Origin of the sequence: Labilibaculum sp. (genome assembly GCF_041595635.1) — a bacterium.
Taxonomy (GTDB): Bacteria; Bacteroidota; Bacteroidia; order Bacteroidales; family Marinifilaceae; genus Labilibaculum.
On record NZ_JBFHJW010000004.1, the window covers coordinates 1 to 115,343 of the forward strand.

The 115,343-nt window shown below is 35.9% G+C and carries 99 protein-coding genes, 1 tRNA gene and 1 pseudogene (1 of these 101 running past the window's edge); 41 read left to right on the forward strand and 60 right to left on the reverse strand.

Translation table 11 applies throughout. The features are described 5' to 3' along the window. From ABYT26_RS01985 to hpf, 4 genes are all read left to right on the forward strand, one after another. Positions 1-281 (forward strand): glycoside hydrolase family 30 beta sandwich domain-containing protein (locus tag ABYT26_RS01985; protein ID WP_372751211.1); only part of this gene is annotated, 281 nt, incomplete at its 5' end. Between the two features lie 36 nt (positions 282-317). Then, positions 318-2,495: a beta-glucosidase gene (locus ABYT26_RS01990; protein ID WP_372751212.1), complete on the forward strand. Its 2,178-nt coding sequence runs from the start codon at positions 318-320 to the stop codon at positions 2,493-2,495. Between the two features lie 9 nt (positions 2,496-2,504). Further along, a complete protein-coding gene (gene bglX, locus ABYT26_RS01995; protein ID WP_372751213.1) occupies positions 2,505-4,778 on the forward strand; it encodes a beta-glucosidase BglX in 2,274 nt (757 codons plus the stop codon). A 347-nt stretch (positions 4,779-5,125) separates the two neighbouring features. Then, positions 5,126-5,425, forward strand: a complete 300-nt coding sequence (gene hpf / locus ABYT26_RS02000; RefSeq protein ID WP_372751312.1) for a ribosome hibernation-promoting factor, HPF/YfiA family — start codon at positions 5,126-5,128, stop codon at positions 5,423-5,425. A gap of 152 nt (positions 5,426-5,577) precedes the next feature. Here the strand turns inward: hpf and ABYT26_RS02005 are convergent, their stop codons facing one another. Continuing rightward, on the reverse strand, positions 5,578-6,018 hold the full coding sequence (locus ABYT26_RS02005; protein WP_372751214.1) for a (4Fe-4S)-binding protein: 441 nt from the start codon (positions 6,016-6,018) through the stop codon (positions 5,578-5,580). Positions 6,019-6,274: 256 nt separating this feature from the next. Here ABYT26_RS02005 and ABYT26_RS02010 point away from each other — a divergent pair. After that, positions 6,275-6,347, forward strand: a tRNA-Trp gene (locus tag ABYT26_RS02010). Between the two features lie 87 nt (positions 6,348-6,434). Here the strand turns inward: ABYT26_RS02010 and ABYT26_RS02015 are convergent. The 3 genes from ABYT26_RS02015 to purB form a co-directional block, all read right to left on the reverse strand. Next, positions 6,435-6,587 (reverse strand): hypothetical protein, encoded by a 153-nt coding sequence (locus tag ABYT26_RS02015; RefSeq protein WP_372751215.1) that lies wholly within the window; start codon positions 6,585-6,587, stop codon positions 6,435-6,437. Between the two features lie 120 nt (positions 6,588-6,707). Beyond that, the gene (locus tag ABYT26_RS02020; protein WP_372751216.1) at positions 6,708-8,531 is read right to left on the reverse strand and encodes an ABC transporter ATP-binding protein; all 1,824 of its coding nucleotides are present in this window, start codon (positions 8,529-8,531) and stop codon (positions 6,708-6,710) included. Between the two features lie 116 nt (positions 8,532-8,647). Beyond that, positions 8,648-9,985, reverse strand: coding sequence for an adenylosuccinate lyase (purB, locus tag ABYT26_RS02025; protein ID WP_372751217.1), 1,338 nt, complete (start codon positions 9,983-9,985; stop codon positions 8,648-8,650). Positions 9,986-10,177: 192 nt separating this feature from the next. Here purB and ABYT26_RS02030 point away from each other — a divergent pair, with 192 nt between their 5' ends. The 5 genes and pseudogenes from ABYT26_RS02030 to ABYT26_RS02050 all read left to right on the forward strand — a co-directional run bounded on the left by ABYT26_RS02030 (position 10,178) and on the right by ABYT26_RS02050 (position 14,159). After that, positions 10,178-10,984: an EI24 domain-containing protein gene (locus ABYT26_RS02030; protein WP_372751218.1), complete on the forward strand. Its 807-nt coding sequence runs from the start codon at positions 10,178-10,180 to the stop codon at positions 10,982-10,984. A gap of 77 nt (positions 10,985-11,061) precedes the next feature. Further along, positions 11,062-11,439: pseudogene (locus tag ABYT26_RS02035) on the forward strand (nodulation protein NfeD); the annotation flags it as partial. Between the two features lie 171 nt (positions 11,440-11,610). Beyond that, positions 11,611-12,495, forward strand: a complete 885-nt coding sequence (locus ABYT26_RS02040; RefSeq protein ID WP_372751313.1) for a nodulation protein NfeD — start codon at positions 11,611-11,613, stop codon at positions 12,493-12,495. A gap of 60 nt (positions 12,496-12,555) precedes the next feature. Beyond that, a complete protein-coding gene (locus ABYT26_RS02045; protein ID WP_372751219.1) occupies positions 12,556-13,263 on the forward strand; it encodes an MgtC/SapB family protein in 708 nt (235 codons plus the stop codon). A gap of 26 nt (positions 13,264-13,289) precedes the next feature. Beyond that, a complete protein-coding gene (locus tag ABYT26_RS02050; protein ID WP_372751220.1) occupies positions 13,290-14,159 on the forward strand; it encodes a class I SAM-dependent methyltransferase in 870 nt (289 codons plus the stop codon). Between the two features lie 61 nt (positions 14,160-14,220). On the opposite strand, the gene ABYT26_RS02055 is transcribed toward ABYT26_RS02050, so the two are convergent. The 6 genes from ABYT26_RS02055 to gldF all read right to left on the reverse strand — a co-directional run bounded on the left by ABYT26_RS02055 (position 14,221) and on the right by gldF (position 21,627). Next, positions 14,221-16,017, reverse strand: coding sequence for a long-chain fatty acid--CoA ligase (locus ABYT26_RS02055; RefSeq protein ID WP_372751221.1), 1,797 nt, complete (start codon positions 16,015-16,017; stop codon positions 14,221-14,223). A gap of 235 nt (positions 16,018-16,252) precedes the next feature. Next, on the reverse strand, positions 16,253-16,864 hold the full coding sequence (locus ABYT26_RS02060; RefSeq protein ID WP_372751222.1) for a fumarylacetoacetate hydrolase family protein: 612 nt from the start codon (positions 16,862-16,864) through the stop codon (positions 16,253-16,255). Between the two features lie 10 nt (positions 16,865-16,874). Then, positions 16,875-17,642 carry an exonuclease domain-containing protein gene (locus ABYT26_RS02065; protein WP_372751223.1) on the reverse strand — a complete coding sequence of 256 codons (768 nt, stop codon included), beginning with the start codon at positions 17,640-17,642 and terminating at the stop codon, positions 16,875-16,877. Between the two features lie 98 nt (positions 17,643-17,740). Next, the gene (dnaN, locus tag ABYT26_RS02070; protein WP_372751224.1) at positions 17,741-18,871 is read right to left on the reverse strand and encodes a DNA polymerase III subunit beta; all 1,131 of its coding nucleotides are present in this window, start codon (positions 18,869-18,871) and stop codon (positions 17,741-17,743) included. A gap of 298 nt (positions 18,872-19,169) precedes the next feature. Continuing rightward, complete coding sequence (gene gldG, locus ABYT26_RS02075) at positions 19,170-20,882, reverse strand: gliding motility-associated ABC transporter substrate-binding protein GldG (protein WP_372751225.1); 1,713 nt, start codon at positions 20,880-20,882, stop codon at positions 19,170-19,172. Between the two features lie 13 nt (positions 20,883-20,895). Then, positions 20,896-21,627, reverse strand: coding sequence for a gliding motility-associated ABC transporter permease subunit GldF (gene gldF, locus ABYT26_RS02080; protein ID WP_372751226.1), 732 nt, complete (start codon positions 21,625-21,627; stop codon positions 20,896-20,898). A gap of 191 nt (positions 21,628-21,818) precedes the next feature. On the opposite strand from gldF, the gene ABYT26_RS02085 reads away from it, so the two are divergent. Next, on the forward strand, positions 21,819-22,928 hold the full coding sequence (locus tag ABYT26_RS02085; RefSeq protein ID WP_372751227.1) for an acyloxyacyl hydrolase: 1,110 nt from the start codon (positions 21,819-21,821) through the stop codon (positions 22,926-22,928). Further along, entirely contained in the window at positions 22,918-23,661 is a 744-nt protein-coding gene (locus ABYT26_RS02090; protein WP_372751228.1) for a GIN domain-containing protein, read from the forward strand. Before ABYT26_RS02085 ends, ABYT26_RS02090 begins: the two co-directional genes overlap by 11 nt. A 20-nt stretch (positions 23,662-23,681) precedes the next feature. Here ABYT26_RS02090 and lpxB read toward each other — a convergent pair whose 3' ends face one another. From lpxB to surE, 3 genes are read right to left on the reverse strand one after another with little or no spacing between them, the layout of a single operon-like run. Next, on the reverse strand, positions 23,682-24,809 hold the full coding sequence (lpxB, locus tag ABYT26_RS02095) for a lipid-A-disaccharide synthase (protein WP_372751229.1): 1,128 nt from the start codon (positions 24,807-24,809) through the stop codon (positions 23,682-23,684). A 57-nt stretch (positions 24,810-24,866) separates the two neighbouring features. Then, a complete protein-coding gene (locus ABYT26_RS02100) occupies positions 24,867-25,166 on the reverse strand; it encodes a hypothetical protein (RefSeq protein ID WP_372751230.1) in 300 nt (99 codons plus the stop codon). Then, positions 25,150-25,932, reverse strand: a complete 783-nt coding sequence (gene surE, locus ABYT26_RS02105; protein WP_372751231.1) for a 5'/3'-nucleotidase SurE — start codon at positions 25,930-25,932, stop codon at positions 25,150-25,152. Before surE ends, ABYT26_RS02100 begins: the two co-directional genes overlap by 17 nt. Positions 25,933-26,353: 421 nt before the next feature. On the opposite strand from surE, the gene pheT reads away from it, so the two are divergent. The 4 genes from pheT to ABYT26_RS02125 all read left to right on the forward strand — a co-directional run bounded on the left by pheT (position 26,354) and on the right by ABYT26_RS02125 (position 32,307). Next, positions 26,354-28,804, forward strand: a complete 2,451-nt coding sequence (gene pheT, locus ABYT26_RS02110; protein ID WP_372751232.1) for a phenylalanine--tRNA ligase subunit beta — start codon at positions 26,354-26,356, stop codon at positions 28,802-28,804. 188 nt (positions 28,805-28,992) lie between these two features. After that, positions 28,993-29,526, forward strand: a complete 534-nt coding sequence (locus ABYT26_RS02115) for a DUF4395 domain-containing protein (protein WP_372751233.1) — start codon at positions 28,993-28,995, stop codon at positions 29,524-29,526. 197 nt (positions 29,527-29,723) lie between these two features. Beyond that, the gene (locus ABYT26_RS02120) at positions 29,724-31,475 is read left to right on the forward strand and encodes an ATP-binding protein (RefSeq protein WP_372751234.1); all 1,752 of its coding nucleotides are present in this window, start codon (positions 29,724-29,726) and stop codon (positions 31,473-31,475) included. 145 nt (positions 31,476-31,620) lie between these two features. Beyond that, positions 31,621-32,307: a PrsW family glutamic-type intramembrane protease gene (locus ABYT26_RS02125; RefSeq protein WP_372751235.1), complete on the forward strand. Its 687-nt coding sequence runs from the start codon at positions 31,621-31,623 to the stop codon at positions 32,305-32,307. A 104-nt stretch (positions 32,308-32,411) separates the two neighbouring features. Here ABYT26_RS02125 and ABYT26_RS02130 read toward each other — a convergent pair whose 3' ends face one another. The 3 genes from ABYT26_RS02130 to ABYT26_RS02140 all read right to left on the reverse strand — a co-directional run bounded on the left by ABYT26_RS02130 (position 32,412) and on the right by ABYT26_RS02140 (position 34,905). Next, positions 32,412-33,164: a metallophosphoesterase gene (locus ABYT26_RS02130; RefSeq protein WP_372751236.1), complete on the reverse strand. Its 753-nt coding sequence runs from the start codon at positions 33,162-33,164 to the stop codon at positions 32,412-32,414. Between the two features lie 84 nt (positions 33,165-33,248). Beyond that, positions 33,249-34,139: a cupin domain-containing protein gene (locus ABYT26_RS02135; protein WP_372751237.1), complete on the reverse strand. Its 891-nt coding sequence runs from the start codon at positions 34,137-34,139 to the stop codon at positions 33,249-33,251. A 190-nt stretch (positions 34,140-34,329) separates the two neighbouring features. Next, entirely contained in the window at positions 34,330-34,905 is a 576-nt protein-coding gene (locus ABYT26_RS02140; RefSeq protein ID WP_372751238.1) for a uracil-DNA glycosylase family protein, read from the reverse strand. Positions 34,906-35,295: 390 nt separating this feature from the next. Here ABYT26_RS02140 and ABYT26_RS02145 point away from each other — a divergent pair, with 390 nt between their 5' ends. After that, positions 35,296-36,054 (forward strand): S1 RNA-binding domain-containing protein, encoded by a 759-nt coding sequence (locus tag ABYT26_RS02145; RefSeq protein WP_372751239.1) that lies wholly within the window; start codon positions 35,296-35,298, stop codon positions 36,052-36,054. Positions 36,055-36,586: 532 nt separating this feature from the next. Continuing rightward, on the forward strand, positions 36,587-37,039 hold the full coding sequence (locus ABYT26_RS02150) for a thiol-disulfide oxidoreductase DCC family protein (RefSeq protein WP_372751240.1): 453 nt from the start codon (positions 36,587-36,589) through the stop codon (positions 37,037-37,039). Positions 37,040-37,072: 33 nt separating this feature from the next. On the opposite strand, the gene ABYT26_RS02155 is transcribed toward ABYT26_RS02150, so the two are convergent. Then, the gene (locus ABYT26_RS02155; protein ID WP_372751241.1) at positions 37,073-38,167 is read right to left on the reverse strand and encodes a 6-phosphofructokinase; all 1,095 of its coding nucleotides are present in this window, start codon (positions 38,165-38,167) and stop codon (positions 37,073-37,075) included. A 242-nt stretch (positions 38,168-38,409) separates the two neighbouring features. On the opposite strand from ABYT26_RS02155, the gene ABYT26_RS02160 reads away from it, so the two are divergent. Further along, positions 38,410-38,907 (forward strand): O-acetyl-ADP-ribose deacetylase, encoded by a 498-nt coding sequence (locus ABYT26_RS02160; RefSeq protein WP_372751242.1) that lies wholly within the window; start codon positions 38,410-38,412, stop codon positions 38,905-38,907. Here ABYT26_RS02160 and ABYT26_RS02165 read toward each other — a convergent pair. From ABYT26_RS02165 to ABYT26_RS02175, 3 genes are all read right to left on the reverse strand, one after another. Further along, positions 38,904-39,332, reverse strand: coding sequence for a rhodanese-like domain-containing protein (locus ABYT26_RS02165; protein WP_372751243.1), 429 nt, complete (start codon positions 39,330-39,332; stop codon positions 38,904-38,906). The two genes, ABYT26_RS02160 and ABYT26_RS02165, sit on opposite strands and share 4 nt — an antisense overlap. 76 nt (positions 39,333-39,408) lie before the next feature. After that, positions 39,409-39,876 carry a hypothetical protein gene (locus tag ABYT26_RS02170; RefSeq protein WP_372751244.1) on the reverse strand — a complete coding sequence of 156 codons (468 nt, stop codon included), beginning with the start codon at positions 39,874-39,876 and terminating at the stop codon, positions 39,409-39,411. Between the two features lie 104 nt (positions 39,877-39,980). Further along, the gene (locus ABYT26_RS02175) at positions 39,981-41,612 is read right to left on the reverse strand and encodes a DUF3078 domain-containing protein (protein WP_372751245.1); all 1,632 of its coding nucleotides are present in this window, start codon (positions 41,610-41,612) and stop codon (positions 39,981-39,983) included. A 464-nt stretch (positions 41,613-42,076) separates the two neighbouring features. Between ABYT26_RS02175 and ABYT26_RS02180 the strand changes: the two genes are divergently transcribed. Beyond that, the gene (locus ABYT26_RS02180) at positions 42,077-43,456 is read left to right on the forward strand and encodes a tryptophanase (protein ID WP_372751246.1); all 1,380 of its coding nucleotides are present in this window, start codon (positions 42,077-42,079) and stop codon (positions 43,454-43,456) included. Positions 43,457-43,670: 214 nt separating this feature from the next. Here the strand turns inward: ABYT26_RS02180 and ABYT26_RS02185 are convergent, their stop codons facing one another. After that, positions 43,671-44,354 (reverse strand): hemolysin III family protein, encoded by a 684-nt coding sequence (locus tag ABYT26_RS02185; RefSeq protein WP_372751247.1) that lies wholly within the window; start codon positions 44,352-44,354, stop codon positions 43,671-43,673. A 273-nt stretch (positions 44,355-44,627) separates the two neighbouring features. Between ABYT26_RS02185 and ABYT26_RS02190 the strand changes: the two genes are divergently transcribed. From ABYT26_RS02190 to ABYT26_RS02205, 4 genes are all read left to right on the forward strand, one after another. Continuing rightward, the gene (locus ABYT26_RS02190; protein WP_372751248.1) at positions 44,628-45,515 is read left to right on the forward strand and encodes a hypothetical protein; all 888 of its coding nucleotides are present in this window, start codon (positions 44,628-44,630) and stop codon (positions 45,513-45,515) included. A 117-nt stretch (positions 45,516-45,632) separates the two neighbouring features. Beyond that, a complete protein-coding gene (locus ABYT26_RS02195) occupies positions 45,633-46,388 on the forward strand; it encodes a DUF4197 domain-containing protein (protein WP_372751249.1) in 756 nt (251 codons plus the stop codon). A 356-nt stretch (positions 46,389-46,744) separates the two neighbouring features. Next, positions 46,745-46,936 carry a cold-shock protein gene (locus ABYT26_RS02200; RefSeq protein WP_101260022.1) on the forward strand — a complete coding sequence of 64 codons (192 nt, stop codon included), beginning with the start codon at positions 46,745-46,747 and terminating at the stop codon, positions 46,934-46,936. A 424-nt stretch (positions 46,937-47,360) separates the two neighbouring features. Next, positions 47,361-47,552, forward strand: a complete 192-nt coding sequence (locus ABYT26_RS02205) for a cold-shock protein (RefSeq protein WP_372751250.1) — start codon at positions 47,361-47,363, stop codon at positions 47,550-47,552. An 88-nt stretch (positions 47,553-47,640) separates the two neighbouring features. On the opposite strand, the gene ABYT26_RS02210 is transcribed toward ABYT26_RS02205, so the two are convergent. Both ABYT26_RS02210 and ABYT26_RS02215 read right to left on the reverse strand, forming a co-directional pair. Then, positions 47,641-48,096 carry a cold-shock protein gene (locus ABYT26_RS02210; RefSeq protein WP_372751251.1) on the reverse strand — a complete coding sequence of 152 codons (456 nt, stop codon included), beginning with the start codon at positions 48,094-48,096 and terminating at the stop codon, positions 47,641-47,643. A gap of 485 nt (positions 48,097-48,581) precedes the next feature. After that, complete coding sequence (locus ABYT26_RS02215) at positions 48,582-49,739, reverse strand: ATP-grasp domain-containing protein (protein ID WP_372751252.1); 1,158 nt, start codon at positions 49,737-49,739, stop codon at positions 48,582-48,584. A gap of 196 nt (positions 49,740-49,935) precedes the next feature. On the opposite strand from ABYT26_RS02215, the gene ABYT26_RS02220 reads away from it, so the two are divergent. From ABYT26_RS02220 to ABYT26_RS02230, 3 genes are read left to right on the forward strand one after another with little or no spacing between them, the layout of a single operon-like run. Next, positions 49,936-50,886 (forward strand): NAD(P)-dependent oxidoreductase, encoded by a 951-nt coding sequence (locus tag ABYT26_RS02220; protein WP_372751253.1) that lies wholly within the window; start codon positions 49,936-49,938, stop codon positions 50,884-50,886. A 56-nt stretch (positions 50,887-50,942) separates the two neighbouring features. Continuing rightward, a complete protein-coding gene (locus ABYT26_RS02225; protein ID WP_372751254.1) occupies positions 50,943-51,710 on the forward strand; it encodes a type III pantothenate kinase in 768 nt (255 codons plus the stop codon). Between the two features lie 12 nt (positions 51,711-51,722). Then, positions 51,723-52,181 (forward strand): CYTH domain-containing protein, encoded by a 459-nt coding sequence (locus tag ABYT26_RS02230; protein ID WP_372751255.1) that lies wholly within the window; start codon positions 51,723-51,725, stop codon positions 52,179-52,181. Here the strand turns inward: ABYT26_RS02230 and ABYT26_RS02235 are convergent. From ABYT26_RS02235 to ABYT26_RS02255, 5 genes are all read right to left on the reverse strand, one after another. Beyond that, complete coding sequence (locus tag ABYT26_RS02235; RefSeq protein ID WP_372751256.1) at positions 52,152-55,265, reverse strand: glycoside hydrolase family 3 N-terminal domain-containing protein; 3,114 nt, start codon at positions 55,263-55,265, stop codon at positions 52,152-52,154. The two genes, ABYT26_RS02230 and ABYT26_RS02235, sit on opposite strands and share 30 nt — an antisense overlap. A 358-nt stretch (positions 55,266-55,623) precedes the next feature. After that, the gene (locus tag ABYT26_RS02240; RefSeq protein ID WP_372751257.1) at positions 55,624-56,799 is read right to left on the reverse strand and encodes a cysteine desulfurase family protein; all 1,176 of its coding nucleotides are present in this window, start codon (positions 56,797-56,799) and stop codon (positions 55,624-55,626) included. Between the two features lie 16 nt (positions 56,800-56,815). Continuing rightward, complete coding sequence (locus ABYT26_RS02245) at positions 56,816-58,762, reverse strand: OmpA family protein (protein ID WP_372751258.1); 1,947 nt, start codon at positions 58,760-58,762, stop codon at positions 56,816-56,818. Positions 58,763-58,807: 45 nt separating this feature from the next. Further along, complete coding sequence (locus ABYT26_RS02250; protein WP_372751259.1) at positions 58,808-61,678, reverse strand: PD-(D/E)XK nuclease family protein; 2,871 nt, start codon at positions 61,676-61,678, stop codon at positions 58,808-58,810. Positions 61,679-61,695: 17 nt separating this feature from the next. Beyond that, positions 61,696-62,370, reverse strand: a complete 675-nt coding sequence (locus ABYT26_RS02255; RefSeq protein WP_372751260.1) for a YiiX/YebB-like N1pC/P60 family cysteine hydrolase — start codon at positions 62,368-62,370, stop codon at positions 61,696-61,698. Positions 62,371-62,608: 238 nt separating this feature from the next. On the opposite strand from ABYT26_RS02255, the gene ABYT26_RS02260 reads away from it, so the two are divergent. The 3 genes from ABYT26_RS02260 to ABYT26_RS02270 all read left to right on the forward strand — a co-directional run bounded on the left by ABYT26_RS02260 (position 62,609) and on the right by ABYT26_RS02270 (position 68,069). After that, positions 62,609-65,464 (forward strand): 2-oxoglutarate dehydrogenase E1 component, encoded by a 2,856-nt coding sequence (locus ABYT26_RS02260; protein ID WP_372751261.1) that lies wholly within the window; start codon positions 62,609-62,611, stop codon positions 65,462-65,464. A gap of 85 nt (positions 65,465-65,549) precedes the next feature. Beyond that, complete coding sequence (gene odhB, locus ABYT26_RS02265) at positions 65,550-66,794, forward strand: 2-oxoglutarate dehydrogenase complex dihydrolipoyllysine-residue succinyltransferase (RefSeq protein ID WP_372751262.1); 1,245 nt, start codon at positions 65,550-65,552, stop codon at positions 66,792-66,794. A gap of 390 nt (positions 66,795-67,184) precedes the next feature. After that, positions 67,185-68,069 (forward strand): YitT family protein, encoded by an 885-nt coding sequence (locus ABYT26_RS02270; RefSeq protein WP_372751263.1) that lies wholly within the window; start codon positions 67,185-67,187, stop codon positions 68,067-68,069. Between the two features lie 693 nt (positions 68,070-68,762). Here ABYT26_RS02270 and ftcD read toward each other — a convergent pair. From ftcD to ABYT26_RS02300, 6 genes are all read right to left on the reverse strand, one after another. Then, positions 68,763-70,463 (reverse strand): glutamate formimidoyltransferase, encoded by a 1,701-nt coding sequence (gene ftcD, locus ABYT26_RS02275; protein ID WP_372751264.1) that lies wholly within the window; start codon positions 70,461-70,463, stop codon positions 68,763-68,765. Between the two features lie 253 nt (positions 70,464-70,716). Continuing rightward, positions 70,717-71,952: an imidazolonepropionase gene (hutI, locus tag ABYT26_RS02280; protein WP_372751265.1), complete on the reverse strand. Its 1,236-nt coding sequence runs from the start codon at positions 71,950-71,952 to the stop codon at positions 70,717-70,719. 375 nt (positions 71,953-72,327) lie between these two features. Beyond that, positions 72,328-73,059 (reverse strand): hypothetical protein, encoded by a 732-nt coding sequence (locus ABYT26_RS02285; RefSeq protein ID WP_372751266.1) that lies wholly within the window; start codon positions 73,057-73,059, stop codon positions 72,328-72,330. Positions 73,060-73,137: 78 nt separating this feature from the next. Beyond that, positions 73,138-74,562, reverse strand: a complete 1,425-nt coding sequence (locus ABYT26_RS02290) for a RagB/SusD family nutrient uptake outer membrane protein (RefSeq protein ID WP_372751267.1) — start codon at positions 74,560-74,562, stop codon at positions 73,138-73,140. 14 nt (positions 74,563-74,576) lie between these two features. Further along, on the reverse strand, positions 74,577-77,690 hold the full coding sequence (locus ABYT26_RS02295) for a SusC/RagA family TonB-linked outer membrane protein (RefSeq protein ID WP_372751268.1): 3,114 nt from the start codon (positions 77,688-77,690) through the stop codon (positions 74,577-74,579). A gap of 580 nt (positions 77,691-78,270) precedes the next feature. Beyond that, a complete protein-coding gene (locus ABYT26_RS02300) occupies positions 78,271-78,441 on the reverse strand; it encodes a DUF362 domain-containing protein (RefSeq protein ID WP_372751269.1) in 171 nt (56 codons plus the stop codon). Positions 78,442-78,611: 170 nt separating this feature from the next. Here ABYT26_RS02300 and zupT point away from each other — a divergent pair, with 170 nt between their 5' ends. Beyond that, positions 78,612-79,430 carry a zinc transporter ZupT gene (gene zupT / locus ABYT26_RS02305; protein WP_372751270.1) on the forward strand — a complete coding sequence of 273 codons (819 nt, stop codon included), beginning with the start codon at positions 78,612-78,614 and terminating at the stop codon, positions 79,428-79,430. A 19-nt stretch (positions 79,431-79,449) separates the two neighbouring features. On the opposite strand, the gene nth is transcribed toward zupT, so the two are convergent. Then, complete coding sequence (gene nth / locus ABYT26_RS02310; protein WP_372751271.1) at positions 79,450-80,112, reverse strand: endonuclease III; 663 nt, start codon at positions 80,110-80,112, stop codon at positions 79,450-79,452. Between the two features lie 198 nt (positions 80,113-80,310). Here nth and ABYT26_RS02315 point away from each other — a divergent pair, with 198 nt between their 5' ends. The 5 genes from ABYT26_RS02315 to nadD all read left to right on the forward strand — a co-directional run bounded on the left by ABYT26_RS02315 (position 80,311) and on the right by nadD (position 85,791). After that, positions 80,311-82,173 carry an ABC-F family ATP-binding cassette domain-containing protein gene (locus tag ABYT26_RS02315; RefSeq protein WP_372751272.1) on the forward strand — a complete coding sequence of 621 codons (1,863 nt, stop codon included), beginning with the start codon at positions 80,311-80,313 and terminating at the stop codon, positions 82,171-82,173. A gap of 53 nt (positions 82,174-82,226) precedes the next feature. Continuing rightward, positions 82,227-83,573 (forward strand): MATE family efflux transporter, encoded by a 1,347-nt coding sequence (locus tag ABYT26_RS02320; RefSeq protein WP_372751273.1) that lies wholly within the window; start codon positions 82,227-82,229, stop codon positions 83,571-83,573. A gap of 100 nt (positions 83,574-83,673) precedes the next feature. Next, a complete protein-coding gene (locus ABYT26_RS02325) occupies positions 83,674-84,552 on the forward strand; it encodes a YicC/YloC family endoribonuclease (RefSeq protein WP_372751274.1) in 879 nt (292 codons plus the stop codon). A 78-nt stretch (positions 84,553-84,630) separates the two neighbouring features. After that, positions 84,631-85,197: a guanylate kinase gene (gene gmk / locus ABYT26_RS02330; protein ID WP_372751275.1), complete on the forward strand. Its 567-nt coding sequence runs from the start codon at positions 84,631-84,633 to the stop codon at positions 85,195-85,197. A gap of 18 nt (positions 85,198-85,215) precedes the next feature. After that, positions 85,216-85,791: a nicotinate (nicotinamide) nucleotide adenylyltransferase gene (gene nadD, locus ABYT26_RS02335; protein ID WP_372751276.1), complete on the forward strand. Its 576-nt coding sequence runs from the start codon at positions 85,216-85,218 to the stop codon at positions 85,789-85,791. Between the two features lie 331 nt (positions 85,792-86,122). Here nadD and ABYT26_RS02340 read toward each other — a convergent pair whose 3' ends face one another. From ABYT26_RS02340 to ABYT26_RS02380, 9 genes are all read right to left on the reverse strand, one after another. Continuing rightward, entirely contained in the window at positions 86,123-86,674 is a 552-nt protein-coding gene (locus ABYT26_RS02340; RefSeq protein WP_372751277.1) for a 2-oxoacid:acceptor oxidoreductase family protein, read from the reverse strand. A 31-nt stretch (positions 86,675-86,705) separates the two neighbouring features. Beyond that, entirely contained in the window at positions 86,706-87,479 is a 774-nt protein-coding gene (locus ABYT26_RS02345; protein WP_372751278.1) for a thiamine pyrophosphate-dependent enzyme, read from the reverse strand. 3 nt (positions 87,480-87,482) lie between these two features. Next, positions 87,483-88,568: a 3-methyl-2-oxobutanoate dehydrogenase subunit VorB gene (locus ABYT26_RS02350; RefSeq protein WP_372751279.1), complete on the reverse strand. Its 1,086-nt coding sequence runs from the start codon at positions 88,566-88,568 to the stop codon at positions 87,483-87,485. Positions 88,569-88,617: 49 nt separating this feature from the next. Continuing rightward, complete coding sequence (locus ABYT26_RS02355) at positions 88,618-88,845, reverse strand: ferredoxin family protein (protein WP_372751280.1); 228 nt, start codon at positions 88,843-88,845, stop codon at positions 88,618-88,620. 381 nt (positions 88,846-89,226) lie between these two features. After that, a complete protein-coding gene (locus ABYT26_RS02360; RefSeq protein ID WP_372751281.1) occupies positions 89,227-90,546 on the reverse strand; it encodes an aminotransferase class I/II-fold pyridoxal phosphate-dependent enzyme in 1,320 nt (439 codons plus the stop codon). Between the two features lie 195 nt (positions 90,547-90,741). Continuing rightward, positions 90,742-91,263, reverse strand: a complete 522-nt coding sequence (locus ABYT26_RS02365) for a flavodoxin (protein WP_372751282.1) — start codon at positions 91,261-91,263, stop codon at positions 90,742-90,744. 62 nt (positions 91,264-91,325) lie between these two features. Next, positions 91,326-92,018, reverse strand: a complete 693-nt coding sequence (locus ABYT26_RS02370; protein WP_372751283.1) for an Mpv17/PMP22 family protein — start codon at positions 92,016-92,018, stop codon at positions 91,326-91,328. Between the two features lie 51 nt (positions 92,019-92,069). Continuing rightward, positions 92,070-92,219 (reverse strand): hypothetical protein, encoded by a 150-nt coding sequence (locus tag ABYT26_RS02375; protein ID WP_372751284.1) that lies wholly within the window; start codon positions 92,217-92,219, stop codon positions 92,070-92,072. A 36-nt stretch (positions 92,220-92,255) separates the two neighbouring features. Next, positions 92,256-94,313, reverse strand: coding sequence for an acetate--CoA ligase family protein (locus tag ABYT26_RS02380; protein WP_372751285.1), 2,058 nt, complete (start codon positions 94,311-94,313; stop codon positions 92,256-92,258). A 260-nt stretch (positions 94,314-94,573) separates the two neighbouring features. On the opposite strand from ABYT26_RS02380, the gene hydE reads away from it, so the two are divergent. Next, entirely contained in the window at positions 94,574-95,659 is a 1,086-nt protein-coding gene (gene hydE, locus ABYT26_RS02385; RefSeq protein WP_372751286.1) for a [FeFe] hydrogenase H-cluster radical SAM maturase HydE, read from the forward strand. Positions 95,660-95,727: 68 nt separating this feature from the next. Here the strand turns inward: hydE and hydG are convergent, their stop codons facing one another. From hydG to ABYT26_RS02400, 3 genes are all read right to left on the reverse strand, one after another. Beyond that, complete coding sequence (gene hydG / locus ABYT26_RS02390) at positions 95,728-97,161, reverse strand: [FeFe] hydrogenase H-cluster radical SAM maturase HydG (protein WP_372751287.1); 1,434 nt, start codon at positions 97,159-97,161, stop codon at positions 95,728-95,730. 207 nt (positions 97,162-97,368) lie between these two features. Continuing rightward, positions 97,369-98,661: a hypothetical protein gene (locus tag ABYT26_RS02395; protein WP_372751288.1), complete on the reverse strand. Its 1,293-nt coding sequence runs from the start codon at positions 98,659-98,661 to the stop codon at positions 97,369-97,371. Further along, entirely contained in the window at positions 98,639-100,009 is a 1,371-nt protein-coding gene (locus tag ABYT26_RS02400; protein WP_372751289.1) for a DUF4270 family protein, read from the reverse strand. The genes ABYT26_RS02395 and ABYT26_RS02400 overlap by 23 nt, the downstream gene beginning before the upstream one ends. A gap of 349 nt (positions 100,010-100,358) precedes the next feature. Between ABYT26_RS02400 and ABYT26_RS02405 the strand changes: the two genes are divergently transcribed. The 3 genes from ABYT26_RS02405 (at position 100,359) to ABYT26_RS02415 (ending at position 102,645) form a co-directional block, all read left to right on the forward strand. Beyond that, positions 100,359-101,405, forward strand: a complete 1,047-nt coding sequence (locus tag ABYT26_RS02405) for a Kelch repeat-containing protein (RefSeq protein WP_372751290.1) — start codon at positions 100,359-100,361, stop codon at positions 101,403-101,405. 59 nt (positions 101,406-101,464) lie between these two features. After that, a complete protein-coding gene (locus ABYT26_RS02410; protein WP_372751291.1) occupies positions 101,465-101,845 on the forward strand; it encodes a DUF4907 domain-containing protein in 381 nt (126 codons plus the stop codon). Between the two features lie 80 nt (positions 101,846-101,925). Continuing rightward, positions 101,926-102,645, forward strand: coding sequence for a LytR/AlgR family response regulator transcription factor (locus ABYT26_RS02415; protein ID WP_372751292.1), 720 nt, complete (start codon positions 101,926-101,928; stop codon positions 102,643-102,645). Positions 102,646-102,694: 49 nt separating this feature from the next. Here the strand turns inward: ABYT26_RS02415 and ABYT26_RS02420 are convergent, their stop codons facing one another. The 10 genes from ABYT26_RS02420 to ABYT26_RS02465 form a co-directional block, all read right to left on the reverse strand. After that, on the reverse strand, positions 102,695-103,174 hold the full coding sequence (locus ABYT26_RS02420) for an NAD(P)H-dependent oxidoreductase subunit E (protein ID WP_372751293.1): 480 nt from the start codon (positions 103,172-103,174) through the stop codon (positions 102,695-102,697). 75 nt (positions 103,175-103,249) lie between these two features. Then, positions 103,250-105,022: an NADH-dependent [FeFe] hydrogenase, group A6 gene (locus ABYT26_RS02425; protein ID WP_372751294.1), complete on the reverse strand. Its 1,773-nt coding sequence runs from the start codon at positions 105,020-105,022 to the stop codon at positions 103,250-103,252. Positions 105,023-105,035: 13 nt separating this feature from the next. Then, on the reverse strand, positions 105,036-106,829 hold the full coding sequence (locus ABYT26_RS02430; protein ID WP_372751295.1) for an NADH-ubiquinone oxidoreductase-F iron-sulfur binding region domain-containing protein: 1,794 nt from the start codon (positions 106,827-106,829) through the stop codon (positions 105,036-105,038). 19 nt (positions 106,830-106,848) lie between these two features. After that, complete coding sequence (locus ABYT26_RS02435; protein ID WP_372751296.1) at positions 106,849-107,244, reverse strand: ferredoxin; 396 nt, start codon at positions 107,242-107,244, stop codon at positions 106,849-106,851. Between the two features lie 34 nt (positions 107,245-107,278). Continuing rightward, entirely contained in the window at positions 107,279-107,818 is a 540-nt protein-coding gene (locus ABYT26_RS02440) for an ATP-binding protein (protein WP_372751297.1), read from the reverse strand. A 2-nt stretch (positions 107,819-107,820) separates the two neighbouring features. Continuing rightward, entirely contained in the window at positions 107,821-108,576 is a 756-nt protein-coding gene (locus ABYT26_RS02445) for a PHP domain-containing protein (protein ID WP_372751298.1), read from the reverse strand. A 4-nt stretch (positions 108,577-108,580) separates the two neighbouring features. Further along, positions 108,581-108,922, reverse strand: coding sequence for a DRTGG domain-containing protein (locus tag ABYT26_RS02450; protein WP_372751299.1), 342 nt, complete (start codon positions 108,920-108,922; stop codon positions 108,581-108,583). A gap of 1 nt (position 108,923) precedes the next feature. Further along, positions 108,924-110,291: a [Fe-Fe] hydrogenase large subunit C-terminal domain-containing protein gene (locus ABYT26_RS02455; protein ID WP_372751300.1), complete on the reverse strand. Its 1,368-nt coding sequence runs from the start codon at positions 110,289-110,291 to the stop codon at positions 108,924-108,926. 7 nt (positions 110,292-110,298) lie between these two features. Beyond that, positions 110,299-110,712 (reverse strand): ATP-binding protein, encoded by a 414-nt coding sequence (locus ABYT26_RS02460; protein ID WP_372751301.1) that lies wholly within the window; start codon positions 110,710-110,712, stop codon positions 110,299-110,301. Positions 110,713-110,716: 4 nt separating this feature from the next. Continuing rightward, the gene (locus ABYT26_RS02465) at positions 110,717-111,064 is read right to left on the reverse strand and encodes a DRTGG domain-containing protein (protein ID WP_372751302.1); all 348 of its coding nucleotides are present in this window, start codon (positions 111,062-111,064) and stop codon (positions 110,717-110,719) included. A 325-nt stretch (positions 111,065-111,389) separates the two neighbouring features. Here ABYT26_RS02465 and ABYT26_RS02470 point away from each other — a divergent pair, with 325 nt between their 5' ends. Then, complete coding sequence (locus ABYT26_RS02470; protein WP_372751303.1) at positions 111,390-112,205, forward strand: hypothetical protein; 816 nt, start codon at positions 111,390-111,392, stop codon at positions 112,203-112,205. A gap of 95 nt (positions 112,206-112,300) precedes the next feature. On the opposite strand, the gene ABYT26_RS02475 is transcribed toward ABYT26_RS02470, so the two are convergent. From ABYT26_RS02475 to ABYT26_RS02485, 3 genes are all read right to left on the reverse strand, one after another. Further along, a complete protein-coding gene (locus ABYT26_RS02475; RefSeq protein WP_372751304.1) occupies positions 112,301-114,484 on the reverse strand; it encodes a S46 family peptidase in 2,184 nt (727 codons plus the stop codon). Between the two features lie 68 nt (positions 114,485-114,552). Beyond that, complete coding sequence (locus ABYT26_RS02480; protein ID WP_372751305.1) at positions 114,553-115,131, reverse strand: Maf-like protein; 579 nt, start codon at positions 115,129-115,131, stop codon at positions 114,553-114,555. A gap of 23 nt (positions 115,132-115,154) precedes the next feature. Then, positions 115,155-115,343: the final stretch of a UbiA family prenyltransferase gene (locus ABYT26_RS02485; protein WP_372751306.1), read on the reverse strand. 771 nt of this gene lie beyond the right edge of the window; 189 of the gene's 960 nt are visible here — the last part of the coding sequence; the start codon falls outside the window, past its right edge; it ends in the stop codon at positions 115,155-115,157.

Consider the following 115,343-nt stretch of genomic DNA (forward strand, 5'->3'; position numbering starts at 1 on the left):
CTATTCATGCTGATACTCAAAAAGACAGTTTAATTTACACTCCATCCTATTTTTACCTGGGACATTTCTCCAGATACATTCTACCTGGAGCAAAAAGAGTAAGCAATTCGGTAAGCAATAGTTTTCTGCAAAGCACTTCATTTATAAACGAAGATGGAAGCCTTGTAAATGTTGTGATGAATTCTTCGGAAGAAGCAATCAATTATAAATTATATGTTGGAGCTGCAACAGCAGCAAGCATTAAAATACCGGCAAGAGCCATTCAAACCATTATCTTATAAAACGAGCCTACAACTTTAAAACTTAACTTATAATAAATGAAAAGATTATCATTTATAATCATCCTACTAAGTCTAATGGGAACAAATCAACTTCTAGCTCAGAACAAAGCTACAGACAAAAAAATAGAAAAAATACTACAGCAACTCACTCTAAAAGAAAAGCTTGACATGTGTCATGCACAATCGAAGTTTAGTTCGAAAGGAATTGCAAGACTTGGAATTCCAGAACTTTGGATGTCAGATGGACCCCATGGAATACGCCCCGAAATTTCGTGGGACAGTTGGGAACATGCTGGCTGGACAAATGATTCCTGCACCGCCTTTCCTGCCTTAACTTGTTTAGCGGCCACTTTCAACCCTGAAATGTCTTACAAATATGGAAAAGCGATTGGCGAAGAAGCTAGGTACCGAAAAAAAGATATTCTTTTAGGTCCGGGAGTGAATATTTACAGAACCCCGCTGAATGGAAGAAATTTCGAATACATGGGAGAAGATCCTTATTTGGCCTCAAAAATGGTGGTTCCTTACATTCATGGCGTGCAGGAAAATGGCGTTGCAGCCTGTGTAAAACATTACGTTTTAAACAATCAGGAACACTGGAGAGATCACATTAATGTGGAAATCAGCGACAGAGCCTTGTACGAAATTTACCTACCCGCATTTAAAACAGCCGTTCAGGAAGGTAAAGTATGGTCAATTATGGGAGCTTACAATCAATTTCGTGGACAATATTGCTGCCATAATGAGCTATTGGTAAATAAAATTTTGAAGCAAGATTGGAATTTCGATGGTGTTTTGGTTACTGATTGGGGTGCAACCCACGATACCAAGGAAGCCGCTTTAAACGGATTGGATATTGAAATGGGAACGGGAACAGATGGATTGACCAGCTCGCTAAAAAATGCTTACGACAACTATTACATGGCAAACCCTTTGCAAAAAATGGTTGAATCTGGCGAGATTGACGAATCGGTAATTGATGATAAAGTAAGACGTGTTCTTCGTTTGATGTTCCGAACCAACATGAATTCTTCTCGCCCGTTTGGTAGTATGAACAGCCAGGAACATTTCAATGTAGCCCGCGAAATTGCACAGGAAGGAATTGTCTTACTAAAGAATAAAAACAAGTTCTTCCCAATCGATCCAAATACAACAAAAAGCATTGCAATAATTGGTGAAAATGCAACCAAAATAATGAGTCTTGGTGGTGGTTCTTCCGAATTAAAAACCATTCACGAAATATCGCCGCTAGAGGGAATTAAAAAGCAATTTAAAAATGCCCAAATTCTGCATGCAATGGGATATGCTTCCGGTCCATCGGTTTATGGACGTGTGGTTTCTTCCGAATTAAACGCAGATTCTCTAAAGAATGAGGCAATTAAAGTAGCCGCTAATGCGGATATGGTTCTTTTCATAGGAGGATTAAATAAAAATCATCATCAGGATTGTGAAGGTGATGATCGTAAACAATTTGCCTTGCCATTCGGACAGAATGAACTTCTTTCTGAAATTTTAAAAGTCAACAAAAATACGGGAGTAATCCTAATTAGTGGAAACGCTGTAGAAATGCCATGGATTTCGAAAGTTGATGCAATTATGCAAACATGGTATTTAGGTAGCGAAGCAGGAAACGCCATTGCGGATATTCTTTCGGGAACAGTTAATCCATCAGGCAAACTGCCCTTCTCTTTTCCTGTGAAATTGGAAGATAATGCAGCACATTCTTATGATGAAATGTCTTATCCAGGAGATGGTGTTAAGCAAATATACAAGGAAGATATTCTAGTAGGTTACCGTTGGCACGATACAAAAAAAATCAAGCCGTTGTATGCTTTTGGCTACGGATTATCTTATACAAACTTCAAACTTTTAAATGCTAAAGCAGATAAAAGCACTTATCACGAAAATGATATACTAAGCTTAACTTGTGAAATTGAAAACACTGGCGACACAAAAGGATCTGAAGTAATTCAAGTTTATTCGAATGATATTGAAGCATCAGTTTTGCGCCCACTAAAAGAGCTAAAAGCCTTTCAAAAAGTTACCTTACAAGCAGGAGAAACAAAAACAGTACATCTCAAAATACCCGTAAAAGATCTCGCATTTTTCGATGATTCTATTATGGATTGGAATCTTGAAAAAGGTCAATTTAAATTACTGATTGGAAACTCCTCTCAAAATATTACAAAATCAATTACCATAACAGTAGAGTAAATCAGAGGAATGAGAAAACTAACTATATTATTGGCTAGCTGCCTCTTATTCACCTTCGCGTGCACCAAGCAGGAAAACAAGACCGATAAATGCGATCAGTTTGTCGATCAGCTGATGGCAAAAATGACTTTAGAAGAAAAAATTGGACAACTGAACCAATGTACAAGTAGGTGGGAAATGACGGGTCCGGCACCATCGAGTGAATACTCCCAAAATTTATTGGAAGACATTAAAAATGGAAAGGTTGGATCCATGCTAAATGTGAATGGAGCAAAAGCAACCCGAGAAGCACAAAAACTTGCTGTTGAAAATAGCCGTTTGGGAATCCCCTTGCTTTTCGGATATGATGTGATTCATGGCTACAAAACCATGTTTCCAATTCCTCTAGCAGAAGCATCGTCTTGGGAACCCGAATTAGCGAAACTTTCGGCTCAAGTAACCGCAAAAGAAACAGCTGCCTCTGGAGTACATTGGACCTTTGCACCCATGATGGATGTAGGAAGAGATGCCCGCTGGGGACGCGTAATGGAAGGTTGTGGTGAAGATCCTTATTTGGCCAGCATTTTTTCCGTGGCCCGCGTCAATGGCTTTCAAGATTCCGATCTTTCAAAAGACAACACCATAGCTGCTTGTGCCAAACATTTTGCAGGATACGCATTTTCGGAATCGGGAAGAGATTACAATACAGTAGATATTGGAAGTTATACACTTCACAATATCATTTTACCACCCTTCAAAGCAGTTGCCAAAGCAGGTGTAGCAAGCTTTATGAATTCCTTTAACTTGATTAATGGAACCCCATCAACAGCCAATTCGTACCTGCAGCGTGAATTGCTTAAAAAGGAATGGAATTACAAAGGATTCGTTGTTTCTGACTGGGCAAGTATCAAAGAAATTTCCACACATGGTGCTGCCGAAAATTTAAAAGAAGCCGCTCTATTGGCCATAAAAGCTGGTTGCGATATGGATATGGAATCTCATGCCTATCCCAAACATCTCGAAGAATTGATTCTGGAAGGCAAAGTTGATGAACAATTAATTGATGATGCAGCTCGCAGAATTCTAAAAATAAAATACAAACTGGGTTTGTTCATTGATCCATACAAATACTCAAATAAAAAACGCGAAAAAGAACTTGTTTACAATGAAGAAAACAAAGCTGTTGCAAGAACTGTTGCGAAACGTTCTATGGTTCTTTTAAAAAATAAGGATCAACTACTTCCCTTATCAAAAGAGATTAAATCAATCGCCGTAATAGGACCCTTAGCCGCTGATAAAGATATCCCTTTGGGTAGTTGGCGAGCCAAAGCAATGGAAAATTCCGCTGTTTCGCTTTTGGAAGGAATTCAAGTGGCAGTATCGCCAAAAACAAAAGTAAACTACAGCAAAGGATGCAATTTAAGCATTGGAAAGCGTGGTTTTAGAACCGAACTCACTTACGAGGAAAACAACAAATCAGAATTTCCTGCGGCCATAAAAGCAGCTCAAAATTCCGAAGTCGTTATCATGGCTCTTGGCGAGGATTGCTGGCAAACCGGTGAAGCTCGAAGCCAAACTGATATTCGATTAAAAGGACAACAATTGGAATTATTCGAGGCCATAAAAAAAGTAAATGAAAATATTGTTGTGGTACTAATGAATGGCAGACCCATTGCTATTCCTGAACTAGCCGAAAGTGCAAATGCAATTTTAGAAAGCTGGTTCCCAGGATCGGAAGCTGGAAATGCCATTGCTGATGTACTCTTTGGAGATTACAATCCGGCAGGAAAATTGACAATATCCTTTCCGCAAAATGTTGGTCAATGTCCAATTTACTACAATCACATGAATACCGGTCGACCTACGAAAGGTGGAAATGTATTTTGGTCTCACTTTACCGATTCACCAAACACAGCTTTATATCCTTTTGGTTATGGTTTAAGCTACACAAGCTTTGAATATGGTTCAGTTTCGATCAATAAAAATAATTTCACTAAGAAAGATTCAATTGAAGTAAGCTTTTCACTCAAGAATACAGGAGAATACGACGGAGAGGAAGTCGTACAACTGTACATTCAAGATCCAAAAGCAAAATATGCTCGTCCGATTAAAGAGTTAAAAGCATTTCAAAAAATTAAATTGAACAAAGGTCAAAGTGAACAAATTCGATTCCAACTAAGCTCTTCAGATTTGGGCTACTATTCTCCAGATGGAGAATTCTTAATTGAATCGGGAGCCTACAACATTTACGTGGGCACCAACTCACAGGAAGTACAAAAAGTTAATTTTACACTGATAAATTAATTGGTTTTATTCAGTAATAAAAGGCGAAAAACCAGATGGTTTTTCGCTTTTTATATGCAATTAAGACTTACAAAATGCAAATTAAAACATACGATTACGAAAAAATCAAATTCACCCAAAAATTATAAGCCTTATCCTTAACACATTGGATATTTAAAACTACTAAAGAGCATTAAATTCGGCATTTCTATTTCTTTTACTTAATTTTTTTATGTATTTTCAATCTAGAAAAAATGATCATTTACGGCTTTAAAATGCATTCCCGTACGGATAAAAGAGCCAACCATAAATAAACAGAATATTAACTTGTGCAGAAAGTTGCATACTAAAATATAGGAGGAATTGTGATGAACATGAAAATGCAATCCGTGGGCTTCAAAGTAGATAGTAAACTCGAAGCTTTTATCAATCAGAAACTAAAAAAACTAGAAAAATTAGATAGTACTATTACTGGTTATGATGTTAAACTAAATGTTGATAAATCAAGTACTAAAGAAAATAAAATTGTTGAAGTAAAAATTAAAGTTCCAGGAAGTGAACTTTTTGCTAAAAAGAAAAGCACTACTTTTGAAGAAGCTGCTGATTTAGTTTCTGAGGCATTAAGAACTCAGATTTTAAAATACAAGGAAATAAAATCCAATAAATAAAAATATATACCCTCTGCAATACAGAGGGTTTTTTTACCTACAATTTACCATCTTCCCTCTTCTAAACATTCTAATCCCTTTTTTATTTCCCCATAAAGCATACGATATCTCCACAAAATATCAAGAATACTTGCAGATTCCACCAGCATCAATTATTCTTTAAATCCAATGTCGTTATGTGTTCCATCGCAAAAAGGCTTATTTTTAGAAGCTCCACAACGACAGAAATAAGATTCTTTACCAAGAACATCACGATGTCCATCTGAAAAGATTAGCGTTATCGGGCCTTCCATTTTAATGGGACCATCCTTAACTACTTCTACTTTGTGTCCACTTTCAATAGCCTTCGGACCATCTGGGTCTTCTTCCACATCCTGACTGTTCATATAAAAAGACAATGCTCGGGAAGGGCATTTTTGCACTTGCTTAATGATCTCTTCTGTACTTGCCCCTTTTACCTTTACCCAAGGTCTGGTACCTGGTTGAAAAACTTCTGGCAAACCTTTACTACAAACCTCGGAATGACTACAGATGTCTGCATCGTAAACAACAGTTACTACTCCATTTGAATATTCCTTTTTTGAATTTTTCATATTTTGATTTTTACAGATTCTACACTTCAACAATTAATTTACCACATTTTTTTGAGATTGGTATAATTATTTTTGAAGAGAAATATCTGTGACCAACTGGGCAATCCCCTCATTCTGAAACCCCTGCAAAAACAGAGAAAAAGTTAACTTCAAAAAATATATTTAAGCTATAGAAAAGCACTTGCACATCAAAAAAATTGTTCTACTTTTGTCCCAGACTTTTCAGGGAAAACGCTTTTGAAAAGACTAAAAACAGACGGGTGTAGCTCAGTTGGCAGAGCACTGGTCTCCAAAACCAGGTGTCGGGAGTTCGAGTCTCTCCACCCGTGCAAAAAAAACCTTCCACAACGGAAGGTTTTTTTTATGCTAATATATGGCAATAAAAAAGCCATCATTACTGACAGCTTCTTTTCTTTTTACATATCCTTTAAGTAGTACTTTTCATTCTCATCCATCTCAATCATACCATTCCTCAGTTTATAATTAGGAATTTCACGATTTGATTTTTTAGAGTGAAATCGTTTTTTCTTCTCTGTTTGAGATTGATTTGATCTAATAGTTTTAGACATAACTTTAAATTTTAAACCTAAATATTTACTATCAAAATTTCATGCTTTAAATCAAAGAAAAAAAAATGAGAAAAAAAAATGAATCAATTAATTGATTCATTTTTTTTTAATAGGATATGCTTACAACAATTGCATGTCGTACAGTTTCTTATAGGCTCCATTTTTCCCGATCAATTCCTCATGATTGCCTCTTTCTACGATTTCGCCTTCATGAAAAACACAGATTAAATCGGCATTTTTTACCGTAGACAATCGATGGGCAATCACTACAGAAGTACGATTTTGCATGAGTTTATCCAAAGCATCTTGCACCAATCGTTCCGATTCGGTATCCAAAGCAGAAGTAGCCTCATCCAAAATCATAATAGGAGGATTTTTAAGCACAGCTCTGGCAATACTCAATCTCTGACGCTGACCACCAGAAAGCTTCCCTCCTCGGTCTCCAATATTTGTAAAATAACCATCTTCAGCTGCAGAAATAAAGTCATGAGCATTGGCTATTTTTGCAGCAGCAATAACATCTTCCATGCTTGCATTCTCAACTCCAAAAGCAATATTGTTAAAAATAGTATCATTAAAAAGGATGGATTCCTGATTTACATTACCCATCAATTCACGCAAATCCTTTATTTTATAGTCTCGAATATCTACTCCATCTACAAAAATTCCACCATCATTTACATCATAAAAGCGAGGTAATAAATCAACGAAAGTAGTTTTACCTGAACCCGATTGACCAACCAAAGCAATAGTTTTTCCTTTAGGAATTTCCAATTGAATATTCTTCAACACATCTTTTTCGCCATTGTATGAGAAAGTTACATTTCTATATTCAATTACTTCTCCAAATTCTTCAACCTGCTTAGCATCTGCTTTATCGACAATTATAGACTCAGCTCCCAAAATTTGATCAATGCGTTCCATTGCCGCCAGCCCTTTTTGAATACTGTAAAATGCTTTTGAGAATTCTTTTGCTGGATTAATGATCGAATAAAATACCACTAAGTAGGCAATAAAACCCGCACCATTCATACCTGTTTCATCATTCAAAATCAAACGGCCACCGTACCATAAAACAATCACTATTACAATTGTTCCTAAAAATTCACTAACTGGATGCGCAAGTATTCGTCTACGCATTAAGCTGTTCATAATACGACGATAATCGTTATTTTCAGCAGAAAATTTTTCTTTTACCTTATCTTCAGCTGTGAAGGCTTTAATAATTCGTAATCCAGAAAGAGTTTCTTCAATGGTCGAAAGTAAATCACCCATCTTGTTTTGTCCCAAACGAGACGTTTTTTTAAGACTTTTTCCTATTTGCCCAATAATAAAACCTGCAATAGGCAATAAAATGAAGCTAAAAAGTGTTAATTGAGGACTCATGATGATCATTGTCGTGAGATAAACAATAATCAAAACTGGATTTTTAAGAAACATATCCATTGAATTCATTATGGAATTTTCAACCTCTTGAACATCACCTGTAGTTCTTGCCATAATGTCACCTTTCTTCTCTTCTGTGAAAAAAGGAATTGGTAAGCTTACAATCTTATCGTAGATCTGGGTTCTCATATCTCTAACAACTGAATTTCTTATTCCGACAGTATGATAAGAACCTAAGTACGTAAACCCCACCTTGAATAGTGCTGTTATAATTAGAATAAAACCTACAAACAAGAGTGCTGAATCTGCACCATACTCTAATTTCATTTGAGTGGTATAGTAGTAAAAATTGTGCTTTAGAGAATCTATGCTTACTTCCCAAGGCACTAAATTATCAACTGGCTTTGCCATTTCAAACAGAATTTCCAGAACTGGTTGCATCATCACAAAAGAAAATACACCAAAAACTGCAGCGAGTAAGTTATAAACGAAACTCATTAATAAATCACTCTTGTATGGAGGAAGAAAACGTCGAAGGATGCAAATAAAATCTTTCATCGAGAAAAAATATATAGGTACAAAAGCTGACTGTTCACCAGCAAGCTGTTAAAATTCAGGCTGTAAAAGTGCAACTCTTACAGCCTATTTACAAAATTGTAATAAAATGTAACCCTTTAGATTCCTGTATAATTCTCAGGACTAATTGTCTTTAATTCAGCCTTTAAGCTATCACTTACTTCAAGAGTATCGATAAATTGAGCTATACTTTCTCGTGTAATATGAGTATTGGTACGAGTTAGAGCTTTTAGGGCTTCGTATGGGTTTGGATAACCTTCGCGACGAAGAATGGTTTGAACTGCTTCAGCCACAACCGCCCAATTCGCTTCCAAATCAGCTTTGAATGCCTCTTTCGAAATAATCAATTTATCTAATCCTTTTAGTAAAGATTTAAAGGCAATAATGGTATGTGCGAAAGGCACTCCTATATTTCTTAGTACAGTAGAATCTGTTAAATCACGTTGCAATCTGGAAACGGGCAACTTAGATGATAAATGCTCAAATGTTGCATTGGCTAATCCAAGATTTCCTTCCGAATTTTCAAAATCAATAGGATTTACTTTATGAGGCATTGCAGATGATCCTACTTCACCTTCTTTGATTTTCTGCTTAAAGTAATTCATAGAAATATAAGTCCAGAAATCACGATTTAGATCCACCATAATGGTATTAATCCTTTTCAGATTATCAAAAATGGCTCCCATATTATCGTAATTGGAAATTTGAGTCGTAAATTCTTCTCTTTCCAATTTTAAAATGTCGTTCACAAAATGGTTTCCAAACTCTTTCCAATCTGTATTGGGGTAGGCAACATGATGTGCATTAAAATTACCAGTAGCACCACCGAATTTTGCCGAACAAGGAACGCTTTTCAAAAGATCCAATTGCTTTTTCAATCTATACACATACACCTGAATTTCTTTTCCCAAACGAGTTGGAGAAGCAGGCTGACCATGGGTACGAGCTAACATCGAAATTTCTTTCCAATCTTCCGATAGGCTACTCAATTTACTAATCAATTCGTCCAATAAAGGGTAGTACACATAATGCACAGCGTCGCGCAAGGAATAAGGCGTTGCGGTATTATTAATATCCTGAGATGTTAATCCGAAGTGGATAAACTCCTTGTATTTTTGAAGTTTCAAAGCATCGAATTTCTCTTTTATAAAATATTCAACTGCCTTAACATCATGATTTGTTACTTGTTCTATGTCTTTTACCTTTTGAGCATCTTCAACGGTAAAATCGATATACAAACTACGTAAATCTGTAAATAGATTTTTATCGAAATCGTTCAATTGAGGAAGTGGAACTTCGCACAAAGCGATAAAATATTCAACCTCTACCAAAACTCTGTATCGCACTAAAGCATATTCCGAAAAATACTCTCCCAAAACGTCTACCTTATCACGGTAACGTCCATCAACCGGCGAAATTGCTGTCAAACTCTGCATTTCAAAAAAATTAAATGTCAATAATGGTTATTTAGAAACTCAAAGATAACTAAAAGCCGTGAGTCCCGAAAACTTTCGACCCATGATCTTGACTAGGGAAAATGGTAGAACGAAACATTGGAATGAATAATTTCCCCTTTTAACATCTAAATGCTATTTTTGTTAGGTCAGTTATTCATTTAACAAAATTTTATGAAATTTATTAAAGATTTTAGTTTTGGTTTGCGAACTTACACCGAAGCCATCCAGTATATTTTCAAGAAACAGCTCGCTTGGTTTTTCATTTTCCCAGTTCTTCTTAATATCATTCTTTTTTGGGTTGGATGGGATTATATTGGTCATTTAGCCCAACAATCACAGGTGTTTTTAGAAGGATGGTTGGATCTTGAGAACGCCAATTTTTGGGGATCCGAATTCCTAAAAGCAAGCATTGGGGGTTTTATCTGGCTAGTCTTTAAAATTCTATTTTTTCTGATTTTTGCCTATTTTGGTGGCTACATCATTCTGATTATAATGTCACCCGTATTTTCCTATTTATCCGAACGCACCGAAAAAATAAAAACAGGTAAAGATTATCCTTTTGAAATTGAACAATTTGCAAAAGACATCTTGCGAGGTGTACTTATTGCTATCCGGAATTTATTCATCGAATTGGCCTTAACTGTACTCATGTTTATCCTCAGCTTTATCCCTATAATCGGCTGGATATCTGCACTCTTCTTATTTTTCATTTCAGCCTATTTTTATGGATTTTCTTTTCTGGATTACGCTATTGAGCGCAAACAAATGAGCATCGGTCAAAGCATTCAGTTCATGAGGGAAAACAAAGGAATTGTAATCGCTAATGGTTTTGTATTCTCCCTCTGCCTTATCGTTCCTTTTTGTGGAGCTTCCTTATCAAGTTTTGCAGCTATTGTTTCGGTAGTTGCAGGAACACTCGCAGTAGATGAAATTTGGGAGAAAGAAAAACAGGAAGCAACAAAAATCAATAAAATCTAAACTTAATTCTTATCTTTCCTAGTAAGTACAGAATGCTTCTATAAATCATACAACAAAACAGTTAAAACAATTCTAACATGAATAAGATTAGTAGCTTTTTATTCCTTCTTCTTATTTTTTCCCAAAGCATTCAGCTTCGTGCTAATCAGGAAAAAGATAGTATTACAGATATCAATAAAACACAAGTTTACAAATTGGATATCAAAAGAGAAATTGGACCTGCTGCCTGGAGACAAACAAAAGATGCCCTAAAAGAAGCAAAAGAATCGAAAGCTGATCTCATTCTAATTCACATGAATACCTATGGAGGAATGGTGATTCATGCCGACTCGATTCGCACAGCTATTTTAAATAGCACTATTCCGGTATATGTTTTTATTGATAACAATGCAGCATCTGCTGGAGCTTTAATATCCATAGCCTGCGATAGCATTTACATGAGAACAGGAGCCAATATGGGCGCAGCAACAGTGGTAAATCAAACTGGTGAAGCCATGCCCGATAAATATCAATCATACATGCGATCTACAATGAGAGCTACTGCCGAATCGCACGGAAAAGATACGATAATCCAGAATGGGGATACCATCCTAAAGTGGCATCGAGATCCTCTTATCGCCGAAGCAATGGTTGATCCTAGAACCTATATTGAAAATATAATTGACACGGGTAAAGTATTGACTTTCACACCAGCTGAAGCCATTAAAAATGGATACTGTGAAGGAATAGCAAATAGTGTGGACGAAGTTCTGAAGAAAGCTGGTGTAGGTGATTATACACTAAAAACCTATCAGCCAAGTGGAATTGAAAAAATGATCGATTTCATGATCAATCCTGTTTTACAGGGAATTTTAATCATGATAATTATAGGAGGCATTTATTTTGAATTGCAGACTCCTGGAATTGGTTTTCCAATACTCGCCTCAGCAATTGCTGCTGTTCTCTACTTTTCTCCTCTTTACCTAGAAGGAATGGCCGAAAATTGGGAAATCCTTTTATTTGCTGCAGGAGTAATATTACTCTCTCTGGAAATTTTCGTGATTCCTGGCTTTGGCGTTGCCGGAATTTCAGGAATTATTCTTATGATTACTGGCTTAGCCTTGAGTTTGGTTGATAACGTAGCCTTTACCTTTGAAGAAAGACACATAAGAGCCTTACTAAGTGCCATAATGCTGGTTGTTTTCTCGATGTTTACTTCTATTCTGGGCTCAATTTACCTAAGTAAGAAACTATTTGCTAGCAATTCCTTTCTTGGACATTTGGCTTTAGGTGCCGTAGAAAAGTCAGAAGATGGCTATGTAAGTGTTGACATGACAGGCAAAACTCTAATAGGAAAAACAGCTACAGCAATGAGCGTTCTTCGCCCTTCTGGAAAAGTAATAATAGACAATCAGGTCTACGATGCTAAATCAGAAGATGGCTTTATTGACAAAAACACCAAACTAGAAGTAATTCGGTTTGAAACAGGACAAGTTTACGTTGTAAAATTGAACGAAAATGAAGCTGATTGATTCAAAGTAACTTCCTTGTACTGATCAAAATTAAACACCCCCCAGACAGCAAAATAATACATGAACTACCTTTATCATCTCATTGAAAGTACCGAAATAAACACAGAAACCATCTTTTTCAGATTGCTTTTTAGCTTTCTGATTGGATTTGTAATTGGCATAGAGCGCGAAACACACAAACAGCCAGCAGGCTTACGTACGCATGTTCTCATTTGTATGGGTTCTACTCTTATCATGTTACTTTCCATTTTTGTTCCTCAAACCTTCTCCGATTTTCAAAATGGAGATCCTGGACGTATAGCAGCGCAGGTAGTATCGGGCATTGGTTTTTTAGGTGCTGGAGCCATCATGAAATTTGGGGTCAACGTAAAAGGCTTAACAACTGCTGCCTCTATTTGGGTAGTAGCTGCCTTAGGATTAGCCATAGGCGCAGGAATGTATATGGGTGCAATTTTGGGAACCGCTATTCTTCTGATTGCTTTAGTTCTTCTCGATTTTTTAGAGAAAATGCTATTCCAAAGTAAATTTATTAAACGATTAACCATTTACACACACAATAATCAGGTAACCACAGAACAATTTCTTCCTATTCTGAAAAAATACAAAGTTGCAATTCGCACCATCGATTTGGAACATTCCTACGAGGAAGATAAAACCACTTACTCCCTGACGATTCAAATTTCTGAAAAAGTAAAATTAAAAGAGCTTAGCTCTGATTTGAGTAGTATTTCAGGAATTAAAAAGGTAAAATTGCAACAAATTCTTTAAGCACAAAATACCGAGACACAAAAGCAATGAATATACTATCTACCAATGGATTACTTGATTTTTCTCTCCTCGAAGAAATCACAAAAAAACCTCCCCTTTTCTCAAAAGACGATGGCAATTTCTGGCAGGATCCATACATTTCGGAGCATTTACTAAATGCTCATCTCGACGATGAATCGGATCAGGGATCGAGAAAGTATCAGGACATCCTACAATCGGTTCTTTGGCTAAGTAAATACCTAAACCTACCCGAAGACAGCAAGTTGCTTGATTTAGGCTGCGGTCCGGGTTTGTATAGCGAGAATTTTTACGGACAAGGATTTGATGTTACTGGAATTGACATCTCTCAGAACTCAATTGATTACGCCAGCGAACAAGCTGCCGAATTTCAATACCGAATCCATTACATCTGCCAAAACTATCTGGAAATTAATTATCAGCAAGAATTTGATGTCATTACTTTAATTTATGGAGATTTATGTGTTCTATCGCATAACGACAGGAACCTGCTTCTTCGCAAAGTTCAAAAAGCATTAAAACCCGGAGGTTTTCTCATTTTTGATGTATTCACCAAGCACTATTTCGATCGGAAAGAATCAGATCAATCGTGGTATATTAGTACAAAAGATGGCTTTTGGAGGGAAGAAGAACACCTTTTGTTACAATCTCATTTTAAATACAAAAAAGACAAGGTTAGATTGGATAGATACCACCAGATTTTAAAAGATGGAAGCATTCGAACTCATAATATCTGGCAGCACTATTTCTCACTAAATCGCACAATAACGATGATGGAAGAAAATGGATTTCAGATAAAAAATTATTGGTCTAACCTACAAGGAGAATCCTATAAAGAAACAAGTCCATGGATAGGGATGATCGCTCAAAAAAACTAATAAAAAAACTCCGATAGAAAATAAATTCTATCGGAGTTGACTATATAAACTGGTGGGTTTATTAATCCTTGTACATTTTATCGATGAGATGTTTATATTTTTCCTGAATTACCTTTCTTTTCAATTTCAAAGTAGAGGTAATTTCTCCGGCTTCAATCGAAAATTCTTTAGGAAGCAAAGTAAATTTTTTGATCTTCTCGAAGCGTGAAAATTCCTTCTGCATTTCTTCAAAACGTTTCTCGAAGAACTCAATAATTTGAGAATTTCCCAATAGCTCTTCAATGGTTTCGAAACCTATATTATTTTGCGTAGCGTATTTCTGAAGTGGTTCAATAGCTGGCACTGCCAAAGCAGTTACATATTTTCTACAATCTCCAATCACCGCTATTTGCTCAATAAACTGATCATTTACAAGGGTTTTCTCCAATTTTTGAGGAGCAACATATTTTCCTCCCGAAGTTTTCATCAGGTCTTTAATACGGTCAGTAATGGTTACCATGCCATTTTCGTCAATTTTTCCAGCATCACCAGTACAAAACCAACCATCTTTCATTACCTCGGCGGTAGCTTCAGGCTTTTTGTAGTAACCACGCATTACACCAGGTCCTTTCACCAAAATTTCATCGTTGTCACCAATTTTAATTTCGGTGCCCACAATAATTCGGCCTGTTGTTGTAAAATCAATATCCTTATCACCATAAAGGCAAACTGTTGCCATGGTTTCGGTTAAACCGTAACCCATTTTCACATTTAAGCCTGTCGCATGAAAATACTCAATAATATTTGAATCGAGAGGAGCACCACCACAAGGCATAAAATTGATTCTCCCTCCAAAAATATCTCGTAATTTACTCAACACCAATCTATCGGCAACTTTATACTTCATTTGCAAGGCCAAGGAAGATTCACTAGCAATACCGTTACATTCATTATTGTATTTACCACCTATTTTAATGGCCCACTGAATTAAAGATCGTTTTACCGATGATGCACTTTTGCTTTTCTCCTGAATGGCAGAATAAATTTTTTCATAAATTCGGGGAACCGTACACATTAAGGTAGGCTTTACTTCTTTCATTGCATCCCCAATTTTTTTCGGGTCAAGATTGAAATAAATTTCTATTCCGCGATGAAAACAATAAAAACACCAAATTCGCTCATAAACATGACTCAATGGTAAGAAACTGAGAGAAACATCCTTTTCCGACACATTCAATTCCTTGTCATGCGATATTAACACACTCGAAATATTATTGTGATCTATCATCACTCCCTTTGGTTCTCCAGTAGTCCCTGAAGTATAAATCAAAGTAGCCAGATCATCTAATTCTGCACTTGAAAAGCGCTCTTCGAACTGAGATCCAAGCTGTGATTTTTTTCCATAAATAAGGAATTCATCCCAATACATAGATCTATCGTAATCCGATAATTTCACATTTTTATCGAATACAACTACCATTTTTACGTGCGAAACACCTTTAATGGCTTCCATTGCACGATCGTACTGCTCCTGTTCCCCAACAAAAATAAGCTGAGATTCAGAATCTTCAATAATGTATTTTGCTTCCTTTGTTGAATTGGTTGGATAAATAGGTACAGTTACTCCACGAACACACATTATAGCAAGATCTGCTGTAATCCATTCAGGCATATTTTGAGAAAATATAGCAACCATTTGCTTTTCCTCAACACCCATTTCTAGTAAAGCTTTGGATACTTGTCGAACCTGCAACCCAAATTCAGTCCAGCTTACGCCAACCCATTCGCCACTTTGCTGATCCTTATAGTGCATAGCAATTCTATCGGCATATTCCTCTATCCGATTTCGAATTAACTTGCCCCAATGCTGATATTCCATAAACGTTTATTAATTGTAATGTGAGCGCAAAGATAGTGAATTTCCCAACTTTTAAAAGGTTTTCGATTGCAAAAGCTAAAAGCTAAAGTATTAAATATCATTAAAATAGAAAACACAGCACATGAAAAAGCAGAGCAATACCCTTACCTCTCAGTAGGTTATAAAAAAATGACCGTCAGCATAAATGCTTTGGTCATTTAACCTTTTGAAATCCCAAAACAATGGATATTATGCTCTAACGAACGTTAAAATCCAACATTTTCTCTCCTTCCAATTCTGCATAAAGATGATCTCCAATCTTAACCGGCCCCACTCCTTCAGGGGTTCCTGTGTAGATTAAATCGCCAATTTTCAGCGTGAAATACTGCGATAAGTAGGAAATTAAATAATCAATTGGGAAGATCATGTTCGAAGTATTACCTGTTTGCACCCGATTTTCATTCACATCCAAAGAAAAATTTAACTGATTCACATTTTGAAACTTATCCTTGGAAACAAATCGACTAATGGGAGCTGCTCCATCGAAAGACTTGGCTTTTTCCCATGGTAAACCCTTCTTTTTGCACTCAGCCTGAATATCGCGAGCTGTAAAATCGATACCCAAACCAATTTCCTCATAGTAACGATGTGCAAATTCGAGCGGAATATTTTTACCAACTCGACTAATTTTCACCACAAGTTCTATCTCATGATGAATATCTTTTGTAAAGTCAGGATAATAAAAGTCGTTGTTATTTTTCAGCAGAGCAGAATCGGGCATCATAAATACCACTGGCTCCTGGGGAACCGGATTATTCAGTTCCTTAGCATGATTCACGTAATTTCTTCCTATTGCTAAAATTTTCATATAGCTAGATTTACTTATTAAAACCTCTCAATTTAATTTCGGTAAGCACTTTTTTAGTGTACAAAGGGAAATCACTATTCATTACCCAAGAATAATAGCCAGGCTGATCAGACAAAACTTTTTCTACAGGCACACCTTTATTTTTACCAAAGTTAAAGGTTTCTATTCCATTCTCATCCATAATGATAAAACCAGCAAAATCAACATTATTGTTCTGCATAGAATATTTTGCCAAATACTCGATATCATTTTCCAAAACGTCATATTTATCAAGCTGCGACTTTAAAACTTCGTAAGTTGCTTTGGTATCGGCTTCGGCACCGTGAGCTCCTTCTAGATCTTTATTACAATAAAATTTGTAGGCAGCTACAAGGGTGCGTTGTTCCATTTTATGGAAAATCGTTTGAACATCCACAAACTTTCTTTTTTTCATGTCAAAATCGATATCAGCACGCAAAAATTCCTCTGCCAACAATGGAAAATCAAAACGATTGGAATTGTATCCTGCCAAATCGCAACCTTCCAAATATTTAGCAATCATCTTACCTACTTCCTTAAATTTTGGTTCATCCTTTACATCCTCATCACTGATACCATGAATAGCCGTTGATTGAGCGGGTATTGGCATTCCTGGATTAACACGCAAAGTTTTTACTTCCTCGTCGCCATTTGGATGTACTTTAACAATACAAATTTCTACAATACGATCTTTAGCAACATTAATTCCTGTTGTTTCAAGGTCAATAAAAGCAATTGGATTCTTTAAATTCAGATTCATGAGATTCTTATGTAATATTAGCTTTTTTACAAAAATATAAAACCCAACAGAACTATTCGTTCTGTTGGGTTACTTTATTTTGTAATCATTTATCTTTCTTAAGCGTTAATCATCATTGGCATCAACAACATCAACACGTCCTCGTCGGCATTTTCATTGTCGTAAGGAAGGAATATTCCTGCTCTTGTTGGATCAGACAGTTCCACCATCACATTCGAAGATGAGATGTTGGCTAAAATTTCCAATAAGAATACCGATTTAAAACCGATTTCCAATTCCTGACCTTCGTACTGACATTGTAATCTTTCTCGTGCGGAAATCGAGAAATCGATATCCTGAGCAGAAACAACCAATTCATTTGATTTCAATTCAAATTTAATAAGGTTACTTGCTGGATTTGAAAATACCGATACTCTCTTCAGTGTATTGTATAGTTCAATCCGATCGATGGTTAATTTATTTGGATTGGTTTTAGGAATTACTGAATTATAACTTGGGTAATTTCCCTCTACCAAACGACAAATAAGCTTGTAATTTGAAAGAGTAAAAAATGCATTTTTCTCATCAAATTCGACCTGAACAGGATTTGTTTCCTTAGGAAGAATATTTCGCAACAAAGAAGCTGGCTTCTTAGGCAAAATAAAAGAAGATGCTAATTCGGATCTTCCATCTAGTCTTTTATAACGCACCAATTTATGAGCATCAGAAGCAACAAAAGTAAGGTCGTTTGTTCCCAACTCAACAAATATTCCATTCATCACAGGACGAAGTTCATCATCAGCAGTTGCAAACAAGGTTTTATTGATACCTGTAAGCAACACCGAACTTTCTACCGAAATGCTAACTAAATTAGAATCTTGACGTTCTGGAAGCTTTGGGAAATCTTCACCATTTTGTCCCACAATACTAAAAATTCCATTTTGGGAAGTAATTTTTACTGCCAATGAAGACTTATCGATATCAAAAGTAAGTGGTTGTTCTGGAAATTCTTTTAAAGTATCAGTCAGAATCTTAGCTGGAAAAGCAATAATCCCTTCACCTACTGAAGTCTCTAGTGGAACCGTAGTAATTAAGGTAGATTCTAAATCCGAAGCAGTAGCGACCAATTGATCATCCTTTAATTCAAACAAAAAGTTATCGAGAATAGGCAAGGTGTTCTTACTACTAATAACCCGACTAATTGCTTGTAAATGACTTAACAATTCTGTACTTGATACTACAAATTTCATTTGCATAATATTTAAAAATTAACCGAAAATTCAAAATTTACGCCTCCATCCTAATAAAAAATCAATTAGAAAGAGCGTCAAATAATAAGTGGTGAATATACAAATTTATTAAGGAAACATGATCATATAAGTTCAAAAAACAGAGCTAAACCCGGTAAACGAACTCGGTATACAACTAGATAACTGTTATTTACCTTTAAAACTCATTCTAACACCACTGTGAAAATCATAAAAATAAAAATCGACAAAGGATTCTTTCCTTGGAAACTTTACTTTTAGGGAGGCAAAAATAGTATTTCTAAGCAATATTCTTCTGTTTCGATCCTGCAAATTTTCGTTTCCTAAAATAGAATCGAGCTACGGCAAAAAGCAGAAGGAGTAGCAAAGGAAGTAAGACATTCACTAACTGCCAAAACAATCGCTCCGATTGAATTTTAGTTTTGTTCAGCAAACGCAATTTCACCTCACGCGATCGCAATTGCATCCACCCTGTATCATCGCAGAGATAATCGACACAATTAAGCAGAAAGCTTCTATTTCCATAGGTGTTTTTAGTGTATCTATCGTAACCCAAAGCTTCTATTTGACGATTGCTCCCCACTCCTCTCACTCTATTCTTAATAATATCACCATCGGAAATTACAATCATTTTAGTGGCTACACTTTCCGATTTAAACTTCTCCCTATTCATTCCTTTCCAAATACGATTCTGAAATACTGAAGGAAAAACACCTTCGAGAAGAACGGCTATATTTTGCGAGCCTGCAGGAAAATCTGCAGCACTCATCTTTTTATTCACAATATTGAGACTAATTAATGCTGGAACTTTTTCGAGTCTTGAATAGTCAGAGCTTGCCAGTAAAACCTGTTTTGTAATCTGCTTACTATTTCCAACAAAATCGATAGAATTTGCAAATTCTGCTTTTACTACATTTAGTTTTCGAGTAATGGGATGCGAATCGGGAGCAGTTAGCAAGGGAGAATAATACCAGGGTGCAGGAGTAAATTTTGCTGGCTGGCCTGGCAATGCGGTTTGAACAGGAATCAACTGACTCTGAACATCCATCACCAAATCGGGATTAATTCTCACCCCATATTTAAACAGCTGATCTTCCATATTTAAAGGCTGAAAAAATGCCATAGTATTTTCCTTTGTTGTTAAGCTATCCATAGAGGCAATTACTTCGTCGACCAAGCACAACAACTTGCCACCATTCATCACATACTGATCTATATTGTATTTATCCTGTTCAGAGAACTCCTCACGAGGCTGAGCAATCACCAATGCAGAAAAGTTTGATTTTCCATCTGCTAAATCATGAGCTTTTATTCTTCTCACCTCATATCTCTGCAAAAGAGAAGCAGTAAAATCAGCAACTTGGTATTCATTTAATTCACCATGTCCAGTTAAGAAAGCAATTTCTTTGGGTTTTGTCTTTTGAAGCACCCGAATGGCCGAAGTTAACTCAAACTCTAGCTCTTCAATGGAATGATTCAGATTCTCATCGGAAGACAAATCGGCTACACTTTTCAACAGATTTACACTTGTCTCCTTCTCTTTATCATGAACAATAATTCCGGGAACAATCAATCTTTGATTCAAACTTCCATCAGTTGTTTTCTCCTGCAAATTAATAGGATTTAAACCACGATTAATCAGCTGATCGAAAAATTCCTGTCGCTTTTTCGGGTTTATAATATCTCCAGGACTTAGTAAGGAATAGGATATTCTAACATTAGAATAGGAAGCCATCTCATCGATCATTTCGAGAGAAGCCTTTTGCAATTTGATAAATCCGTAAGGCAAATCTCCCGAAAGATAAACTTCGAAATACAAATCCTTATTCAGATTTGCTACCAGCTCCTTGGTGTTATCTGATAAGGAATAACGTTTTTCGGACGTTAAATCCCAACGAAAAAAATACACTTGTAAAAGTTGAATTACAATTACCAAAGCCAGCAAAGAAATGAGTAATTGAAAAAGGTCTTTTAATTTTCTATTTTGTATCATAAAATTCACACAATTACCATTTACGACTTTTAAGAACTGTTTTTGTAAGCAAAAGAAAAGCCACAATAATTCCTATAAAATAAAGAAGATCTCGCGAATCAACTATTCCTCTTGAAATGGATCGGTAGTGCTCATTAATACCCATGGAAATAAAAAAGCCATTCAGCGATTCCGAGCTACCTATCTCGCCAAGATAATCGAAGCCAATGTAGAAAGAAAAGCACAGAATAAGAGCCAGTAAAAAGGCTACAATTTGATTACTCGTTAGGGAACTGGCAAATACTCCGATGGAAACATAAATTCCAGCCAAAAAGAAAAGACCAATAAAAGAACCCCAAAATGCTCCCGAATCGACACTACCAACAGGATTTCCCAAATAGTAAATAGAAAAAAAGTAGACCAAACAGAACAGCAAGGAAAATCCAACCACTACCAATCCTGCAAAATACTTGGCCAAAACAATTCCCATATCAGATATTGGGCGAGTGAGCAACAACTCGATGGTCCCCTGTTTTTTCTCTTCAGCAAATAAACGCATACAAACAGCCGGAATCAAGAATAAATAAATCCAGGGAGCCATTTCAAAAAGAACATCTAAATTAGCATAAGCGGTATCCAGAGGATTAGAATTCCCCGGAAACACCCATACAAATAAGCCCGTTGCAATTAAAAAAATGGAAAGAATTAAATATCCAGAAATAGAACTAAAAAAAGTACTGATTTCCTTACGAAGCAGTGAACGCATAAATTTTGATTCTTGTAAATATTCTTATTGTACAAATTTGCAAAATTATTCCACTTGAAAAAACTCTTTGGGAAATCAATTTACTTACATAAATTTGAACGTTTAAAATTACATTTCTATCAAACCGCATAAATTTCTTCGAGTTATTCGTTCTAATTTCTGAAGAAGTATCATGAATTCACTAATTTAGAATGAAAAAACCGTTCCTTGCTTTTATATTCTTTTTGATTTGCACCCAGTTAATTGCCCAAGAACAAACTAGTAAAAACAGAATTACTACAAGCTTTCGTTATCACTATGGATTTATTTTGCCTCATCACACATCCATTAGTTATTTGGTAAATGAGCGAATTTCGGCTATTGAATTGAATGTTGGCATAATTCCTTCCTCTAAAAAAAATTGGGCTCAATTGTACAAACAGCCAGAAATTGGCCTTGGCTTTTATCGTGGGAGCTTGGGAAACGACGAGGTTTTTGGCAATGTAAATGCAATATTTCCTTACATCAGCTTTCCCATTCTTAGCAATAAAAAATGGGCATTCGATACGCAATTGGGCTTGGGATTAGCCTACACAAAAAAACATTTTGATGCGGTAGATAATTATGCAAATATTGCCATCGGAACAAAATTCAATGCTTTTTTTAAACTACTTGCAAATGCGCGATATACACTTTCTTCCCATTGGAACATTCAGGGAGGAATTGGTTTTAATCATATTTCCAATGGAGCCACTAGCCTTCCGAATAAAGGATTAAATATGGTCACCAGTAATCTGGGAATTAATTACCGATTAAAAAATCAGAAAATAAAAAATAGAACCCCTAAGTTAAAAAAGAATCGATTGCCGAACAACATTCTTTTTGTATGGAACCACGGCTTAAAACAAGCTTCTGAAAATGATGCTCACAAATATTATAGTTCAAGTTTATCAGGAGCTTATTCCATTGGAATCAATCAAAAACAAAAAGTAGGCTTTGGTATCGACTTTTTTTACGACTGTGCTGCAAACCGAGGCAAATGGGATTATTCACCAGAAACTGGTTTTAGCGACCGATTCAGTCAGGCTGTATTTCTTTCTCATGATCTTGTAATTTCGAATCTAAGCATTATTGCCAACATTGGCGTTTACACTTACTACAAAACCGAACCTGAAAAGCCAATATATACTCGAATTGGGCTTCGTTATCAATTCAATAAGCATATTGTCGGAAATTTAAGTTTAAAAACTCATCTTGGCAAGGCTGATTTTATTGAATGGGGAATTGGTTATCAAATCACAAAAAAGAAACATGACAAATAAATTTCTACTAGCAATTGTACTGTTTTTAGGTTTCACTTCCTGTGAATCTCTAAATCCGTTTGAGGATGAAGGAGAATACACAGAACAAAAAGTTGACCTAAGTGGTGTTACGAGCATTCAGAATGATAACACCTTTGAAATAACATTGATTGAAGATGATGAAGAATACCTTTTATTAAAAGGAGGTGAAAATAAATTGGCAAAAGTATCGATTGAAATAGATGATAATCAAGCAGTAATAGATCACTCTCAAGACAATAATATCACCAATTTAGATTTAATTGAAGCTGAATTTCACCTCAAAAACCTTCAAACTATAAGTGTAAATGCACCTGCCGATTTTACTAGCAATGAAGAACTAAGCGGAAACAGGCTGAATATTAACATTACCTCACTTAGTGAATTGGTAGAGATGAATTTGAACCTACAATACGACAGTCTATACTTTCATGCCTATGGAAGTACAGCAGGAGGCTATGAATTTTCAGGCAGCTGCCCTACTGCCAGCTACGTTTTAAATGGAATCATTAATATTAAAGCCTCCACTTTGGAAAGTAATCAGGTAATCTTAGCTCAAAATGGAACTGGAGAAGTTCATGTTTGGGCAAACACTCTATTAATTGCAAACATATACAGCAGCGGCGATATTTACTACACAGGAAACCCTGAAATTGTAATCAACAGAATACAAATTAACAACCAAAGTCCAACGGCTGATGTGTTGCAGGAATAGTGAAAATTTCAATGCAAAGCCTATCTCTGCAAATCTTCATAAATCATCTTTGCAAAACGAGCCGAAGCTCCTGCTCCACCTAATTTTTCATGAAGTAATTGATAGTTGTAAAGCATTTCACTTCGATACTCTTTATCGAAAAGAATTCGATTGAGTTCCTCACTAATCATTTCCCGATTGCATGTCTGCTGTATCAGCTCCTTTACAATCAACTTATCCATTACTAAGTTTACTAAGGAAATGTATTTCACTTTCAGAAGTCGTTTCCCAATGGCAAACAGTAATCTTCCTCCTCCGGTGAGGTAACAAACCACTTGCGGAATGCGCAACAAAGCCGTTTCAAGAGTGGCCGTTCCCGAGGTAACAACAGCAGCATCTGCCTGTTGCAACAAATCATAAGTTTGTCCATACACAAACTCCACTTTCAACTCTCCCACTACCGAAGCATAAAATTCCTGCGTGATCGAAGGAGCTGCAGCCACAACAAACTGATGCTCGGGAAATGAGTCGACACATTCGAGCATTACAGGCAGAACACGCTCAATTTCCTGCTTTCGAGATCCGGCAAGCAAAGCAACAATAGGCTTTTCGCTCAGCTTATTTCTTTTGATAAAATCAGGAAAGACTTCCTCTTTATTGAGTCGATTCTCAATGGCATCCAACAAAGGATTGCCACCAAAACTCACCTCGTAATTGTGTTTCTGATAAAATTCTGTCTCGAAAGGAAAAATAGTAAACATTCGATCAACATAAGCTTTGATCTTTTTTACCCTACCTTCTTTCCAGGCCCAGATTTTTGGCGAAATATAGTAATGAACCCTAATCCCATGTTTCTTGGCAAACTTAGCCATGCGCAAATTAAAACCCGGATAATCCACAAGAATTAAAACATCAGGACGAAAATTCAAAACATCTTTTTCGCAAAGTGCAAAATTCGCTTTAATCTTACCTAAATTTTTTAACACAGTTAAAAACCCCATAAAAGCGGTTTCCCGATAATGTTTCACCATCTGTCCGCCTTGCGCTTGCATTAAATCTCCTCCCCAGAAACGAAAATCCGCTTCCGAATCCTGAACATTCAATTCCTTCATTAAATTAGAAGCATGAAGATCGCCAGACGCTTCTCCGGCTATGATGTAATATTTCATATTTTGAGACTTAAGACTTGAAGTTTGAGACTTATGTATTAACTCGAACCTAATTATTTACATTCCAAAACGAAAGACCATAATGACCAAAGAATACAAAATGGTTGCCAATAACACACCTCTTGCAGCTTTCAGTAAATCTGTTTTAATAAACAAAAAGAAAGAAATAATGTTTCCAAAATAGACGCCCAATGCCAATACTTTGGTATATAACTTATGAACCAACAAGCTATCCAGAAAAGTCTCTAAACTCATTTCTGCCTGAAATTTTATGGCATACACTAAAAAAATAGAAAGAAGCGGAACCAGCAAACCAATGATTAGGCCTAATGTTGTTGAATTAATCCTTGATTTCATAATCCCACTTTTTTAAGCCCTCAAGCAAGGCATGTGCTGTCATATCAATTTGAGTAGGAACCACAGAAGCAAATCCATTATGAATGGCCCATTCGTCGGTTTCCTCAGCATTGGGTTCTGCATTCTTAAAATATCCTGTTAACCAATAATAATCACCTCCAAAAGGATCTTGCCGATGATCAAACTCTTCCTTCCAACGGCCATCCGCCTGACGGCAAACACGTGTTCCTTTGATCTCTCCATCGGGGAAATTCACATTCAGACAAACACCATCGGGCAAACCATTTTCTACTAAATTGGCAAATATTTTACGACCATATTTTATCGATTGAGTAAAATCAGCATCGGCAGCAAATGCATTTAGCGAATAGCCAACAGAAGGAATTCCATTTAAACAGCCCTCTATAGTAGCGCCCATAGTCCCTGAATAGTGAACACTTACCGAAGTATTTGCTCCATGATTAATTCCAGAAACCAGAAAATCTGGTTTTCGTGGTAATATTTTATTCAAAGCAAGTTTCACACAATCAACCGGAGTTCCCTTACAACTATAAATATGAAGATTTTCGTCATCGCGAACCTTTTTAATTCGAATGGGCACCTCAACAGTAATGGAGTTCGATTTCCCCGAATTGGCACGATTGGGCGCAACAACATAAATATTTCCAAAATCTCTCACCATTCCAACTAAGGCTTTAATTCCTTTGGCATTTAAGCCATCGTCGTTGGTAACTAATATAATTGGTTTTTCTTTTACTTCGCTCATGACTTTATTTTGATAATCCTACAAATATATTCGAATTCGCTTCAAAAATCAATTTCAAAGAACACTTATTCAAAAAGTGTTTCAAAGAAAACGAAGTCCCCAATTTTTCCATAAAGAAAACAAAATGAAATTCTACACAGCATTCTGTTTTTCATCCCTTCGCCTATCGACACTTCCCCTAAAAAGAAGAATAAACAGCGAGCCTGAACAGCACCAAGATAAGTAAAGATGAAAGGTATTCAACCAAGAAGAACACAAAGGAATCCGCTATGAATACAAAGAATTTCTCGTACTTATTTAAAGCACATTACTTACTTGGTACTTGGAGGTAAAATTTCTACTTTTGTAAGCTTGAAGAAAAGGAGCAAAACTCTCGCTCTTTTTTCTAAAATTGAAAACGATCAGATAAAATACACATACAATGAAGGTATCATACAAATGGCTGAAAGATTACATTGATATTGATCTAACGCCTGCTGAAATGGATGACATTTTAACTCAAATTGGTTTAGAAGTTGGTGGAATCGAAAAAATTCAATCTATAAAAGGTGGATTGGAAGGTTTACTTATTGGACACGTAAAGACTTGTGTTCCTCATCCCAATTCAGATCATTTGAGCATAACAAGCGTAGATGTAAACGGCGAAGAGTTATTGCCTATTGTTTGTGGAGCAGCCAACATTGCAGCTGGACAAAAAGTTGTGGTTGCTACAGTAGGTACTGTTTTATACGATGGTGACGAAAGCTTTACCATCAAAAAATCAAAAATCAGAGGCGAAGTTTCCCTGGGTATGATTTGTGCCGAAGACGAAATTGGAGTGGGCACCGATCACGAAGGAATTATGGTACTACCCGAAGATGCTACCGTTGGAATGCCTGCAAAAGAATATTTTAAGGTTGAAGACGACATTGTTATTGAAATCGATTTGACTCCAAACCGTGTTGATGGTTCATCGCATATTGGTGTTGCCAGAGATTTGGCTGCTTACCTTAAACAACAAAAAGACATCGATTACAAAATGCCTTCAGTAGAGGATTTTAAAGTAGAAAACAACTCTACACCAATCGAAGTAAGCGTTGAAAAGACAGAAGCCTGTCACCGTTATTCGGGAGTTTGTGTGAGTAATATTACCATTGCAGAATCGCCAGAATGGTTGCAAAATCGATTGAAAGCGATCGGACTAAACCCTATAAACAATGTAGTGGATATCACCAACTACGTGCTGTTTGAAACAGGTCAGCCTTTGCATGCTTTCGATTATTCGAAAATAACCGACAAAAAAGTGATTGTAAAAACACTTGACAAAGGAACTCTGTTCACTACTTTAGACGAGGTAAAACGCGAATTGAACGAAAACGACCTAATGATTTGCAATGCTGAAGCTCCAATGTGTATCGCGGGAGTGTTTGGTGGCCTGGAATCAGGCGTAAGCAATTCGACTACTTCTATCTTTTTGGAAAGTGCTTATTTCGATTCTGTTTATGTACGTAAAACAGCTCGCCGTTATGGTTTAAATACTGATGCATCATTCCGTTTTGAACGTGGTACCGATCCTAACAACACCATTTATGCCATGAAACGTGCAGCTCTTTTGATCAAAGAAATTGCTGGCGGTACTATTTCTTCGGAAGTTGTTGATATCTATCCAAATCCAATTGCTGATTTTAAAGTAGAAGTAAGCGTTGATCGTATCGAACGATTGATTGGAAAAAAGATTGGCAAAGAAACCATCAAGAATATTTTAACTGCTCTTGAAATTGGCATCGAAAAAGAAGATGGTGATACTTTAAACCTTTTGGTTCCTCCTTACCGTGTAGACGTGAAACGTGAGGCTGATATTGTGGAAGAAGTATTGCGTATTTATGGTTTCAATAATGTAGAGGTTCCTGGTAAAGTAAATGCATCATTGAGCTATGCACCAAAACCAGACGAACACAAATTGAAAAATACCATTGCCGATTTGTTAAGCTATAGTGGTTTCAACGAGATAATGAACAATTCGCTGACTAAATCTTCTTATTACGAAGGATTGGAAAGTTTGAAACTAGAGAATACCGTTCGTATTTTCAACCCACTAAGTACCGATTTAAATGCCATGCGCCAGAGTCTTCTTTTTGGAGGATTAGAGTGTATTGCATACAACATCAATCGTAAAAATGCAGATTTAAAATTCTACGAATTTGGAAAATCATACCAACACTTTATAAATCCGGAAAACGAAAACCCAGTAGACAACTACTTCGAAAAAGATCACTTGGGCGTTTTTATTTGTGGAAACAAAGCTAGTACTAACTGGAATCTGAAAGAAGAACCAAGCAACTTCTTCCACCTAAAAGCTTACACTGAAAATGTGCTGAATCGTTTGGGATTCCAAATTGAGAAATTACGAATTAATGAAACCGAAAACGACCAATTTACCGAGGGCTTAAGCTATGGCGTGAAGAAAAAGGTATTGGTAGAAGTTGGAATGGTAAGCGGTAAAATTTTGAAAGCAATGAACATTGATGTTCCAGTTTTTTACGCTGATTTCGACTGGGAGATGCTAATTAACGAAGCTAGTAAAAACAAAGTTGCCTACACCGAAATTCCTAAATATCCTGCCGTCAAACGTGATTTGGCTTTACTTATTGACAAGACAACAAGCTTTTCTGAAATTAAAACCATCGCTTTTAACTGCGAAAAGAAACTATTACAATCAGTTTCTTTGTTTGATGTTTACGAAGGAGAAAAACTAGGTGCGGATAAAAAATCATACGCTGTAAGTTTTATTCTTCAGGATACTGAAAAAACCTTAAACGATAAGCAAATTGATAAAATTATGCAAAAATTGATCAAAAGCTACCAAAAACAATTGGGAGCTGAACTCAGATAAATTGATCTTAACCTATATTAACGAAAACCGATTCCTCAGGGAGTCGGTTTTTTTTTGTCTCCTTTACACTTTTTCCTATCACCTACAATCCTTTACACGTTAACATTTGTTTAACGCACTGGGGGTCAGAGATAGAGGAATATTTCTGTATTTTGCAGCCTTTTATTTACAAATTTAAATACATACAAATGGCAATACGAAGTTTTGGAGAATACGTAGAAGGAATCAACTATAAGGTTTTAAACGAAAGAGAAGTGCGCGCCACAGCGGGTCTTCTATTTTTTACGGTTCTTGTAACTATGATAGCAGCTGTATTTTTTAAAAAATACGGCCCAATTCCTTACGTTTCAGGATTCATTCTATTCAACTTTATCATCAGTGTATTTATTAACCCTAAATACGCTCCAGCTAACTTCTTGGCTCGCCTCATCGTTTTCAAACAGGAGCCCATTTACATTGGTGCAATACAAAAACGATTCGCCTGGAGTTTAGGCATGATCCTTTCATCAGCAGTCTTTATTTTATCAATTCCATTGCAAGGCGATCCTGCAATTTTCGAATCGGTATGTATGCTTTGCCTACTCTGCATGCTACTAATGTTCATCGAAACAGCCTTTGGAATTTGCGTAGGATGTCAGTTTTACTTCCTATCACTAAAACTAAGATTGATGAAACAACCTGAAGTAAAACCCAACTGCATGGGAAATTCCTGCTCCAGATAGGTCTATTAATTTAACACAAAAAAGTCAATTCTTACAGGAATTGACTTTTTTTCGTACAAGGGATTTCTGATTTTACCATTTAAAAATTAATATGTACCTTACAAATAGGCGACCAATTTTTTCTCCAAATTAGGCTATCATTGATATCTTAAATTTTAATGCTTGTTTTTATCGCCCAATAAAATACTTATTTATGGATGGACTATACAACTAAAACAAAAGAAGAACTAATTGCTATCATCACCCAGATGAAAGAACAAAATAAGTCTTCTAAACAGCTATCGGAAAAGAAAAGTAGCCTAAACAAAAAAGCAGAGGAATCATTCTATGAATCGAAAAACATGCTTGAATTGGTTATGGATAGCATTCCTCAGTTTATTTTCTGGAAAGATTGCAATTCGGTATACATAGGTTGCAATGAGAATTTTGCACAAGTTGCCGGACTAAAAGCGGCCAGCGAAATTGTTGGCAAAACAGATTATGATTTGGCTTGGCAAAAGGAAGAAGCTGATTTCTTTGTTAAGGTAGACCAACGGGTTCTGGAAACTGGAAAAGCCGAATATAAAATTATAGAACCACAACTTCACGCAGATGGAAAGCAGGCTTGGTTGAGTACAAATAAAATTCCTATTCGTAACGAGCGGGGCGAAATCATAGGCATTCTGGGGACCTACGAAGACATAACCAAACAAAAGCAGGCTGAATTAGACTTGCAGAAAAAAAATGAAGAGATTGAAAGGCAAAACAAAATCTACCTTCAAATAAACGAAAATCTAAATCAGATAAATCGAGAATTACAGAACGAGAAAAAAAAATCCGAAGAAGGTGAAAAACAACTAAAATTAATCGCAAACAACCTTATTAATGGAATGCTTTATCAGGTGATAAGCATCGATGATGAGAACAGGAAAATCACATACATAAGCGATACCGTTGAAAAGTACTATGGGTGTAGCGTTGAAGATGCCAAAAATGATGCATCCTTAATTTACAAACAAATTCATCCGGAGGATATCGATCAATTTATCAAACTAGAACAAAATGCAATAAAATATATGGTACCGTTTAAAGCTGAAGCCAGAGTATTCAATCCCGATGGCAGCATCAGATGGTCATACTTTGTTTCTAGTCCCAGAATAATTGAAAAATTGGTTTGCTGGGATGGGATTGAAATAGATATCTCCGACAGAAAACAATTAGAAAATGAGCTAACCAAAGCAAAAGAGCAAGCGGAGCAGACCGATCATTTAAAAACGGCATTTCTTCAAAATATGAGTCACGAAATACGTACGCCCATGAATGCGATTATGGGTTTCTCGAGCTTACTAATCGAGAATTTTCACAACAAACAAAAATTGGATCGATTCTCCCAAATTATTAGTCAACGTTGCAACGATCTACTCAAAATCATCAATGACATTCTTGATATTTCGAAAATAGAATCAGGTCAATACACCATACATATCGAAGAATATGATTTAAAAGACCTATATTCAGAACTCAATTTATTTTACAAAGAACACCGAAAACACATCGGGAAAGAACACATCAAACTCCAACTTGGAATACAAAATAAAATAGAAAACACCCTAATCCAAACCGATAAAGTAAAGCTAAAGCAAATATTAATTAACCTGATTAGTAACGCTTTTAAATTTACCGAAGAGGGTTCCATAGAATGCGGTTGCCAATTAAAAAACAAGCAGTTTTTATTTTATGTTACCGACACAGGAATCGGAATTCAGGAAAACAAGCAGAAAACAGTTTTTGAACGTTTTATGCAGGCCGACGCCTCCACAATAGGAGTACACGAAGGAACAGGGCTTGGACTAGCAATTTCAAAAGCATTTGTTACTATTCTGCAGGGTGAAATCTGGCTGGAAAGCAAGCCAGGAAAAGGTAGTACCTTCTATTTCACTTTACCCCGCAAACTGCACACCAAATTGTAATGTTTAAAAAGACCAGATTTCATCATCTCTAATGTCTTGAAAACACCTATTTATATATGTTCTATTTTGTTTACTGAGAGGCTTTTTCTAATTTCGCAAGTCTCCTCACAAAATTGGTTTTATCACCACTCAAACATACGAGCATATGAACCTACTCCTGATCTCTATTGCACCCGTTGCCATTATTTTATTTTACATCTACTATCGCGACAAGTATGAAAAAGAACCAATATCGTTTTTGCTGAAAGGACTTGCAGCAGGCATGATCATTGTTTTTCCAATACTTATTGCAGAACAAACAATAGGCAGCTTGCTTCCCTTTCTTTTTCGTGGTGCAATTGGCACTGCATTTGGCAAGGCATTTTTGGTAGCTGCACTTTGCGAAGAAGCCTTTAAGTTATTAGCCCTTTACCTGCTAATTTGGAGAAATAGAAACTTTAACGAACGTTTTGATGGGATTGTATATGCCGTTTTTGTTTCACTCGGATTTGCTTTGGTGGAGAACGTTTTATATGTTTTTTCGAATGGAATGGGTACGGGTATTGCAAGAGCTTTTACCGCCGTTCCAGCGCATGCTATGTTCGGAATCATGATGGGCTACTATTTGGGACTGGCAAAATTTTCACCTAATCATAGTAATAAAGGACTAATGTTTCAATTGGCATTCCTTGTTCCTTTTTTCATTCATGGTATTTACGATTTTATTTTAATGGTGAATATCCCTTGGGTATTGATCTTTTTCTTTCCATTTATCATTTATCTGATGAAAAAAACAAATGCTAAAATGACCGAGCTTTCTGATAAATCAATCTTCAGAAACCGATCGAAATAATCCATTTGAAATAAAAATCCCAAACAAAAAAACCTTCCTTTTCCTCTTTTAACAGAGAAAAGAAAGGTTTTTATATTTCACATCAAGTAAACTATAATTGTTTTCTAAACTGTTCCTGTTCGAATCCATTTCGCCCAATCGTCACGATGATTCTGTTCTGCAAGAGAAGCTGCTTCCTCAAAATCGTACTCCACAGAGATTCGATTCAGCTTCAACGAATCATGCGATTTTTTCATCACCACATAATTCGAATTTGGCTTGTGATTCTCCATTTTGTGGTAAATAGGAAGCTCATCGTCATAGGCTGGTAAGCCAACACTACCTGGATTCACAATTACTTTTTTAGCTGTTCGAACTATTTTTGATACATGACTATGCCCACAACATACAATTCCTTGCTTAATATGACTCAGCAAAGCATCAAGCTCCTCTTTATTCTTAGTACTCACCTTATCGGCTACCAACTGTTCCAACAAATAAACCGAATCGCTGTGTGGACTTGCATGACAACAGTAGATTTCATCGTTTACTGATTGATCAGATGCCAAAGATTGTAACCAGTGAAGCATATTTTCATCCAACTGCGATTTCACATACTCCAAGGTGATATAGTCTGATTTAGCATCCCAATTTTCCACGATCAAGCGATCCTGATTTCCAGAAATACTCTGAATACTATTATTCACTATCAACTCATATGTTCCTTTAGGATCGAGAGGACCATATAAGCTATCACCTAAATTAATAATGGTCGTAATTCCTCTTTCCTTAATATCTTTCAACACCTCTTGTAAGGCAAATGAATTCCCATGAATATCCGATACAACGGCTATTTCTTGTCCTACAATCTCTTTCATACAATGGTCTAGATGGTTTAAGAAATTACTATGCAAAAGGATTCTGATATTTGATTAGATTCAGCAAATTATGTCTTAGACACCTTACTCGTCGCCCGACATTTTATGAGTTTTCAACCATTCTTCTCCTTTTTTATCCATAAAGAAATCCATCCACACATAATACATCACTTCCTCTTTTTCAACTGAAACAGAATGACTCGATCCTACTGGAATGTGTAGTAAAGAATATTCTGGAAAATTGACTTTAGCTTCATCTGCATACACCATGGTATGATTATCGGATAAACCTAAAAACAACTGCTCTAACATAGGGTGTTCGTGTGGAGCGACTCTATCTGGGCCTTTGGTTTGAACAGTTCCCATAGCCACACGAGGAATGTATTTGTTTGGCAAAATGGTTCTACTTACCGTATTTGGGCTTTTAATAGCTTCTGTGTACGATTCGCAATCGGTGAATTTTTTATAGTACACATTCTGCGTATTTTCGGTAGGAAACTCTTTTAAATCTAAAAGATCTTGCGCTGTTAATTGGCTTGATATTTTCAAGTAACACAAAGTATCCTCTGCAGCTGTTTTTACGCTAATCTCATTCAAATGATTAGGTAACAAAATTGTTTCAGGTACAATGTCATAATTTTTATCCTCAGCCACTACCGTACCTTTTCCCTTATAAAACAAATAGACTGTTTTGCATCCTTTTTCGGTTCTATCAATTATCGCATCCTCACCCGTTAAGGCAATTAACTCTACATCTACTCCACTAATCTCATTTTCAAGAATCAGTTTTGAATATTTATGACTGTCTTCTTGAAAATCTGTAGTAAGATTTACAATGGGTATTTCCTGAGCCTGTGTTCCAACACTAAATAAAAAAGCAAAAAGTAAAAGTGAAAACCCTTTCTTCACACTTGAGAAAATAGCTTTATTTGCTGAAAAAGCACAACTATTTTTTAATCTAGCAAAAATGTTCATAATTCTATTTTTAATTAATTACGGCTTGTTTTAAATTGCTCATAAATAGTTTGGGCCTCCTACTATGAACCATTTTTATTGCGCTAAAGATAATAATTAATCAACTAAAACCGTAGCTATTTCCTCACGATAAACTTATAGATATCAAAACGTTCCACCAGTTAGACTGGTTTATTTTCAACCAAAAGAATCAACAGTGTGCAGAATAATGCGCTGCATTTACCAATTCGCGATATTTGGCAACTACCGCTTTAAAATCTTCCCAAACAGGACGTTTTAAAGTCGGATTTCGCAACAATGCTGAGGGATGGTAAGTAGGCATTACCATTCGATCTTTCCACTTGATCCATTGTCCTCGCACTTGAGTAATTTTGGCATTTGGATCGATCAATCCTTTCAAAGCAGTTGCTCCCAATAAGATGATAATTTTAGGATCGACACGTTCTATTTGCTGATACAAATAAGTCAGACAGACCTCTTTTTCAATTTCAATAGGTGCTCGATTGTTCGGTGGACGACATTTTACAATATTACTGATATAAACATGTTCATCTCTACTAAAACAACACGCTGCCAATACCTTGTCTAAAAGCTCACCTGATTTTCCTTGAAATACAGTTCCACTTTGATCCTCGTAATAACCAGGCCCTTCTGCTATGATCATGATCTCTGCATCCAGATTTCCATTTCCGAATACAGCTTTGGTTCTTGTTTTGTGCAAAGGACACTTCGTACAGCTTTCTACTTCCTGTTTTAACTGTTCCATATTGGTCATGATAAGTGCCTTATCTTATTTCGTTTGCAATTTGCATATTCGAAGCTACAAAACAATAATAATTTAACAAACCAATACGAAAAATATATTAATTCACATCACAGACAACAAGGTTAAATACGAACTCTTATGCATTATATTCTTCAGCTTTACTTCCAGATTATGGAACTTCTGTTACTTTCTCACTTTTGGTGTTCCGTAATGGATCGCAAACTGCAGAAACCAATATAAACTACACAAAATACTCATTTGTAAATCGTAGGATTGGTTTGTCAAGTCGGTACTTTACCTATCGCCAATTCTCTTAATTGTTTCTACAATGCTCAAAATAACTATATTTACCGGCATCTGTAAAAAAAATAATAATTTGAACAATCTAAAATGACGGTTTGGCGAAACATTGCATCTCGATATAAAAAAGGAACAATACAAACTGGCAGAGTTATAAAAGTGCTAGAATATGCTTGTTATGTTGAAATTGAAAAAGGAATTTTGGGCCTGTTACACCTAAAAGATATGGCCTGGATCACGAGCAATTTAAAACCCAGCGACCTTGTTAGCTGTAAGGATACAATAGAAGTTATGATTTTGAATGTGGACGAAGATAAGCAGTTAATAAGCTTAGGCTTGAAACAATGCAAGAACAATCCCTGGAAAGGAATTTCAACTCGTTATCCGGAAGGAAAACGGGTAAAAGGCCTGGTAAGCAAAGTAATCGATTATGGCTGTATTGTCCATATCGATAAAGATATAGAGGGATTGGTTCAGGTTTCGGATATGCATTGGACCGATCGAAATATGCATCCTTCCAAAATCGTAACTGTGGGAGATGCAATAGAGGTTATGGTATTGGATGTTCAGGAAGAAAAATACAGAATATCGCTGGGCATAAAACAATGTCAGCCAAACCCCTGGGAACAATTTGCAGAAAAGTATCAGCTAAACGATCACATTACTGGCATTGTTGATTCATTTACTCATTTTGGTATTATTCTAAAACTCGAAGGTGACCTCTCAGCACTTGTTCACACATCTGATTTACCGGAGGAATCTGAGCAACTAGAAAAGGGAGAACCACTTAAAGTAAGAATAGTAAGTATCGATACAGAAAGGGAACGAATAGGTTTGAAGGCAAACTAAAGAATAGTAAGCAAAAAAAGGAGACAAAACCAGCCTCCTTTTTTTGATGTTTTACTCTTAACTACTTAACAACCAGCTCATATTTCAGCCTTAGCTCTTTCTTTTTTTCCTCATCTAACGATTTCATATAGCCTTTCCATCCCGGACAAAAATTAATGTGCCATCGCCAGAATCTACCGATTAAAGATTTAGGGGAACGATCATACTTCGCACGCATGGGACACTCTTCACAATTGTGTTTTTTCATGATATTGGGGTTTTAAGTTTGTTTATATCTTATTCCATTTGACTTTCAAAATAATTAATCCAAAGAAGGTGTTTGTCCATATACAAACTTGCCTTTAAAATACTTTTGCTGCATCATAGATGCCAAGTGTGACAATTTAAATAAACAATTTACAAAAATTTAAAATTTCATTCTGAACCCTTTTCATCAGAATGCTAGCAACAGGAATTCTTGGTATGGTTTTTATTTTTAATTTTATATGTAGAACCTAACAATTCGAGGACTAAAATATCTCTAGCAAATTAAATGGAACAGTATAATTCATCTCAAAAATACTCAAACCCAATTATTCTTTTCGATGGGGTCTGTAATTTATGCGATAAATCGGTACAATTTCTGCTGACCTACAACCGCAAAGAAAACCTCCATTTTGCATCATTACAATCTACTTTTGCCAAAAATTTGCTTCAGAAAGAAAATGTGCAGTTTCAAGATTTGAGCACTGTTATCTATATCGAAAATGGGAAAGCTTACACCAAAAGTGCTGCAATATTCGAGGTTTCGAAGCATCTTATTTACCCCTGGAAAGCCATTCATTACTTTTCTTTTATTCCTAAGCGCATTACCGATTGGCTTTACGAACTCATTGCTAAAAACCGCTACAATTGGTTTGGGCGTAAAAATGAATGTATACTTCCCAAGTCGGAATGGCAAGACCGTTTTCACGGACAAGGGCACAAAAAAAGCCAGAATTTTTAAAAATTCCGGCTTATCTATATCTTAACTTAAGAATTAGTCTCCAAAACAGATTCCAACACCTTTAGCTGTTTTTACCAAATTGGCTTTTGGATCAACAAGGTTTTGTTGTCCGATAGCTTCAGGAAGAGGAACACCAACAACCTGTGGATGACGATAAGCTACCATCTGACCAAATTTACCTTCCAATACCATTTCGAAAGCTTTAACTCCAAACTGAGTTGCCAAAACACGATCGTAAGCAACAGGAATACCACCACGTTGCAAGTGACCTAAAACTGTAGTACGAATATCAGCTTCAACACCAGCCGCTTTTAATTCTACAGCAAGACGATCGGCAGCACCACTTAATTTCAAGTTAGGATTTCCCACTTCTGTACTCTCGGCAGCTAAAGCAGCTCCACCTTTAGGCATAGCACCTTCAGCAACAACAATAATCCCAAAACCTTTTCCTTTCAAGAAACGAGTGTCTAATTTCTCCTTCACTTTTTTCACATCGTAAGGAATTTCAGGAATCAAACAAGCTTCAGCTCCACCAGCAATAGCAGCACTTAAAGCAATCCATCCCGCATCACGTCCCATTGCTTCCAATACAAAAACACGATTGTGCGACGCTGCAGTAGTTTTCAACTTATCAACTGCTTCAGTACAAATTTGTACAGCGGTTTGGTAACCGAAAGTAAAATCGGTAGCCGAAAGATCATTATCAATGGTCTTAGGCACCCCAATAATATTCAATCCTTTTTCATACAAAGCTTGAGAAATTTTCTGTGAACCATCACCACCAATGCTGATTACGGCATCAATTCCCAAATATTGTAACTTGCGAATCATCTCATCAGAACGATCAGCAGATCCCCAAGAACCATCCTTGTTTTTTACTGGCCATGCAAATGGACCTCCTTTGGTGGTTGTACCAATCATAGTACCACCTTGATAATGTATCCCTTTAACAGCAGCATCATCTAATATTTTTATTTCAGTTGGTTCTTTCAAAATACCATCGAAAGACTGAATACTTCCTACAACTTCCCAATCTTTTTCTTGAGCGGCACGTTTTACAACGGCACGAATCACGGCATTTAACCCGGGGCAATCACCACCTCCGGTTGCAACTAATACTCTTTTCATATTTGTCAATTTAATATATTTCAATCAATTTGCTTGGCTAGCGCGGCTAAAGTAAAAATATTTTTCCAAACTCGAACAAACAATTTCACAACCAACAGATTGCAATCGATTCCGCATTCATTTTTTATAATGATTTTGAATTATTAATTTAGTCCAGCCTTCAAAAACAAGAACAAGTTAGCAACTTAATTTCTAATAAGTGCACTCAAGTTCTCTTTTACACCAATTAAAACGATCTAAAAATGGAAATTGTTCTCAAGAAATCAAACATCACAAAACTTCAGGTTGATGCAATTGTTAATGCCGCAAACAAGAGTCTTTTAGGTGGCGGCGGTGTTGATGGAGCGATTCATAGAGCGGCAGGTGCAGAACTGCTAAAAGAATGCAAAACTATGAATGGCTGTGCTACTGGCGAAGCAAAAGTAAGCAAAGGATATCAACTCCCAGCTAAATTCATAATTCACACTGTTGGTCCTATTTGGAATGGAGGTCAACAAAACGAAAGTGAATTGTTAAAAAATTGCTATAGAAATAGCATTCGTTTGGCAGAAAACTTACAGCTGAAAAGCATTGCTTTTCCAAATATAAGCACAGGTGTTTATGCCTTCCCAAAACAAGAGGCAGCCCAAATTGCAATTGAAACCATTAAGCAGGAAGCCAAACACCTTCAATCAATTCGTAAGATTATTTTTTGTGTTTTCGATGAAGAAAATTTTCAAATTTATAAGCAACTAATTTAGATCGAAATATCTTCTTCTACAACTTCGGGATAAATCCATTTCTTGTATTTCCCCCAATTGAGCATTTGAGTATGCCCTTTTTGTTCCAGAAAATCGATCACAGTCTGCGATTTTAAGCTTAAATCACAGTAAATAATCAGTTGGGTTCCTAAAGGTATTTTTGAATGCCATTTTTCAACCTCATCATAAGGAAAGTTCTTTGCTGTTGGAATATGATCCATAACATAATATTCCTCTTCTCGAACATCCAGAATCCAAATGTCCTCTTCCGGATTTTGCGTTAAATTCATTAGATCTTCCACATTGCTGTATTTCTTTAGTGCACTACCAGCAGTCGTAACATAACCTGCATAATCAGGAGTATGAAAAAAATACCAATAGATTCCAAAAATAATTGCAAAAGTAGATAAAATCAGAAGAAACATAGTTATGCTATATAAAATTATCAAAAAAAAAAGATCTCCTAACAAAGAGATCCTATCTATATTAAATTTAAAACATTTAACGTTTCATAGTAGCAATAAAAGTATCTTCATCAAGGAAAAAATCCAAAGCGTCGTTAACCGAAGGTACAATAACATCAACATGATCGATAATATCTTTATGAATACCTTCACTTTGAAGTGTAGCTACAGAAACCAAAGACTGCACAAACAATCCAATATCAATACGAGCATTTCCAATAGCGGCAACATTTCGTGAGCCTAAAGAAAGCAAAATATCTTCCTTCGCTCTTGAATTATTAGCCTCATAGTAGGTGATTCCGATAGAACCAGCCAATTCTCTTGCGCCCCCTCGCTGATCAGAAGAAATCATAACTACATTTACGCCTAAAGATTGTAACCGATTAATTCGTTCCATTACACCTGATACAAGCTCACCTTTAATGGTTAAAGTTCCATTTGAATCAACAACCAATGTATCAATTTCGATCGTACCAACACCTGACACCTTATATTTTAAACTCATAGTTTATTGTTTTACAATTAGCGTAACAAAATAGTATTTTTTGTGGAAAGCAAAAAAGCTTTAAAACATATTTTCAAGTCAATAAACAATTCATGTAGTTAACATCACAAGGTATAACTAAGACCTACCGACACATTTTCCTTGAATTGAATCTTAGAAGATGTATCATCATCGGAAATTAAATAAAGTGATATTTTTGTAGATATATATTGATTAACAGGCATTTCCAAAGACATTTCCCAATCGACATCCACATTTTTGGGTCGTAATGCATAATTGGAATATAGAGTTAATTCATTGCTCAACTTCATATCATCCCAAAAGGTAACACTATGAGTTACACCCACATAAGATCCAATCTCTTTTTTGATTTTTTTATCCTCATCAACACCATAATCAGTCTGATCGATAACACTAGTATCGCTTACAATTGTATATTTAAGTGCTATGGGTGAAAGCAGAATTGAAAAGTTATTATTAGGTTTATAATCCATACCAACCGACCCGATGATATAAGCCGGTGCAAAAAAATTAGAGATTAGCTCTCGTCCATCATCATCGGAATAATCATAACCTTTGAACATCTGCGTTTTCAGAGTAAACAAAGCTGAATAGTACCAATTTTTAACCGCTTTTTGAGCGTATTTTGAAGTCAGTTTAATTTCATCTTCATTTTTCTGAAAAGAATCCCCACCTGATTTCAACAATCCATACTTAAGAGTAAATGCATTGTCCCAGCTAGAATCCCCTTTTTTATAATTAGCAGAAGTACTTATTGTTGAAATTGTCGCAATTGAACTCTCACCACTACCCGACCAGCTATCACTTACATGTCCTTGATTAAAGGAAAAACCAAAGGTAGATCCTAAAGTCCAAACCTGAGAGTAGCGATTGTAACTCTGCAAAGCAGCCAACTTGTATTGATCAGCAGAAATCTTCTTTTCTATTTTCATGCGACTTGACCGCACTTTTGATTTCTGCACCGATTGCTGATACACATCATCATCAACAAGAATACGAATAGATCGATCGCTTGTATTTTGCACCCAAATTCCAATAGAATCGCGCCTATTTTTTTTCAGCCAAAATCGTTTAAAATCCTGCTTCCCATTATTGATCCAAAAATTAATTGAATCATTCTGATAATTTTTCACACCCAATAAAACCGAATCTCTACTAATTTCTCGAATCCATTGATTTACAGGATCATTTTCCACATAATTATATAATTCTTGCAAAGCGGTTGCCTTCCATCCCTCATCGACATCCAGCTCTTCTGGCTGATTTAGATCAGGTTGATAGCTAAGAATTTTTTCCAATGCGATCCTCTTTTTCACTTCTCGAAGCGCCTCTTCTGTTTTCCTTGTTTCAATGTAATCCTTCAAGTAAAAAACCATATCTCGAATGCTATCATTTTCAACGTACTGAAGAAGAGTATTCACCGCATCTTTTACAGAATCGGTCTGATGACCTTTATTCTCGAAATCTAAATTCAATTCACGAACAATAAACTTAAACCCGACATTATCGAGGTGATGCAATGGATCAGGGAGTAATTTCAGAGTTGTATCATTAGAAAAATATCGAATTGAATCATTTACATTTTGTTTAATGGAATTAATCGAATCCTGCAATTTTGAGTGCTCTGGATAAACGGCATCTTTTTTTATTTTATTTTGGGAAAATGCACAAAATGGAAAACTAAAAATTAGTAGGGCACATATAAATCGAATCATAAAGGGATGATCTTAACGTTTTTGAATTACTAGATTTAACTAAAGGGATTTCATTTTCGACAAACAAGTAAATTTAGAAAGACAAATTTGTTGAAATTATTTCTAATTAAAAAAAATCCAACTGATGAAATACACTATACAATTCAACTTCTTTCTCGCAATAATATTGCCAATAGCTAAGCAAACGATTTCACAAAAAAGATATTGTCCTTTCTATTGAAAAAAAAAATTTTTACATTTGAACCATAGTAGAAAACAGATAAAAATGGAAACAATACATTATTTTCCAATGCTGACACAAAAAATCTACCTCAATATTAAAAATAGAGACGAGTTCCAATTCTAAACTCATCTGGTACATTCTGTCCAAAAACCTACCTACAAAAATAAATACAAGGAAAACTAATTTGGGATAATTGCATCCCATAATTACTTGCACCTTACATTTTAACAAGAACAACATTATGAAATTACCATTTGCAGAATCATATAAAATCAAGATGGTGGAAACCATCAAAAAAAGCACACGCGAAGAAAGAGAAGTTTGGCTAAAAGAAGCCAATTACAATCTATTCAACCTAAAAAGTGACCAGGTATTTATTGACTTACTAACTGATTCAGGAACAGGAGCAATGAGTGACAAGCAATGGTCAGAAATGATGCTAGGCGATGAAAGTTACGCTGGAGCACGCTCCTATTACAACATGAAATCTGCTATAAAAAACATATTAGGTTTCGATCATTTCTTGCCAACCCACCAAGGACGTGCCGCTGAAAATGTATTGTTCTCGGTTTTGATAAAAGAGGGCAATATTGTTCCAGGAAATTCACATTTCGACACCACTAAGGGACACATTGAATTTAGAAAAGCAAAAGCCGTTGACTGCACTATTAATGAAGCTTTCGATACAGTAATCGATCATCCTTTTAAAGGAAATATTGATCTTATAAAATTAGAATCTGTTCTTTCTACCTATCCTAAAGAACAAATTCCCATGATTATTATTACGGTTACTTGCAATTCATCGGGAGGTCAACCCGTTTCAATGCAAAATATTAAAGCCGTAAAAAAATTAGCTAGCAAGTATAGAATTCCCCTTTGCTTTGATTCAGCACGTTTTGCAGAGAATGCTTACTTCATAAAAACCCGAGAAAAAGGTTATCAAGACAAAACCATTAAAGAAATTGTATTAGAAATGTATTCCTACGCCGATATGGCTACCATGAGTTCTAAAAAAGATGCCATCGTAAACATGGGAGGTTTCATTGCAATGAAAAGTAAAAAACTTTGGAAAGAAGCATCTACTTTTAACATCATGTTTGAGGGATACATAACCTATGGAGGCATGTCGGGGCGTGATATGAATGCCCTGGCTCAAGGCCTTGATGAAGGAACTGAATTTGAATACCTTCAAACTCGAATTAAACAAGTAGAATACCTGGGCGGTAGGTTGGTTGAATTTGGAATCCCATTTCAGAAACCTATTGGTGGTCATGCTATTTTTGTCGATGCAAAAAAAATATTGAATCACATTCCCAAAGAAGAATATCAGGCACAAACTTTAGCCTGTGAATTGTATTTAGAGGCAGGAATAAGAGGTGTTGAAATTGGAACCATACTAGCCGACAGAGACCCTGAAACCCGGGAAAACCGTTACCCTTCACTTGAATTACTTCGCTTGGCAATTCCTCGAAGAACCTACACCAACAATCATATGGATGTAGTTGCTGTGGCTCTTAAAAATGTTTTCGATCGCCGACTTGAAATTAAACATGGATTTAAAATTGTTAACGAAGCACCAATCATGAGACACTTTACGGTTCAGCTAGAAAAAATAGACTAGTTACACATTCATTTTTCAAAAAACTCCTGCTATAGGGAGTTTTTTGCTTTTACCTATAAAATAGCCCGACTTTTTCGAAGGATCCTAGAATCAGCCCATTTCAAAAACAATTGGAATACATACAAATTAAATCTCAGCTTACTAACAAAGAAAAGAATGTAAGTCTCTAAACTATTAGATTTCAAATCCTCAAAACACACTTACTATTTTCATTCTAAATCACACAATAGTATACTGCTATAAAATGAGAAAGACTCCCTGCAAAAACAAACAAATGCCATATAAAATGATTGAATGGCACTTTTTCCCACACATAAAAGATTACTCCCAACATGTAAAAAACACCACCCAAAATAATCCATTGTAAACACAAAGCAGGTAATGACGAGCTAAACTCATTAAAGTTAAAAACAAGGATCCATGCCATAAACAGATACAAAAGAAGTGAGATCCAACGATATCGGCCAATTAAAAAAATCTTATAAAAAACACCAACAACTACCAATCCCCAAAGAATCATCAGGTAAACATGCCCAACTAGATTGTCCATATAAATAACAAGAAAAGGAGTATAGGTACCTGCTATCATAAAAAAGATGCTGATATGATCCAATTTTCGAAACAACTTACGATTTGGACTGTCCATCAAGTAATGGTAAACAGAAGAGGAAACATAAAGCAAATTAAAAGCAAAAACAAATAGTAGGCAGGCAATAAAACCATGTAAACTTTGTGTTTCGTAAGCCACCCCGAGCAAGTATATGCCCGCAGGAATACCAAAAAGAAAACCAAAACCATGCGAAAGCCAATTGGCAAGCTCATGAGTGGTTTCCTGATTGGATAAAAATCTTTTTTTTTCATTCACAGCCCAACTCGATAAAAGTAATATCCATTTCATAAAAACATCTTTAAAAGTCAATCCTTTATTCATCCAAAAGAATAAAGACAAATTTCACGAAAAGATCCGATCTCTCAAAAAATAATAACTGTGCAATTTACATTCATTTAAAATAGAATCTGAAACCATAGTATCACCTATGAAAGTAGGTCCATAAAAATTAGTATACCAAGAAAATCAATTACGATTTATCACTTAAATACAGCATTATGTATTTTCATATTTATATATTGTACCTAATAAACATCTTACTATATACAAATATCACTACACATGAAAAAAACAATTCTACTAATACTCTGCTCCCTATGGATTCAAAGTATTATTGCTCAAGAAAAAAAACTGTCTCCCTTCTTTAAGGTAGGAACTTCTAAAACAGAAATCTCACTTCTCCAATCCGAAATCAAACAAACACTTGAACAACACAAATTTAGCGTAGTTGGAGAATATCATCCAGAAGCCAACCCTAATCTTTACGTAATCTGTTTTACACGAAACGATCTTAAAACAGTATGCCTAAAATCGAAAGATCGAGGGGCACTTGCCAGCGTTCTTAAAATTGGTTTGGTAAAAAAGAGTGAAAATATCGAAATAAGTATGCTGAATCCAGACTATGTGTTCTGCGCTTACCTTGATAATTATGAAACCGACAAACATATTCTTTTGAAAATTAGTGCTGAAGTAAAACAATCTTTGAGTAGCATTGGCACCGAATTCACACCTTTCGGAGGAGAATTAAAAGAAAGTGCTTTAAAAAAGTACCACTACAAAATGATGATGCCCTACTTCAGCGATCCCATTGAATTAAATAAATTTGAATCTTTCGAAGAAGGATTAACTCTTATCCGTGAAAATTTGCACCAAGAAAAAGGACATACCAAATTAATCTATGAACAAGTATTTAAAGATGAAAAAGTAGCTATTTTCGGAATTGGATTGCATAATCCTGAAGAGGGCGAAAAACATTTTCTGCCTATCATTGGGGAAGACCATATTGCAGCCATGCCATACGAAATTATCCTAACAGGGATCAAGGCAAGTATGCTTCATGGGAAATATCGCTTTGCATTATACTGGCCAGAGCTCACCATGGGTACCTTCATGAAAATAATGAGTACCCCGGGAAATGTTGAAGATTTCATGCAAGAATTAACGCAATAAATTCTTCGGTCTACCATCAAGCCTGTTCATTTACGACAGGCTTTTTTTATTGAAATTACTGCCAATTTTTAATATCTTTCACTTCACAAATAATATCGAATCAATACACGCATCATTATGAATAAAAAATTAGTAGTCATTCTAATCGGCCTGTTCTTTGCATCTTGTGCAGAAATTCAACCGTTTATCGATCAATATTCCACCTCCCAATCTCAAGAAATAAGTAGTTCGGAAGTTGCAACAGGCTTAAAAGAAGCATTAAAAATTGGTAGCGAAAACGCATCAAATATTCTATCCATCACAAATGGTTTCTATAAAGACGAATTGGTAAAGATTCTTCTTCCACCAGAAGCACAAAGCATCTCCAATAATATAAAATTAATCCCTGGCGGGGAAGATTTGGTTGATAAAGTTGTATTACGACTTAACCGAGCCGCCGAAGATGCCGTAAGCGAAGCAGGCCCAATATTTACTACGGCTATTACAGAAATGACAATTGCAGATGCTTTTAGTATCCTAAAAGGGGAAGATAATGCTGCAACACTTTACCTTCAAGATAAAACTTACACCAAATTACAGGAACTATTTATGCCAAAAGTAAAAGCTTCTCTGAATAAAAAATTGGTTGCGAATCTATCTACCAACGAGTCTTGGAATATATTAACCGAAAACTATAACACAGTAGCTAACAGTTTTGCAGGGAAAATAGCCAATTTAGAAAGTGTCGACACACAGCTAGACCAATATGTAACCGACAAAGCACTTTCAGCTTTATTCCTTAAAGTTGCTGACGAAGAAAAACAAATTAGAAAAGACCCTTTAAAGAGAGTAAATGATATTTTAAAAAGAGTATTTGGCGAATTAGATGAGTAATAAAAGGAATGTAAAGGTATTTAGCACTTTTTATTTTACAAACAACTCACAAAAGCTATTTTCCTACATTCTTAACTACCTGTATCTTACTAATTATTCATCTAAAAAAAGGAGCTAAATCAATAATTATTTTCAACAAATTAAAACTATATCATCCGAAGTTAGGATAGCGTAAAAGTTTTATATAGATTTGCATCGTTTTAAAGTCTTAAAGGAGATTTATTCTTTACTTTTAATTTCAATATCATTCGTTACTATTCATTCCGTTTGGAATAAAAATAATAGGTTTGTTACTGTTAATTACTAAAAACTAGAGTCTTTAAACACTTAATTTATTATTTTTTAAAAACATTACAATGGAAGGAACAGTAAAATTCTTTAACGAATCTAAAGGTTTTGGATTCATTAAGCCAGACGATTCAAGTGAAGACATCTTCGTACATTCAACAGGTCTTATTGACGAAATTCGTGAAAACGATAAAGTTGAGTACGATTCTGAACGTGGAAAAAAAGGTATGAATGCGGTTAACGTAAGAGTTATCGACTAATTCGTATTACTTTTATACAAAATAAGAAACCATCCTACCGGATGGTTTTTTTTTGTTTATTCTGCTAAGCTCTTAGAAGTTATAAAAACCAACTCTCCAACTTTTGCATATCCATATCCTACTTTTTTGATCTCTATCCCTAACTTCTGCTCTACCATACAAATTGAATCAAAATACTATACCCACACTAATACATTCACAAACAGCTAGTTATAAATAACCTGAAACATTCTATGTTTTTTTAGGTTTGAAAAAATGTTTTTTTTATATTTGCTTTGTTCTAGAGTCTTATTAGTTAATAATGTCAATATCATTCATTACGATTCATTCCATTATATGGAATAAAAATAATAGAACTGTTACTGGTAATTAAATAAGAAGTAAGACTTTATACAACATTTTATTATTTTTAAAAAACATTACAATGGAAGGAACAGTAAAATTCTTTAACGAATCTAAAGGTTTTGGATTCATTAAACCAGCAGATTCAAGTGAAGACATCTTCGTACACTCATCAGGTCTTATTGACGAAATTCGTGAAAACGATAGAGTTGAGTACGATATGGAAAAAGGAAGAAAAGGTATGAATGCAGTAAATGTAAGAGTAATTGACTAGTTCATATTACTTTCATACAAAATAAAAAAACCACCCAAAAGGGTGGTTTTTTTATTTAATAAATATTGTAAGATTGCAGAAAAGCAATTTATTTTTTCAATAATTTAACATTGATCGCATTCATTCCTTTAGGTCCACGTTCAGTTTCAAAAGTAACTTTATCATTTTCACTTACAGAATCCACAAGACCATTAATATGAACAAAAACACTTTCTTTGGTTTCAAGATCTTTAATAAATCCATAACCTTTACTAGTGTTGAAAAAAGATACAATTCCCTCACGTAAAGGCTGTTCAAAACTACCATCGTCGCTATTTCGAGCACCAAGAATGATATCTTCTTCTTTTATTTCCTTTTTCTTTTTATTTGGATCTGGAGGAGTATCACTCAAATTACCAAACTCATCTGTGTAGGCGAGCATTTCTTCGAAAGTACGACCAGGATTGGCTTTACGTTCTTCTTTACGTGCTTCTTTTTCTTTTCTTTTCTGGAGTTTTTGTTTCTCTTTCTCTTTTTTGTTGTAAGTTTCTTTTGGTCTTGCCATAATTTTTTTTGATTCGAAATTCATTTTAATCCTTAAAAACCAGATTAAATCGCATTTAAAAATAATCAGTCCTTAAAGTTTTCGCAATGTACGGAAATATTCTTAACAAACCGCTAATTATTTGTCCCTAGAGGTATAATATTCGTCTGAATATGACAAATTTAAGTTATCATTCCAATTATCCATTTTTTGTAATCGAAATAATTTTATTCCAATCGAAAAACAGATCTATGGATTTTCCTTCGGAAAATCATATGCCATCTGACTCTTTTGATGTATTTGGCACAAAAAATACACATAAAGTTAACTAATAAAAATCCAGGAAAAAAGCGATTTCAATATTCTTCAGAGACGAATATCAAAATGAACACAGTTTTCAAACATCATTTCTATTAAAAAACCGCTAATTGTTTTATTAATTTTTGCAAAGTCCATAAAAGCAGTTTTAACAAAATAATTACGCGAAATTTATATTCAGTATTTTGCTAAATTACAAACTCTTTCAAGTCAGATACAAGAATTTCTTCAACCTCGGCAAACTTCTCTTTTGGTGTTTTAGTAAATAACATTCCAAAAATAGAGTATATTTTATAATCTATCTTTCTTAGCTCTAGAGGATTTACAAACTTTTGAAGCAGACTCTCATAATTGAATCCTTTTATTTCTTTCGATGGAATATTCGTTGAATTATCTAAAATAATTAAGCTATAAATTTCATCATCCATATCATTCAAAAGCTGATTCCAATCGGGCTTACTATTATTTAAAAAACTATGGTATGGATTCAACTTTGTAGCTAAATAAGTTAAATCAGCAGTTGTGCACCAACCACCAAATCTCATGGGATTTACTTCAATAGGGGTTAGCTTCCCATCCTCATCAACACGAACTTCAATATGAACAGGGAAATTTTTCAACTCGACTTGCTGTCCTAATTCTTTAACAAACTGCGTAAATTGTGCTAGGTACTCTTTAATTAATTCCTTTGAAGTATAATAAACCCGATCACTAACATCCTTTTCAGAAGAAAAAAGGTGCTTCAATATTCCTAACACAACTGCATCACCATTTTCATCAAAATAAGCATCAAAAGCAAATTCTTCACCAGTAATTACTTCTTCAATTAAAAAAGACGATGTATTAACTACTTCGATAGGAAACAAAGCTTTAGCATCAATAAATTCGTCTACAATTAACTGTTTCACTCTTGCCCAATCCTCTTCACTTACAACTTTATGCACTCCCAAACTTAAAAATCCTACTGCTGGTTTAATAATAAAGGGCATTGGTAATTCAGTTAATTGAATTTTATCCAAATCCTGCAACAGCACTTCCTTGTAAAAGAAATCGGGGTACATCCCGTGGATCAATTTTCGGAATTCAATTTTATTTTTAAATAGGTTAATGTACTGTGAAAGTTTCGTAAAACTCAAGTGATTTACAACCCAATTAATCGAATTCTCTGAATTAGCATAAATACGGCTATTGGAATTATCTCGAAAATATTGCACTATTTTCTCAGGACAAATTAATGAAAGCTCTCCTTTTTCGGTCACATTTCCCGTATCCAATACTGGAAAATTATATTTTACAATTGTCTTTTTTAGAAAATTCGAAACGTAAGGTTTATCCAATAAAATCATGCAATAGTAGGGTTCGTAGGTTAAAAAACATCGAACAAAGCTACAAAATAAGTTTGTGTAAATCCACTTTTCTAAAAGAAGCACATAGAGTAAATACAATAAGGCAACTCACTTACTAAATTCTTAAAGCTTAAAGTGTGGTCACTTTAATTCAAATTCTTACCTTTAAGCTTTTAAATCAGTAAAAAATGAGTCTGTGAAAAACAAAATACTTATTTCCTATTCCATTCCAAAAGAAGGACTTACAGAATTAGAGAAAGAATTCAATATCATTTATCCAGAGAAAGAAGTTTTCACCGATGACGAACTTATTGCCCTTATTCCCGATTGCATTGGCTTACTCTCTATTTTTAATAGAGAAGTTTCTGAAGAATTGATAAAAGCGGGAAAAAACCTAAAAATCATTAGCAATTACGGTGTTGGATTTAACAACATAGATCTAAAAGCAGCAACAAAACAAGGAATAATTGTTTGCAATACACCTGAATCTGTTTGCGAACCAACTGCAGAGTTGTGTCTAGCACTTCTTTTATCACTTTCCCGGCAAATTTGCACTTGCAATACTGGTTTAAAAACCGATCCTAATTTTGAATGGGGAGTAATGAAAAACCTAGGAAATAGTTTGCGAGGGAAAACGCTAGGAATTATTGGAATGGGAAAAATTGGCAAATCGGTAGCTGAAAAGGCCATGGTATTTGGAATGAAAATAGCTTATCACAACAGAAAAGCCATAATCGAGGCCAAATGGGAAAATGCTATTTTTATGGATATAGAATCACTACTGAAACAAGCAGACGTAATTTCTTTGCACTGTCCTTTAACTAGCGAAACTCATCATTTATTGGCTGAAAAAGAATTCGTAAAGATGAAAAAAACAGCCTTTCTAATTAACACCTCTCGAGGTGCGGTTGTGCACGAAGAAGATTTAGCTCTCGCTCTCGAAAAAGGTGAAATTGCAGGAGCAGCACTAGATGTTTTCGAAAATGAACCTCATATTCATCCAAAATTACTGAAACAAGAAAAAGCCCTTGTTGTTCCTCATATAGGCACAGCAAGCGTAGAAAGCCGAATTGAAATGGGACTTGAAGCCAGTGCAAATATCATTCAATATTTAAAAAATGGAATCAAAAAAAATAAGGTGAACTAGGTTCTTAGCGTATCTAAATACAACTCTATTCATCAATAAAAAAACTAAAACAGCACATGCTCTTAGCCATAGACATAGGAAATTCAAATGTAGTTTGCGGTTTATCCAGCAATAATCATTGGGCAGAACAATTTAGAATTCATACAGTTGCCAACAAAACATCTGATGAATACGAAGTAATTTATCGAACCCTACTATCAAGCAGAAATATTGATTTGAAAAAAATTGATAGAGTTGTACTAAGCAGTGTGGTTCCCTCCTTGATTTTCCCTATTCGAGAAATGATTCGCAAGCTATTCAAGCAGGAACCTTTAATTTTGGGACCTGAATTGTATCCACGTTTACAAATAGGAATCCGCAATCATTATGAAATTGGCACCGATTTAGTAGCCAACGCCGTTGCTGCGCACAACAAATATTCAGGCAATTGTATTATTGTTGATTTTGGCACAGCTCTTACTTTTACTGCGGTAAAAGAAAATGGTGATTTATTAGGGGTGAGCATTGCTCCTGGCCTAAAAACTGCAGTAGGATCGCTTTCGCAAAAAACAGCACAACTACCAAACATAGAACTTTCGGTTCCCCCTTCCTGTGTTGGTCAAAACACCGTTCATGCAATCCAAGCTGGTATTGTTCTCGGTTACAAAGGTCTAGTTGAATCTCTTTTAACGGGAATAAAAAAAGAAATGGAAGGCAAAACTACTGTGGTTATTACAGGTGGTTTAGCAAATGTAATGCTTCCCATTCTCGACTGCGAGAATTATCACGAACCCATGCTAACTCTTGATGGCTTGAAAATTATTGGGAATCAATTTCACAAGTAAAAACTTCAAAATATGCCCATAGAAATAGAACGAAAATATCTGGTTAAACAAAATTTGCTACCTCTTCCCAAACAAGGAAAGAAGCTGATTCAAGGCTATATTTGGAGTGATCCGAATAAGAGTTTACGAATAAGGATTGCAGACAAAAAGGCTTTATTAACCATTAAAGCTGGAAATAATCCTTTGCAAAGAGCTGAATTCGAATACGAGATTCCATTAAATGATGCACAGGAACTCTTAGCTCTTTGTGATTCTAAAATTGAGAAAACTAGATTTCTGATTCCTCAAAATCATCTATTTTGGGAACTTGATGTATTCGAAGGGGACAATGAAGGACTAATAATTGCTGAAATAGAACTAAATTCGGCTGATGAACATTTTAAACTTCCCGAATGGATTGATCGGGAAGTGACTACAGAAAGTAAATATTTAAACGTCGAATTAATTAAACATCCTTTCTCTAAATGGTAAGGTTAAGGGGAGTGCTATAAATTCATGATCCATTTTCTCCTGCTTAATCATTGACTTATATATTTGCTCCTGAATTTTAGTTCGCACATTCATTTCAATCAGTTTAGTATTCGATTCATCGGGGCAAATTCGATTGGAGAGAAAAATATAAACCAAATCATATTCAGGATCAATCCAGATCATCGTACCCGTAAATCCAGTGTGCCCATAACTTGATTGTGAAGCCTGTTCGCAAGTTGGGCCTCCTTTTTCATCCTCATCGAAAAAGGGCTTATCGAATCCTATTCCCCGTCTATTTTCAGAATTCGGGAAAGCACGAGAAGTAAATTTGTTCATGGTTTCTGCACTAATATAGGTTTCGCCGCCATAAGTTCCTTTCTGAAGATACATTTGGGCTAATTTTGCCAAATCGCCTGCATTACCAAACATTCCTGCATGTCCTGCCACTCCGCCTAACATAGCTGCCGTAGGATCGTGCACATAAGCTTTGATCCACTGCTTACGAAAGAACTTATCTTTCTGTGTAGGCACAATTCTATCCCCGCGAAAGCGCTTCAACGGCTCATAACCCAAACTTGAAGCACCCAGCATTGTAAAGAAATGCCTCCGCACATAATTGTCCAAAGTCTCGCCCGTAACTTCCTTAATCATATCTCCCATCATAATAAAACCCAGATCACTGTACTTGTATCCATTAGATTCGCGAAATTTACTCGCCAAGATCTGATTCATAATTGTATCATGATATCCCTTTTGAATAAATAAATTATTAGCAACTTGAACAGGATAATTTTCAGAAAATTGCTTGGAAAAAATTCCATTCTTAAATTTATAATTTCGAGCAAGATACAAACCTTCGGCCACTTTAAGACTATTTTGCTTCGAGTAAGTTCGCGTGAATAGTTTACCATTAAAACTGGAAGAATCAACTGCTTCCCAATGAAATGGTTTCCAACTCAACAACCTGGCTTCGTGAGCTAAAATTTTTCTTAAAACCAAGCTATCCTTACTGGTTCCTTTGGCTTTGGAGTAATACTCCCCTAAGCTATGGTCCACATTAATCCATCCTTCATCGCTTAGTTGCATGAGTACCGGTAATGTGGCCGTAATTTTTGTTAAAGAAGCCAAATCGTAAATATCAGGATTTCGAAGCTCCACTTTCTTTTGATAAGTATGATATCCATAGGACTTATTAAAAACTACCTTCCCTTTTCGAGCAACCAAAACTTGACAACCAGGAGTTGCTTTTTTACGAATTGCATCCATAACTATGGAATCGATAACATTTAACTTAAGCGTACTTAGACTAACCTGTTCGGGCAAAGAAAATCCCAATCGGTTGTGATTTGTCATAATACCTGTTCCGGCCAAAAAACGGTTATTAATACTTACTGGCAATCGTCCCTGAGCAGCTAAACCTCCAAAAATTATTTGAGCGGAAGCCATTTGCGATTCAATATTATCCTCGTACGAAATGAGTATGCTTTGCAAATTATCGGTTTGTTCGTATAGATCCAAAGCATAGGGATTGGCAAAAAGATCAAAAATCACCTTCTTCCGTTTCGATAATTCAGTTAAAAATTCAATGGTTTGATTGGTAACTCCATACTTTTCGGCCACCCGTGCATCGTTATCATGCTTACTGACAATAATTAAATTGTATCCCTCAAGTTTTTGTAATAATTGAAAATAACTTTCGATAGAAGCATCTTTTTCGATCTGATAAGAATCAATATCCGTATATCGGCTAAGGTATTCCTGGTATCTGTTGCGTATGGGCACTCCCATAGCTACCGATGCAATCTTTAAAGTATCTAACCTTTTTAGCGGCAGTAAATTCTTCTCATTTTTGATTAAAGTAATTGCCTTTTCTGTCAATTTTCGTCTCAATAAAAACCCTTCCTGAGTATTCAATCCCGACCAAAGCTCATGAGTATCAATTGGTTTGTACTGATTTAAATTGAGCCAATATTTTGCTTTTAATATTTTCAGACACTTTTCGTTGATATCGTCCCAGGAAAGAGAGCCACTTTTTATAGCCAGTTTAATTTCATTCACGGCCAATTCAATATCCTCGGTAAAAAGCAGAACATCGTTTCCTGCCTCCAACGCTTTAGCATCCATCACTCCTTTGTCGTAAAATTCACGTACTCCATCCATATTAAAGGCATCGGTAAAAACAAGGCCTTTAAACCCCATTTCACCCTTTAATAGTTCAGTAACAATAGGTTTAGAAAGACTAGCCACTTTTTGAACAGAATCGAGAATCGGCACATTTAAATGGGAAACCATAACACCTCCCAATCCGTTATTTATTAAAAAACGGAATGGAAACAATTCGATCGAATCCAAACGTTCGATGGAATGATTCACCAAAGGAAGATCAAAATGAGAGTCCACATCAGTATCTCCATATCCAGGGAAATGCTTGCCTACAGCAATAAGGCCGGCTTTTTGCATTCCCGAAGCTAGAGCATAAGATTTATTGGTTACATTATAGCGATCCTCCCCAAAAGAACGACCATTAATTGCTGGGTTGAGCTGATGGCTATTGATATCTAGAACAGGAGAAAAATTTACATGAACTCCTAATCGTCTGCATTCCTTTCCGATTTGTTTTCCCAACTGAAAAATTAACTCATCATCTTGCACTGCACCAAGAGTAATTTGCCTTGGATAACTAATGGTTTGCACCAATCTGGATCCTAATCCTATTTCAGCATCCATCCCAATCCAAAGAGGAACTTTAGCCAAAGTTTGGTACTCATTAGTTAATTGGGCTTGCATTGCCGGTTCTCCCTGAAAAAAAACAATTCCTCCAATTTGGTATTTTTCAATCAAGTTGGCCATCCGCTCCGACTCCTCTTTTTCTTTATTTGAATAAGCAGCCAACATGAACAATTGAGCAATCTTGTCGTCATCACTTAGTGTAGAAAAAATGGAATCGGCCCAAGAATTAGGTTCTAAAAATCCTGAAACCAACCTATCTTTCGCCAAATAAACACTTTGCGATGATACAATAATCGAACTCAGAAGAAAAACAAGAAGAATAAATAGCTTCCTGAATATATATATATAGGTCATGAAAATCTTTCTTAGGCAACAATTGGTACTTTCAAACAAAATTATAAATCCCTCTACAATTATTAGACCCTTTACTCATTTAATATGACCAATTGCTAAATTATTTTGGAAAGACATAAATTAGAAAAACAAAAGAGGGGTAAAACCCCTCTTTTAATTACTTACAACTAAAAACCATATTATTAACTCGAATAGAACTGTAACTAATCCAGTACAATATGCAAAGTAAAGGTGTTTTCAACCTTTAGAAACAAATTTATTACAGAGAAGACAATAAAACAAGTGTCAAATCTGCCAACTTTCATAAAATGAGCATCAAATGCTTATTTTGCCCAAATATCCAACAAATCACGAAAAGCTATTGATATTTATTTCTCTCTCTGTTTTTTTTGCTTTTCTTCTCTTCTCTCTGCAGATTTGTTACTACAGCTATAATTTCGTGTGAAGCAATCTCAATTTCTGATTTTGTGTTAAATCGACCTAAGGAAAAACGAATGGTTCCCATTGCATATTCCAAAGGAACTTTCATAGCTTCAAGAGTGGGAGAAACACAAATGGAATCGGTATGGCACGCAGCACCCGCCGATGCAGCCACATTTTTTAAGAGTCGCAAAAACTCGCTGGCTTGAAAATTTTTAAACGATGCACTTAAAGTATTTGGCAAACAATACTCCGGATTGCCATTAAATTGAACATCTGAAATTTTGGATAAATTTTTTCGTAGAAGCTGAACAAGTCCCTTCTCATGCTTCATACATTCTGCTTCCTTCTCTTTGGCCAATTCTGCTGCTTTTCCCAAACCAACAATTTCGAGCACATTTTCGGTTCCTGCCCGCAAATTATTTTCATGATCGGCACCATGAATCAGTTTCTGCAAGCTGATTCCCTCTCTAATATAAAGAGCTCCAATACCTTTGGGGCCATAAAATTTATGCCCCGCCAAACTCAACAAATCAACACCTAATTCCTGAACATTTACGGGAACCTTTCCAACTGCCTGAGCACAATCGGAATGAAAAGCTATACTATTCATTCGAGCCAAATTCGAAATTTCAGTAATAGGCTGTAAAGTTCCAACCTCGTTATTGGCATACATGATGGAAATTAAAATGGTATCTGGACGAATTGCATTTTTCACATCAGACAATAGCACTCTTCCTGTTGAATCAACTGGAAGGTAGGTCAAGTCAAAACCTTTTGTTTCCAAAAATTTACAAACTTCAATAATTGCAGGATGCTCAATAGAAGAAGTAATAATATGCTTTCCTTTATCCTGATTGGCAAAAGCATAGCCTTTTAGTGCATAATTATTTGATTCACTACCACCACTGGTAAAAATCACTTCACTGGGTTTACAATGAAGTAAATCAGCCAGCTGTTTTCGAGCATTCTCGATGGCATTTTTCGTTTGTCGTCCATAAAAATGCGAACTAGATGGATTGCCAAAAAATCCATTTAAGTAAGGCATCATCGCCTCTGCCACTTCGGGAGCGATGGGTGTGGTCGCATTGTAATCGAGATATATTGGTTTCATACTTCGTAAATTTTTCTTATTCGTTGTCAATCACTCGAAATTCTGTGCGTCGATTCAAAGCTCGATGTTCTTCCGAGATATTATCTGTTACTGGTTGCGAGGCACCGTACCCTTTAAATGTCAATCGCTCTGCATTGATTCCTTTCATTATCAGGAAATTGCAAACCTCTTTTGCCCGATTGGCAGACAAAAGCCGATTATGATCTTCGCTCCCAGTATTGTCGGTATGACCAGCAATCTCAATTCTCAATTTTGGCTGAGCAATCAGCAAATCGAAAAGACGATTCAATTCCATTTTTGATTTATCTAAAATTTCCCAGGAATCAATTTCAAAAAAAACATTTCGGAGAACAATTTCTCTACCTTTCTCAATTCGATTCAAATAAATATTAAAAGTTTGAGGTTTTGATTTTTCCTGATCATTGAGCATTGCAAAGTGATCAGAATAGAAAAGATAATTGGGAGCTGATACCGAAAATAAATATTCCTTTCCGGCCGGCAAACAAACCAAATAACTTCCATCTTTCCGATCCGATGAAATATGAGCGATGGTATCCATAGCCTGCAAATCAATCAAAAGTAAAGATGCAGTTACCGGTTTTTTCGACTTAGCATCGAGCACATTTCCTTTTAGCCAAGATACAGACTTAGGCTGTATGGCTATCGGCATATCAAAACTAAAGATATCCTTGCCTTTGCCTTGCAAGCGATCTGAAGAAAAAAAGGCCTTACTACCTTTCGCATTAATAATTAAACCCATTTCGTCGCTGTAGGTATTAATTGGATATCCTAAATTTTCAGGCTCAGACCAATTGCCATCTGATTGGCGTTCTGTTTTAAACAAATCGTAAGCGCCCATACCGGTTAATCCGTCGGACGAAAACACTAAATACTGATTTCCTGCATGAATAAAAGGAGACATTTCGTTGTTCGCCGAATTGATCATCAAGTTAGTAGGTTGAGTCCACCTTTGTCTTCCATCGGAGAGTATTTCAAGTAAACTTGAATGCCAAATATCCATATTTCCTTTCCCAGATTTTCGATTACTAACAAAATACAATTCGCGACCATCGGCAGAAATGCTTGGCTGAGCCTCCCAAGCTTTTGTATTGATTGGCCGGCCAACATTAATGGGTTCAGACCAAATATCGCCCTCCCGAACCGTATAGTAAATATCGCAACGCCCATAACTATCAGATCGATCGCAAGCTGTAAAATACATGTATTTACCATCGGCAGTAATACTTTGAGCTCCCTCATTGTTTTCCGTATTTATAATTGCTGATAAAGGTCTTGCCGGCATCCACAAAGAATCATTCCGATGAGAAACATAAAAATCTTCTTGCCGTTTCAGGATCACTTCTGTTCCCTGCTGTTTTTCAGAGATCAAGCGAGTAAAAACCAATAAACTTTCATCAGCAGTCAAACTCGGCCAATATTCGTCAAAGGATGAATTTACACTTTTTCCTAAGTTTACAGGTTTAAAATCGACGGGATTAGCCATTGCTTGAATAGCAAACTGGCAATTTTTTATTCTTTTTAGAGCTAAATTCTTATTTCTGCCTGATATTTTCGGAAGCTCGAGGAAGTCTTCATATTTTTGCAAGGCTTTTTCGTAGGCACCTATACTAAGGTAAGCATTTGCCAAATTAAAATGCACATTAGCAAAATAGTTCACATCAATAGCAATTGCTTTCTGATAAGCTTCAATTTCGAGTTTTTTGTTTCCCATTTGGTGCAAAACATCAGCCTTAAACAACCAAGCTTCAATAAACTCAGGACTTTGCTTCAGGGCCTCTTCCAAATAACTCAAAGCTTTTGGGTTATCCATATAACGATAAGCTTCGGCAGCTAGCTCGTAATTTTTAATGGCTCGTTTCGACTTGATAGTATACTTTTTTTGTGCCGAAGAAGGAAACCCAATCAGCAAACAAAATAATAGGATAAATATAGATCGACACATTAGAATGATATTATTCAATTCGTAAAATAATAAATCACCACCATTTTAACGATGACAAATTTCTGAATACACACAAGTTCTACAAATATCTTTATTTTCCACCTGAGAAAAAGGAATATTCTCATCGAATATCTCCTCTAACAATGCTTTTAGGCTAAGCAGAAATTCTTCCTTAAAAAGTTTGTAGTTGTTAACATGAACAGCTTTACCACGACCTGCTTTTTGAGTCAAAACACAATCGAAACCATCGTTAAAGAACTCATTTAAGCTATATATTCCGGGAGATATTGACAATTCCGGATTGAAATTTTCATCGTAAAAAAGGCAATAAAGTAAGGTTTGAAAAGCAGCTTTATTCTTGTTTTTCCCCTCTTTTTCGAACAAAGAAGCAATGTCTTTAAATATTAAATTGGCTTTCCCCGTTTTGTAATCTAAGATACGAATGGTATTATCCAAACGATCTACTCGGTCTATCAGACCACTGATGTTTACTTTTCGGTCAGATTTTTCACCTATGCTCACCTGAATTTTATATTTTCCCTCCAACGAAACAATTTCAAAAGGTGCAAATTTCTGATCGAGAATCAATACTCGGTCAATGAACTTTTTCAAAATATCGAAAACAAGCAGATTTCTGCCACCAATCTCCATTTTCTGATGTTCCTGAAGCTTAAAATAAATAGATCGGAAAGCATCCTTCAAAACCTGATCGAGCAAACTCTTATTTTTGCGTAAAACCTCCAAATCCTCTTTTTGAACCGTTTTTCCCTGAAAAGGTTTGTAAAGTTCCTCCAAAACCGAATGAAACAAATTCCCAAAAGTTGGAGGATCAATCTCCTCTAAAATCACATCTGGTTCTTTAAGTCCAGCTAAATATTTAAAGTAAAAACTCAAACTACAATTCATGTAAGTATTTAATGCCGATGGCGAGAAACTTTTGAACTGATTGCCACAATACTCATTTAAGCGAGTTTTTATGCGCTCGCTTTTATCCACGACGATAGGTTTGGCTTCCCGCAGGGAAATATTATAGGATGGACTGGTTTCAACAATTTTAAAATTGGATTCATATTTTAGTTGATACATAAAACGACTCATTTCTCCAGTTCGCATTCCATCACTTTGCGTGCTGTACAATAATTTGAGATTTTCAACCCGCTGAATTAAACGGTAAAAATAGTAAGCAAAAATAGCATCCTGATGATCGATAGTTGGCATACCAAAGCCCTTTCGTAAATGGTAAGGGACAAAAGAATTGGCAGCACCTGTTTTTGGTAGTTTTCCCTCATTCATCGAAAGCACTACAATTTTTTTAAAATCGAGCAGTCGAGTTTCTAAAATTCCCATTACCTGCAGGCCTGCCAAGGGTTCTCCTTCAAATGGGATACTCAAACTTTGGATCATTTTATCCAAGATCTTATAAAAAGTATCCTGCTTCAACTCTATTTTATGCTGATTTAGCAATGCATTCAGACGTTTTATGGCCAAAAACAAATGATAAATGTATTCCTGTTCAATTTTATCTACCAAACTTTTCTGTTCTTCCGAACCATCTAATTTTTGATAAATCCCCTGCAGCAAATCAAGCAGGTAAATTGAAAACTGCCCCACAGTAAAAACTGGAGAAAAAAGCTTCTCCAAAACAGGATCACCAACAATAATGCTTTGTGGAACCTGAATTCTATTTGTCTTTAGAATATCCTGAGTAATTGCGTGAGCCAATTCCGTATTCACCGAATTCAAGTATTGATGATTCAAAAGAGCCAGCACTTGTTTGTGATGAAAAAAAACCGTTCCTGCTTGTTTTTTAGCACTTTTCTGAAGATCGATCACCAAACGCAACAAACTGGCTACAGGGGTGTTTTTAGCAGGATACCCCATGGTCACATTCACATTTTCTGCAATGATAGGAATGGAATGCAATACCGGAAGAAGTAACTCCTCATCGGCCAAAACAATGGCTGTTTCCTCAAGGGCATCCTCCGAATTTTTGCAAAATTCTTCAACTACCGAGTGTGCATATTTTGCTTGCCCAACTTCCGAAGACAAAGAAACAAATTCAACCTTCGTATGATTACTTTTTATGTTATCGAAGCAGATATCGGTTTTTGGAGATGGAAATCGCCTGATGTTCTCACGCAAGAACAATCCGGCCTCGTGGTAAGGATTCCTGAGGTAAGATTCATCATAATCCCAGTAAAAATCCGCTATATTTTGTCGTTTAAGCTCACTAAACAAATTCTCTTCACATCGGTTCAGCGCATTAAAACCAATAAATATGATTCTTTTCTCCCTAATTTCCAGCTGTCCCAATTCAAGCTGCTCCACCAATTTTCGTGCAGCCATTCCCTCATAAGCTAAACCTTCAGCTTCCAACTCATTTCTAAAATCGGAATAAATTGTATAAAGCTTCCCCCAAAGATTCACAAATTCTTTTTGATGATCTGAATATTTATCAATCCGAAATGTACTCCAAAACGATTGAATAGCCAATATCTGCTCATCGGTCAAATAATCAAATAAATTATCAATCTCTTTTTCCTCCGCTAAATTTTGGAACAAATGCTTTGCATTCACCCTGTACTTATCCAAATCATCGAAATCACCCAATAGCATTTCACCCCAATGATAGAATTCATCAAAACTCTCTGCAACATCCATTTTCTGAATGTAGATTTTATACAAACGAAACAACAAACCCAAATTATCCTCTATTTGCAATTTCGAATAGCCTGTAAAAAATTCATTTATCGTTAAAATCTTTGGAGCCCAAAGAGGTTTTTCGATCAATTCATTTAAATATTTTGAAAAAAACAGTCCTGCCCTACGATTGGGAAAAACCAACAAACAATTCGATAAATTATTTGCATATTTCTGATAAAGTTCTTGGGTTAACTGACGAAGAAATGAATTCATAGTAGAGTTAAAAATTACTATTTGTGGATAGAATGATAGGAGTAAACCATATTTATATTCGGAGAACCTGACATCCCATTAGGATTTAAACCTGGGTTTCCTTCAGGAATTTCAACACCTAATTTTTGATAATATTCTATCCAAAACGGAAGAAAATCACCTGTTATTGTATTTTTAAAAGTCATAGGTTGTAATTCAAAAACACATAGTGAATCTTCTTTTGTTTTAAAAATTTCATAAATCAACTCAGAACAGTAGTAGGAAGAATCACCCATCACATAGGCATCATCATAAGTTTTTCCAATCAGCTTTTTACCTTTCTCGAGTGCTTCAGGAATTAAAGGGATAAATTCTGGTTTTAATCGCCCCACTTCCACTTTAGCCTGATGATTTACCGTGGTGCTCCGTTTAAAAAAAGAATCAAGAAGAGTGTAACAAACCCCTTTCGATATCGCCTCCAAAACCACAGTATCACCTTTTGAATTTACATCCACAATTCCCACGTGCGAAAAACTTAAATGATCTTTCCCACCAGTGACTTCTTCAATAGCGTCAGAAATGGAATCTGAATCGAGATCCTGAAAAAGAAGATCGCCACGCTCTAATGAAAAACAATTGTTTTTTTGTAAATCATGACATGCCAACAATTGACAGATAATTGCAAATAGAAGTAAAATCCGAAAAAAATTCATTAGTAATATTTTAGGTGTTTCTCAATGCAAAACTAAAGTAATTCGAACAGCTTTCAAATAAAAGAATTGTCATGTGTTTTTTTTGTAAATGTTAAACTAATAGTGATATAGAAAATTTCTATATCACTATTTGAAAAAAAAATAACCTTTTAATCGAATTTCATCTCCTCTTAAGGTTTAAAAATTAATACATTTGTTAATAATTTCAATAATCTGACCAAGTACAACGAAAAACCATATGGATAAATTTAGCTTTTTAGGTAATAGCGAAATTGAATACATCGATGAACTTTACCGTTCATACAAAAATGATCCTGAATCAGTTGAAGAAAGTTGGAAACAATTTTTTCAAGGTTTTGATTTTGCTTCAGCCAAGTTTCCTGTCAAAGAAAATACCGCTGACAATAACATTCCCGTTTCAGATTCGATGAGTAAAGAATTCAACGTGATGAATTTAATTCAGGCCTATCGACAGAGGGGCCATCTTTTCACAAAAACCAATCCGGTTCGAACACGAAGAAAGTATTTTCCAACTCTCGACATCGAAAATTTTAACCTGACTGAATCTGATTTAGAAAGCATATTTCATGCAGGTACAGAAATCGGATTGGGAGCTGTAAAATTAAAAGATATTGTTTCCCACTTACAAGAAACTTATTGCAAATCCATTGGTGCAGAATATGTTTTTGTCCGTCATCCACAGATGCTTAAATGGTTGCAAAAAAAAATGGAGGAAACAAAAAACACTCCTAACTTTACCAAAGAACAACGCAAACACATCTACTACCACTTAAAACTTGCTGTTGGCTTTGAAAATTACATTCACAAAAAATTTGTGGGTCAAAAACGATTTTCATTGGAAGGCACAGAAACTTTAATTCCAGCCTTAAATGCAATGATTGAACGTGGTTCAGAATTAGGTGTGGAAGAATTCATTTTTGGAATGGCACACCGAGGACGATTAAACGTTCTTGCTAACATTTTGGAAAAACCATACGCCAATATCTTTAAAGAATTTGTTGGTGAGGAATTTGAGGAAGACATTGCTCTGGGAGATGTAAAATATCATCTCGGTTATGGAAGTACCGTTACTACCGATAACGGTCACAAAGTAAAACTAAATCTTACGCCAAATCCATCACATCTTGAAACTGTAGGAGCCGTTGTTCAGGGAATCTCCAGATCAAAAATCGACAACGACTACGCTGGAGATCAAGACAAATTGGTACCGGTAGTAATCCACGGAGACGCTGCCATTGCCGCACAGGGAATTGTTTATGAAACGATTCAAATGTCCCAATTAACCGGATACAAAACAGGAGGTACTATTCATCTGGTAATTAACAATCAAATTGGATTTACGACTAACTACCTGGATGCCCGTTCGAGCACCTATTGCACCGACGTAGCCAAGGTAACACGATCTCCTGTGTTTCATGTAAATGGTGACGATGTGGAAGCATTTATTTTCACCATTAAATTGGCAATGGAATACCGACAAGAATTTAATACTGATGTATTTATTGATATTCTTTCGTATCGAAAACACGGGCATAACGAAGGAGATGAACCCCGTTTTACCCAGCCAATTTTGTACAAAAAAATTGCAACGCACAAAAATCCAAGAGACATTTATGCAGATTACCTCACAAAAAAGGAAATCTACTCCAAGGAAGAGATCAAAACAATTAATGCCGATTACAATAAACTTTTAGATGCTGATTTTGAAAAATCAAAAAGTATCGACAAGGTAAGAATCCAACCTTTTATGGAGGATTACTACCAAAATATTCGCTACTCTACTGATAAAGATTTTGAGAAATCAATACAAACAGGTGTCTCTAAAAAACAATTGCTAGAACTTGCCGAGAATATAACCAATTTGCCTGAAGACAAAACCTTCTTCAAAAAAATTGGAAAATTAATGGCCGATCGAAAAAAAATGGTCAAGAACGATAAGCTCGATTGGGCTATGGGGGAACTACTAGCCTATTCAAGTCTTCTTGCAGAAGGAAATGCGGTTCGCATCAGTGGACAAGATTCTGAGAGAGGAACATTCTCTCATCGTCATGCTGCTTTGGTTATTGAAAATTCGGACGAAAAATATTTTCCTCTCAAAAATATTAGTGCAAACCAAGCACCATTTCACATCTACAATTCGCATTTAAGTGAATATGGAGTACTGGCTTTTGAATATGGATATGCCTTGGCAATTCCCTCGGGACTCACCATTTGGGAAGCTCAATTTGGCGATTTCCATAATGTTGCACAAGCTGTTATAGACCAATATATAAGTGCAGCCGAAGATAAATGGGGAATTAAAAATGGTTTGGTTATGTATTTACCTCATGGATACGAAGGCCAGGGAGCAGAACATTCAAGCGCACGAATGGAGAGATTCCTAAACCTTTGCGCCAACAATAACATGCAACTTACCAACCCAACAACTCCTGCTAACCTGTTCCACATGTTACGTAGACAAGTGAAACGTGATATACGGGTTCCGCTAATTTGTTTTACCCCCAAAAGTCTGCTTCGTCACCCAAATTGCGTATCAAGTATAAATGACATGACTCACGGTCAATTTCAGGAAGTAATTGATGACAATAATGTAATTGCAAAAGAAGTTCGCAGACTGGTATTTTGTTCGGGTAAGATTTATTACGATCTACTGGCCAAAAAAAATGAGCTATTTGCTCAAGATATCGCCTTAGTTCGTTTAGAACAGCTTTACCCTTTCCCCGAAAAACAAATCGATAAGATATTGAAACGTTATCCAAACGCTCTTCTTCACTTATGGGTTCAAGAAGAACCTGAAAACATGGGAGCATGGCAATATATCAACTATCAGTTCAGAAACAAAGATTTGGAAATTATTCCTGTTGCTCGTCAGGCAAGTGGAAGTCCAGCAACTGGTCTTTCCAAAATTCATGTATTAGGACAAAATGAAATCATCAGAAAAGTATTCCGAAAATGCATTTGCGAAAGAAAATTAAAGTACTGCGGATTACAATGTGTTAAAGGTAGTTCACGCGAAGAGGTTCTTCGCCAGCACGAATACTTCGAAGAAGAGAAAAGTAAGCTATTAATGTAAATATCAAGAGGTAAATGGTAAGAAAGTTTGCCAATCAATCTGATTCGCGAACTTTCATTACTAATAAAACAATAACACATTCAAGATGATCGAAATTAAAATACCCAGCCCCGGAGAATCCATCTCCGAAGTCGAGATAGCTAGTTGGTTCGTAGCCGATGGCGACATCGTTGAAAAAGATCAAGAAATAGCAGAAGTTGAATCGGATAAAGCAACACTAACACTGATTGCCGAAGAAGGTGGAAAAGTTCAGATTGCTGCTCAGGAAGGCGATACCGTTGCTGTAGGATCAGTAGCCTGCAGCATCGACACGAGTTTTGCCGGAAAAGCTCCTGCTTCTAAAGTTACACCAGCTGCTGCAAAGGAAGAAAAACCGGTTAAAGCAACTGAAAAAACAGCTGTAAAAGAGGCTCCTGCAAGCTCCGATAACTTTAAGGATGTGAAAATTTCTCCAGTTGCCAAAAATCTAATGACCGAAAATAACCTTTCGGTAGATGATGTGATTGCAGGTTTACAGCGTCTCTCTAAGAAAGATGTTCAGGCCGTAGTAGATCAGAAGAAAAGTGCTCCTGTACTTCCCACTCAAAGCAAAGAGATTTCGAGAGAAGTTAAGCGTGCAAAAATGAGTAATCTTCGGAAGAAGTTAGCAGCTCGTTTGGTTTCTGTGAAGAATGAAACAGCCATGCTTACAACTTTCAACGAAGTTGATATGACTGCCGTAATGGAATTACGCAAAAAATATCAAAAGAAATTTGTTGAAACACACGACATTAAACTGGGTTTTATGTCCTTCTTTACCAAAGCAGCTTCGGAGGCTTTAAAGCTTCATCCTTCGGTAAATTCAATGATAGATGGCAACGAAATTGTGACTCCTGAATATGCAGATATTGCCATTGCCGTGCAAACACCAAAAGGTTTGATGGTACCAGTAATTCGCAACACAGAAAGTCTTGGTTTGGCTGACATCGAAAAAAGCCTGATGAATTTAGCCAACAAAGCACGTACTGGTAAAATTAGTCTAGACGAAATGACTGGCGGAACTTTTACTATTACAAATGGAGGTGTATTTGGCTCACTTATGAGTACACCAATTATCAATCCTCCTCAATCGGGAATTCTAGGCATGCACAACATTGTACAACGACCTATTGCTGTGAATGGAAAAGTAGAAATTCGCCCTATGATGTACATCGCTCTTTCCTACGATCACCGAGTGATTGATGGAAAAGATTCGGTTGGCTTTTTGGTGAAAATTAAAGAAATGCTTGAGAACCCTCAGAAAATGCTATTCGGAGGCAAAGACCCTGATAGTTTACTTTTAGAAATCTAAAAGAACATATTAATAAGATGAAAGGCCAGAATTCAATTGAGATTCTGGCCTTTCTTTTTGTCAAACAATAAAATTTTAAACTCCTACTGAAAAACCAAATCTACCTCATCTTTAATCCATAAATTACCCATACATTCGCGGCGAATATAAGACCATCATACACAATGCGATTTAAGAAAGAATTAAGAAAACGCTATCCTTGATATACTAAATAAAGAATGTTATCCTAGCATTCATTATTTAGAAACCACGTGCTTCTTACTCTAATTCATTTCCATAAAATAAAGCCTCGCTAGAATAGAGTTGTATTTGCAATTCTGAATCTATTATCCGCGAGTACTTTTTAATCTGCACCTCAACAAAAAGCTTGGGAGTAAAAATCGTATTATCATGCCTCAATATAAAAAGAAGTCATTTCCACAGGAGAAGCTATTCTCTGCTCTATGGCTTCGCAACTATTCATTAATCATCATCGGATCATTATTGGTTGCTCTTGGTTACAACTTTTTCATTATGCCACACCAACTTGTTCCTGACGGGGTATTTGGCTTTAGTATCATTCTAAATCAGCTCATCCACTTTCCTGTAGGAACAATTGCTTTGTGTATCAATATTCCTCTACTTGCCTGGGGTATTAAAGTTCTGGGTGGTAAATTTGGTATCAAAACCATACTCTCCATGGTATTAGGATCAGTCTTTATCGATGGATTAACTTACTTTTTTGGCAACCCTATCATAACTCATGACCTATTGGTGTCATCCATGTTTGGTGGTGCAACCATAGGCTTAGGAATTGGACTTGTTGTATATGGTGGTGCTACAACAGGTGGAACTGATATTATAGCGCGTATTCTATCAAAATGGCTAAAAGTATCCTTGGGTCAAATGTTCATCCTTGTTGATGGTTTAGTGGTATTAACGTCAGTTCTTGTTTTTCAAGATATAGAATTAGCTCCCTACTGCATTATTGCCATACTAAGTATTTCAAAAACTATTGACGCTGTACTAATAGGAATAGACGCCAAAAGAGCAGCGCTAATTATTTCTGAAAAACATGAAGAAATTCGGGATCGGATACTTGAAATGGATCGTGGCGGAACCTACCTAAAAGGCGAAGGTTTATTTTATAAAACCCAGAAGAAAATTATATTTACCGCACTAAACAGAAAAGAACTTGGACTATTAGAAGGCTTTGTGAAAGAAATTGATGCTGAAGCCTTTATTGCAACACTAAATACCAACGATGTGTATGGGAATGGATTTAAACCTATTTAAAAAACGAACAACAAAGGCCTCAATCAACATATAACATTGCTATTGTAAAATATTTTTGAGTCAATCCGATTCGAATATTAAAAAAATTATATAACAATAACATACAACTCCTTCCGAGTCGAACTATTGCTATGTTTTATTTAACTATAAATATATAATCTCGATAAAATTAAAATAATTTAGATTTGACAATACTTTTATAATCGTCTTTTTACAATTTTATAACTAGAATTCATCCGATCTGATAAATGTAACTTTTTATTACATAAGATATGTTCGAGTGCTGTTGTGGTTTTCGTATAATGATAAAGAATATCATCTGATTCAAATTCACGTAATATATCCATAATATTTTTTACTTAGAGTTATAAATAAGATACAATCATAAATAAAATCTAAACAAAAGATATGGAGTTTAAGATCTCCACATTACCATTCTAGAATGATAAAAATCAACATCTTGAGACAACACAAATCAGTCAGAAGAAAACATGCAAAAAAAGACTAATATTGATAAATTCATTATCAACCTGTTTCCACTGCAATCCTGACCAAAGGGGAATCCCCCCAAAAAAATTAACAATTCAAAATAAATAATAAAACCGCAGGCTAATGCCAAGGCGTTACAAAAATCTGCCATGAAAAAAGGGACACGCTGTAACGTATCCCCAAAAATATAATGATGTAGTGGTTTTAAATTTTAGCGTTGACCAAAGCAACAATCTCACTTTCGAGAGCAGTAGCTCTATCAACGATCGCCTGTCCTTTAGCAATAATATCAGCCGACCAGGTTTTATCCTGCAAATCGGCAGCATTGATTTTCACATTCATGAAAGCACCCAAAACACCCGAACGAGCGGCCAATGCACCCACTCCAGCATCGGTAATAGAATTCGGATTTCCGATTTCGGCCATTGCCTTAGCCACATCCATGCATCCCAAACACAGCTCCATGGTTTGAAAAGGTACCAAAGTTGCAAATTTAGTTGCCTCTTCCATTGCCTCAGCACGAGCGGTTTTCTCTTCTTCCGTTTGTTTAGGCAGGCGAATGGCAGCCATAATTTTATTGAAAGCATTGGTATCCTCATCCACCAAATGAACTAGTTTACTATGATATTCCTTGCCTTTTTCGGCCCAATCGGAAAATTCTTCCCAACGATCGTCCCATCCTGGTTTGTGAGCCGAAAGATTGGCAACCATCGATCCCAAGGCGGCTCCCATGGCTCCCATATAAGCCGAAATAGATCCTCCTCCTGGCGCCATAGATTCCGAAGCTGTTTCTTCCACAAAAGCAGCCAAACTCATATCCACCAATTTCTTTGCTCCTTTTTTTGCCTCGTTCTCTAAAATGTACTCAATAATTTTTTTGTCTGCATCAAAAGGATATAACTCGTCTAATCCGAGCGATTTAACGGCTATTTTAATAATTTCTCGATCGGCAATACCTGTAGAACGACCTTGCTTGCGTAGGTAATGCTTACCGGCATCCAACATCGCTTGCAAAGGCACAACACCAACCAGTTCCGATCCAGTTACCCGGATTCCACGAGCCTGAGCTTTGGCGCAAACCTCATCGAATGCTTTGTGAATAGAAGTTACCGTAATATCAGTCAAATTCATGGAGATTTGAGCCACGCCAAACTCTTCAATAAACCAACCAATAGCTTTAGTTGCTTTTAATGTTCCTGGCTGCATTACCGGCTTGCCATTTTCATCTTTTATAATTTTTCCTGTTATAGGATTTCCCTCCCGCTTGGTACGACCACGTTCACGTACATCGAATGCGATGGCATTGGCACGACGAGTAGAGGTAGTATTTAAATTGAAATTGTAGGCAATCAGGAAATTACGCGCCCCTACTGCAGTCACCCCACTTTTAGCAACAGCATCAGTAAACTCGGAAGGGCCAAAATCAGGTTTCCATTGTTCGCTTGAAATACGATCTTTCACTGCCTCGTATTCGCCAGCCCTGCAAACAGCCAAATTTTTACGTTCCGGAGTACGAGCTGCAAACTCGTAGCAATAAACGGGTACTCCAGCTTCTTCACCAATGCGCTGAGCCAATTTATGTGCGTAGGCCACAGTCTCCTCCATTGTAATATTTGCAACCGGTACTAAGGGACAAACATCGGTAGCTCCAAAACGCGGATGTGCACCCGAATGTTTACTCATATCAATTAACTCAGCAGCCTTTTTAACCGCACGAAATGCAGCCTCGCAGATCTCATTAGGCGTTCCTACCATGGTAACCACGGTTCGATTGGTTGCTTTTCCCGGATCAACATCGATTAAACTTACACCTTCAACTGATTCGATTTCTTTTGTAATCTGATTGATAATATTCATGTCGTTCCCCTCAGAAAAATTAGGAACGCATTCGATTAGCTGTTTCATTGTAGTGTGATTGTTTTTTAAGTATTTATGTTTTTTCTATTGTAAGCCTGCAGTCCTCAGTCCTTCCGACATCTCCCCCGAAAAGTGTAGAACTTTAACGTTACATTAGATCTTTTCATTATTTCATCTATTCTAACCCTTCAAGAATAATATCACCATCCAAAAAGGTGAATCATTAACCTATTTTATGAAAAATAACTCTAGATTCTTCCCGCGCATGAACAGTATCACTCCCTAACCTTCGTGAAAAACTTTACAACACTTTCCCCTTCAAAATCACCAAATCAACCAGATTGCTTCCATATGCGTAAGGCATGTATTCTACCGAAGGAATTTCTTTGGTTATGAACACATTGGCAATTTTTCCTTTGGCAATACTTCCCAATTCATCTTCAACACCCATAGCGTATGCTGAGTTAATTGTTGTTGCATTAATAGCCTCTTGAGGCAGCATTTTGTAATTGATGCAAGCCAAAGACATCACTAGTTTCATATTGCCCGATGGCGATGATCCTGGGTTAAAATCGGACGCCAATGCGAGCGGCAAGCCTGCATCCATCATTTTGCGAACTGGTGAACAAGGCATATTCAAGAAAAAAGCCGCACCTGGCAATACGGTAGGCATGGTTGCCGATCCTTTTAACGCATTAATTTCGGCATCGCCCACATACTCCAAATGATCTACCGAAAGAGCATTGTACTTAACGCCTACCTGAATTCCTCCTGAATAATCCAACTCATTGGCATGAATTTTCGCACGCAAACCGTACTTCATTCCTGCATTCAGAATACGATCAGTCTCTTCTACCGTAAAGAATCCCTTGTCACAAAATACATCAATATAATCAGCCAAATTCTCAGCCGCAACCATTGGAATCATTTCATTGATTACCAAATTAACATATTCTCCCTGTCGGCCTTTGTATTCGGCAGGCACTGCATGTGCTCCCAGAAAACTCGACTTGATGGTTAAGGGTGTAGTTTCTTTCAATTTCTTAATCACTCGCAACATCTTCAACTCATCTTGCACAGTCAAACCATAACCACTCTTAATTTCCACTGCACCAGTTCCCATACTGATAATCTCATGAATACGCTCTAAAGCCGAATCGTAGAGCTCACCTTTTGTTGCCTCGTGCATACGCATAGCCGAATTCAAAATTCCTCCTCCTCTTTTAGCAATCTCCTCGTACGATAATCCTTTTATTTTATCAGTATACTCAAGCTCGCGACTACCAGCATATACCAAATGAGTATGTGAATCGCAAAAACTTGGGAACACCATTCGTCCGGTGGCATCATATTCCTCTACCCCATCAAATTCCGGCATGTCTTCCATTTTCCCAAAATCAGAAATCCGTTCATCTTCAATCAGTAAATAGGCATCATCTATACAGTTCAAATGAGCCATATCTGATCCAGCAACCCATTTTCGCGGTTCATTTTCAACCTGAACCAAAGTTTTTATATTGCTAATTAACAATTTCATACTATCAATATTAGATGCTATAATCAATCCTGAGAAAATCTTATTCTCTATTCATTACAAATCAGCCACTTGTAACTTTTATCTACTTGAGTCTGATGAAGTAGTTCGCCACTACTATTCGCAGCAATTACATAAAGTATTCACACCATCTCTCTCACAAAAAACCTCTCTGAAGCTATAATACAAATATTAAGAAAAAAGCGCAGATTGCAAACCTTTTCGAACACACATCTACAATTTAGGAAAAGCTCTATTTCTCCACTCCAGATCACAAACATTCTAAACTCACAAAATCGCAACAGCACTCGATAGTAGATACTAACAAAAAAACATCATTCGAAGCTATCTTTTTTATTATACTGTCTGCTAAAGTGACTAGTCGATAGCGAAATAATTAAAAACTTGAACCAAATCAGCTTCCTGACTGTATTTCAAATTATTCTTTTTTACATATTCTTGTACTTCTTTTTTTTCATTAGCAAACAAACTAATTACGTTCTTTTTACTTGGCTTAAAAAAATGTGGTGCTTCATTTTCTGAACCAATATAGTATTTTTCTCTAATCACATATCGATCCTCTTCTTGCTCTTGATAAGAACTTACCTCTTTCGCCTTTATAAATTTACTTGAATAATGTTTGTACAATTTTATTGAATGATTGGATAATAACTCCAAATAATCATGAGCCATTTTCGAACCATGAACAAAATCCTGATAAACAAACTTATGATCTTTCAACACAATAGAATCCATCATTTTTTGATTGATAATAGCCATTGTTTTGCCATTATAACTTACATGCATTTCTTTACCATATACAAAATATCGTATTGAATCGTTGGTTATTTTCTGCTTCGACTTAAAGTAAATAGTACCTTTCGTCCATTCCTTATCCAAGAAAAATTCACCTTCAACATTTAACATATCTGCGAATTTATCAAAGTAATTTCTACTTATTTCAGAAAAACTAAACTGAGTAAAACTACTTATCAAGGTATGTTCTTCCAATTCTATGGGAGAATCAACCAAACCACCTTGGCCCTTTATTTCTCCAATAAACAGTAAAGCAAAAAACACAAAAATCATAAATTGAATGTAAGGTTTCATCTTTCATTTTTTTAAACTGCATTCTACATAAATGGCTACCCGAAACGAGTAGCCATCAACCACATTGATTTACTTAAATTACCGATTATCATTAACCGAATCATCAATAAAATCATTGGCATCAATCTCTGCTTGAGGAATTTTCAAGAAGAATCGTTTGTCATTAGGAGTTAAGGTTAAAATAATTCGATGTGTATCATCACGCACAATACCCGTAGCGAATCGTTTTGCATCGAACCACTCAATCCCAAGTTCAGCATACAATTCTTTTCTTCTTTCCAATAAAATTTCATCAAGTAAGTCTGTTCCCGTATTTGATGATTGTATAGCATCTGGATCGCGACTTAACTGAACCTTATACAAAAGTTCGTGAGCTCCCGTATCGTCGGACTGGTGATATCTTGCTTCTGCAGCAACCAATACCATTTCAGACTTTCTCATCAAATGAATATCTGCTTCGAAAGTAAAGGTAAATTTATTACTTACATATTCGTACCAATCTCCAGTGGTTCCCCCATAATAGTTAGCGAACTCATTTCGAACATCTGTATCTGAAAATTCGTTTACAAAAACAGAATTTACCCACATTCCAAAGTAAGCATCCGCATTGTGATCAGCAAAAGCATGAGGAGCAATATAATAATAGTTTGATTGATCGGCCTGTTGGTCCATGCTCCAAATTACTTCACTGGCGGTAAGATCGTCAAAACCAGTATCGTAAATTGTAGCATCCAAAGCTGCATCAGCATCATTTCCATAAGCAGCCTTAGCCGCAGCCTCTACCTGATCCCAATCCTGATCCAAAGCCATCAACATTCGTGCTTTTAAACCATTTGCTACATTTTTATTTATATAGGATTTATTAATTCGATCTTCACTTAATCCTTCAACCGCATCGTTAATATCCTGAATCATAAAAGCTACATATTCATCTGGATCGGACATCGGTCCACCTTCAGTAACCTGCTCTTTATAAAGAGGAGGTGTTTGTAAGCCTGAATCAGGCGCATAGTACTCCAAATACAACTGAAAATAGAAATATGCTCGTAAAGCCTTTGCTTCAGCAACAAAAGCTGTTTTATCGACATCCGAAAGAGCTGTACTAGCGGTAACCTCTTTTACAATAGTATTGGCATGATTAATCATATCATAACAATATTGCCAAGTTACCCGAACCCGTCGGTAAGTAGGTTCTCTGTTTTCATGAGCATAATCAAAATTATACCATGAATTTTGGATCAAATCATTTCCTTTAACAGAACGAGCATAATACATTGAATATACTCCTCCAACATCTGTTGTTGCAACGTCAGTTGAATATTCATATTGTCCTCTAAACAATCTGTAAATACCAGAAAAGTAGGCCTGAACACCTTCTGTAGAACTATAAATATCATTTGCGGTGAGCACATCTGTAGGTTGTGGTTCATCCAGGTAATCGGAACATCCTGCCCCTCCCAGCATCATCGCAAAACCAAGTAGTAATATATATATTTTTTTCATTGCTTTATTTTTTATTAAAATTCAAAATTTACACCAACCGAAACTGTCTTCATTATATTTGAACGACTATCTGTTGTTCCTGCCAAATTTTGTTCAGGATCAAGACCTTTTAGAGATGCTACTGTCCACAAATTATCTGCTTGAAAATAGAATCTACATTTAGAGATATTGTATTTTTTCAACAAGTTCTCAGGCAAATTGTAACCAATAGTTAAAGCCTTTAACCTTAAATAATCATTATCAAACAAGAAACGAGTAGATGTTGAATTATAATCATTATTGGCATTAATTAACTTAGGCACATCAGTAATATCACCTGTGTTTTGCCAACGATCTTTAATATCTACGGACAGTTGCTGACCTGGATTATCCAAACTACTCATCAAACCTGCATAAGAGTAATCATACAATTGTCCTCCGAGACTATAATTAAACTGTGCATTCAAATCGAAATTTTTGTATTTTAAATAGGTTCCAAATCCACCTGTCACATCAGGCAAAGAAGATCCCTGATAATATCGATCGGCTTCGCTATATAAATTCGTGGTTTCCTTGACAGTATTTCCATCTTCATCGTCCACATCCATATACCATAAAGCCTCACCTGTTAATGGATCAACGCCAGCATATTCCTGAATATAAAAGTCATAAATAGATTTTCCAACCTTCCATTTTTTGGTTCCATTAATAATTTCCTCCTGAGGAAGTTTGGTAATTTCATTCTTATTGGTTGAAATATTGAAAGTCGTTGTCCAGTAAATATCATTGGTATGAACATTTACCGTATTGACAATAAATTCGTATCCTGAATTTTTAACTGAACCAATATTGGTTGTAATCTCGAAATTTCCTGTTGATGAAGCCAAAGGCTGATCAAATAACAAATCCACCGATTTTTTGCTATAATATTCCAGTGAACCTGTAATCCTATTGTTTAAAAATCCGAAATCAACAGCAACATTGAACAATGCAGATTTCTCCCACTTAATATCCTCATCTACAATTCCACCTTGAAGAACTCCTGTATTGGAACCATTATTCCATCCAGTATCGTAGGAAGCATAGTAAGGAAAATATCCAATTCCTCGATTGTTACCAAGCTCTCCATAAGAGGATCTGATTTTCAAAAGATCAATAAAACTAGAGGCATTCTCCATGAAGTTTTCATCAGATAAAATCCAGTTAGCTCCTATTGAATAGAATGTTCCCCAACGCTGATCCTCTGAAAATCTTGAAGATCCGTCAGTTCTTACACTAAAATCCAGAAAATACCTATCCAAATAGCTGTAATCTACTCTGGCCATATAACTCTCTAGTCGTTCCGCGTTTATATAACCATAAACACCTTCTGGAACGGTACTACCAGACAAAACAGATACACCAGGTAAAAATCCTGTTCCCTGAGCTGCTAAATAATCATAGTTATAATCGTAAAATTCAGAGATAAGATCCACTGTAAAAGAGTGATTGTCAATCTCCTTTTTGTAATTTAAAGAATTCGTGATGGTTTTAGCTTCAGTAATTGTTCTTTCCTGGCTAACACGACCCGAAACAGAAGCTGCAGAACCATATTTATAATGATCATACTCGTAAGAATCAAAAATATATCGTTCGTACCCGAAATTAGTTCGAAAGGATAGATCCTTGTACAAATCAATTTTCAAAAAAGTAGATGAAAACAAATTGGTTCGAGTATATAAGATATCGTTAAGAAGTGTGGATGAAACAGCGTTTTCACCTCCTAAACGAGGTCGTACTGCATTTACTGTTTGACCACTGGTATTTCCATAGTCGTAAATTTTTTCATTATTATCATCATACACTAGATCACCATTCTCATCTCTTTGATAAATCGGATAAATATTTGCGATGGTATTTGCCCATTGCATAATACTTGTGTAGGAATTTCCCGACTGATTTGGATAATTTTGATTAGATTTTGAGAAGGAAGTATTTGTTCCCATCTCCATCCAGTCTTTTAACTTTGCCTTTAGGTTAACACGTCCGGAATACCGTTCAAACTCCGACTCTATAATTGCACCTTCTTGCTTCAAATAATTACCATTGATAAAATACACCACATTATCACTGCTTCCGCTAATGCTTAAATCGTACTCATTGTAGAATGCATTATCGTTAGAAAGAGCATCATACCAATCAGTATCCCACATTAGATTTGCTCCACTTACTATTTGTCCATCGGTTCCAACAGGATTATCAACGCCTAATGGATTGTATTTTACAACCGAAATCAGGTCTTCGGTAGCAGCAATTGCAGCATCGGAATCCGTTGCTCCTGAGGCAATTTCAGAATTCTTAATGGACTCCCAGGAATACTTCATATAATCACTTGCGCCAACATAGTCATATAAATCGACTGCCGCACTGGAAAATCCGGCTCTTACATTTACAGAAACGGTAGCATCCTTTTTCACATATTTACCACTCTTTGTAGTAATTAAGATTACCCCATTCGAGGCACGCGATCCATACAATGCAGATGCAGACGCATCTTTCAAAACATTAATTGTTTCGATTTGAGAAGAACTTATGGTATTCAGATTACCAGCAAAAACAACACCATCAACAACTATTAATGGATCCGCTGAGGCATTAACACTACCTACCCCTCGAATACGGATGGTTGGATTTTCACCTGGCTGACCTCCTGAAGTTAAAATATTAACCCCTGGAGCCGAACCTTGAATAGCACTTACTGGAGAAACAGCAATCTGGTTATCTAGGACCTCGGCACCCACAACAGTAACCGCCCCAGTTAAAGCTCTCTTATTCTTAGTACCATAAGCAACAACAATTACTTCATCAACACCAACAGATTGCTGTCCAAGGACAACGTTGATTGATGATTTGTTTCCTACAGCAATCTCTTGAGTTACCATTCCTACAAAACTAAATATAAGAATGCCCTGCGAATCGGATAAAATGGTAAAATTACCATCCAGATCTGTACTGGTTCCTGATGTTGTCCCCTTTAGAACAACTGATACGCCAGGTATGCCAATCCCATCATCAGCATTCGTCACCGTACCAGTAATTTGTCTTGTTTGCGCATGAACCAGAAAAGTTGTCATTAATAAAACACAAACAATAATTGTCAGTTTTTTCATGAATAATTTTTTTTAGTTAGTAAACATACATGTGGTTAACTGTTATTTAAATTAACAAATATTAACCATTCAATAAAACATTTACACGCTGTTAAATACTAATAGCCAACCAAGTACATCCAAATCCAAAATTACATTTCTAAAAAAATTAACAATATAAGCAATAGAGGATCTTATAATCTTTATTAAAGAGGGGATAATTATATTTTCATAATATTTTAAATCAAATATTTCAATACTTACCATAAAAATTTATATTATTTTAAATTAAACTAAAAAAAAATAGCTATAATTTTTTTATGTTCATTTAAATCACCTTAAATATTTTATAATCGAGAAAAAATACACTTTTTATCTTCTAAATTTCAGAAGATTTTCATTCACTTAAGAATTACAATCGTTTTAACTTCATCAAAATTATCGACCATAACAATTCATACTTATTCTAAAGTTTTATTTGGAAAACATAGCTGTTTTTCTCTTCAACCTAAGCCTAAAAGCCGATACATCCACTTTTACAACAAAAAAATGGTGTCCAACTAATGAACACCTTTCCACTCTCCAAATTAATATCCTAAATCTATTCGTCTTCCGAAATTGCATCTACCGGACAAAGTTCTGCGCAAGCAGCGCAATCAATACAGATTTCAGGATCAATCACATAAATATTTCCTTCCGAAATTGCATCTACCGGACATTCATTTATACAAGAGCCACAAGCGGTACAATCATCTGAAATAACGTAAGTCATAATTTTGCACTTTAATTAGAAACTATTCAATCAACACTACGATTTGATTAAAATTAGCACTTGCCACCTCTTTAAGCAAGACATAAACATCTTTATATCTTATTTAGATCTAATCCAAATAATTTACTACATTTGGTAAGTCTTTTACATTAAAAATAACTAGCTTTTATATGGAATTTGAATTCAATACGGTAGCCATTGCCTTCGGAATGACCTTATTTGCTGGTCTTGCTACTGGAATCGGAAGTGCAATAGCCTTTTTTGCCAAACGAACGAACACGAAATTTTTAGCTTTATCTTTAGGTTTTTCCGCAGGTGTAATGATCTATGTTTCGCTTGTTGAGATATTTCAAAAGGCAAAAGATGCACTCATTCTTGACCATGGTAATGTTGCTGGAACTTGGTATACTGTACTCTCTTTTTTTGGAGGAATCTTATTTATAGCGATAATTGACAAGATGATTCCCTCCTATGAGAATCCACATGAGGTTAAAAAAATAGAAGATCTTGACGGTAAACCTCCCATTGACAGAAAATTAATGAGAATGGGTATGTTTTCGGCCTTGGCCATCGGAATCCATAATTTTCCAGAAGGACTGGCTACTTTTGCCGCAGCCTTGGCCGATCCAACAGTAGCTATTCCTATTGCTGTAGCTATTGCAATACACAATATTCCCGAAGGAATTGCCGTATCAGTACCTATCTACTATGCTACAGGGAGCCGAACAAAAGCATTTTTCTACTCTTTTCTTTCCGGTTTGGCTGAACCCGTTGGAGCACTCATTGGTTTTATTTTAATTTATACCGTACTTGGCTTAAACAATACCGTTTTCGGAGTTTTATTTGGTGGAGTAGCCGGTATTATGGTTTTTATTTCTTTGGACGAATTACTGCCAACAGCAGAAGAATATGGAGAACACCACATTGCTATCTACGGTTTGATTGCTGGTATGGCAGTAATGGCGCTTAGTTTACTTCTTTTCCTTTAAAAAATTTAAAGCCTCAATTTTATCTTGAGGCTTTTAAATTCTTCTTTTCTTCCCTCTCGTAATATTTGCAAAACTCTTTAATGCCACAAAATTTACACTTGGGTTTTCTTGCCAAACATACATATCTTCCGTGCAGTATGAGCCAATGATGAGCCGTAGCAATAAATTCTTCGGGAATGTATTTTACCAATTGCTTCTCAGTCTCTAAGGGTGTTTTCGAGTTCGTTGTCAATCCGATTCGTTCCGAGACTCTAAACACATGCGTATCTACAGCCATTGCAGGCTTATCGTAAACAACCGACGCAATCACATTAGCTGTTTTTCGTCCTACACCAGGTAATTTTTGCAATTCGGTAATATCATCAGGAACAACTTCTTTAAAATCTTCGACCAACATTTTAGCCATCCCCAATAAGTGTTTTGCTTTATTGTTTGGATATGAGCAGGAACGTATTAAATCAAAAATTTCATCTTGTCGAGCATGCGACAAGTCAAATGCCGTAGGGTACTTTTCAAATAAAAAGGGAGTCATCATATTCACTCTTTTATCAGTACACTGAGCAGATAAAATCACAGCAACCAATAGTTCGTAAGGGTTAGAGTAATGAAGTTCTGTTTCGGCAACAGGCATATTTTGCCGAAACCAGGATATTATATTATCGAATCTTTCTTTTTTTCGCATGTCTACTCAATTTTTATAAAACGAAATTAAAAAAGTCATTGAATAAAACCTGAATATTCACAGACAATCGAACAAATCAAACATTATTCTTAGTACGTAAGCTCATAAAAGTAACAAATCTGCTAGTTCTGCCATTAGGATGGTAATGTATCGGTACTTATTCGTAAATTTGATCTCCAAAAATTAAGAATAGCTTACATGATATCATACTTACAAATTGAAAACCTTAGCAAAAGTTACGGTGATCTTACACTATTTGAAAACATCAACTTTGGTGTTGGACAAGGACAAAAAATTGCCTTAATTGCGAAGAACGGTACTGGAAAAACATCACTTTTGAATATTATTGCAGGCATAGATAGTCAAGATACTGGTGAAGTTACCTTCCGAAACGATATAAAAATTGCTTATCTAGAACAAAATCCAAATTTAGATCCTAACAATACTGTTCTTAATGAGGTATTTAACTCAACAGATCCTGTTCTTTCACTTATTCGTGATTACGAACGAATCCTCAACGAAAACAATCAGGAATTACTTGCAGAGGTTCTCGAAAAAATGGATCAATTTAAAGCCTGGGACTATGAAAATAAGGTAAAACAAATTTTATCGAAACTAAAAATCACCAAGCTAGACCAAGCTATTGGAGAGCTTTCTGGGGGACAAAAAAAGAGAATTGGCTTAGCAAAAGTATTGATTACCGATCCTGATTTCTTGATTCTTGATGAGCCAACCAACCACTTGGATTTGGAAATGATAGAATGGTTGGAAGAATACCTAAACAAATCAAAAGGAACCCTTTTAATGGTTACTCACGATCGATATTTTCTAGATCGAGTTTGCAATATAATCATCGAAATGGAATCGAATAGCCTATTCACCTATAAAGGCAATTACTCCTACTATCTGAAAAAAAGAGCCGAACGAATTGAAAATTTAAATGCAGAAGTTGGCAAAGCTCAAAAGCAACTAAAAACAGAACAGGAATGGATACGACGTATGCCTCAAGCTCGAGGCACAAAAGCAAAATACAGAGTTGATGCCTTTGAGGATATCAAAAAGAAGGCAAATTCAGGGTTCAAAGAAGCAGGAATGGATCTAGATATTAGATCGGCTAGATTAGGAAAAAAAATTCTAGAATTAGAGCATCTCTACAAAAGCTATGGAGACATTAAAATTCTCGAAGATTTCAGCTATAAATTCCAAAGAGGTGAAAAAATTGGCATCGTAGGAAAAAATGGAACCGGAAAATCAACTTTTCTAAATATGATTACCCGCAATATCGAAGCTGATTCTGGATCAATTGAAATTGGAGAAACTGTTGTTTACGGCTACTACAAACAGGATGGAATTACGATCAATGAAAATGAACGAATCATTGACGTTATTAAAGAAATTGCCGAATCAATCGATTTGGGCAATGGAAAAGTTATGTCGGCTTCTCAGTTTCTGGAATACTTTCTTTTTCCGGCCAAAACGCAATACAACCAGGTTTCAAAACTAAGTGGTGGTGAAAAACGACGTTTGTATTTGATGACTGTTTTAATGAAAAATCCAAATTTTTTAATTCTTGATGAGCCAACTAATGATCTGGACATAATGACTTTGAATGTTTTAGAAGATTATTTATTAAGTTTTTCCGGTTGTTTAATCATTGTTTCTCACGATCGATATTTTATGGATAAAGTTGTGGATCAGTTATTTGTTTTTGAAGGAAATGGAATCATTCAAAATTTCCCAGGAAACTATACAATCTACCGAGAATCGCTTAATCAGCAAGAGAAAGAAGTTAAAAAATTAGAAAAACAGACAGCTCCTAAAAAAGAGAAACCAAAATCGGAACCAAGCAAAAAACTATCATTCAATGAGAAACGTGAATTCGAACAACTGGAAGTTGACATTGAAACACTAACATCTGAAAAAGAAGAAATAGAAATAGCCATGAGTTCTGGTAACTTATCAAACGATGAATTGATTGAAAAAGCCAATAGAATTAAAAAAGTCATTGAATTAATTGATGAAAAAGAATTCCGATGGCTGGAACTAAGCGAACGAGCTTAAATTTACCATGTTAACTATAACAGCAGAGCTTTCCTAGCTCTAAACAGGAATAAATGAAGGATTTTACCAAAGGAAACGAAGCCAGGCTCATATTAAATTTCACTTTACCCATGCTCTTGGGCAACGTGTTTCAGCAACTCTACAACATAGTAGATAGTATTATTGTGGGAAAAGTATTAGGAAAAGAAGCTCTTGCTTCGGTTGGAGCTTCCTTTCCCATCATATTCACGCTTATTGCCTTACTCATTGGAATTGGTTCGGGTTTTTCTATTGTTATCGCCCAATTTTACGGTGCCAAAGATCTTTTGAAAGTAAAAAGAGCCGTTGACACGATGTACCTGTTCTTATTTGGTGCAGGCATTGGCGTTTCTATTTTGGGCATTCTTTTTAGCAAGGATCTTTTTCTATTACTGCAACTTCCTGAGGAACTAATTCCTCATGCAACAAGCTACTTAAACGTCTACCTTTCGGGGATGATTATGTTCTTTGGATTTAGTGGTACCAGCTCTATTTTGCGTGGTTTAGGCGACTCGAAAACGCCACTTTACTTTATGATTCTAGCCTCACTTTTTAACATTTTGTTCGATATCTTATTTGTGATGGTATTTAAATGGGGAATTTCAGGAGCCGCTTGGGCAACAGTAATCGCTCAAGGAGGAGCATTTGTTTCTGGAATCATTTACCTAAACAGGAACCATTACATTCTTAAATTTTCACTTTTTAAACTCGTATTTGATAAAGATTTATTTCTTACCAGTTTAAAAATAGGTATTCCTTCAGGACTTCAGCACACTTTTGTTGCCTTGGGAATGATGGCTTTACTAGGCATCGTAAATACGTTTGGTACCGATGTAATAGCAGCCTACACTGCAGCGGGACGCATTGACTCCCTAGCCATGATGCCTGCCATGAATTTTTCGCAGGCCGTAGCTGCATTTGTAGGTCAGAATTTGGGCGCAAATAAAATCGAACGCGTTCGTCGTGGCTTCAAAGCCACCTTTATCTTATCCAATTCCTTTTGTCTGCTCATGACAGCAGTTATTATTCTATTTGGCAGCAACTTAATGAAACTATTTACTACCGATCTCAATGTAATTGCAATTGGCGAGAAATACCTAATTATCGTGAGCTCCTTTTACCTTCTCTTTTCTACCATGTTTACAACCAATGGTGTTTTGCGAGGAGCTGGCGATACACTAATACCTATGTTTATAACTCTTTTTTCACTTTGGATCATTCGTATTCCCGGAGCCTACCTACTCTCTTCTAAACTTGGAGAAATAGGCATCTGGTGGTCTATTCCTACGGGATGGTCAATGGGAATGATTCTCTCCTATTTGTACTACCGGACTGGAAAATGGAAATCAAAATCCGTTGTAAACAACCAAATACACTCTTAAATAGAAAGTTAACAAACACAATAAAGTTCAAGCATATAGAGAAAATGCATTTGTAAATCCACTACAAACTCTTACCTTTGCTGAAATAAATAACCCGAATATGTTAATATCGATGACAGGCTTTGGTAAAGCCACTCTTGAATTGGAAAATAAAAAAATTTCCATTGAAATCAAATCCCTAAACAGTAAGCAACTAGATATCAATACCCGCATCCCAAATCTTTACAAAGAAAAAGATATGGTGATTAGGAATGAGATTAAAAGTAAATTGGAACGCGGGAAAGTTGAACTTTCTATCTTTATTGAAAGTGTAGGAACGGATAAAGAAACCAAAATCAATAAACCAATTGTTGAAGCCTACTACAAACAATTACAAGAACTATCTCAGAATCTTGGAGTATCAATAGATAATGAGCCTATTTTACAAACAATTCTGAAGTTACCAGATGCTCTAAAAGTAGAATATCAGGAACTAAACGAAGAAGAATGGAATCTTATTTTTGAAGGGTTCAAAACGGCATTAGATGAAATTATCAATTTCCGTCGTCAGGAAGGAGAAGCTCTTCAGGAAGATATTTTTGCCAGAATAGGCAATATTGAAACCCTTTTGACTGAAGTTCCTCAATATGAGAATGAACGTATTGAAACTGTTCGCACCAGAATAAATGATAATTTACGCGATTTTGTTGAAAAGCAGAATGTAGATAAAAATAGATTCGAACAAGAAATCATTTATTACCTCGAAAAATTGGATGTAACCGAAGAAAAAGTTCGTCTTGCCAATCACTGCAAGTACTTCATCGAAACATCTACTTCAGGAAATTCAGAAGGAAAAAAACTAGGATTTATCGCTCAGGAAATTGGCCGTGAAATTAACACCTTAGGTTCAAAAGCGAATCATTCCAACATTCAAAAAATTGTCATTCAAATGAAAGACGAGCTTGAAAAAATCAAAGAGCAACTTTTAAACGTATTGTAATTCATACAATTAATCATATTTTAGCGTAGGGCAATCACCCTGCGCTTTTTTCATACCAATAGCAATAATACACATCAAATGCCAGGCAAATTATTCATTTTTTCGGCTCCCAGTGGATCCGGTAAAACAACCATAGTTAAACATTTATTACAGCAGAATTTCAACTTGGAATTCTCTATTTCTGCGACCAGCCGAGCCAAAAGAGGAAATGAAATTAATGGGAAAGATTACCTGTTTTTATCTGCCGAGGAATTCAAAGCCAAAATAGATAATAATGAATTCTTAGAATGGGAAGAAGTATACAAAGGTTGTTTTTACGGCACACTTAAGAGTGAAGTTGAAAGAATAAGAAACAAAGGCAACAATGTAATTTTTGATGTTGATGTTGTTGGTGGCGTAAACATCAAGAAATTCTACAAGGAAGACGCATTAGCAATCTTTATTCAGCCACCTTCCATTGAAGAATTGGAAAAAAGATTACGGAACAGAAATACCGATTCGGATGAAGTAATTGCCAAACGAATTGAAAAGTTTAAATTTGAATTGGCTTATTCAGATCAATTTGACACTGTAATTGTGAACGATAAGATTGAAGATGCATTTACAGAAGCAGAAAATACCTTACACAATTTTCTTAACCAATAGAATTTGAGAGACTATAAGATGAAAATAGGATTATTTTTTGGTTCCTTTAACCCCATACACATCGGACACCTCGCTATTGCCAACTATATGGTTGAGTACACCGATTTGGAACAAATTTGGTTTGTAGTAAGCCCACATAATCCTTTCAAAAACAAAAAAAGTCTTTTGGCAGATTATCATCGCCTAGCTTTGGTAAATAAAGCCATAGAGAATTACCCAAAATTCCGAGCTTCTAATGTTGAGTTTGGCATGCCTCAACCCTCTTTCACCATTGATACACTTACCTATCTGCAAGAGAAAAATCCACAAATGAACTTCTCCTTAATTATTGGCTCAGATAATCTCACAAACTTTACCAAATGGAAAAATCATGATTTAATTTTACAAAACCATGATTTATTTGTGTACCCTCGCCCTAATTTCGATCCAGAAAAAATAGCAATAAAAGGAAATATTAAAATTGTAGATGCTCCTTTAATGGAGATTTCATCAAGCTTTATTCGAAAAGCAATTAAAGAGCAAAAAGACATTCCTTACTTCATGCCTGAAACAGCATACACTTACCTTAAAGAAATGCACTTCTACGAAAAGTAAGAAAACAAAAAAGGCTGGTCCCCACCAGCCTTTTTCTAACCCAAAATGATTTCCAATACGAAGTTTTAACCCTAAAACTATAGATTCATAAGGAAATTCCAATTCAATCATCATGTCTAACCACCACACTCCTGAATTGGAGTGCAAAGGTAACTATTATCTCATATTTTCAAAACAAATTAAGACGATAATTCATTTCTTTTTTAGTTCTGAAAAAAGAAAGAATCAAGTAATAATAGTAAATGCTTCTTAACTAGCTAAAAATCAAGAAAGGAGAATTTCCTTAGAAATTCTCCTTTCTCAAAAGTTTATCAATTTGGTTTACTAATACCTACAACTCATGAACCGTTTCAACAGAACTACTTCCTTTTTGAATCGCTTCAATATTCAACGGAATCAATTTATGATGACGCTCTGGCAAAGATTTTTCCAAGCCTTTTTTAACATTCTCAAGCAATACAATAGGTTTTACTTTAAGAAAAGCTCCCATTACAATCATGTTAAAGGTCTGAGTATTTCCCATCTCAGCAGCAAGAGCCGCCCCTTGAATTTTATAGATATTAATATCTTTTCTATCAGGATGATGTGTAATTCCGTTAGGATCGTACAATAAAGTTCCTCCAACCTTAATCTCAGGCAAGAATTTATCCATTGATTGCTGATTCAGAATGATCGCTGTATCAAAGCTTTTCAACACAGGAGAACTAATGCGTTCGTCGCTTAAAATAACAGTTACATTGGCTGTTCCACCACGCATTTCTGGACCATAAGATGGCATCCAAGATACTTCCTGATTTTGCATGATAGCCGAATAGCAAAGAATTTTACCCATTGAAAGGACACCTTGACCACCAAATCCTGCAATTATAATTTCTTCAGTCATTTTTTTACAGTTTAATTGATTAAAATGGATGTTATCTATCCTTTAATGTTCCCAGAGGATAGTATTCAAACATATTTTCTTTCATCCATTTGTTCGCTTTAACAGGAGTCATCTTCCATCCAGAACTGCATGTTCCAACAATTTCTATGAAGGAAATGCCTTGATGATCTCTGGTATTTTCGAAGCCTTTACGAACGGCTTTTTTCAATTTACGAACCGCTGCAGGAGTTTCGGCAGATTCTCGAGTTACAAAACGTGAGCCTGGCAACATTGCAATCATTTCGGTAATTTTCATTGGATATCCAGTTGTAGAACAATCACGTCCATATGGAGTTGTTGCTGTTACCTGTCCCTCTAGTGTTGTGGGAGCCATTTGACCTCCTGTCATTCCATAAATAGCATTATTCACAAAAAACACAACAATATTTTCCCCACGGTTACATGCATGTAGAATTTCGGCACAACCAATAGATGCCAGGTCGCCATCACCTTGGTAAGTAAAAACGTATTTATCGGGCATTAATCGGGAAGCGGCTGTCGCCAATGCGGGAGCACGACCGTGAGCTGCTTGTTGCCAATCAATATCAATATAATTGTATGCTAAGACAGAACATCCAACTGGCGAAACACCAATTGTCTTATCCTGAATCCCCATTTCATCAATCACCTCAGCAATTACCTTATGAATTACTCCATGAGTACATCCAGGACAGTAATGCATTTCATTATTAAGCAAAAGATCGGTTTTTCCATAAACCTGGTTCTCTTTACTAATTATTTTGTTGATATCAGTTGTTGCTGTCATAACTTATCTTCCTATAATTTTTTGTTCTAATGCCTCAACTACTTCTTCTGGTGTTGGAATAATTCCTCCATAACGACCAAAATGCTCTACAGGTACTTTGCCATTTACGGCAAGACGAACATCTTCTACCATTTGGCCAGCACTCATTTCAACAGATAAAATCCCTTTTACAGTACTCAACATTTCCTGGATTGCTTTCACAGGATATGGAAACAAAGTGATCGGACGAAGTAAGCCAACCTTAATTCCTTTTTCGCGAGCCTGCTCTACTGCTTTCTGACAAATACGAGCACTTGAACCATAAGCAACAAAAAGATAATCTGCATCATCGCAAGAAATTTTTTCGAATCTCACATCATTCTCTTCCATTGCACGATATTTAGCCTGCAATTTATGGTTAAATATTTCTTGTTTTGCAGAATCTAAATCCAAAGAAGTTGTGATATTGCGATCACGATCTGCTGTTTTTCCTGTTGTAGCCCACGATCCAGAAATTTGTTCAATTTCCTCATCGGTCCAACGAGCTTTAAAATCGGACAATTCCACTTTTTCCATCATCTGGCCAATAACACCATCAGAAAGAATCATTGCAGGATTTAAATATTTAAAAGAAAGCTCAAAAGCTAAATCAACAAAATCGTTCATTTCCTGAACCGAAGCTGGAGCCAACACAATCAACTTATAATCACCATGTCCACCACCTTTAACAGCCTGAAAATAATCCGACTGAGCAGGTTGAATCGTACCTAATCCTGGTCCTCCTCGTACAACATTTACTACCAAAGCAGGTAATTCAGCACCTGCTAAATAGGTAATCCCTTCTTGCTTTAAACTAACCCCTGGGCTGGATGAAGATGTCATTACTTTTTTACCACAAGAAGCACCTCCATATACCATATTAATTGCGGCTATTTCACTCTCTGCTTGTAAAACCACCATCCCTGTATCTTCCCAAGGCTTGCGGATCATTAGGGTTTCCATTACCTCGGACTGAGGAGTAATTGGGTATCCAAAATACCCATCGCATCCACAACGAATAGCTGCTTCGGCGATAACCTCATTTCCTTTCATTAAACGAACGTCTCCCATTACGAATATTTTTATAAATTTTTCAGATTTTGAATATTGTAGCTTTGTTCTAGCTTGCTTTTGTTCGATAAACAGTAATTACAGTATCAGGACAAACGAGTCCACAACTAGAACAGCCAATACATGCATCAGGGTTGGCCATATATGCATAATGATAACCTTTTCCATTCACATCACGAGCAAGTTCGATGACATTTGTAGGACAAGCTACTACACATAAACCACAACCTTTACATTTTTCAGTATCAACAACAATAGCACCTTTAAATTTTGCCATAGCGTATATATAATTAAGAATTACATTTGATTTTTCAGCATAAAGGTAACAATTCAAAAGCAATTTAAGGCTTTTTACTTTCGATTTATTATCAATTCAAAAAATTTACAATCAGTCTAAATAAATTGTTCAATTTTTAAGTTTTGATTTATTTGTTTTTAACTGGTATTGCTTACAAATTGCAACTTCATTCAGTCAATATCAAACAACTTCATAATTTATTAATCCAAATGTTAATATATAGTAAAAAAAAAGTTTCGTGAATTTAAATTCATGAAACTTTATGAACGCAATATGCTAGGTATTCGTTTGAATTTTGCACAAAAAACTATCTATCAAACCACTATCAATAGGATTACAATCATAATCGAAACTATTGTATTAGTTCTGTATTTTATACTGATTGTGAAATTCTTTTAGGCGAAACTCCAACACTTTGAATTGCTCCCTCGAAACTTGAGAAACACAAGCCCTCAAGCCTTCTTTTAAACTGCCAGTTTCATTCAAACAAATAGCCGAAATACCATAATACAATAGCTTTTTATTTAATTCTGGTCCACTCATTCCTGAATAGCTAATCGTGAAATAGAATCCATCGGCCAAAGGCAAAGATTCGTCCTTCTCATAAACCAATTCGAATCCATTTTCAAAAAATAATTTTTTCATAATTTTCGCCCTCTCTCCATACTCCCTCACCTCTTCTACAAAATTAAATTGCCCCTCGTTGGCAGCCTTCAACATTGCCGCCAGAGCATACTGTGCAGAATGAGAAGTACCGGAAGAAAGCGCATAAATAATCCGATAAATTATTGCGTATCCAAACTCGTGGGCTCCAAATCGCGATTGCAAGCCTTTATATTTTTTATGAAACAAGGCATCAGAAACACAAAGAAGACCTATGCGCTGTCCGGCGTAACTAAATGCTTTCGAACTTGAAATCATTAGCACATAATTATCAGTATAGTTTGCAACAGTAGGCTGATAGGGACCAACTCCGGGTTGGCTTAAATCGGAGCGAAAATCCATAGCAAAATAGGCCAAATCTTCCATTACAATAACATCATATTTAGTAGCAAGCCCACCAATAATCTTCAACTCTTCCTCATTAAAACAAATCCACGCTGGATTATTTGGATTAGAGTAGATGATTCCTGCGATAGTTCCTTTTTCCAAAAATGACTCCAATTTGTCTTTCAACTTATTTCCACGATAATTGAACACATCAAAAGATTCGTATTTCTGATTCATGACCTCTAGTTGCGTTTTTTGCACTGGAAATCCAGGATCGATAAATAAGATGGTATCTTTATTTGCCTCGCAATTGCCTATAGCCATAAAGGCGGCATATCCTCCTTGCATAGACCCCACCGTTGGTACAATACCTTCGGGTTGGATATCAACATTCATAAAGTTTTTTACAAATTTAGAGGCCTCTTGCTTCAATAACTTTACGCCTTCCAACATAGGATAAGCAGAAGCAACACCATTTTCCAAGGCTTGCTTCTCAGCTTCAACACCAAGTTTGGAAGGCTTTAATCCGGGGACACCCATTTCCATACGAATGAATTTTTCACCAGTTTCTTCTTCAATCATATTAACAACACGAACCACATCTCGAATGCTGGCATCCTCCATTTTATCGATTCCGCACAAAGCAAGCTTCTGATCGACAATCTGAGAATTAATAGGGGTTTTCATCATTTTAAGATTTCACATTTAAATGAATAGGTCAGAACAGTAAATTATATCAATTTTCCAGATTTCAATTACTATTTAAAACCTTTTTAGCCATTATAATTACAATATACGCCATTTAATCGCATTACTAATATGCTAGCTAAAAAACAAAAAAAAGGCTGATCGAAAAAACGTCAGCCTGCTAAATAATTCATTTGACTAATCAAATTCTGGAAGAATCTGTTTCAACCAATTATCAACTCTTTCCTCGGTTAAATCATCCTCAAAATCTTCATCTAAAGGCAAACCCACAAATTTACCATCCCGAAAGGCTCTCGACTCATTGAATTCATAACCTTCACCACTTACTTCACCAAGAATAGTAGCACCTGTTTGCTGAATACTATCGGCCAAATCGCCCATAGAATCAACAAAATAGTCTGCATAAGCAATGTGATCACCCAAACCAAAAATGGCCACTTTTTTTCCTTTTAGATCTAAACCATTTAATTTTGGAAAGAAAATATCCCAATCGTTTCCTGCATTATCGGAAGACCAATTATGTTTTCCAAGAGTAGAAATTCCAAATATGATATTTGAATAATCTTCCAGATCTTTTGCTTCACAATCTTTAAGTTTACGAACAACAATTCGATCGGAATCTATTTTTTCAGCAATAAGTTTAGCAACTCTTTCAACATTTCCACCTACAGGTCCATAAAACAATCCAATTTTATTCATAGGAAATCGTATTTAGTGTAATCAATTTTGTTTGTATTTTTTTAGCTTCTACAAAGTTAAAATTATTTGGAACTTTTCAAACTTGCAAAAGCAAGTAATACACCCAAAACAACGCCCAAAAAAGCAGCAAAAAGAACCTGAAAATCAACAGGTAACAAAAAGGTTATGGTTTGGGCAGGAATCCAAAACAAAGGAATTGTCTTTTTAATCACAAAATTCCAGTGAACATCCCAATTTAAGTTGATAAGGATTTTTAATATTTGAATGGGCTTAAAAAAACCCGACAAAGTACCTCCATTCTCGATAATATGTACATCGGTAATCTTATGAAAAGTCATTAAAACTGGCGCATAAAACAAATTCAGGAACAAACTAATTGAAAAAGCAACCAAAAGTTTTTTTCCAGAAAAAGAACCCATTATGGCATCCTCTGCTCCACTCACACCAAGATAAGATAGAATTACTGGCGATCCTGCTGCAAAAATCACAAAGGCCAATTTTATAGATAAGCCTAAAAATCCCCAAACAATAGCCCTGGGCAATACACCAAAACCTTTCTGATAGTACTTCCCGGTTCGAAGCCGAAGTCCAATGATTTCGCCGATTGTTGCTAGTATTGCAAATTTCACAAAACTGGTGATCATTCCGTGAGCTTTGTTAAAATCAATATAGAAATCGAAAATACTTCGAGATACAAAAAAAGGCAGAAATAGCAGAATAAAACCTAATGCAAAAATCACGTCTTGTTTTTTCATGATGGCCAATTTTAAGAATCCATAGCGTGCAAATTTCCATGCTACAACAATTTACTTATCTGATTGTTCCGTATAATTTTCGAACCCTTTGAAAAAACCAGTTTTTACTTCTTTCCATTTTACAGCAATTCCCAACAAAAGGATAACTACAAAACCAATCATCAGCTTTTCGTTTAAACTAAGATCTTTTAACTTTCTCATCACCTAAATATTTCTCCATGCATACTAATTTCGCAATTATTTTTCAATTCGAATTCGAGCATCAACTGCTACAATCGCATTTTTATTTCCCAGCAAAGGATTCAAATCCATCTCAAAAATTTCAGGTGCAACCTTCATTAAGGCAGCAACTCGAGTAATTGCTTCGGCAAATTTAGACTCGTTCACAGGTTCCTGACCTCTTACTCCTTTAATAATACCGTAGGATTTCAAACCACGAATCATATCTAAAGCTTCCTGATTCGAAACTGGAGCCAATGCCGCCTTCACATCTTTTAAAACTTCAACAAATATCCCTCCCAAACCACATAAAACAAGATGTCCAAATTTATCTTCACGCTTAGCACCGATAAAAACTTCGGTTCCACTTAGCATTTGTGCCAACATAATGGCATAAGTATCTTTAATTTGCATCATTCTTTGAAATTCAGAGCGAAGAGTATCTTCATCACTAACATTTAAGCGAACACCACCAACATCAGATTTATGAATAGGTCCAACTACTTTCATCACCAAAGGAAAACCAATCTTTTTAGCCAAAGTAACAATTTCCTCTTCGCTATCAGCAACACCTTCTCTGGCTCTTTCAATACCAGCAGCATCTAATAAATTATGAATTTGTTGTGGATTCAGATATCCATTTTCCGCCTCCTCAATAATCTTACGTATCTCAATTTCATTAAGAGTTGGCATTTGAATTTTTTCGGGTTGTGGCTTAGCTGTATGATAAACTTTCGCTAAAGCATCACCAAAAATCACCTCGTCGGGAAAATTGATTCTCCCTTTATTTAGAAAGTGCTGAATTTCATCTTTCACATTGATAACCGAAGGCAGAATAGGATAAATTGGCTTTTTACATTGCTTCATTTTCTCATCCAAAAGATCGTACACATCGTAAACAGGAAACAGGCCTGGACTACCAAAGATCACCGCCATGGCATCAACCTGATCAAAATCATTTTCACAAGCATCGATAATATCCCCAAGCTGTTCTGCATTTCCCGTTGCCAAAAAATCAATCGGATTGCTCACCGATGAACCTGCGTATAACTTCGTTACCAATTCGTCGGCCTTGGGACCTTCAATCGAAGGAACACATAAACCATTATTAGAAAGAGAATCTGTTAACATAACTGCAGGTCCGCCTGCATGAGTAATAATAGCAATATTTTTCCCTTTTAATTCAGGATGCATAAAAATGGAAGCGACTGTTACCAATTCATCGCGTCCCTTGCAACGGACAATTCCAGCTTTCCGAAATAAAGCATCAACAGCCACATCGGAACTAGCCAAAGCTCCTGTATGAGAAGATGCCGCACGACTTCCTGCTTCGGAACCTCCAGATTTTATTGCAGCAATTTTACAACCTTTACGGATTAGAGAAGAAGCATGTTTTAGTAGTATTTCAGGCTTATCGATGTTCTCGATGTAGAGCAATTTAACCTTACTGCTAGTTTGTGGATCAAAACTTTCGTCCAAATATTTTAGAATCTCTTCCACTCCCAATTGAGCAGAATTCCCAACAGAATAAACACTCGCAAAAGACAATCCTTTCGGAACTCCGGACTCTAAAATAAAAACTGCTGTTGCTCCCGAACCGGTAACAAAATCACAACCATAGGGATTTAATACCGGTATTGGACTGGTAAATATTCCATTATAATTCGGATTGACCATTCCAATGCAATTCGGACCAATTAATGATCCTCCTACTGAGTTTACAATCTCAACAATATCCTGCTCCAATTTTGCCCCCTCTTGATTCTCCTCACTAAATCCAGCAGAAAGAATAATAAAAGCACGTGTGTTTTTATTCTCAGCGAGAATTTTCACTGTAGAAGGACAAAATTTAGCAGCAATGGCAATTATGGCCAAATCTACCTGAGGTAAATCGTTTAGATCTTTATAAGAACGCACTGATTGTACCTGATCCATTTTTGGGTTGGCAACATATAGTTTTCCCGAAAAGTTTCCATCAATAAGGTTTCTTAAGACTTTACCTCCAGGCTTTTGAACATCATCAGAACCTCCAACAACAACAATACTTTTAGGTTTTAGTAACTGTTCTGTTATCATTTTTCGCTATTTAGTGTTTTGCTATTTTAAACAAATGTAATAATAATCTATACCCAACAAGGCTATCTCTCAAACAATCTGTAAGTAATAATAAACTTTTGCATAACATTTTAACAATTTTAAAATCTCATTAGATCTAAAATTTACAAAAAAAAGTAATTCAGATTGTACCATTCAAAAATCGACTTTAGCAGAGACGATACAGAAAGCTAAATTATTATCAGTAATTTTGGTTTTGAACAAATAGTAGTTGAGTCCATATGACAGAAACATTTCAGCAAATATTAGAAAAAGATCAGTTATCAAAAGAAGATATCATTCGGTTGCTTCAATCTGCAAAAGAAGATGAAAAAGCTTTATTCGCAAAATCAAGCGACGTCAAACTAAAACACATTGGGCAAAATGTACACTTTCGTGGATTGATAGAATTCTCGAATATCTGTAAAAAAGATTGTTTGTATTGTGGTATTCGTGCCTCAAATGGCAAAGTGAATCGTTACGATATTGCCGATGAACAAATTCTTAAAGCTGCAAATTTTGCTTACCAACACAAATACGGATCTTTAGTTTTGCAATCGGGAGAACGTACTGACCCAGTCTTTGTTGATCGAATAGAAAACTTACTACACGAAATTAAGAAACTTAGCAATAACGAATTGGGCATAACCATTTCGCTAGGAGAACAAAAGCGGGAAACCTACCAAAAATGGTTTGATGCAGGAGCTCATCGATATTTACTTAGAATAGAATCGAGCAATGCTGAATTGTACGAAAAAATTCACCCTAAAAACCAAAATCATTCGCACTCAACAAGACTTAAGTGCTTGCAATATTTAAAACAAATCGGCTATCAAACCGGCACCGGTGTGATGATTGGTCTTCCTTTTCAAACCTATGAAGATCTCGCCAATGATATTTTATTCATGAAAGGTTTCGATATTGATATGGTAGGCATGGGACCTTTTATTGAACACGATCAAACTCCTTTGTACCAATACAAAGATCAGCTAATGAGCTTGAGTGATCGATTTCGATTGAGCCTAAAAATGATAGCTGTGCTCCGAATTGTAATGAAAGACATTAACATTGCCGCAGCCACGGCACTTCAAGCAATCGATCCGCTGGGAAGAGAAAAAGCACTTCGCATTGGTGCTAACATTATTATGCCCAACATTACACCAACATTGGAAAGGGCAAACTATTTACTGTATCAGAACAAACCTTGTATTGACGAAGGTGCCGAGGATTGCACCAACTGTATGGAAGCCAGAATAAACATGGCCGATGGAAAAATTGCATACGGAGAATGGGGTGACTCTCAACATTTTAAAAAGCGAGTAAAATAATCAAACGAATACAATCAAAAAAAGTGCCCAAACCAGGCACTTTTAGTATTTTGTAACTTGAACTGAATTTAATAATACAAATCCCTTTCTCCATTTTTCACTTTTTCGAGTCGAATAAGCAAATCGTCAATTTTCTGAATATCTTTTAATTCTCCGATCTTTTCTTCAATTAACTCATAACCTTTACGCTTCATCCCAACAGAGCCGTAATCTTCCAGATATTCAGCTAAAGTTAAAATTGCATTTTGCGTACAAAATCGTTTGATAAAACCAGGAACCGAGAATTCCATAAAATGTTCTCCTGTTCTTCCTTTTCGGTAGCAGGCCGTGCAAAAAGATGGCAAATATTTTTTATCGAGCAATTCATCAATCACTTCAGCTAAACTACGAGGATCACCGATTTCAAATTGTTCCTGCTCCAACTTTTGCGCTTTGGCATTGTCTTCGGAATAACCGCCCAATTGAATATTCGTTCCCGCATCAATCTGTGAAACACCCAATTTTATAACCTCTTCGCGAATTTCTTTACTTTCTCGTGCGGTTAAAATCATTCCTGTATAAGGAACTGCAAGTCGTAAAATCGCAACCAATCGAATAAAATCAGCATCACTCACCTCAAATTCGGGATCGATATTAGAATCGGATGCCGCTTTAATTCTTGGAAAAGAAATGGTGTGCGGACCGACATTATAACATGCCTCGAAATGATTCACATGACGAAGCAAACCAAGAACCTCATATTTCCAATCGTATAAGCCAAATAGAGCTCCTATACCCACATCATCAATTAAAGCTTCCTGCGCTCTGTCTAAACCGGTTAATCGCCAATTAAAATCCTTCTTTTTACCACTCAAGTGATATTTAGCATAAGCTTCTCGATGATAGGTTTCCTGAAAAATTTGGTAGGTTCCTATTCCTGCTGCTTTCACTTTTTTATAACCTTCAATATCTAAAGGTGCTGCATTAATATTTACCCGACGAATTTCACCATTACCAGACTTTACATCATAAACTGTACGCACGGAATCGGCAATAAAATCAGCATCATAAAGAGGATGTTCACCATAAACTAAAATTAATCGTTTTTGTCCATTATCCTCTAATGCCGTCACCTCACCTTTTATCTGATCGTGATTAAGAGTCGTTCTTTTTTGCTTTGTATTGGAAGCTCGAAAACCACAGTATGTACAATTATTCACACACTTATTCCCAATATAAAGAGGCGCAAAAATCACAATTCTATCACCATACACTTTTTCTTTCAACTCTCTAGCACCCTGCTTAATCTCTTCAATCAATTCAGGATCCTCTGTTTTCAATAAAACGGCTGTTTCCTGAAGACTCAGGCGATTTTTATCTAGAGATTTTTGAATGATTTTTCGAACATTATCTTTTGTAGCTTTAGCTTTATCTAAAATTTCCCAGATTTCAGATTCATCGATAAAAGGTTTCATTCTCTCATCCTTTATTCGATACTCCTGAGGTTTGTATATCATTCTCATATTTCGTACTGTATTTAACTGGAAATTCCCTTTTTTCAGATCGCAAAATTTGGACTGAACTTATTTGTTTCCAGCCTAAAATTATACAATATTATTTTGTTTCGCCAATAAGGCGAATATTCATCTCTTAAAATTTATCAAAAAGAAGACAAAAAAAATCCGTAGCACAACTGCTACGGACTTAAATATCTTAATTAAAGACCACTTCTAATTATACTTTTGCTTCATAAACCAACGTTCGAACAAGCTAAATTCAAGAGTGATCTTCCCATAATCCTCACGCACATTGTCATTAACTGTAGTTCCCATCTGTCCGAATTCAAAAGCAACATTAATGACACCCTTATCTCGAGATAAAGGAATTCCCAATCCGCATGTCACAGCACGAGTTGAGATATTCTCACCATTCACCTTTATATAACCAGTATCATAAAAAGCTCCAAATCGATAGGTAAGTTTTTTAACAAATTTTGTCTCGTAGCCAGAATTTTGTGAATAACTCACGCCAACACTAAACTTATCTCTATCTTCAAGTTCGTTTTGTTCATTAAATATCTCCGTATCACTCCATTTTTCATGAAGGTAATCGGCACCCACCCAAAGTTGCTTATTTTTGGTTAAACCAACGCCCAAAGCATAAGTCATTGGAACATCAAATGAACCTCTATTTAAACTATTTTCATAGATAGTATCTCCAGTACTTGAAGCATAATTGGTTACAACAATACGTTCCTTAGCACTAACACCTATTTTAGGTTGAAATTTAGCTCCCAGAGAAAAATCCCACTCACGATTTAAACTTCCATGATATTGAGCACCCATATTTACAAAAACCCCTTGAGAAATCATTTCTTCTTCACTCACATATGAATAAGACGATTCTTCCAGTACTAAATACTCTGCATGTGTATTATTTCCAAAAATAAAAATAGTATTTAACCCTAAATGAAAATTCTCAGAAACCTTAAAACCATTGGTCCAAACCAGCTGATTCAAACCTCCATTACCAGTCACCGTACGCTGATAATAATCAGTTCCTCCGGTAACCGTTTCGATGGTAGTAATTTCGTAGCCGACATTTGTATAAGGAACCAAGGAAATAGCAGTAGAAATAAGAGGAGAAACGCGAAAACCAAAAGCCAACTGAGTTAGGTTATTATCAGAAAAGCTATCCGATTCACCTTTTTGATTCAATTTGGAATTTTTAGAAACCATCCCTACATTAAAAATAAATTTTAAACTATCGATACCTGCTAAGGAAGCTGGATTATCGATGGCTAAATATCCTCCACTTTTATAGGACAATCCACCTCCACCTAGGGCGCTACTAACGGCACTAGAACTTTCGGCTAATTCACCTAACCCAAAATAAGAGTAAGGAGAAGACGTGTTATTTTGGGCAGTTACAGCAAACTCTCCCATTACCAATAAAAAAATACTGAGAATTGTAATTCTCTTTATTATAAATGATGAGAAGTTATTCTTCGTCCTGAACCACATAAGTTGCTTCAATTTTAAATTCAAAATCAGTTGCTTTGTCATTTGTTAATACCATTCTATCTGTAGAATTACTCAATGAAGATGATTCTAAAGAAATCAATAAAGTATTCGTATCATCATCCCCGTCAGTAAGTACATCGTTAAAATGTGAAGTTACATCAAACGTGAAATAAGATTCCTCACCATATTCCTCATCCTCGTAAAACACAGAAGTTAATGCAGCTCCAGAACTAGAATACAACGCTGATTCAATATCATTATAATCATCACAAGTATACAGATTGAATGAGTCAGGTAAAGGATACAAATCGTCATCGTAAGATCCTATAGCTGGGTAAAAAATCAGCTTTGCTTTCAATAGTGATCCTGCTAAACCTAAAGTAGATAGATTTTCAATATAAGGAATTATCAATTTGGTCATTAATCCAATTCCACCTTGTATAAAGGTACGTTGTCCTGCATCTTCAGAAGACAGATCATATTTTTGCTCCACAAGTTTCTCCAAAGGGGTACCCGTTCGATCCGATTGATAGTTCGAGAATACATAAGAAGATGATCCTATTGGAAAATCGTGATAGAGAACCTCATCACTATCGGTAGTTGTACTAGTTTCATGATAGTACAAACGAATATACATTAAGGTATCATTCGATGTCTGAAAATTTAATATTGTTGCATCATCATCAACTGCTGGCCGCAATGAAACTCCCTCAAGGTAATTTTCCCATTCTGCACTAGCTTGTAGTGTTTCGTCATGATCAATAGCCATATCAATTAGTTCCTGACCGAATTCATCTGACAAATTCATTCTAAAATTATATTCATCACCACTATCACTTGTACGCATAGGTCTTGCCGTAAAAGTCTTGCTTCCTAGGGGCACAGTATCAATTTCGAAACTACTTACATTATACAGATATTCATTTCCACTTTCATCTTCTTCCAACTCCATTTCTTCGGTAACCCGATATAAATTTAAGGTCTGGCTAACCGTTGTATCCCCATAATAATCTTCATCATAATAAGTAACAAACACAATGGAATCATAAACCGGATCATCATTCGCTTCCAAATCAAAAGAACCACCTAAACCTATCTTAGTAAAACCATTGGAAGTAACTGTTCCCAAATAAGGATCAACGTATCTACCAACAGTCATCACATCCGCATCAGAGGTAGCTATTGAATCAAGAATTACTGTAGAGGCGTAAATTGTAAACGTATCGATTAAGCGAACGTCAGTAGAATTATCAACTAAATCTTCACCAATTTCATGCTCTTCATAATCATCAGAACAGCTAATGAAAAAAACGGATACCAGTAAAAAAAACAAACTTATTTTTTGCATATTTTCAGTATTCTAATATAAAGTTCAACAAAGAAAATCAAATTCAAGGAAGGAATGAACTTTTATAGATAAATCAATTAAAATTATCGGACAAATGTAATTAAAATATCGACAACCCCTAAGTTCCGTGAGGAATTGTTAATTTTTCTAAATTAATTACGGTTTTTTTAGAAATAGAAAAGATATCATTTAGTTTTTTATTTATATTTGTCGATCAGATAAAATACCCGGGTATTATATACAAGATTATAGACTCCTGTTTTATACCTATACAATTATGGATTAAATTAAAGATAACATAACGGTTATTTGGCCCGGAAACAAATTTAACTTTGAAAAATCATAACAAATGAGACAAAGATTATTATTAGGAATTATTGCAACACTCTCAATTTCGACTAGCTGTAGTAGCGGTGACGATAATGATGGTAACTGGGTTAAGCGTTCTAGTTACGATGGTCGTACAAGAAGCAATGCTGTATGTTTTGTCATTGACGACGAGGCATATGTAGGTACGGGTTACGACGGAGATGACCGTTTGGCTGATTTCAGAAAATACGATGGTGAATTAGATAGCTGGTCGGCTTCAATAAGCACTGGTGACGATGGTTCTGTAACTTCATTTCCTGGATTAGTTCGCCAATCTGCTGTGGCTTTTGCTGCAGGAGGTAAAGGATATGTAGGAACAGGATTTGATGGTGATGTAACTAGATTTGACGATTTCTACGAATATGATCCTACAGATAACTCATGGACTCAAATTGCCGATCTTCCTGGAGGAGCAAGACAAGAAGCCGTTGCTTTTGGTATTGGTGATAACGGTTATGTTGGAACTGGATACGGATTTCTTGATGGTGATGACAAAAATGAATTGAAAGACTTTTGGAAGTATGACACTTCAACTGGAGAATGGTCTAGTATTGGTTTCAGTGGTGAAAAATTACGAGGCGGTTCTGCTTTTGTTATTGATGATATTGGTTATGTTTGCTTGGGTAAAAGTAATGGTGTTACTGTAAATGACCTTTACTCTTTTGATCCTGATACAGATTCTTGGACTAGAATGTTAGACCTTGATGATGATGATGTTGATGAGGATGGAGATATTCTTCGTTACTATGCTGTTGCTTTCGTAATTGACGATAAAGCATATGTTGCTTCTGGAACAAATGGATCTCTACAAAGAGATGTTTGGGAATTCGATCCATCTGGAAATAGTGGTGAAGGTGATTGGGATGAAGTAACTTCTTTAGAAGATGAAGTTGCAAGCCGCCAATATGCAGTTGGATTTTCTATCAACAACAGAGGTTATATGACCACTGGTAACTCTTCAGGAACAAGATTGGATGACCTTTGGGAATTTCAACCAAATGTAGAAGAAGACGACGACGATAACTAGAAATAGAAATTATACTATTAAGGGTTGTAGCTATTACAACCCTTTTTTTTGCTATCATTATGAATAAAAATAAATTAGTATTTATTGGATTATCTGTGGTTATTATGGCAATTATTGCGATTCTCATATTCCAATCTAAAAAAATGGAGCAAGCCCGAAAAACGGAACAATCCATTAAATTGGAATGGACCATGGAAACAATGCAAGTTGACAATGGTTGGGGATTCATTATTTCTATGAATGGAAAACCAACAATCAAACAGGATAGGATTCCAGCGATCGACAAAAAGAATGTGTTTCTGACTGAAGAATCGGCAAGACAAGTTGGGGAAATTATGTTGAGAAGAATTCAAAATAACAAAAGACCTTCTATTTCAAAATCTGAATTGATAGAATTAGGTATAATAGACTCTTTACAAATGCCTATTCCACAAAAATAAAGATTAACACTCCTTAACAATCGGGTTAAAGAGTGTTAACATTTATTTTATACTGATTAAAAGCTACTATCTTAGTGGCCATGATCATTGAAAGCATTATTATTGACCGTGATTTACTCCACATTGAATCTTTAAAACAATATGGAGATAGCGTTCCCTACCTCAACATAAACGCTTGTTTTTCCAATCTAAATCAAGCTCGAACCTACCTTCACAAAAACGAAGTAGATCTTATTTTCATGGATCTGGAATTTGCAAAGCTCCAACAAATTGATTGGAACAAATTTGGCCAACAAAAGCCAGAGGTAATTATTAGTATGAATTGCGCTGCATATGCCTACAAAGATCATTGTATAAGTGCATTTGACTATATCATGAAACCAATTTCTCTGGAAAAATTCATTCGAGTCCTAAATAATATATACATTCAAAAACAAGGATATCTAATCCCTGAGAAAACAAAAATTGTACAGAAAGATTTTTTCTTTGTAAAGAATAATTCAGTCATTGAAAAAGTAAAATTCAACGACGTACTATTCTTTAAAGGCATGAAAGATTACATTTGGATTCAGACACGAAAGAAGAGAATTATCACCCTGCAAACCATGAAAAACTTAGGAATCTATCTCCCTGCAGATCGTTTCATCAGAATTCACAAATCATATATTGTATCCTTAGAACACATCGACTGCATCGACAAAAATAAAGTCATTATTGGCGAAGAACGAATTCCTATTGGAGAAACATTTCGGACTGCTTTTTTCAAAAATCTTAAAGAGCAAGAACTTTTATGGGACTAAACAAGAAAACCTCCAACTAAAGTCGGAGGTTTAAAAATTTAAAATAATTCTATTTTTGATATTCCTTAATAATATCAGCTACATCGCCCGCAGAAACACGACCATAAACACGTTCACCTATGGTTACCACCGGAGCCAATCCGCAAGCGCCAACACAACGCAAACAACTAATCGAGAACTTTCCATCTTCTGTAGTTTCTCCAACAGGAACATCTAGTTGTCGTTTAAATTCCTCCAACACTTTCTCGGCCCCACGCACGTAGCAAGCCGTCCCCATACAAATTGAAATTGGATATTCTCCTTTGGGCACCATTGAGAAAAAAGAATAAAAGGTAACTACACCATAAACATGTGCTACCGAAACATTCAATTCTCCTGCTATAATTTCCTGAACTTCGGCCGGAAGATAGCCAAAGGTCTCTTGTGCTTTGTGGAGCACATTGATCAATTCACTTCCTTTATTATCGAATGATTTGCAAATCTCCACAAGCTTTTCCACTTTGGATTTTGCTAATTTAATTTTTGCCATTTTAGTTAGATTTTAGATGTGAGATTTAAGATTACGTTTTTCAACATCACCTCAAATCGATTATCTCAGTTCTAGTTACTCCACCTCAATGTCATTACTCTTATCAAAATAATGAGTATGTAATAACTGATGAGCTAATTCACTACAAGGTTTTCCTAGAAACTCTTCATACAACTTAATGATATAAGGATTTTTGTGTGATTGACGAATTGCTTTTCCTGCATCTTCACGATACAATGCAGCTGATCGTTTCTTTAAAATAGTAGAATCGCCATGATGCAATGGCTGACCACCACCACCAATACAGCCTCCTGGACAAGCCATAATTTCAATAGCATGATAGTGGGATTTTCCCTCACGAATATCTTCTAGAAGTTTACGAGCATTTCCCAAGCCGTGAGCAATTCCAATGTTAATTGGAAGCCCATCAAAATCTACCGTTGCACTCCGAATACCATCCATACCACGCAAAACTTCAAAATCCACTTTCTCGAGTGTTTTTCCAGTATAAATTTCGTATGCAGTACGAGCTGCCGCTTCGATAACACCTCCTGTAGTTCCAAAAATTACACCTGCACCAGTAGATTCCCCAAGCGGATTGTCAAAATCTTCATCGGGAAGAGAATTGAAATCCATATTAGCCTGCTTAATTAAATTCGCAAGCTCGCGAGTTGTTATTGAATAATTTACATCAGGATCTCCATTTACTTTGAATTCATCACGCTGGCATTCGTATTTTTTCGCCAAACAAGGCATAATAGAAACAACGATCATATCTTCGCGTTTGATTCCCATTTGTTTTGCTAAATAAGTTTTAGCAATGGGTCCGAACATTTGTTGAGGAGAACGAGCAGTAGAAGGAATTTCTTTCATATCAGGAAACTGATGCTCGAAAAAATTCACCCAACCAGGACAGCACGAAGTTAAAATTGGAAGTTTCACATCTTTATCACCATCAAGGTGTTTTTTCAGACGCTCGAGCAATTCTGTTCCCTCTTCCATAATGGTCAAGTCGGCAGCAAAATCAGTATCAAAAACGTTATCAAAACCCAATTGACGCAAAGCTGAAACCATTTTACCGGTAACTAAAGTCCCCGCTTCCATGCCAAACTCCTCACCTAAAGCCGCACGAACTGCAGGAGCTGTCTGCACTACAACGGTTTTTTTAGGATCTGCTAAATCGCGTATCAATTGGTTGGTATGATCTTTTTCGGTTAAAGCCCCTGTTGGACAAACGGCAACACACTGTCCGCAGTAAGTGCAGGTAGATTTTTCCAAATCCATTTCGAAAGCAGGTGCCACAACAGACATAAAACCTCTGTTTACAGCAGAAAGAGCACCAACAGTTTGGACCTCATTACACATGGTTTCACATCTACGACACATGATACACTTATCCATATCGCGAATAATAGATGGAGAATAATCCACCTTATAAGTCGACTGTTCGCCTTTGTAGTGCAATTCTCGAACCCCTAATTGCTGTGCCATAGACTGCAAATCGCAGTTTCCTGATTTTGCACATACCAAACAATCAAATGGATGATCAGAAAGAATCAATTCCATCACTGTTTTTCGCGCATTAAGCACTCTCATGTTGTGAGTATGAACCACCATTCCCGGTTCACATTTTGAATTACATGATGGCGCTAGATTCCGACGTCCTTCTACTTGAACAACGCAAATTCTACATCCTCCAGGCTTGTGTTCAATACCCATATCGCCAAGATTCATGTAACAAAGAGTTGGGATATCAACCCCGATTTTCTTGGCAGCGTCCAAAATAGTAGTTCCCTTGGGAACCTCTACTTTTTTATTATCAATGGTTAATTTGATCATTTTTTCCATATTAAAATCCTCCTTACTGTATGCTTATCGCATTAAACTTACATTTCTCCATGCACGCTCCACATTTGATACATTTGCTAGCATCAATAACATGTGCTTCCTTACGCTCACCTGAAATACAATCCACCGGACAGTTGCGAGCACAAAGGGTACAACCAACACAAAGTTCTGGATCAATTACATATTGCATCAAGGCTTTACATTGTCCTGACGGACATTTATGATCTTCAACATGAGCCAAGTACTCATCGTAAAAATTTTCTATGGTAGAAAGTACAGGATTTGGAGATGTTTGCCCCAATCCACAAAGAGAGGTATCTTTAATTACATTACTTAAATTACGCAGCAAATCAAGATCTTCTTTGGTTCCATTACCCAGAGTTATTTTATCTAAAATTTCGTGAAGACGTTTATTACCAACACGACAAGGAGTGCATTTACCACATGATTCTTCCACTGTAAATTCCAGATAGAATTTAGCCATTGAAACCATACAATCATCCTCATCCATCACAATCATTCCTCCCGATCCCATCATAGAACCTGCAGCAATTAAATTGTCAAAATCGATCGGTGTATCCAAGTGTTTTTCGGTTAAACACCCACCTGATGGACCTCCTGTTTGAACTGCTTTGAATTTTTTACCATCTTTAATTCCGCCTCCAATTTCATAAATAACTTCACGAAGAGTTGTTCCCATAGGAACCTCAATTAGCCCAACATTATTAATTTTTCCGGCCAAAGCAAACACTTTGGTTCCTTTTGATTTTTCGCTGCCAATTTTATTGAACCAATTTGCTCCTTTGTTAATGATAACTGGAATATTTGCAAATGTTTCAACATTATTAACATTAGTTGGTTTTCCGTTGTATCCTGATTCAGCTGGGAAAGGAGGCTTAACAGTAGGTTCTCCACGAAGGCCTTCCATAGAATGTATCAAAGCTGTTTCTTCTCCACAAACAAAAGCCCCAGCACCATATCTCAATTCTACATCAAAATTAAAACCTGAACCCAAAATATCATTCCCTAACAAACCATATTCGCGAGCTTGCTTAATAGCCACTTTTAATCGAGTAATAGCCAAAGGATATTCAGCACGAATATATATTAATCCCTTATCGGCACCCATGGTATAAGCACAAATAGCCATTGCTTCCAAAACCGAGTGAGGATCGCCCTCTAAAATAGACCGATCCATAAAAGCCCCAGGATCACCTTCATCTGCATTACAAACAACATATTTTTGATCTGCACTATTTTTAGCGGCAAATTCCCATTTCAAACCTGTTGGAAATCCTCCTCCTCCTCGTCCGCGCAATCCTGATTCTTTGACCTCATCGATTACCGTCTGCGGTGTCATATCTGTCAAACACTTCCCCAAAGCAGTATAACCGTCCCGAGCAATATATTCATCAATATTTTCAGGATTAATGAAACCACAATTTCGGAGAGCAATTCGAATTTGTTTCTTATAAAAATCCATGTGTTTAGAGTCGCTTATCACCTCTTTTTTCTCTGGATCAACATAAAGCAAGCGCATTACCTTACGTCCTTTAACAATGTGTTCCTCTACTAATTCCTCTGCATCTTCAGGTTTAACTTCCACATAAAAAGTATTGTCAGGAAGAATTTTTACAATAGGACCTTTCTCACAAAAGCCAAAGCAACCAGTCATTACAACCTGCACCTCCTGATCTAAGCCTTTAGCTTTAAGAGCATCTTGTAAATTATTTTGAATAGCCTCACTTGCCGAAGCACGACATCCTGTACCTCCACAAATAAGAATATGCATTTTATACTTTTCCATAACTGCAATTTCGTTACTATTAGTTGTCTAAAGTTTTATAATTAACAGGAATTACTCCATCAACCAATTCACCATTTTTAATGTATTTTTCAATAATCAAATCGGCTTTCTTAGTATCTACATCGCCAAAAACGATAGGATCTTTTCCTGGCATTTGAACCTCTATGGTAGGTTCTGCATAGCAATAGCCCATGCAACCCGTTTGGGTAATTACAGCTTGAATTCCTCTTTTTGCCGTTTCCTCCATCAGAAATTCCATCACCTCTTTTGCTCCTGCAGCAATGCCACAAGTAGCCATTGCAACTTTTATCTGCACATGACTATCAGGATCGTTACTTTTCTCCCGAAGCTCCATTTTTGACTGAAGCTCTTCTTTTATCCTTTTCAGATCTGCAAGGGATTTCACTTTTGCCATAATCTCGAATATTTAAAGGTTATTATTTATAAATCTATATGATTGTGTTTAAGTTCTCCTCAATCATTTCCTTCAGATATTTCATGATTTCAACATCTGAAACCGAAACACCTTCCAGAATTTCTTTTATCTCCTTGGTATCGAATACATATTTTCCTTTATCACTGATGTGAGTATATAAGAAATCCATTTCTGGATTTGCACCCACCAACAAAACCATAGTTCCAGCAATATCACCCAAATCTGGACGATCTAAATGGGAATAAGTGAAAACTGCTTTTAAGCTTGTTCCTTTTCCTTCTTCCGATTCAATTTTCAGGCTTCCACCTGTTTGTTCTGCATTTTGCTTTAAAAGCGATAAGCCTAATCCTACTTTACGAGTGCTTCGAGTTGTGAAGAACGGATCACATACCTTTGCCAACACTTCCTCTGTCATTCCCGAGCCATTATCTTTTATTTCAATCGAAAAAAGATCTTCTTTTTGCCTCTCTACAATTGCCAATTCTACGCAAGATGCTTTCGCTCTCACCGAATTTTGGATGATATCCAATATATGCATGGCTAAATCTTTCAATCTTATTCTTTTTTAGTTTTATTCAACTCAATACTTCTTCCCTCTTCTCCCTTTAATGCTTTCCTAATTTCAGAAAAACTAGCTTCTTTCAACAAAAAATAAGTACATACATTACCAATACTATCAATATAGTGAGCATCCGAACTCTGTATAAAGCTGTATTCTTTCAAATAATTATTTTTTTTTACAAATTCTTCTTTTGTAGTATGCATAGATATCTCCAAAGCATCCACTTTTAAGTCAGGAGGCAAAAAACCAAGCTGACTAATCACACTATTGGTCATTTTATTAATATGAGCAGGAATAAACAATCCATTTAGCTCATGCACTTTCTGCTCTATTTCTTCCATAGACTGGTTCAAACCTGTAATCAACAAGGGTTCTATTTCATATAGTATTTCCTCTCTTTCGTTCACCACCAACTGCTCACCAAAAAATTTCACATTATTAGGAATAGTAGGTAACTGCTTGTCAAGATAAAATTGAAACAACTGAAGTTCTTTCTCTCTTTCGAAAAAACACAGACAATGCACTTCTTCTTTACTAGTAACCTCAGCTCCCATTACAACCATTATTCCCTCTTTAGCAGCCAATTCCTTGATTAACGGAGCATGCAATGTAGAATTATGATCAGTTATGCCCAGAATATCGAGTCCACATTCCTTAGCTTTTCGGACAATATTTACCGGACTCATCTCTAGATCACCACAAGGAGATAAAACTGTATGAGTATGTAAATCGGCCCTAAAAACATGCATAATCCTAATCTCCTTTTTTTAACAGTTCAAATAATTTGCCCGTTAGCTCGAAAGCCTCTAATTCGGAAGATAAAATTGGTATTCCTTCTTCGTTACTTTGCTCTGCCGTATTGGCTTCGGGTTCGTATCCTTTTACCAAAACGATTGCTGCTAATTCTTTTAAAGATGCAATGGCCATGATATTTTTGTGAGTTTGTAGGGTAACCCAAAGCTGATTTTCATCAGCATTTCCCATCACATCACTCAATAAATCGGAGGTATATCCTCCTTCAACTATCCGTTGTAAACCTTTTTCGCCACTACAAACTTTAAGTTGCAACTTGTTCACTATATCTTGTACTTTCATGTTACTGAACGTTTCGTTTTTTCTTTTCAAATCTTTTTACTCCCCAGGTATTTTCTGATATATCAAACGATTCTTGAGGTGTAATTAAGCCTTCCTTCGTAAGCATTTTTTGCAGGAAAACACACTGTGTCATTTTCGCTTTTCCCTGCACCACATCTTCGGCCAAAGCCTGACAACGAGGTGCTCCGCAAGCTCCACAATCAATACCCGGCAAAACCTTTAGAATACGATTAATTTTCTCCATCTTCTTCATCGCTTCCATCATATCGGTATCCAAGCGCACAATAGAGCGAGGCTCAATTTTTTGAACCGATATATTATTCAAGAGGTAGGATCGGTAAGAATCGATCTCCCTTTCGGCCAATACAGCAGGTTTGTGTTGATGGTACCAATCACCTCTTTTCCGAAGTCGTTCAATTGCTAAGAACCTATTTTCGGTAGAAAGAACGCCTCCTGCACACGAATGATCGCAGGCACGAAGTTCCAGAAAATCAACATCACTTATTTCCTCATTTTCGAGCTTCTCCAAAACTTCAATCACATTGTGAATTTCATCGATAGCCAAACATCTACCTGAATACAGAGAAGCTTCACCATTGGTCAAAGTCCATCCAATACTTCTGCGAGACATGTGCCTATTTAATACATACTTTGTTCCTATTACTCGGTTCTGCTTTATACTCAACAAGACTTTATTGTAGATAAAATCCATATTAATGACCCCATCTATTAATGATTTATCTTCACCAACAGGACTTTTCACAGCTGCAATTTTTGCGGCACAAGGCGTAACATAAAATATCCCTATTTCATCATCAGGAAAACCTTCATCTTTAAGCTTTTTGCGGTAAAACAAGGCTGATATGTCAATGACTGGTTTTAAACGAATAATATGTTCGACCAAAGCAGGGAATTTCACCTGAATTAAGCGAACGATTGCAGGACAAAAACTAGAAATAAAAGGTCGATCCTGATGATTCTTATTCATGTACAATTTCGTGGCTTCGGTAAGAACATCTACGGTTTCATCCACCTCATAGACATGTGTAAATCCCAAATCAAGAATAACCGAATAGATTTGATCTTCAGAAATATCATCAGGAAACTGTCCTAATAATACCGTTGGCAAAAGAGCAACTCGCTGCTTAAAATTAAAAATTTGAGAAAAATCATCTTGCTCAACAATAATAGCATTAACAGGACAAACTTTTAAACATTCACCACAATCAACACAAGCATTTTTGTTAATATCGGCAAGACCCTGTTTTACACGTATTGCAGCAGTTGGGCAAACATTCATACAATGTGTACAACCAATACAAACCTCTTTAACAACTTTTAGAGCGTGATAAAAATGAGCCTTCTCCATTCTCTCTCTATTTCAAATAGTTTACAATCTCCAACTCGGTTCCAACATTTATAGTACTTTCAATTTTTAGATGATCTGAATTTTTTTTGATGTTTGGCAATCCCATTCCTGCACCGAAACCCATTTCCCGAACTTTTGGTGTAGCCGTTGAAAATCCTTTTTGCATGGCCTGATCGATATCGGGAATACCAGGACCTTTATCGACAATTTGAACCACAATTTTATCTGTGGAAATTTCAACATTCATATTTCCCTCGAAAGCATGAGCTACTACATTTACCTCGGCCTCATACAAAGAAACCACGGTTCGCTTGATAATTTTAGGGTCTACATTCAATTGCTTTAAAATTTTTTTCACTTCGCTTGAAGCCGTTCCTGCTTTTGAAAAATTTCCCCCCTCGATAAAATACACAAACTTCATACCTTTAATATACTGGTTTTAAACCTATAGAACCCAAAACTGAACATGCTTTAAACATCGAAAAACTACATTCAAGCAATGTCATATTGTTCTCACAAGCCAGTTCTTTCATTTCTTTAGATACTTTTTTATCCCGAACAAATAAGATAAAAGAAATATCGGACATTTCAGATGTTCTGATTGTCTGAAGATTATTCAAACCTGTAATTAACAACAAATTATCTGCATCCAGAGTTAAAACATCACTCATTAAATCCGATGCAAAACCAAAATGAATCTCTCGATTTACATCTCCATTTCCACAGATAACACGCGCATTAAGTTTATCAACTACATCCGCTAATTTCACCATAGCATCAAACTATATTATGTTTATATGATATTTTATCCTCTTGCCCTAATATAAGAATTTGAGTAGGATTAATGAATGATATATAAAGGAATAGATTCAAAACATCTATATATATATTAAGTCTAAATAATTATATAATATGAAACTAAATAAGATGCAGAAGCAATACAACAGGAATTTACAAATTGCGAAATACTCTTTTTTATGTCAACATACTCAAAACATACACTTAGCTTCTCCAAACTCATGAACACTTTCATTTTTTGAGTATATTCGCAAGAATACAGAATGTAACATCAAAAAATCATCTATTTTTTCATATTTAATGAGTCGTAAAAAGCAAAACATACTCGTTTTAGTTCAAGATAATGATTCGAACGATATAGCCTTACAGCATTCTTTTCGCTTAGCTCGACTATTCAAATCAGAAGTAGCAATAGCCTTTTTAGAAAGTCATAAAAAAGAAGGGAAAGCACCTGTAAACAATAATGAAATCGATGCTATTAATAAGCAATCCATTCCTTACAGAATTATAGAACTTAAAAACACGAATCAAGAACCAAATAGGTGTATACAAGAAGTAGATGCTATTTTAATTGTTTCACAATTTTCGAAGAATTCTCTTGGTGGTTTGCTAAAGAGAAATTTCATTTTTAATTGGATCACAAAAGCAAAAATCCCTTCTATTCTAGTCTCTGAACAAACGAATCCCAATTGTGAGTATAAAAATATTATTGTACCAGTTGATCACAGAAAAGAGAGCAAGGAAAAAATGATTTGGGCAAGTTATTTTGGTCGATTCAATCAGGCATTTATTCATTTACTAGCAGCCAACGAAAAATCGGAAGGGTACATACGAAATGTGAAGGCAACACTTATATTCACTAAAAAAATGTTTAAACAGTTTGCCTTCGAATATAAAATTCTAAAAGCAGCAAGCACCAGCAAAAACATCAACAAGGAAGCCATTCAATTCTCGAAACAGTTTAATTCCGATTTAATCATACTCATGTCGAGTCGAAATCCCAGCTGGTTTGATTCTTACTCTGGTCCTGCTAAATTGAAGCGAATTCTTAAAAAAGAACCCAATCCAATTCTGATCATAAACCCATTAAAAGACTACTATTTACCTTGTAATTAAGTATTAATGACAAAGATAAAATCCATAAAAAAAGGAATTACTCAAACAGAATAATTCCTTTTTTAGTAAACAGCAAATACTGTTTTATGCTTTTATTAGTCTACAAGATTCATCTCATCGAGCAGATAACCTGCACCAGCAAATTTATCGACAATAAATAGCACGTAACGAATATCGAGAGACACGTTACGGCAAATTTCCGGGTCGTACATCAAGTCAGACATCACGCCTTCCCAGGCACGATCGAAATTCAAGCCAATCAATTCTCCATTTGCATTCACAACCGGACTTCCCGAATTTCCACCTGTGGTATGATTGGTTGCTGCGAAACAAACAGGCATCTCTCCTTTACTGTTTGCATAAGCTCCAAAATCTTTCTCCTGATACAAATCACGAAGCTTTTGAGGAACATCGTAATCGAAAATTTCAGGATTGTCTTTCTCGATGATTCCCTCCAAAGAGGTATAGTAATCGTAATGAACTGCATTTCGCGCCTGATAACCCGCCACTTTTCCATAATGCACTCTAAAGGTGGAGTTGGCATCTGGATAGAAAGTTTTGTCCTTTTGCATCTCCATCAACCCGGCCATATAGGTACGTTGCAACTTCTCCGTTTTCAGATTAATCTGCTCGTAAAAAGGCGCAATTTCTGATTTATAAAAGAAATAGATACTACTCGATAATTTAAAAATCGGATCTTTTGCTAGTTTCTTGCCCATAGAAAGTTTGTAGTTCGTTAGCAATGCATCCATTTTTGCCTCATCGGCGAAGACCGATTTGGTAAGCGCTTTTGCAGCATAAGCTTCAAAATTTCCCTTGTATTTATCGCGAATTGTTTTAATCTCCTGCGGAAGATATTCATCGCTTAGGTTCTCGCTATACATTTTTAACATCGCTGCTAACAACTTCTGGTCGGTTGGACGATTGTAGTTCTTAAAGAAGGCAAGACCTGATTTTTTCAACTTACTTACTTCATCCTCAACTTGATCTTCATCTTTCTTTGTCAAACTAGCCAGATTTTTGAATTTCAAAGCTAAACCAATCACTTCGGCGCCTCGCATACCAGCCTCTGTGGCATAATTGCGAGCCAGACTTATAGGCGTTAATTCCTTGTATAGACTTGCCATTTCGCCAATAATTCCAGCATATTTATTTTTCAGTTCATCAGACGAATTCGCCCATAATTCGAACTTTTCTTCCTGCTCTTTTTTCTTAGCAATTGCATCTAAACGCTGCAGGCCTTTGATTTCACCTTGCCATCTTTTCCATGAATTGGCAACACCGGCATATTTGGCAGAATACTGAATTCTCACCAAAGGAGAAGCATCCATATCGGCTCTCATCAATTCCAACTTTTTGGTTCTGATTTTGATTTTATGCGGATTATCCACCTTTGTCATCAAGTCAAGCGCATGAGAAGTCAAATATTCAGTGGTTGTTCCCGGATATCCAAAAACCATGGTAAAATCGCCTTCATTTACACCCTTCAAGGATATTTTAAATGACTGTTTTGCTTTCAATGGAACATTCTCCTTCGAGTAGGAAGCAGGTTTATTGTTCTTGTTAGCGTAGATCCTAAACATCGAGAAATCACCTGTATGACGAGGCCACATCCAGTTATCAGTATCGCCACCAAATTTTCCAATTGCAGATGGTGGTGCACCTACCAAACGAACATCTTTATAAATTTCGTAAACAGAAAGAAAATACTGGTTCCCTGCAAAATAAGCCTTTACACTGGCGCGATAATCGGTATCTTTTTCGGCGGCTTCCTGAATTTTACGAATGTGTTTTTCAATCATCTTCTGACGAACTTCTTCTTTGGTATCATCATTTATGCTATCCAATACCTGAGAGGTAACATCTTCCATTCTAATTAAAAAAGAAGCCGTAATTCCCTCGTTAATCAGTTCCTCATCGCGACTCATTGCCCAAAAACCATCTTTTAGATAATCATGCTCCAAGCTAGAATGATTTTGAATGGCTCCATATCCACAGTGATGATTAGTCACCATCAAACCTTCATCCGAAATCAGCTCTCCTGTGCAAAAATGATGAAAAGGACTGCCTTCCCTTCCCAAGCCAACTACTGCATCTTTTAAGCAAGCTTTATTAATGCTGTAAATATCATCTGCAGATAGCTTAAAGCCAGCCTTTTGCATGTCTTCAATATTATATTTTTTCAGCAGCATCGGAATCCACATTCCTTCATCTGCTTTCACCTGACTTCCAATAAGCAGTAGGATTGCCATCAGAAGTAGACTTAGTTTTTTCATCATAACAAATATATTTTTTGTTGTTTATTAATTGCGGGATTCTAATTTCGTAATTCGTAATAGATTCACTTTTAAAATTTCGAAAGTTCTTGGTAAAGGTGTTGAATTGGCAATCCGACCACATTAAAATAGGAACCTTCGATACCATCTATGCCAATAAAACCGATCCATTCCTGAATGCCATAAGCACCTGCCTTATCGAATGGCTTAAAAGTGTCGATATAGTAACTAATTTCCTCATCGGATAAGTTCTTAAAATGAACCTTGGTGGTAGTCGAAAAACTGACTTTTTTAGAGGTACTCGTCAAGCAAACGCCGCTAATCACTCTGTGCGAACGCCCCGAAAGTGTTTGCAACATCTTAACAGCATCATCTCTATCTGTTGGCTTTCCCAAAATTAAATCATCCACACACACAATGGTATCAGCAGTAATCACCAGTTCGTTGCTTTTTATATCAGCCAAAAAAGCAGCCGCTTTTAGTTCCGCTAAGTATACTGGTATTTCCTCAGCTTTTAGTCCTTCTGGATAAATTTCTTCTACCTCTCTAGTTCTAATTTTAAAATCCAGTCCTAAATCTTTAAGCATTTCTTGCCTTCGTGGCGATTTAGATGCCAGGAGTATTTGAATATCGTTCAGATTATCCAACATGATTTATTTATTAAAAAATTGAATTAAAAATGAGTGTGAGTAATAATATAATTAACCACAAAAGAATAGGAGATTCCGCTTAATATGGCAAAACGCATTAAATAAATAGCTCCTCGGAATTTATCTCCTTCGGAAAATTTATAAACACGATAAACCAAAATGAGCAATGGCAAAATAATAAGTAGACCAAAATACCAAGGAGTAATTTGATC

What these genes read in the sequence shown, in the direction of transcription:
- ABYT26_RS01990 (WP_372751212.1), top strand. Translation starts at nt 318, where the DNA reads ATGAAAAGATTATCATTTATAATCATCCTACTAAGTCTAATGGGAACA.
- bglX (WP_372751213.1), top strand. Translation starts at nt 2,505, where the DNA reads ATGAGAAAACTAACTATATTATTGGCTAGCTGCCTCTTATTCACCTTC.
- hpf (WP_372751312.1), top strand. Translation starts at nt 5,126, where the DNA reads ATGAACATGAAAATGCAATCCGTGGGCTTCAAAGTAGATAGTAAACTC.
- ABYT26_RS02005 (WP_372751214.1), bottom strand. Translation starts at nt 6,018, where the DNA reads ATGAAAAATTCAAAAAAGGAATATTCAAATGGAGTAGTAACTGTTGTT.
- ABYT26_RS02015 (WP_372751215.1), bottom strand. Translation starts at nt 6,587, where the DNA reads ATGTCTAAAACTATTAGATCAAATCAATCTCAAACAGAGAAGAAAAAA.
- ABYT26_RS02020 (WP_372751216.1), bottom strand. Translation starts at nt 8,531, where the DNA reads ATGAAAGATTTTATTTGCATCCTTCGACGTTTTCTTCCTCCATACAAG.
- purB (WP_372751217.1), bottom strand. Translation starts at nt 9,985, where the DNA reads ATGCAGAGTTTGACAGCAATTTCGCCGGTTGATGGACGTTACCGTGAT.
- ABYT26_RS02030 (WP_372751218.1), top strand. Translation starts at nt 10,178, where the DNA reads ATGAAATTTATTAAAGATTTTAGTTTTGGTTTGCGAACTTACACCGAA.
- ABYT26_RS02040 (WP_372751313.1), top strand. Translation starts at nt 11,611, where the DNA reads ATGGTTGATCCTAGAACCTATATTGAAAATATAATTGACACGGGTAAA.
- ABYT26_RS02045 (WP_372751219.1), top strand. Translation starts at nt 12,556, where the DNA reads ATGAACTACCTTTATCATCTCATTGAAAGTACCGAAATAAACACAGAA.
- ABYT26_RS02050 (WP_372751220.1), top strand. Translation starts at nt 13,290, where the DNA reads ATGAATATACTATCTACCAATGGATTACTTGATTTTTCTCTCCTCGAA.
- ABYT26_RS02055 (WP_372751221.1), bottom strand. Translation starts at nt 16,017, where the DNA reads ATGGAATATCAGCATTGGGGCAAGTTAATTCGAAATCGGATAGAGGAA.
- ABYT26_RS02060 (WP_372751222.1), bottom strand. Translation starts at nt 16,864, where the DNA reads ATGAAAATTTTAGCAATAGGAAGAAATTACGTGAATCATGCTAAGGAA.
- ABYT26_RS02065 (WP_372751223.1), bottom strand. Translation starts at nt 17,642, where the DNA reads ATGAATCTGAATTTAAAGAATCCAATTGCTTTTATTGACCTTGAAACA.
- dnaN (WP_372751224.1), bottom strand. Translation starts at nt 18,871, where the DNA reads ATGAAATTTGTAGTATCAAGTACAGAATTGTTAAGTCATTTACAAGCA.
- gldG (WP_372751225.1), bottom strand. Translation starts at nt 20,882, where the DNA reads ATGATACAAAATAGAAAATTAAAAGACCTTTTTCAATTACTCATTTCT.
- gldF (WP_372751226.1), bottom strand. Translation starts at nt 21,627, where the DNA reads ATGCGTTCACTGCTTCGTAAGGAAATCAGTACTTTTTTTAGTTCTATT.
- ABYT26_RS02085 (WP_372751227.1), top strand. Translation starts at nt 21,819, where the DNA reads ATGAAAAAACCGTTCCTTGCTTTTATATTCTTTTTGATTTGCACCCAG.
- ABYT26_RS02090 (WP_372751228.1), top strand. Translation starts at nt 22,918, where the DNA reads ATGACAAATAAATTTCTACTAGCAATTGTACTGTTTTTAGGTTTCACT.
- lpxB (WP_372751229.1), bottom strand. Translation starts at nt 24,809, where the DNA reads ATGAAATATTACATCATAGCCGGAGAAGCGTCTGGCGATCTTCATGCT.
- ABYT26_RS02100 (WP_372751230.1), bottom strand. Translation starts at nt 25,166, where the DNA reads ATGAAATCAAGGATTAATTCAACAACATTAGGCCTAATCATTGGTTTG.
- surE (WP_372751231.1), bottom strand. Translation starts at nt 25,932, where the DNA reads ATGAGCGAAGTAAAAGAAAAACCAATTATATTAGTTACCAACGACGAT.
- pheT (WP_372751232.1), top strand. Translation starts at nt 26,354, where the DNA reads ATGAAGGTATCATACAAATGGCTGAAAGATTACATTGATATTGATCTA.
- ABYT26_RS02115 (WP_372751233.1), top strand. Translation starts at nt 28,993, where the DNA reads ATGGCAATACGAAGTTTTGGAGAATACGTAGAAGGAATCAACTATAAG.
- ABYT26_RS02120 (WP_372751234.1), top strand. Translation starts at nt 29,724, where the DNA reads ATGGACTATACAACTAAAACAAAAGAAGAACTAATTGCTATCATCACC.
- ABYT26_RS02125 (WP_372751235.1), top strand. Translation starts at nt 31,621, where the DNA reads ATGAACCTACTCCTGATCTCTATTGCACCCGTTGCCATTATTTTATTT.
- ABYT26_RS02130 (WP_372751236.1), bottom strand. Translation starts at nt 33,164, where the DNA reads ATGAAAGAGATTGTAGGACAAGAAATAGCCGTTGTATCGGATATTCAT.
- ABYT26_RS02135 (WP_372751237.1), bottom strand. Translation starts at nt 34,139, where the DNA reads ATGAACATTTTTGCTAGATTAAAAAATAGTTGTGCTTTTTCAGCAAAT.
- ABYT26_RS02140 (WP_372751238.1), bottom strand. Translation starts at nt 34,905, where the DNA reads ATGGAACAGTTAAAACAGGAAGTAGAAAGCTGTACGAAGTGTCCTTTG.
- ABYT26_RS02145 (WP_372751239.1), top strand. Translation starts at nt 35,296, where the DNA reads ATGACGGTTTGGCGAAACATTGCATCTCGATATAAAAAAGGAACAATA.
- ABYT26_RS02150 (WP_372751240.1), top strand. Translation starts at nt 36,587, where the DNA reads ATGGAACAGTATAATTCATCTCAAAAATACTCAAACCCAATTATTCTT.
- ABYT26_RS02155 (WP_372751241.1), bottom strand. Translation starts at nt 38,167, where the DNA reads ATGAAAAGAGTATTAGTTGCAACCGGAGGTGGTGATTGCCCCGGGTTA.
- ABYT26_RS02160 (WP_372751242.1), top strand. Translation starts at nt 38,410, where the DNA reads ATGGAAATTGTTCTCAAGAAATCAAACATCACAAAACTTCAGGTTGAT.
- ABYT26_RS02165 (WP_372751243.1), bottom strand. Translation starts at nt 39,332, where the DNA reads ATGTTTCTTCTGATTTTATCTACTTTTGCAATTATTTTTGGAATCTAT.
- ABYT26_RS02170 (WP_372751244.1), bottom strand. Translation starts at nt 39,876, where the DNA reads ATGAGTTTAAAATATAAGGTGTCAGGTGTTGGTACGATCGAAATTGAT.
- ABYT26_RS02175 (WP_372751245.1), bottom strand. Translation starts at nt 41,612, where the DNA reads ATGATTCGATTTATATGTGCCCTACTAATTTTTAGTTTTCCATTTTGT.
- ABYT26_RS02180 (WP_372751246.1), top strand. Translation starts at nt 42,077, where the DNA reads ATGAAATTACCATTTGCAGAATCATATAAAATCAAGATGGTGGAAACC.
- ABYT26_RS02185 (WP_372751247.1), bottom strand. Translation starts at nt 44,354, where the DNA reads ATGAAATGGATATTACTTTTATCGAGTTGGGCTGTGAATGAAAAAAAA.
- ABYT26_RS02190 (WP_372751248.1), top strand. Translation starts at nt 44,628, where the DNA reads ATGAAAAAAACAATTCTACTAATACTCTGCTCCCTATGGATTCAAAGT.
- ABYT26_RS02195 (WP_372751249.1), top strand. Translation starts at nt 45,633, where the DNA reads ATGAATAAAAAATTAGTAGTCATTCTAATCGGCCTGTTCTTTGCATCT.
- ABYT26_RS02200 (WP_101260022.1), top strand. Translation starts at nt 46,745, where the DNA reads ATGGAAGGAACAGTAAAATTCTTTAACGAATCTAAAGGTTTTGGATTC.
- ABYT26_RS02205 (WP_372751250.1), top strand. Translation starts at nt 47,361, where the DNA reads ATGGAAGGAACAGTAAAATTCTTTAACGAATCTAAAGGTTTTGGATTC.
- ABYT26_RS02210 (WP_372751251.1), bottom strand. Translation starts at nt 48,096, where the DNA reads ATGGCAAGACCAAAAGAAACTTACAACAAAAAAGAGAAAGAGAAACAA.
- ABYT26_RS02215 (WP_372751252.1), bottom strand. Translation starts at nt 49,739, where the DNA reads ATGATTTTATTGGATAAACCTTACGTTTCGAATTTTCTAAAAAAGACA.
- ABYT26_RS02225 (WP_372751254.1), top strand. Translation starts at nt 50,943, where the DNA reads ATGCTCTTAGCCATAGACATAGGAAATTCAAATGTAGTTTGCGGTTTA.
- ABYT26_RS02230 (WP_372751255.1), top strand. Translation starts at nt 51,723, where the DNA reads ATGCCCATAGAAATAGAACGAAAATATCTGGTTAAACAAAATTTGCTA.
- ABYT26_RS02235 (WP_372751256.1), bottom strand. Translation starts at nt 55,265, where the DNA reads ATGACCTATATATATATATTCAGGAAGCTATTTATTCTTCTTGTTTTT.
- ABYT26_RS02240 (WP_372751257.1), bottom strand. Translation starts at nt 56,799, where the DNA reads ATGAAACCAATATATCTCGATTACAATGCGACCACACCCATCGCTCCC.
- ABYT26_RS02245 (WP_372751258.1), bottom strand. Translation starts at nt 58,762, where the DNA reads ATGTGTCGATCTATATTTATCCTATTATTTTGTTTGCTGATTGGGTTT.
- ABYT26_RS02250 (WP_372751259.1), bottom strand. Translation starts at nt 61,678, where the DNA reads ATGAATTCATTTCTTCGTCAGTTAACCCAAGAACTTTATCAGAAATAT.
- ABYT26_RS02255 (WP_372751260.1), bottom strand. Translation starts at nt 62,370, where the DNA reads ATGAATTTTTTTCGGATTTTACTTCTATTTGCAATTATCTGTCAATTG.
- ABYT26_RS02260 (WP_372751261.1), top strand. Translation starts at nt 62,609, where the DNA reads ATGGATAAATTTAGCTTTTTAGGTAATAGCGAAATTGAATACATCGAT.
- odhB (WP_372751262.1), top strand. Translation starts at nt 65,550, where the DNA reads ATGATCGAAATTAAAATACCCAGCCCCGGAGAATCCATCTCCGAAGTC.
- ABYT26_RS02270 (WP_372751263.1), top strand. Translation starts at nt 67,185, where the DNA reads ATGCCTCAATATAAAAAGAAGTCATTTCCACAGGAGAAGCTATTCTCT.
- ftcD (WP_372751264.1), bottom strand. Translation starts at nt 70,463, where the DNA reads ATGAAACAGCTAATCGAATGCGTTCCTAATTTTTCTGAGGGGAACGAC.
- hutI (WP_372751265.1), bottom strand. Translation starts at nt 71,952, where the DNA reads ATGAAATTGTTAATTAGCAATATAAAAACTTTGGTTCAGGTTGAAAAT.
- ABYT26_RS02285 (WP_372751266.1), bottom strand. Translation starts at nt 73,059, where the DNA reads ATGAAACCTTACATTCAATTTATGATTTTTGTGTTTTTTGCTTTACTG.
- ABYT26_RS02290 (WP_372751267.1), bottom strand. Translation starts at nt 74,562, where the DNA reads ATGAAAAAAATATATATATTACTACTTGGTTTTGCGATGATGCTGGGA.
- ABYT26_RS02295 (WP_372751268.1), bottom strand. Translation starts at nt 77,690, where the DNA reads ATGAAAAAACTGACAATTATTGTTTGTGTTTTATTAATGACAACTTTT.
- ABYT26_RS02300 (WP_372751269.1), bottom strand. Translation starts at nt 78,441, where the DNA reads ATGACTTACGTTATTTCAGATGATTGTACCGCTTGTGGCTCTTGTATA.
- zupT (WP_372751270.1), top strand. Translation starts at nt 78,612, where the DNA reads ATGGAATTTGAATTCAATACGGTAGCCATTGCCTTCGGAATGACCTTA.
- nth (WP_372751271.1), bottom strand. Translation starts at nt 80,112, where the DNA reads ATGCGAAAAAAAGAAAGATTCGATAATATAATATCCTGGTTTCGGCAA.
- ABYT26_RS02315 (WP_372751272.1), top strand. Translation starts at nt 80,311, where the DNA reads ATGATATCATACTTACAAATTGAAAACCTTAGCAAAAGTTACGGTGAT.
- ABYT26_RS02320 (WP_372751273.1), top strand. Translation starts at nt 82,227, where the DNA reads ATGAAGGATTTTACCAAAGGAAACGAAGCCAGGCTCATATTAAATTTC.
- ABYT26_RS02325 (WP_372751274.1), top strand. Translation starts at nt 83,674, where the DNA reads ATGTTAATATCGATGACAGGCTTTGGTAAAGCCACTCTTGAATTGGAA.
- gmk (WP_372751275.1), top strand. Translation starts at nt 84,631, where the DNA reads ATGCCAGGCAAATTATTCATTTTTTCGGCTCCCAGTGGATCCGGTAAA.
- nadD (WP_372751276.1), top strand. Translation starts at nt 85,216, where the DNA reads ATGAAAATAGGATTATTTTTTGGTTCCTTTAACCCCATACACATCGGA.
- ABYT26_RS02340 (WP_372751277.1), bottom strand. Translation starts at nt 86,674, where the DNA reads ATGACTGAAGAAATTATAATTGCAGGATTTGGTGGTCAAGGTGTCCTT.
- ABYT26_RS02345 (WP_372751278.1), bottom strand. Translation starts at nt 87,479, where the DNA reads ATGACAGCAACAACTGATATCAACAAAATAATTAGTAAAGAGAACCAG.
- ABYT26_RS02350 (WP_372751279.1), bottom strand. Translation starts at nt 88,568, where the DNA reads ATGGGAGACGTTCGTTTAATGAAAGGAAATGAGGTTATCGCCGAAGCA.
- ABYT26_RS02355 (WP_372751280.1), bottom strand. Translation starts at nt 88,845, where the DNA reads ATGGCAAAATTTAAAGGTGCTATTGTTGTTGATACTGAAAAATGTAAA.
- ABYT26_RS02360 (WP_372751281.1), bottom strand. Translation starts at nt 90,546, where the DNA reads ATGATGAAAACCCCTATTAATTCTCAGATTGTCGATCAGAAGCTTGCT.
- ABYT26_RS02365 (WP_372751282.1), bottom strand. Translation starts at nt 91,263, where the DNA reads ATGAATAAAATTGGATTGTTTTATGGACCTGTAGGTGGAAATGTTGAA.
- ABYT26_RS02370 (WP_372751283.1), bottom strand. Translation starts at nt 92,018, where the DNA reads ATGAAAAAACAAGACGTGATTTTTGCATTAGGTTTTATTCTGCTATTT.
- ABYT26_RS02375 (WP_372751284.1), bottom strand. Translation starts at nt 92,219, where the DNA reads ATGAGAAAGTTAAAAGATCTTAGTTTAAACGAAAAGCTGATGATTGGT.
- ABYT26_RS02380 (WP_372751285.1), bottom strand. Translation starts at nt 94,313, where the DNA reads ATGATAACAGAACAGTTACTAAAACCTAAAAGTATTGTTGTTGTTGGA.
- hydE (WP_372751286.1), top strand. Translation starts at nt 94,574, where the DNA reads ATGACAGAAACATTTCAGCAAATATTAGAAAAAGATCAGTTATCAAAA.
- hydG (WP_372751287.1), bottom strand. Translation starts at nt 97,161, where the DNA reads ATGAGAATGATATACAAACCTCAGGAGTATCGAATAAAGGATGAGAGA.
- ABYT26_RS02395 (WP_372751288.1), bottom strand. Translation starts at nt 98,661, where the DNA reads ATGTGGTTCAGGACGAAGAATAACTTCTCATCATTTATAATAAAGAGA.
- ABYT26_RS02400 (WP_372751289.1), bottom strand. Translation starts at nt 100,009, where the DNA reads ATGCAAAAAATAAGTTTGTTTTTTTTACTGGTATCCGTTTTTTTCATT.
- ABYT26_RS02405 (WP_372751290.1), top strand. Translation starts at nt 100,359, where the DNA reads ATGAGACAAAGATTATTATTAGGAATTATTGCAACACTCTCAATTTCG.
- ABYT26_RS02410 (WP_372751291.1), top strand. Translation starts at nt 101,465, where the DNA reads ATGAATAAAAATAAATTAGTATTTATTGGATTATCTGTGGTTATTATG.
- ABYT26_RS02415 (WP_372751292.1), top strand. Translation starts at nt 101,926, where the DNA reads ATGATCATTGAAAGCATTATTATTGACCGTGATTTACTCCACATTGAA.
- ABYT26_RS02420 (WP_372751293.1), bottom strand. Translation starts at nt 103,174, where the DNA reads ATGGCAAAAATTAAATTAGCAAAATCCAAAGTGGAAAAGCTTGTGGAG.
- ABYT26_RS02425 (WP_372751294.1), bottom strand. Translation starts at nt 105,022, where the DNA reads ATGGAAAAAATGATCAAATTAACCATTGATAATAAAAAAGTAGAGGTT.
- ABYT26_RS02430 (WP_372751295.1), bottom strand. Translation starts at nt 106,829, where the DNA reads ATGGAAAAGTATAAAATGCATATTCTTATTTGTGGAGGTACAGGATGT.
- ABYT26_RS02435 (WP_372751296.1), bottom strand. Translation starts at nt 107,244, where the DNA reads ATGGCAAAAGTGAAATCCCTTGCAGATCTGAAAAGGATAAAAGAAGAG.
- ABYT26_RS02445 (WP_372751298.1), bottom strand. Translation starts at nt 108,576, where the DNA reads ATGCATGTTTTTAGGGCCGATTTACATACTCATACAGTTTTATCTCCT.
- ABYT26_RS02450 (WP_372751299.1), bottom strand. Translation starts at nt 108,922, where the DNA reads ATGAAAGTACAAGATATAGTGAACAAGTTGCAACTTAAAGTTTGTAGT.
- ABYT26_RS02455 (WP_372751300.1), bottom strand. Translation starts at nt 110,291, where the DNA reads ATGGAGAAGGCTCATTTTTATCACGCTCTAAAAGTTGTTAAAGAGGTT.
- ABYT26_RS02460 (WP_372751301.1), bottom strand. Translation starts at nt 110,712, where the DNA reads ATGAAGTTTGTGTATTTTATCGAGGGGGGAAATTTTTCAAAAGCAGGA.
- ABYT26_RS02465 (WP_372751302.1), bottom strand. Translation starts at nt 111,064, where the DNA reads ATGGTGAAATTAGCGGATGTAGTTGATAAACTTAATGCGCGTGTTATC.
- ABYT26_RS02470 (WP_372751303.1), top strand. Translation starts at nt 111,390, where the DNA reads ATGAGTCGTAAAAAGCAAAACATACTCGTTTTAGTTCAAGATAATGAT.
- ABYT26_RS02475 (WP_372751304.1), bottom strand. Translation starts at nt 114,484, where the DNA reads ATGATGAAAAAACTAAGTCTACTTCTGATGGCAATCCTACTGCTTATT.
- ABYT26_RS02480 (WP_372751305.1), bottom strand. Translation starts at nt 115,131, where the DNA reads ATGTTGGATAATCTGAACGATATTCAAATACTCCTGGCATCTAAATCG.